Genomic DNA, 113,172 nt, shown 5'->3' on the forward strand with positions numbered 1-113,172 from the left:
CTGGGGGGGGGGGGGGGGGGTCTTTTTTTTGATCTTTTCCCATCTTTTCCTTGGGGGGCGCCCCGCGGTGGGGGGGGGGGCCCCCCCCCGGGGGGGGGGGGGGGGGGCGGGGCCCCCCCCCCCCCGCGACGGGGGAGGACAGATCACTTCGAGTAGAACTCGACGATCAACTGCTCCTGCAGCGGCACATCGATCTGCGCGCGCTCGGGAAGCTGGTGCACGAGGATGCGGAGCGTCGTGGGGACGACCTGCAGCCACGCCGGGACGGGACGCTCGCCGAGGGTCTCCTGGGCGATCTCGAACCAGTCCATCTTGGTGGACTTGGGACGGACGTCGATGATGTCGTACTGCGACACCCGGTAGCTCGGGATGGTCACCTTCTGGTCGTTGACCCGGAAGTGGCCGTGGTTCACGAGCTGACGTGCCTGGCGACGCGTCTGCGCGAGGCCCGCGCGGTACACGACGTTGTCCAGACGCGACTCCAGGAGCTGGAGGAGGTTCTCGCCGGTCTTACCGCCACGGCGGTGAGCCTCGGCGTAGTAGCGACGGAACTGCTTCTCCATCACGCCGTAGGTGAAGCGGGCCTTCTGCTTCTCCTGCAGCTGGGTGCGGTACTCGGACTCCTTGATCCGCGCGCGGCCGTGGTGACCGGGCGGGAAGGGCCGACGTTCGAATGCGGTGTCCCCACCTACGAGGTCCACGCCCAGACGGCGGGACTTGCGGGTGACGGGGCCGGTGTAACGTGCCATGGTTCTCTACGTTCCTTCCGGCTCAGACTCGACGCCGCTTGGGCGGACGACAGCCGTTGTGGGGCTGGGGGGTGACATCGGAGATCGTGCCGACCTCCAGGCCGGCGGCCTGGAGTGAACGGATGGCGGTCTCGCGACCCGAACCCGGGCCCTTGACGAACACGTCGACCTTCTTCATGCCGTGCTCCTGCGCCTTGCGGGCCGCGTTCTCGGCGGCGAGCTGGGCGGCGAAGGGCGTCGACTTGCGCGAGCCCTTGAAACCGACGTGGCCCGAGGACGCCCAGGCCAGAACGGCACCGGACGGATCGGTGATCGAGACGATCGTGTTGTTGAACGTGCTCTTGATGTGGGCCTGGCCGTGAGCGACGTTCTTCTTCTCCCTGCGACGGCCCGTCTTCTTGGGGCCCGCAGCGCGTGACTTGGGGGGCATTACTTCTTCTTTCCGGCGACGGTCTTCTTCGGGCCCTTGCGGGAGCGGGCGTTGGTCTTGGTCCGCTGGCCGCGGACGGGGAGACCCCGGCGGTGGCGGATGCCCTGGTAACTGCCGATCTCGATCTTCCGGCGGATATCGCCCTGGACCTCACGGCGGAGGTCACCCTCGACCTTGTAGTTGCCTTCGATGTCGTCACGAAGGACGGTCAGCTGCTCGTCGGTGAGGTCCTTGGTGCGCAGATCCGGGCTGATGCCGGTCCGCTCGAGGATCTCGACGGCCCGGGTGCGACCGATGCCGAAAATGTAGGTGAGCGCGATCTCCATACGCTTGTCACGTGGGAGATCAACGCCGGCTAGACGTGCCATGTGGCGTTTCTCTTTCGTCGTGCGGTAGGTCTGCTCCCCGACCGTCCCCGCTGGCGCACGGTCATCTCACGATGAGCATCCGTCCGGGGCCCTGGCCTCCGCATCCAGGGGTGTGGAACCCGCCTCGCCCAGAAACTGAGAGGCGGCTGGTTCGGGGAGTTGAGCGTTTTACTTGTAGCGGTAGACGATCCGACCGCGCGTGAGGTCGTACGGCGACAGCTCGACGACCACCCGGTCCTCGGGGAGGATGCGGATGTAGTGCTGCCGCATCTTCCCGCTGATGTGCGCGAGGACCTTGTGTCCGTTCTCGAGCTCGACGCGGAACATTGCGTTCGGCAACGGCTCGACAACTCGGCCCTCGACCTCGATGGCTCCGTCTTTCTTTGCCATGCTGGTTACGGTCCTCCACGATTCCCCGGATGTCGTCTACCGGATTCTGGTGCACTGGTGGGCACACCGACGTATAAGCCTACGTCAGTGGTCGTTCTAGTGCCAATCGGCGCTCACACGTAGCAGGCGCGTCCCGCCGGGACCCCGTCGAAGCGCTGCTGCAGCCAGTTCATCGCGGCCGGCAACTTCTCCACCGCGCCGATGAGATGCTCGGGCGCCATCCCCGGCTCCCACGTGAGCGGGGTCCCCTCGCGGCAATAGCGAGTGGCGGTCTCCTCCGCGTCCCAGAACGGCACCAGCGGATCGGTGCGGGAATGCCACATGAAGACCGGCACCCGGGGGACGTCCGGGGACAGGCGCACGCTGTTCTCCGCGAACGCCCGCATCAGGCCCTCCTCCGCGAGCAGGTCTCCCCCCTCGAGGACCATGGGCACGGACCGGAACGCACCGAACACCAGCAGCGAGGCCGTACACCTGCCCTTCATCCGCTCGAACAGTGCCCATCCCTCGGGGGTGAGCTTCTCCTCGAGCCGGATGTCCTCCGGATACTCACGCGCCATCCCCACGGCGGCGGCGAAGGCCAACCCGAACGCCGGGTGCGGCCAGTTGCCGATCATCCGCGCCATCGTCGTCATGTCCGTCGGGATGCCACCCTGGGCGACCCCCACCAGGTTGACGTCCGGTGCGTAGTCGTCGTGCATCAGCGACACCCAGGCACTGGCGATCCCGCCACCCGAGTACCCCAGGGCGCCGAACCGGCTGTGTCGGGCGTCGAACCGGGGGTCGTCGCGCACGGCCCGCATCCCGTCCAGCACGATCCGCGCGGACAGCTGCCCCCCGGGGTAGGCGACCTTGGGCCCGAGATGGTCGGGGATGAGCACCGTCCAGCCCTGGTCCAGCCGGACGCGCAGGAACGCCATCGCGTTGTCCTGCACCGTCTCGAGAGTCGGGTTGACCAGGGTCTCCGTGGGGGCGCAGCTCTGCCCCAGAGCGTTCAGGTAGTGCTGGTAGCTCAGGACCGGACCGTTCGGACGCGCGTGGGGCGGCCGGACCACCGTCGCCGTCGCGAGGATCGGACGATCCCGGGTGTCGGTCGATCGGTACGCGATCTCCGTCACCTCGTACCCGAGGAACGCCGGCATCGTCACGACCCGGGTGTTGATCACCTGCCCGAGACCTGCGGCGGCGAGCACCGCGGGGTCCGCGTGATAGAACGGCGCGGGCTGGGGGTCCTCCATCAGGGACCCCTGCCCGCCCTCCATCAGCGACTGCGCCCGCGCGGACGGGGTCGGTCCCGCCAGCTGGGCCACGATCACCACCATCGCCAGGACAGCCGCCACAGCCGTGCGCGTCGGTGTGATCGTGGTTCGGCGCACGTGGGGGTGTACGAGCATGCCCTGACCTTTCAGGCCGGTGGTCAACAGTGGGAACACTCTAACCTGAGGCCCGAGGGGCCCGGCACCGGTCCCCCGCGACCCCGCTCAGCCCGTGGGCCGCAGAGTGAGCACGCGGGGGCCGTCGGAGGTGACCGCGACCGTGTGCTCCCAGTGCGACGACGGCGACCCGTCCACCGTGACGACCGTCCAGTCGTCTGCCAGGGTGCGGGTGTCGGTCTCGCCACCCAGGACGAGCATGGGTTCGACGGCCAGGACGGACCCCTCCTGGAGCCGCGGCCCCTTGCCCGGCTTGCCCTCGTTGGCGAGGAACGGCCACTCGTGCATCTCACGCCCGATCCCGTGCCCGCCGAACCCGTCGACTATCCCGAGGGTGACGCCGAGACGCTGCTCCGCGCGTCGGGTGGCGGTCTCCAGGGCGTGCGAGACGTCCGTCAGGCGGTTACCGGGCTTCATGGCGAGGATGCCCTCCTCGAGCACCTCCCGCGTCGCCTGGTTGAGAAGGGCCACCTGGGACTCCAACTCGCCCACGCCGAAGGTCCAGGCGGAGTCGCCGTGCCACCCGTCCAGCACCGCGCCGCAGTCGACCGAGACCAGGTCGCCCTCCCGCAACACGGTGGTGGGTCCCGGGATCCCGTGTACGACCACCTCGTTGACGGACGAGCAGATCGACCCGGGGAACCCCTCGTACCCCTTGAACGACGGGACCGCGCCGGAGTCCCGGATCAGCTGGTCGACCAGAGCGTCGAGATCCGCGGTGGTGGCACCCGGCACGGCGGCCTCACGGGCGGCGACGAGCGCGCGACCGACGATCCGGCCGGCCTCCTCCATCGCGTCCAGCTCACCGGGCGTGCGCGCCGTCACCACGCTCGTGCGCGACCGACCGAACACGACGGCTCAGCGATCCAGCGCGGAGAGGGCCCGTGCGTTGATCTCGTCCACCTCGCCCACGGCGTCGACGGTCGTGACGTCGGAGCCGTAGTACTCGAGGAGGGGGGCTGTCTCGGACCGGTAGACCGCCATGCGGTTGCGGATCACGTCCTCCGTGTCGTCCTCACGACCGCGGGCCAGCATCCGCGCGACCACGGTGTCCTCGTCGACCTTGAACTCGATGACGGCGTCGAGCTCCTGGCCCGCCTCGGCGAGCATTCCCTTGAGCGCGTCGGCCTGCTCGACACTGCGGGGGTAGCCGTCGAGCAGGAACCCCTCGGTGGCGTCGGGCTCACCGATACGCGCCTCGACCATCCGGTTGGTGACGTCGGCGGGAACGAGGTTCCCGGCGTCGATGTAGGACTTGGCCTCCTTGCCGAGGTCCGTCCCCTGGGAGATGTTGGCCCGGAAGAGGTCACCCGTCGAGATGTGCGGGATCCCGAGCTTCTCCGACAGCAGGGCCGCCTGGGTTCCCTTGCCGGCGCCGGGGGGGCCGAGGAGGACGAGACGCATGGTGAGGACCAGCCTTTCTACAGTGTGATGTGCTCGGGGGTGCGGGCGACTACTTGAGGAAGCCCTCGTAGTTGCGCTGCATGAGCTGTGCCTCGATCTGCTTCACGGTGTCGAGACCCACCGACACCATGATGAGCACAGCGGTGCCACCGAACGGCATGTTCTGCATGTCTCCACCCCCGCTACCCATGTCGAGGAAGACGTTGGGCAGCACCGCGATCAACCCGAGGTAGAGGGAACCGAACAGCAGGATCCGGTTGAGCACGTAGCCGAGGTACTCGGCCGTCGGGCGACCCGGGCGGATGCCCGGGATGAAGCCGCCGTACTTCTTCATGTTCTCGGCCTGCTCCATCGGATCGAACTGGATGGCCACGTAGAAGTAGGCGAAGAAGATGATCAGGGCGAAGTACAGCAGGATGTAACCCCAGCTCGAGGGGTTCTGCAGGTACTGCATGACGTAGCGCTGCCAGAACCCGTCCGCGGCGGGCTCGGGTCCCTGGATCAGCTGGGTGATGAGGATCGGCACGTACATCATGGACGACGCGAAGATCACGGGGATGACGCCGGCCTGGTTGACCTTGAGCGGCAGGTAGGTCGACGTGCCGCCGTACTGACGACGCCCGACCATGCGCTTGGCGTACTGGACCGGGATGCGGCGCTGGCCCTGCTCGACGAACACGACCGCGACCACGATCAGGACCACGGCGAACATGACCGCGGCGAACTTCAGCGTCGAGGAGTTCTGGTAGATGTTGACGCCCTCGGCGGGGATACGCGAGGCGATGCCGGCGAAGATCAGCAGCGACATGCCGTTGCCGACGCCACGGTCGGTGATGAGCTCACCGAACCACATGACGAGGGCGGCGCCGGCGGTCATCACGATGACGATGGTGGCCAGGGTGAGGATGTCACCGTCCATGAGGACGGACTCGCCGTTGCCGAGCAGCTGGCCCCGGTCGGCGAGCGCCACGATGCCGGCGGACTGCAGCACGGCGAGCGCGATGGTGAGATAACGCGTGTACTGCGTCATCTTGGCCTGACCGGACTGCCCCTCCTTCTTGAGTTGCTCGAAGTAGGGGATCACCACGGTGAGCAGCTGCACGATGATGCTCGCCGTGATGTACGGCATGATGCCGATCGCGAACACGGACAACTGCAGGAGTGCGCCGCCGGAGAACAGGTTGACCAGGGAGTACAACTGCGCGTTGTCCCCGGTCATCGCGGTGTCGAGGAGTCCCCGGAGCTTGGGGTAGTCGACACCGGGCGACGGGATCTGCGCGCCGATGCGGTAGAGGATGATGATCCCGAGGGTGAAGAAGATCTTCTTCCTCAGATCCGTGTCCTTGATCGCGGACGCGAGTGCGGAGAGCACATGTCCTCCTGGTCATGGACGGCCCGTAGCCGCCGCCTTCGTCGAATGCATGATGCGCAGGGAGGGTCAGACCGACGGCAGTGGTGCCGCACCCCGAACGCACAACAAGAAAAACTGTATCAAGATGAGCGCAGGGGCCGGATCCGAGACTCTCGGACCCGACCCCTGCACCCGTCATCCGGCCCCGTCGGGGGCCGGTCGGGGACTCAGGCCCCGGCCTCCGACACGCTTCCGCCGGCGGCCTCGATCTTGGTTCTCGCCGAGGCGGACACCTTGTCGACGGCCACGGTCACGGCCACGGAGATGTCCCCGTCGCCCAGGACCTTGACCGGCTGGTTCTTGCGGACGGCCCCCGCGGTGACGAGCTCGGCGACGCCGACCTGCCCACCGGAGGGGAACAACCGCTGGATGTCGGACACGTTGACGACCTGGAAGACGACCTTGTTGCGGTTCTTGAAGCCCTTGAGCTTCGGAAGACGCATGTGGATCGGCATCTGGCCACCCTCGAACGCCGCGGGGACGTTCTTGCGTGCCTTGGTTCCCTTGGTACCGCGACCGGCGGTCTTGCCCCGCTTGCCGCCCTCACCGCGACCCACGCGGATCTTGTCGGTGTGGGCGCCGGGTGCCGGGCGCAGGTGATGCAACTTGATGGTCATGCTCACTCCGTCTCTTCGACCACGACGAGGTGGTTCACGACGTTGATGAGACCCCGGGTCTGAGCGTTGTCCTCACGGACGACCGTCTTCCGGATGCCCTTGAGTCCCAACGTCCGCAGGGAGTCCTTCTGGTTCTGCTTGGTCCCGACCGTGCCGCGGACCTGGGTGATCTTGAGGTTGGCCATGATCTACGCCCCCTGTCCGGCACGTGCGCGGAGCATGCCCGCGGGCGCGACGTCCTCGATGGGCAGGCCACGGCGGGCCGCGACCTCCTCGGGACGATGGAGACCCTTGAGCGCGGTCACGGTGGCGTGGACGACGTTGATGGCGTTGTCCGAGCCCAGCGACTTGCACAGGATGTCGTGCACGCCGGCGCACTCGAGCACGGCACGCGCCGCGCCGCCCGCGATCACACCGGTACCCGGCGAGGCCGGACGGAGCATGACGACGCCCGCGGCGGCCTCACCCTGGATCGGGTGCGGGATGGTGGAGCCGATGAGCGGGACGCGGAAGAAGTTCTTCCGGGCCTCCTCCGACCCCTTCTGGATCGCCGCCGGCACCTCCTTGGCCTTGCCGTAGCCGACACCGACCATGCCGTTGCCGTCACCCAGGATCACGAGGGCGGTGAAGCTGAATCGCCGACCGCCCTTGACGACCTTGGACACACGGTTGATGGTGACGACGCGCTCGATGAACTGCGACTTCTCGTCGTCGCGGCCACCGCGGCGATCGTTTCCGCCACGGCCACGGCCCCCGGCGCCGCCGCTGCGGCCGCCCTGGGCGTTGTCGTTGGTGGTGGTCTTGTTGTCCGCGGCGGGCCCGGTGCTTCCGCCGTCACGACGCTGACGTCCCGGCATCAGACGGTCCTTCCGTTAAGGGTCAGTGCAGTGGTCATGGTCATCAGAACTCCAGCCCACCCTCGCGGGCGGCGTCGGCCAGGGACGCGATCCGGCCGTGGTACTTGTTGCCACCACGGTCGAACACGACGGCGTCGATGCCGGCGGCCTTGGCGCGCTCGGCCAGGAGCTGGCCGACCTTCGCGCTGCGGTCCTTCTTGTCGCCCTCGAGAGAGCGCACATCGGCCTCGATCGTCGACGCGGCGGCCAGCGTGCGGCCGGCCAGGTCGTCGATGATCTGGGCGTGGATGTGGCGCGAGGACCGGTTGACGACCAACCGCGGACGCTCGGGGGTACCGGCGACCTTCTTGCGGAGGCGGTAGTGGCGCCGGGTACGGCCGACACGACGTGCTGTCGAGACGTCGGTACCCAGCGGGGAACGCTTCTTTGTACTGCTCATGGTCACTTACCCGTCTTTCCGACCTTGCGACGGACCTGCTCGCCCTCGTAACGGATGCCCTTACCCTTGTACGGGTCGTGCTTCCGCAGCCGCTTGATGTTGGCGGCGATCTGGCCCACCTGCTGCTTGTCGATCCCGGAGATCGAGAACTTCGTGGCGCCCTCGACGGCGAACGTGATGCCGTCGGGTGCCGCGATCGGCACGGGGTGCGAGTAGCCGAGGGCGAACTCGAGGTCCTTGCCCTTGGCGACGACGCGGTAACCCACGCCGAAGATCTCCATCTTCTGCACGTAACCCTCGGTGACACCCACGACCATGTTGTTGACCAGGGAGCGTGAGAGACCGTGCAGCGACCGGTTGTCCCGGTGGTCGTCGGGACGGTTCACCGTGATGGTGCCCTCCTCGACCGACACCGTGATCGGTGCGGGAAGGTCCTGGGTGAGCTCACCCTTGGGACCCTTGACGGTGATGGTCTGGCCGTCGACCTTGATGTCGACGCCGGACGGAACGTTGATCGGAGCCTTGCCGATTCGTGACATTTCTCGCCCCCTTACCAGACGTAGGCGAGGACTTCCCCGCCCACCTTCTTGTAGTTCGCCTGACGGTCCGTGAGCAGACCCTGGGAGGTCGAGATGATCGCGATACCCAGTCCTCCGAGGACCTTGGGAAGGCCGGTGGACTTGGCGTACACGCGGAGACCCGGCTTGGAGACTCGCTTGATGCCCTGCAGGCTGCGCTGGCGCGACGGGCCGTACTTGAGGTCGATGGTGAGCTTCTTGCCCACCTCGGCGTCCTCGACGGCGTAGTCGGTGATGTAACCCTCTTGCTTGAGGATCGCCGCGATGTTGCCCTTGATCTTGGAATGCGGCATGGAGACGGTGTCGTGGTACGCCGAGTTGGCGTTACGCACACGCGTCAACATGTCCGCGATGGGGTCGGTCATCGACATGGATTTACCATGTTCCTTTCTCGTCACGGTTCCCATGCAGCACGGATGCGGTCGACCTGTGGGCCGGCTGTGTCCGTCGTGGGCCTATCACGAAGAGTTCGAATGTTCTGTTGTGTGGGGCCCGCCGATCGTCGTCGATCACCGGGGGACCCGCCGCGCGTGGCGCTCTTCTCGCCACCCACGACCCGACGGCTGGGCCGTCTGCCCGTCGCCGGGGACCCGCTGATGCGGTGCCCCGGCGCGGACGGCCGGTCCGGCCCTGACCCGTGAGGTCAGTCCTCCTTGAAGGGGAAGCCGAGGTGCTTGAGCAGCGCCCGACCCTCTTCGTCGTTCGTCGCGGTCGTGACGACCGTGATGTCCATGCCGCGGGGGCGGTCGACCTTGTCCACGTCGATCTCGTAGAACATGGTCTGCTCGTTGAGTCCGAAGGTGTAGTTGCCGTGACCGTCGAACTGCTTGCCCGACAGGCCACGGAAGTCGCGGATTCGCGGGAGGGCGATCGTCGTCAGACGATCGAGGAACTCCCACATGCGGTCACCGCGCAGCGTCACACGCGCGCCGATCGGCATCCCCTCGCGGAGCTTGAACTGCGCGATGGATTTGCGTGCCCGGCGGATCTGCGGCTTCTGGCCGGTGATCAGCGTGAGGTCGGTGATGGCGCCGTTGATCAGCTTGGCGTCACGGGCGGCGTCACCGACACCCATGTTGACGACGACCTTGACGACGCCCGGGATCTGCATGACGTTCGCGTACTCGAACGTCTCGTTCAGGGCCGGCTTGATCTCGGCGCTGTACCGCGCCTTGAGACGCGGCGTGTACCCGGTGGGAAGTGCGGTTTCGGTCATGGTCACAGGTCCTTCCCGGTCTTGCGCGAGACCCGGACGCGCTTACCGTTCTCGTCGGTGCGGATTCCGACGCGCGACGGGGCGCCGTCCGCGTCCACGACCATCACGTTGGACACGTGGATCGGGGCCTCCTGCGTGACGATGCCACCGGAGGAGGCACCACGCTCGGCAGCCGAGTTGGCGGTGTGCTTCTTGATGCGGTTCACGCCCTCGACGAGGACCTTCTCCTGCGCGGGGAAGGCCTGGATGACCTTGCCCTTGGCGCCCTTGTCCTTGCCCGCGATGACGAGCACCGTGTCGCCCTTGTGGACCTTCATGTCAGAGCACCTCCGGAGCCAGCGAGACGATGCGCATGAACTTCTTGTCGCGCAGTTCGCGACCGACGGGCCCGAAGATGCGGGTTCCACGCGGGTCGTTGTCGTTCTTGATGATGACGGCGGCGTTCTCGTCGAACTTGATGTACGAGCCGTCCGGGCGACGGCGCTCCTTGGCGGTGCGCACGATGACGGCCTTGACGACCTCACCCTTCTTGACGTTGCCACCGGGGATGGCGTCCTTGACGGTGGCGACGATGATGTCGCCCACGCCTGCGTAGCGACGCTTGGATCCGCCGAGAACGCGGATGCAGAGAATCTCCTTGGCACCCGTGTTGTCGGCGATCTTGAGTCGCGACTCCTGCTGGATCATGGTTCTCCTGACCAGGCTTGTTCAGATGTGTGCCGGATTCCGACCCGACACACGCGGCCACGTCACCCGCACCGGTCTCGCGACGCGGTTACCACGGGCAACTGTTCCAGTGTAGGGGTCCCGACGCCCGAGCCCCAAATCGCTCTCAGTTGCCGCGGGAACCGGCCGAGCCCGTCGACCCCAGGGACCCCGCCGAACCCAGCGACCCCGAGCCGGCGGAGCCCGGGTCCACTCCCCCGGCCGCCGCACGGAGGCTCGGGACCGCCGGCGCCAGACCGGACAGGATGTGATCCATCCCCGGCTGCATCTGGGTCACGAAGACGGGCCAGTTGTGGATCCCGGTCGGCATGTAGTTCATCCGCAGGTCGACCCCGGCGACATCGGCCAGGGTGGATTCGAGCTTCCTGGTGCTCTCGTAGGAGCCCTTCTCGAGGACGTGCCCGTCCACGAGGATCATCTCGTTGCTGCCGAAGTGCCCGAGCTCGGCCGAGCCCACCCGGCCCGTGGCGGCACTGAGGTACACCGTCTTGCCTGCGAGCCCGGACGGGTCGGCCACGGTGTCGTGGTCCCGCCACGCCTGGGACCCCCGCGGGCCCCACATGTTCGTGGCGTCGCCGTTCCGCGCGGCCACGGTCAACCGCGCGTACTGGTAACCCAGCTCGTCGGTCGTGGAGTAGGCGCCGCTGATCCCGGCGACGGCGTCGAACATCCCCGGGTTGGTGTTGGCCAGGTGAACGGCCGCGGAGGCGCCCATCGACAGGCCCATCACACCCCAACTGCCGTTGTGCGCGAGCGGAGCGGCCGAACCGGTCAGGCCCTGCTCGAGGAGGGGTGGGAGCTCGTCGATGAGGAAGGTCTCCCACATGTTCGGCCCCAGGACCGGGTCGTCGGCCTGCCAGTCCGACCACATGGAGGCCGGGGCACCCGTGGGCGCGATCACGTTGACGGCGCGGTCGCGCAGCGCCGGGTCCCCCCAGCCCATCCCGGTGCTCCACCCCGACGGGGATTCGCTCCCCACGCCGTCGAGGAAATACACGTTCGGGGCGTCCACGCCGTCCGGCGCCCGGTACACCTCGACCCGGACGGTCCGCTGCATCGATGCCGACGTGACGGTCCAGACCTCCGCCCGACGATCGACGGGGTTCAACGACCCCGGGAACAGCGGTGCGATGGACCGCACCGTCGTCTGGGTGATGGAACCGTCGCGCGTGGAGACCGGCCCCGAGGGCGGTTGGGAGCTGCCGGGGCGGGGGAAGTCACCGGACCCGGCCGCGGCGACCGAACCGAGAACGGACGTCAGCGGGATGGGAGCGCCCAACTGCGTGAGGGCGGCGACGCTCAGCGACGGGACCCCGAACAGACTGCCCGGTGCGACGCTCGGCACCAGGGATCCGGGATCGAGGCTCTGCGCCCCGGCCGTCCCCGCACCCGCACCGGCCCCGATCAGCAGGGCCGCCACGGACACGGCCGTCGAACGGAGGGCGACGCGGGTGCGTCGGCGCGCTCCCCCGTGGCCCTCGGTGCGGCGTCCGTCCCGATCGATATCCGGCCTTCTCGTCATATCCCGATCCTGTCCTCGTGCGCGACGCGGACCACGGGAACTGACGCCCCGGGCCGCAGGGTGAACTCCGGCTCGGTAGCCGATGACACAATACTGACTTGTCGAATCAAGACTAGGATTTTGTTACATCCTCATACGCCGCCGGCCCGGCCCCGAGTAATCGGGGCCGGGCCGGCGGTGAGAGTGGAGCGGCGTGCTTACTTCGCGCGCTCCAGGACCTCGACGACGCGATAGCGCTTGGTGGCGGACAGCGGGCGGGTCTCCATGATCCGCACGCGGTCGCCGACACCGGCGTCGTTGGTCTCGTCGTGTGCCTTCACACGCTCGGTACGGCGCATGATCTTGCCGTAGAGCGGGTGCTTCACGCGGTCCTCGAGTTCGACGACGATGGTCTTGTCCATCTTGTCGGACACGACGTACCCGATCCGCACCTTGCGGCTGTTGCGCTCGGTGTTCTCGCTGGCCTCAGTCACGGCTGCTTCCTTGTCACTCACTTGGCATCACCCGGCGCCGCCGACAACCCGAGCTCGCGCTCGCGGATGACGGTGTAGATGCGTGCGATGTCGTGACGGACGACGCGCAGGCGACGGTTGTTGGTCAGCTGACCGGTGGCCATCTGGAAGCGCAGGTTGAACAGCTCCTCCTTGGCCTCACGAAGACGCGCGGTGAGCGCATCGGCGTCGAGTTCACGCAACTCGGGGGCGGTGGTTCCACTAGCCATCAGAACTGCTCCTCCCGGGTCACGATACGGGTCTTGCACGGGAGCTTGTGCTGCGCGCGGCGCAGCGCCTCGCGTGCGGTCTCCTCGTTCGGGTACGACATCTCGAAGAGGATGCGACCCGGCTTGACGTTCGCGACCCACCACTCGACGGATCCCTTACCGGAACCCATCCGGACCTCGGCGGGCTTCTTGGTCAACGGGCGATCGGGGTAGATGTTGATCCACACCTTGCCGCCACGCTTGATGTGGCGGTTGATCGCGATACGCGCGGACTCGATCTGACGGTTGGTGACGTACGCCGGCTCGAGAGCCTGGATGCCGTACTCACCGAACGTCACCTTGGTGCCGCCCTTGGCCCCGCCACTACGGCCGGGGTGGTGCTGCTTGCGGTGCTTGACGCGCTTGGGGATAAGCACTGTCACGCCTCCCTGGTCTGATTCTGCGGAGCCTGGGCGGGGGCCTCGGCAGCCGGACCGGAACCGGCGCGGCCGGTCTCGGTGCTGGTGGCCGTGGTGCCCTGGGCGCCGGAACGACGCGGCCGGCCTGCGCCACGCTCGCGGCGGGGTCCTCGGTCGGCACCGCCGCGGTTGCTGGACTGGGCGTACTGATCGGACTCGCGACGCCCGCCGACCACGTCACCCTTGTAGATCCACACCTTGACGCCGATGCGACCGAAGGTCGTCTTGGCCTCGTAGGTGCCGTAGTCGATCTCGGCACGCAGGGTGTGAAGCGGGACGCGACCCTCGTGGTAGCGCTCCGAACGCGACATCTCGGCACCGCCGAGACGACCCGAGCAGACCACCTTGATGCCCTTGACCTGCGGCTGGCGCATCGCGGACTGGATGCCCTTACGCATCGCGCGGCGGAAGGCCACGCGGTTCGAGAGCTGCTCCGCGATGCCCTGGGCCACGAGCTGGGCGTCGGCCTCGGTGTTCTTGATCTCGAGGATGTTGAGGTGGACCTGCTTCGCGGTGAGCTTCTCGAGCTCACCACGGAGACGGTCGGCCTCGGCGCCACGACGACCGATCACGATGCCCGGCCGGGCGGTGTGGATGTCGACGTTCACGCGGTCGCGGGTACGGGAGATGTCCACGCCCGAGATGCCGGCCCGCTCCATGCCCTTGGACAGGAGCTGACGGATCTTGATGTCCTCGGCGACGTAGTCCGCGTACTGCTTGTCGGCGTACCACTTGGACGTCCAGTCCGAGGTGATGCCGAGACGGAAGCCGTGCGGCTGGATCTTCTGTCCCATTTAGCGGGCACCTCCCTGGTTACGACGACCCCGGCCGGCGGAACCGGCCTTCTCGGGCACGCTGGTCACCTCGACGGTGATGTGGCTCGTGCGCTTGCGCACTCGGAACGCACGACCCTGGGCACGCGGACGGAACCGCTTCAGGGTCGGGCCCTCGTCGGCGAACGCGGCCGACACGACCAGGGTCCGGGGATCCAGGTCGAGGTTGTTCTCGGCGTTCGCCATGGCGGACGCGAGGACCTTGCCCACCGGCTCGCTGGCGGCCTGCGGGGCGAACCGCAGGATGTCCAACGCGTCGGAGGCGTCCTTGCCCCGGATCAGGTCGATCACGCGACGCGCCTTCATGGGCGTGACGCGGACGAACTTGGCGGTGGCCCGGGCGGAGAGCTGCTGCTCGTCCTGCACCGTGCCTTCGGCGGTCTTGCTGGTATCAGTGCTCATCGGCGCTTACTCTTCCGATCGTCCTTGATGTGCCCCTTGAACGTGCGCGTCGGCGCGAACTCGCCGAGCTTGTGACCCACCATGGAGTCGGACACGAACACGGGCACATGCTTGCGGCCATCATGGACGGCGAACGTGTGGCCGATGAAATCGGGCAGGATCGTCGAGCGACGCGACCAGGTCTTGATGACCTGATGAGTACCCTTGTCGTTCTGCGCGTCCACCTTCGCGAGGAGGTGCTCGTCGACGAACGGACCCTTCTTGAGACTACGAGGCATCCTAGTTTCCCTCCTTAACGCTTCTTACCGGTGCGACGGCGACGGACAATCATCTTGTCGCTCGCCTTGTTGGGCTTGCGGGTCCGGCCCTCGGGCTGGCCCCACGGGCTGACGGGGTGACGTCCACCGGACGTCTTACCCTCGCCACCACCGTGCGGGTGGTCGACGGGGTTCATGACCACACCGCGGACGGTCGGGCGGACGCCCTTCCAGCGCATGCGGCCGGCCTTACCCCAGTTGATGTTCCCCTGCTCGGCGTTGCCGACCTCGCCGATCGTCGCGCGACAGCGGACGTCGACCCGGCGGATCTCGCCGGAGGGCATGCGGAGGGAGGCGTACGCGCCCTCCTTGCCGAGCAGCTGGATCCCGGCACCGGCGGCGCGTGCCATCTTGGCACCGCCCCCGGGACGGAGCTCCACGGCGTGCACGACCGTACCTGCGGGGATGTTGCGGAGCGGCAGGTTGTTGCCGACCTTGATATCGGAACCGACACCCGACTCGACCTTCATGCCCTGCTTGAGGTTCCGCGGGGCCAGGATGTACCGCTTCTCGCCGTCCGCGTAGTGCAGGAGGGCGATGTTGGCGGTGCGGTTGGGGTCGTACTCGATGTGGGCGACGGTGGCGTCGACGCCGTCCTTGTCGTTACGACGGAAGTCGATGACACGGTACTGGCGCTTGTGGCCACCGCCCTTGTGACGGGTGGTGATCCGACCGTGACCGTTACGGCCACCGGTCTTGTGTAGTGGGCGAAGCAGCGACTTCTCGGGCGTCGAGCGGGTGATCTCGGCGAAGTCCGAGACGCTCGAGCCGCGACGGCCGGGCGTCGTGGGCTTGTACTTGCGGATAGCCATGAGGTTCTCTCGTCCTTAACTCTTCCCGCCGTCAGGCGGTCAGACCCGGGATCTCGATGGGCTTGCTGTCGGCCGCAAGGGTCACGATGGCGCGCTTGGTGCTCTTGCGCTGTCCGAACCCGGTGCGGGTGCGCTTACGCTTGCCCTGACGGTTGGCGGTGTTGACGGACTCCACCGTGACGCCGAAGATCTCCTGGAGGGCGATCTTGATCTGCGTCTTGTTGGCGTCCGGGGCGACCAGGAACGTGTACACGCCCTGCTCCAGCAGGCCATAGGCCTTCTCGGAGACGACGGGGGCGAGGATCACGTCCCGGGGATCGGCGACGGTGCTCACTTGTCGGCCTCCTTCGCGGCGGTGTTATCCGTGCCTGCGGCACGCTTGCTGGCCTGCGAGACGAACGCGTCCAGAGCCTCCACCGTGAACACGACGTCGTCTGCACGCAGCACGTCGTAGGTGTTCAGCTGATCCGGAGCGATGGGATGGACGTGGTCCAGGTTGCCCACCGAGCGCCACGCCGCGGTGTCCTCGCGGCCGACGACGAGCAGGAACTTCTTGCGACCGGACAGGCTTCCGAGGAAGTCCCGCACGCCCGCCGTCGACGGGGTCTGACCCTCGACGAGCTCGGTGACCACGTGGATGCGATCGCTTGCGGCCCGGTCGGACAGGGCACCGCGGAGAGCGGCGGCCTTCATCTTCTTGGGAGTGCGCTGCGAGTAGTCACGCGGCTTGGGACCGTGGACCGTGCCACCACCGGTGTAGGCGGGGGCGCGGGTCGAACCCTGGCGCGCGCGGCCGGTGCCCTTCTGGCGGAACGGCTTGCGGCCACCGCCACGGACCTCGCCGCGGGTCTTGGTCGAGTGCGTGCCCTGGCGGGCCGCGGCGAGCTGAGCCACGACGACCTGGTGCATCAGCGCCAGGTTGGGCTCGACGCCGAAGATCGCGGCGGGGAGCTCGACCGACCCGTCGGCCGAACCGGCCGGGGTACGGACGTCCAGCTTGAGATTCACGGTGTTCTCCGTCGTGGTCATGCGCGCGCACCGCCCTTCACTGCGGATCGGACCATCACGAGGCCGCCGTTGCGACCCGGGATGGCGCCCTTGATCAGGAGGACGCCGGCCTCGGCATCGACCTTGTGGACCTTGAGGTTCATGGTGGTCACGCGCTCGTTGCCCATGCGGCCGGCCATCTTCTTGCCCCGGAACACGCGGCCCGGGGTGGATGCGCCACCGATGGAACCGGGCCGGCGGTGCACGGCCTGGGTGCCGTGTGAGGCGCCCTGTCCATGGAAGCCGTGACGCTTCATGGTGCCGGCGAAGCCCTTGCCCTTGGAGGTGCCGGTGACGTCGACGAAAGCGCCGTCCTCGAACACGTCCGCGCCGAGCTCCTGGCCCAGCTCGAAGCCTTCGGCCTGCTCCGCGTTGTCCAGCCGGATCTCCGCGAGGTGGCGACGCGGGGTCACACCCGCCTTGGAGAACTGGCCCGTGACGGGCTTGGTGACCTTACGGGGGTCGATCGCGCCGAACGCGATCTGGACGGCGTTGTAGCCGTCGGTCTGCTCTGTACGGATCCCGGTGACTACACACGGCCCGGCCTTGATGACGGTAACCGGGACGACCCGGTTGTTCTCGTCGAAGACCTGGGTCATGCCGAGCTTCGCGCCCAGGATTCCCTTGATCTCGGTAGTACTCATCTGTTCACTGTCTCCGCTGCACGTTGCTTGCTGACCGCTGCTCGGTCGGAGGTCACTGGATGTTGACGTCGACGCTGGCAGGCAGGTCGATGCGCATGAGCGCGTCCACGGTCTTGGGCGTGGGGTCGAGGATGTCGATCAACCGCTTGTGGGTGCGCATCTCGAAGTGCTCGCGCGAGTCCTTGTACTTGTGCGGCGAGCGGATGACGCAGTACACGTTCTTCTCGGTCGGCAACGGCACCGGGCCGACGACACGAGCTCCCGTACGGGTGACCGTCTCGACGATCTTGCGCGCCGAGGCGTCGATGGCCTCGTGGTCATAGGCCTTCAGCCTGATGCGGATCTTTTGTCCCGCCACTTCGTCCTCATTCTCCCCCCGCCCGTGAAGGCGGCTGTCGTGAGCGCCCTCGCTGCGCGGGGGACACTTCTGTGTTCGCTTGTCATACGTGACACCGTCTGACCGTCTACCACCCGGTCACGTGCATCGGTGCTTCGTCGTGGAGGACCGCCGTCGCGCGCTCACGAACGTGACACGACCACGAGCCCTCCAGAGGACGGAGTGCCGCACTCCCGCGGGGCGAGGGTGACGGCGGAACCGATCCGCTGCCGCTGTTGATGTGTCACGACGCGTCCACGCGGTCGGGCGTGTCGCCCTCCCACTTTTCCGGCGGGTGATCTCTCACCCGCCCCGGTCGTGCTCGCCCGACCAACCCGGCGATCGCGGGGCCCGGGGGCCACACGAGTTCGCCGCCTTGTCCGGGCAACTCGACCAGTATGCCGCACGTACCCCACGGGATCAAAATCGCCGGGGCCGACCGGTCGGGGATGCCGCGCCCCGGGTGCCGCGACTTCGGTAGCGTCGAGCCATCAGCGCCCATGCGCCTCGTCACCCAGGAGAGCCCAACGTGAACAGCCGACGCGAACCACGCGACCCCGCCGCCTACAAGCGGGATCGTCGCCAAGCCGTCCTGCGCCACCACCCGGACAAGGGTGGCGACCCGAACGAGATGCTCCGCGCGCTTGAGGAGGTCGATCGCAGACACGGCGTCGGCGGGCCTCACCGCCCGGAACACGCCGCGACCGCCGAGCAGGTCGCAGCAGTGGCCGTGACCGCTCTGGCCGGGATGGCGGCGGTCGGGCTGTCCGTCGCCATGAGCGTCATGGGCCGGCGCCGGTAGCCGTCTCTCCCCCGACCCCGACGAACGAGGGAGGGGCGCCCCACCTCTCGGTGGAGCGCCCCTCCCTCATATGGTCCGGACTACTCGTCCGACCCGATGGGTCAGTCGATCACTTGATGATCTTGGTGACCTGACCGGCGCCGACGGTGCGGCCACCCTCACGGATCGCGAAGCGCAGGCCCTCGTCCATGGCGACCGGCTGGATGAGCTCGACGCTCATCTCGGTGTTGTCGCCCGGCATGACCATCTCGGTGCCCTCGGGGAGGGTCACGACGCCGGTCACGTCCGTGGTGCGGAAGTAGAACTGCGGACGGTAGTTGTTGAAGAACGGCGTGTGACGGCCGCCCTCGTCCTTGGACAGGATGTACGCCTGGCCCTCGAAATTCGTGTGCGGGGTGTACGCGCCCGGCTTGATGACGACCTGGCCGCGCTCGACCTCCTCGCGCTTGAGGCCACGGACGAGCAGACCGACGTTGTCGCCGGCCTCGCCGTAGTCGAGGAGCTTACGGAACATCTCGATGCCCGTGATCGTGGTCTTGGTGGCCTTCTCCTTGATGCCGATGAGCTCGACATCCTCGTTCACGTTGATCTTGCCGCGTTCGATGCGACCGGTGACGACGGTGCCACGACCGGTGATCGTGAAGACGTCCTCGACGGGCATGAGGAAGGGCTTCTCGGTCTCACGCTCGGGGTCCGGGACGGAATCGTCGCAGGCCTGCATGAGGTCGCGGATCGCCTGGACCCACTTCTCGTCACCCTCGAGCGCCTTGAGCGCCGAGATGTGGACGACGGGGGCGTCCTCGTCGAACTCCTGCGAGGCGAGGAGCTCACGCACCTCCATCTCGACGAGCTCGAGGATCTCCTCGTCGTCGACCATGTCGCACTTGTTCAGGGCGACGAGGATGTAGGGGACGCCGACCTGGCGGGCGAGCAGCACGTGCTCACGCGTCTGGGGCATCGGGCCGTCGGTGGCGGCCACGACCAGGATCGCGCCGTCCATCTGGGCGGCACCCGTGATCATGTTCTTGATGTAGTCGGCGTGACCCGGGGCGTCGACGTGCGCGTAGTGGCGCTTCTCCGTCTGGTACTCGACGTGGGAGATGTTGATCGTGATACCACGAGCCTTCTCCTCCGGCGCCTTGTCGATCTCGTCGAACGCGAACGCGTCGTTGAGATCGGGGAAGGTGTCCGCCAGGACCTTGGTGATGGCCGCGGTGGTGGTGGTCTTGCCATGGTCGACGTGACCGATGGTGCCGATGTTAACGTGCGGTTTGGTCCGCTCGAACTTCGCCTTCGCCACTGTGTGTCCTCCTGGACTGGTCTGTCCCCACCTCGAGGTGGGCACTGCTTTGTGTGGGATCTGATCTTACTCATCGTGCCGTGGGGGCACGAACCGGCGGCCACCCGGAGGTTCGACCGTGCGCCGCCGGCATCGGCCCCGCCCTACCTCGCGGCCGGGCGGGACCAGCACCGGTTACTCGCCGGTCGCCTTGGCGATGATCTCCTTGGACACACTCGCCGGAACCTCGGCGTAGTGGGAGAAGACCATCGAGTAGTTGGCCCGGCCCTGCGTCTTCGACCGGAGGTCGCCGACGTAGCCGAACATCTCGGACAGCGGCACGTTGGCCTTGACGACGCGGGCGCCGGAGCGCTCCTCCATCGCCTGGATCATGCCGCGACGGGAGTTGATGTCACCGATGACATCACCCATGTAGTCCTCCGGGGTGACGACCTCGACGGCCATCAGGGGCTCGAGGATCACGGGCTGACACCGACGGGACGCCTCCTTGAAGGCCATCGAACCCGCGACCTTGAACGCCATCTCCGAGGAGTCGACCTCGTGGTAGGCGCCGTCGAGCAACGTGGCCTTGACGTTGACCATCGGGTACCCGGCCAGGACGCCGTACTGCATGGCGTCCTTGATGCCGTGGTCCACGGAGGGGATGTACTCCTTGGGGATGCGGCCGCCGGTGACCTTGTCGGAGAACTCGTAGGTCTCGCCCTCCTCGACCTGCTCCTGGGGGAGCGGCTCGAGACGGATCTGGACCTTCGCGAACTGACCGGAACCACCGGTCTGCTTCTTGTGGGTGTAGTCGTACTTCTCGACCGTGCCCTTGATGGTCTCGCGGTACGCGACCTGGGGCTTGCCGACGTTGGCCTCGACCTTGAACTCGCGCTTCATCCGGTCGACCAGGACGTCCAGGTGGAGCTCGCCCATGCCGCCGATGACGGTCTGACCGGTCTCGTCGTCCAGCCGGACGGAGAACGTCGGGTCCTCGCGCGCCAGCTTCTGGATGGCCGTGCCGAGCTTCTCCTGGTCGGCCTTGGTCTTGGGCTCGATCGAGACGTCGATGACCGGGGCCGGGAACGTCATGGACTCGAGGATGACCTGATTCTGCAGGTCACACAGGGTGTCACCCGTGGTGGTGTCCTTGAGGCCGATGAACGCGTAGATGTGGCCGGCGACGGCCTCCTCGACGGGCATCTCCTTGTTGGCATGCATCTGGAAGAGCTTGCCGACACGCTCCTTCTTGCCCTTGGTGGCGTTCTGCACCTGCGTGCTCGGGTCGATGCGACCCGAGTAGACGCGGACGAAGGTGAGCTCACCGAAGAACGGGTGCACGGCGATCTTGAACGCCAGTGCCGCGAAGGGCTCGTCCTTGGAGGGCTGACGGCTGACGACCTTCTCCTCGTCGCCCACGGCGTGACCGTGGATCGAGCCGACGTCGAGCGGGTTCGGCAGGTACGCGATGACGGCGTCGAGCAGGGGCTGGACACCCTTGTTCTTGTACGCCGAACCACACAGCACCGGGTAGATCTCGGCGTTGACCGTCATCTTGCGGATGGCGGCCTTGATGTCCTCGACCGACAGCTCCTCGCCACCGAAGTACTTCTCCATGAGGGCCTCGTCGCTCTCGGCGACGGCCTCGAGGAGCTTCTCCCGGTACTCGTCGGCCTTGTCCTTGAGATCCTCGGGGATCTCCTGGACCGTGGCCTCGGTGCCGATCGGCGTGACGCCGGGCCAGACGAGCGCCTTCATCTCGACAAGGTCGATGACCCCGTCGAACTCGTCCTCCGCGCCGATGGGCAGCTGCAGGACGAGCGGCTTCGCGCCGAGCCGGTCGATGATGGTCTGCACGGTGTAGTAGAAGTCCGCGCCCATCTTGTCCATCTTGTTGACGAAACAGATGCGCGGGACGTCGTACTTCTCCGCCTGCCGCCAGACCTGCTCCGACTGGGGCTCGACGCCCTCCTTGCCGTCGAAGACCGCGACGGCGCCGTCGAGGACGCGCAGCGACCGCTCGACCTCGACCGTGAAGTCGACGTGGCCCGGGGTGTCGATGATGTTGATCTGGTTGTCGGCCCAGAAACAGGTGACGGCGGCCGACGTGATGGTGATGCCGCGCTCCTTCTCCTGTTCCATCCAGTCGGTGGTCGAGGCGCCGTCGTGCGTCTCGCCGATCTTCCGGTTGACACCCGTGTAGAACAGGATGCGCTCGGTGACGGTCGTCTTACCGGCGTCGATGTGCGCCATGATGCCGATGTTGCGGACCTTGTTGAGGTCGGTCAGCACGTCCTGTGCCACGGATGGTCCCCGATCGTGAGTCTTAGGTGGCCCGGGCGGTCGTGTGGACCGTCCGAACCGGGTCTGTTGTGCTGGGCCGTGCCCCGCTTCGCTCGCGCGGGTGCCGACCCTCGTTCAATGATGCCACCCTCGGGGCGGCCGGGGGCCCCGGAGCGGTGACGCCCGGTGGGCGTCCCCCCGCTCCGGGGCCCGGCTGGATCACCAGCGGTAGTGCGCGAACGCCCGGTTGGCCTCGGCCATCTTGTGGGTGTCCTCGCGGCGCTTGACCGCGGCACCCAGGCCGTTGGAGGCGTCGAGGATCTCGTTGGCGAGACGCTCGACCATGCTGTTCTCACGGCGCTGCCGGGAGAAGGTCACCAGCCAGCGCATCGCCAGGGTCGTGGAACGCCCGGGGCGGACTTCGACGGGCACCTGATAGGTGGCGCCACCGACGCGGCGGGAGCGGACCTCGAGGGCGGGCTTGACGTTGTCGAGCGCCTTCTTGAGGGTGAGGACCGGATCGGTACCGGTCTTCTCGCGGCAGATCTCCAGCGCGGAGTAGACGATGCGCTCGGCGGTCGTCTTCTTGCCGTCGAGGAGGATCTTGTTGACGAGCTGCGTGACCAGCGGCGAGCCGTAGACCGGATCGTTGATGAGCTGGCGCTTCGGGGCGGGACCCTTGCGAGGCATTACTTCTCCTTCTTGGCGCCGTAGCGGGAGCGGGCCTGCTTGCGGTCCTTCACGCCCTGCGTGTCGAGGGAGCCGCGGATGATCTTGTAACGGACACCCGGGAGGTCCTTCACACGACCACCACGGACGAGCACCATGGAGTGCTCCTGGAGGTTGTGGCCCTCACCGGGGATGTAGGCGGAGACCTCGATGCCGCTGGTGAGGCGCACGCGGGCGACCTTACGCAGCGCGGAGTTCGGCTTCTTGGGGGTGGTGGTGTACACACGGGTGCACACGCCACGACGCTGCGGCGAGCCCTTGAGGGCAGCCGTCGCCGTCGAGGACTTCTTGTCCTGGCGGCCCTTGCGGACCAGCTGGTTGATGGTTGGCATGAACCGACTTTCTCTAGCTGGCGGCCTCCTCGGGGGCGACCACCGGTCACTGGGACGTTGCTCGTATCCGGACTCTCGCGCTCCCCGACGGGCGCACGGGCGACCACGTCAGCCGCTCTCGCTGGCCTACTGGGCACGATCCTCCAGCTCGCGTACTGCGAGCACGATGGTCAAGCCTAACCGCCCTCGTGAGGATCGGTCAAAACGCGGCCGGGGCGGCGCCTCGGGCCGACGCCTGCGGGACCTGCGCGAGCACCAGATCCAGGGTCTCGGCCCAGTATCGGATCACCTTCTCGCGACGGGCCGAGTCGTCGGAGAGCACGTCCGCGAGCCCGAGCCCCCGTGCCAGGTCGAGGGTGGCCTGCAGTGGCCTGCGCACCCGTACGTCGCCGGGGTCGTGCCCCAGGGCCTCGGCGGCGATCGCCAGGACCTCGCGGGACATGTGGTTCTCGAACGGCAGCACTCGGTCGCGCAACGCGGGATCGTTGGCCGCCGCGGTCCAGACGTGCAGCGCGGCCTTGAAGACGTCCGAGGTGTAGTGCTGGACGATCAGGCGGACCACGGCGACCGTCCGCTCGGGGCCGGGCTCGGGTAGATCGAGCCCCACGTTCCGGACGTTGTCCAGTCGCTGCTCGATCATGTACCCGAGGGCGGCGGTGATGAGGTCCTCACGGGTCGGGAAGTGGTGTTGCGCGGCGCCCCGTGAGACGCCGGCGGCGGCGGCCACCGCGCCCACGGTGGTCGCCGCCCAGCCCTGCGTGGCGAGGAGGTCGATCGAGGCACCCAGGAGGCGTTCCCGTGTGAGGCGACTACGGTCCTGCTTGGGGGCCCGCTGCTCGGGTGCCGTCATTGCTCCTCCTCTTACCAGTCCTGCTCGTCGTAGATGATCACACCGCGGATGTTCTTGCCGTCGCGCATGTCCTGGTACCCCTGGTTGATCTCGTCGAGCCGGTACGTCCTGGTGACCAACTCGTCGAGCTTGAGGTTCCCGGCCCGGTACTGGTGCAGCAGGTGCGGGATCTGCTTGCGCGGGCCGGTGCCACCGAAGATCGCACCCTGCAGGGTCTTCTGCTGCATGGCCAGGTCGAGGATGGAGATCTGCGCGTCGACGGCCATCATGTCCCCCAGCCCCACGACCACGCAGCGGCGCCCCTTGCCGGTGAGCATCAGCCCGGGCAGCAGGTCCTTCCCGTCCACCACTCCCATGGTGAGCAGGACCAGGTCCGCCATACGCCCCCAGCTGAGCTCCCCCACCAGCGCCATGGCGTCGTCCATCGAGGCACACGTGTGTGTCGCCCCGAACTCCATCGCCTTCTCCCGCTTGAACTCGACCGGGTCCACGGCCACGATGACGCGCGCCCCCGCCGCGGCGGCGCCCTGGACGGAGTTGATCCCGATGCCGCCCACGCCGACCACCACCACGACGTCGCCCTCCTTGGCCTGGCCGATCTCGGTGGCCGAACCCCACCCCGTGCAGACACCGCATCCGAGCAGGGCGGCCTTGTCCAGGGGGATGTCCTTCTCGATCTTGACGACCGAGGACTGGTGGACGGTGACGTGCGGCGCGAAGGTGCCCAGGACGCACATGGTCGCCACGGGCTCACCGTCGGCGGTGTGGACCCGGTAGCCGTCGTCGCTGATGGCCCGGCCGCTCAGCAGCCCGGCGCCGTTGTCACAGAGGTTCTGCAGCCCCTCGGAACAGGGCGGGCAGGTGCCGCAGGCGGGGATGAACGCCAGCACGACGTGGTCCCCCTCCTCCAGCCCGGTGACACCCTCTCCCACCTTGGTCACCACACCCGCGCCCTCGTGGCCGCCCATGATCGGATAGGTCTCGAACTGCAGGTCCCCCGTGAGCAGGTGCTCGTCCGAGTGGCAGAGCCCCGAGGCGGCGAGTTTGACCTGCACCTCCCCCGCCTTGGGGTCGTCGATGTCGACGTCGACGATCTCCCAGGCGTCCTGCTTGGGTTCACGGATGATGGCGGCTCTGGTGCGCATGGCATTACCTCTCGGGTCGAACTCGGGCGATGTGGTGACGGTCACACATCAACGACATCGCATACGCTACGCGTCCGGCGTCGCCCAGGAGGGCGGTCGGCGTTCAAGGAATGCGGTCATCCCCTCGGCGACCTCGGCGGTGGTGAAAAGGCGTGCGGTCACCCCGGCCAGGTCCTCTCCACGGGCGTCGAGATCGGCCAGCATCGGCGCCGCAAGCAGCGCCTTGTTCTCCGCCAGTCCCTGCGGTGAACAGGGCCGGAACGCGGCGACCAGCTCGTCGACTGCGGCGTCGATGTCGTCGACCGCCTCGGAGAGCAGGCCGATCCGCCGGGCGTGCGCCGAGTCGAACTTCTCACCGGTCAGCAGGGCGCGTGCGAGGTCCCGCGAGGTGATCCGCGCCGCCAGCGGAACCGAGATCATGGCCGCCGCCAGACCGAGGCGGACCTCGGTGAGAGCGAACGTCGACGTCGGTCCGGCCACGGCGAGGTCGCAGGCGGCCACCAGTCCCATCCCGCCGGCGCGGACGTGGCCGTCCACGGCGGCGATCACAGGTTTGGGGTGCGAGAGGATCGCCCGGAGCAGCCCGAGGAACACCCGGGTCCGCTCGGCGGCCTGCGCCTCCGGGGTGCTCTGGTCGGCCCCGGCCGCGGAGGCCTCGCTGAGGTCGGCGCCGGCGCAGAAGGTCCCGCCGGCGTGACCGAGGACCACCACGCGGGCGCCGTCGTCCGCGGCCGCCCGGTCGAGCGCCGCGTGGAGCTGGTCGACCAGGGCGCTCGAGATGGCGTTGCGGTTGTGCTGCGAGTCCAGGGTCACGCGGGCGGCACCCCCGGAGACCTCGTAGCGCACCAGCACCCGATCACCCACGCCCTGGGTGTCCACCGTGGCCACCTCAGTAGCTCCTCGGCAGCCCGAGAGAGTGCTGGGCCACGTAGTTGAGGATCATCTCCCGGCTGACCGGGGCGATGCGGGGCAGGCGCGACGCGGCGAGCATCCCGGCGAGGCCGTACTCCACCGACAGGCCGTTGCCGCCGAGGGTCTGGATGGCCTGATCGACGGTGCGCGCGGAGACCTCTCCGGAGGCGTACTTGGCCATGTTGGCGGCCTCGCCGGCGAGGTCGTCCAGGCCGGCGTCGACGAGCGCGGCGGCCTTGCGCATCATCAGCCGGGCCAACTCCAGCTCGATCTTGCACTGGGCGAGGGGATGGGCGATCCCCTGGTGGGCGCCGATCGGGGTCTTCCACACGGTGCGCTCGTTCGCGTACTTCGTGGCCTTGTCCATGGCGTAACGGGCGGAACCGATGGCCATCCCGGAGGCCATGATGCGCTCGGGGTTGAGGCCCGCGAAGAGCATCAGCAGTGCGGTGTCGCCGTCACCGATCAGCGCGTCCGCGGGCAGCCGCACGTCGTCGAAGTACAGCTGGAACTGCCGCTCGGGCGTACGCACCTCGGTGGGGATGTGGGTGCGCTCGAGCCCCGGGGCGTCGGTGGGCACCATGAACAGCGCCGGCTGGAGCTTGCCGCTCGCGGCGCCCTCCAGTCGGGCCACGACGAGGATCGCGTCGGCCTGGTCGACCCCCGAGATGTAGGTCTTCTGCCCGCTGAGCAGGAAGTCCGAGCCATCCCGGCGCGCGGTGGTGGTGATGGCGTGGGAGTTGGACCCGGCGTCCGGCTCCGTGATGGCGAACGAGGTGATGATCTCGCCCGAGGCCAGGCCGGGCAGCCAGCGCTTCTTCTGCTCCTCGGTCCCGAAGCGGGAGATGATCGTGCCGTTGATGGCGGGCGAGACCACCATCATCAGCAACCCGGCACCCGCGGCGGAGAGCTCCTCCTCGACCATCGCGAGCTCGGTCATGCCGGCCCCGCCGCCGCCGTACTCCTCGGGCAGGTTCACCCCCAGCAGTCCGAGCTTGCCCGCCTCGGTCCACAGCTCGTCGGTGGTCTCACCGGCGTCGGACTTCTCGCGCATGTACTCCATGCCGTAGCGCGAGCCCAGGTCGTAGGCGACCTTGCGGAGTTGCGTCTGCTCCTCGGTGTCGACGACGGGGTTGGGGATCTGTGAGATGTCGGTCATCGTGGTCACTCCTGGGGGGTGGTGGTGTCAGTGCTGTCGGGATCCGTGCTGTCGGGATCGGCGCTGTCTGGTTCCGCGACGACGGCGAGGATGGTGCCGGTCTCGACCTGGGTGCCGACCTCGACGGGCAGTTCGGTGACGATGCCGTCCACGGCGGCGGAGATGGTGTGTTCCATCTTCATGGCCTCCATCCACAGCAGTGGCTGGCCGGCGGTGACGGTGTCCCCGACGGAGACGGCCACCCGGATGACCGCACCCGGCATGGGGGCGAGCAGCGAACCCGCGGCGACCTCCGCGCCGGGATCGGAGTACCGGGGCGGCTCGATGAGCGAGACCGGTCCGAGTGGCGAGTCCACCTCGACGACGGTGTCGGAGCCCACCACCTCGTACCGGGCCACCGAGAAGGTGTGGCGCACTCCCCTGACCTCGAGGTCGACCGCGCGGGGCCGGACCTGTCCGACGCTGACGACCTCGGCCAGATCGCCGTCCGCGTGGGCGCCGAAGCGGTCGCGGAGGTACGCCACCTCCAGCTCGTCCTCGCCGAACCGGTAGGTCCGCCTCTGGAGAGTGCGGCCGACATTGCGGAAGCCCGCCTGCGCCAGCGCCACCGGGCCCGCGGCGTGGTCGGCGGTCCCGGACACGATCGCGGCGGCCAGCGCGGAGATCGCCACGACCTCGTCGTCGGCCAGCGGGGCGGCGAGCGCCTGCGCACCGTGATCGTCGAGGAACGCGGTGGACAGGTTGCCGGCGATGAACTCCGGGTGGCGCAGGACACGGACCAGTTGGGCCCGGTTGGTCGTCAGGCCGTGGATCTTCGCACGGGTGAGAGCCCCGGCGAGCGAGGCGCAGGCCTCGGAACGGGTGCGGCCGTAGGAGATGACCTTCGCCAGCATCGGGTCGTAGTGCACGCCGATCAGCGCGCCGTCCGCCCCGGGTTCGACACCGCTGTCCAGCCGGATGCCCGGCCGGTGCGGGCCCTCGAAACGGGAGGAGACGCCGGGGACGTCGAGCGCCCACAAGATCCCGGAACCCGGTGTGTAGTCACTCGCGGGGTCCTCGGCGTAGAGGCGGGCCTCGAACGACCAGCCGTGGGCGGTCGGGGGTTCGGCGGACGGCAGGGGCAGTCCCGCCGCCACGTCCAGCTGGAGCGCCACCAGGTCCAGACCGGTCGTGGCCTCGGTGACCGGATGCTCGACCTGGAGCCGGGTGTTCATCTCGAGGAAGAAGAACTCGCCGTCGTCGGTGGCCAGGAACTCGACCGTGCCGGCGCCGGTGTACCCGATCGTGGACGCGGCGTCGCGGGCCGCCGAGTACAACTTCTGCCGCATCCCCGGGGTCCGCTCGACCAGCGGGCTCGGCGCCTCCTCGATGACCTTCTGGTGGCGGCGCTGGATGGAGCACTCGCGCTCGCCCACCGCCCAGACGGTGCCGTGGGAGTCGGCCATGACCTGGACCTCGATGTGGCGGCCCCGCTCGAGGTATCGCTCGCAGAACACGGCGTCGTCACCGAAGGCGGACCTGGCCTCACGCTGAGCATTGGCGATCTCGTCGTGCAGCGAGTCGAGGGTGCGGACGATCCGCATGCCGCGACCGCCGCCACCGGCGGAGGCCTTGACCAGCACCGGGAGCATGTCCTCGGTGACGTCGGCGGGCTCGAGGTCGGCGAGCATGGGCACTCCGGCCTCGCCCATCATCTTCTTGGCCTCGATCTTGGAGCCCATGGCCTCGATGGCGGCCACCGGCGGGCCCACCCAGGTGAGCCCCGCGTCGATCACGTCGCGGGCGAACCCGGCGTTCTCGGACAGGAACCCGTAGCCCGGGTGGATCGCGTCGGCTCCGGCGGCCCTGGCCGCGGCGATCACCAGGTCACCCCGCAGGTAGGTCTCCCCGGGGGTGTTGCCCGGGAGACGGACCGCGGCGTCGGCCTCGCGGGTGTGCGGGGCGCCCGAGTCGGCGTCCGAGTAGACCGCCACCGTGGTCATGCCCAGGGCGCGGGCGGTGCGGTGGACACGGCGGGCGATCTCCCCGCGGTTGGCGACCAGGACCGAGGTGATCGGGGCTGGGGTGGATGAATTCTGCATGGGTGTGTTCCTCACATCCGGAAGACGCCGAAGCGGTCGGTTCCGGCGACTTCTCCGGAGTGGATCGCGGACAGGCTGAGACCCAGCACGGTCCGGGTGTCGCGGGGGTCGATGATGCCGTCGTCGTAGAGCATCCCGGACAGGAATGCCGGCAACGACTCCTTCTCGATCTGGTCGGCGATCATGGTCTTGAGACCGTCGATCGTCTCCTGGGTCATCTCCTCGCCCCGGGCGGCCGAGGCGGCGGCGGCCACGGAGGTGACCACGTCGGCGAGCTGCTGACCGCCCATGACGGCGGACTTCGCGCTCGGCCACGTGTAGAGGAACCGGGGGTCGAAGGCGCGGCCGCACATACCGTAGTGGCCCGCGCCGTACGAGGCGGCGGTGATGAGCGACAGGTGCGGGACCTCGGAGTTGGAGACCGCGTTGATCATCATCGACCCGTGCTTGATGATGCCGCCGCGCTCGTACTCCGAGCCCACCATGTATCCGGTGGTGTTGTGCATGAACACCAACGGGGTGTCGTAGCGGTTGGCCAACTCGATGAACTGGGTGGCCTTCTGCGCCTCCGCGCTGAACAGCACGCCGCGCGCGTTGGCGATGATGCCCACCGGGTAGCCGTGGATCTCGGCCCACCCGGTGACCAGGCTCGCCCCGTAGAGCGGCTTGAACTCGTCGAAGTCGGACCCGTCCACGATGCGGGCGATGATCTCGCGCGGGTCGAAGGGGATCTTGAGGTCATCCGGGACGATGCCGAGGAGCTCCTCGGCGCCGTAGAGGGGTTCGATGACCTCGGCGCGGGGGGCCCGTCCGGACTTCGACCAGTTGAGCCGGCGGATGATGCCGCGCGTGATGCGTGCGGCATCGGCCTCGTCGAGGGCGTAGTGGTCGGCGAGGCCGGAGACGCGGGCGTGCATGTCCGCTCCGCCGAGGGTCTCCTCGTCGGCGATCTCGCCGGTGGCGGCCTTGACCAGTGGGGGTCCGGCGAGGAACACCTTCGAGCGCTCCTCGATCATGACCACGTGGTCGCTCATCCCCGGGACGTACGCTCCGCCGGCGGTGGAGTTGCCGTAGACGACGGCGATGGTCGGGATGCCGGCCTTGGACAGGCGCGTGAGGTCACGGAAGAGCGCGCCTCCGGGGATGAAGACCTCCTTCTGCGTGGGCAGGTCGGCGCCACCGGACTCGACGAGGCTGATCACCGGGAGCCGGTTCTTCATGGCCACGTCGTTGAGGCGGAGGATCTTGCGCAGCGTCCACGGGTTGGACGTGCCGCCCTTGACCGTCGGGTCGTTGGCGATGACCAGGCACTCCACGCCCTCGACCACGCCGATCCCGGCCACCACGGAGGCACCGGTCTGGAAATCCGAGCCCCACGCGGCGAGTGCGCACAGCTCGAGGAAGGGCGACTCGCGGTCGAGGACCATGTCGATCCGTTCCCGGGCGGTGAACTTGCCGCGCTCGCGGTGGCGGGCGACCTTGCGCTCGCCGCCGCCGGCGAGCGCGGGCTCGAGATCGGCGGTGAGCTGTGTGAGCTTGTCCTCCATCGCGGCCTTGGCGGCACCGAACTCGGCGCTGGCGGTGTCGAGCGTGGAACGCAGGATGGTCATGCGGTGTACCCCAAACGTCGTCCGGCGAGGGTGGTGAGGATCTCGGTGGTGCCTCCGCCGATGCCCAGGAGGCGGACATCGCGGTACTGGCGGCTCACCTCGGACTCGGACATGTAGCCGAGCCCCCCGAAGAGCTGGAGGGCTTCGTTCGCGACCCACTCCGCACACTCGACGGCGGTGTTCTTGGCAAAGCAGACCTCGGCGATCGCGTCGTGCCCCGCCGCGGCCAGATCCACGCAGCGATGGGTGTAGGTGCGGGCGACGTCAATGCGACGGGCCATCTCGGTGACGGTGTTCTGCACGGCCTGCCGGGAGAGCAGGGGGCGACCGAAGGTCTCGCGCTCCCGCACCCAGTCCAGGGTGAGATCGAGGCATCGCTGGGCGTGGGAGTACCCCTGGGCGGCCAACGCCGCGCGCTCTCCCACGAAGCCGATGGCGATCTGGGCGAAACCGTCGTTCTCGGCGCCGACGAGGTTCTCCACCGGCACCCGGCAGTCGGTGAAGGTCAGCTCGGCGGTGTCCGAGGCCCGCCAGCCCAGCTTCTCCAGCGGGGCCGAGCGGTGGAAACCCGGGGTGTCGGTGGGGATGACGAGCAGGCTCACGCCCGCCGCTCCCTTCAGTTCGTCGCCGCCGGTGCGCACGGCGGTCACCACGAAGTCGGCGCGGGTGCCGGAGGTGATGTACGTCTTGGCGCCGTTGACGAGGTAGTGGTCGCCGTCCCGGCGTGCGGTGGTGGTGAGGCGTCCGACGTCGGAGCCGCCGCCGGGTTCGGTGATCGCCAGGGAACCGATCAGGTCGCCGGCGAGGGTGGGCCTGACCCAGCGCTCGATCTGGTCGGGTCGGCCGGACTGCGCCAGGTGGGGGGTGGCGATCCCACAGGTGAACAGCGAGGCGAACACGCCGCCGGCGACGCCCGCCTCGTGGAGGGCCTCGCAGACGATCAAGGAGTCACGCATGTCGCCTCCCCCGCCACCGACCTCCTCCGGGAACGAGACACCGAGCAGACCCACCCGGCCGGCCTTGGCGTGCAGCTCGCGGGGCAACGCGCCCGCGGCCTCCCACTCGTCCTGGTGGGGCAGGATCTCGCGCTGCGCGAAACGGGTCGTGGTCTCGCGCAGGGCGAGGCTCTCCTCGGAGTACCAGGGATCCCCGGGTACGTACGGCGGGATGGTCACGCGTTCTCCTCTGCGGGTGCCGGCTCGGCGGGTGCCGAAGCGGCGGGTACGGGGGCGGTGATGTCGTCGGGGACGTCGATGACGCGGGAGCGCAGCCACTCGGCGAGACCCTTGGCCTGGGGGTCCCAGCGGTAGCCGTGGGCGACGCCCTTGCCGAGCAGTCCGTCGATGACGAAGTTCACGGCACTGATGCGGGGCAGTTCGTATCTCTCGATCGGGAGTTCGGCGGTCTCGGGGAGCAGGCGACGCAACGCCTCGACGGTGAGGGTGTCGCGCATCCAGCGGTAGGCCTTCTCGTCTCCGGCCCACAGACCGATGTTGGCGGTCCCGCCCTTGTCGCCCGAGCGGGCGCCGAGCACGTCGCCCAGGGGCCTGCGCGTGGTGGGGACGTACGGCGTGTCGGACCCGGTCGACGGCGTGGCCGCGGCCAGCGGCGCACCCTCGGCGCCGAGTCCGTCGGAGGCGTGGCCGTCGCCCATCTCCTCCGTGTGGTCCGGAGGCGCGATGTCCACGCGGGTGCCGTCGGGGAGCACCGCGACATGCGGCACCTTCTCCTGGTCGAGGTAGGCGGGGACGTACACGCCGTACGGCCCGCCGCGACCGGGGGGCGCGCTGGGCGTGGCTCCCGGGTAGCTCGCCAGGATCATGGCTACCGCGGCGTCGGAGAACGCCCGGCCCACCACGTCTTTGTCCGGGTCCCAGGCGACGACGGTCAGCAGGGCGGTCGCCGCGGCCTGGGTGTCGGCGTCCGTGTGGTCCGTGCGGCTGAGGCGGAAGTCGATCTCCGCCGGGCGGGTGGCGAGGCCGGCCAGGACCTGGCGCTCGACCAGTGCGGCCTTGTCCTCGATGTCCAGCCCGGTGAGCAGGAACGTGACCTCGTTGCGGAAGCCGCCCAGGCACGTCACCGACACCTTGGTGGTGGTGGGGGCGGTCTCGCCGCGCACACCGGAGATGCGGACGCGGTCGGGGCCCTCCTGCTCGAGGCGAGCGGTGTCCAGGCGGGTGACGACGTCGGGCCCGCCGTAGCGCGCCCCGGTGACCTCGTAGAGGAGTTGCGAGGTGACGGTGCCGACCGTCACCGCTCCCCCGGTCCCCTCGTGCTTGGTGATGACGGAGGTGCCGTCGGAGGCGATCTCGGCGATCGGGAATCCGGGGGTGACGGGGTCGGCGATCTCGCCACGGTTGAAGAAGGCGTAGTTGCCTCCGGTGGCCTGGGTCCCGCACTCGATGACGTGCCCCGCGACGGTGGCGCCGGCCAGGGCGTCGAGGTCCGTCCGGGTCCACCCGAAGTGGCTGATCGCCGGACCGACGATCACCGAGGCGTCGGTGACGCGACCGGTGACGACGATGTCGGCACCGGCGTCCAGGCAGCGGGCGATCCCGAAGCCCCCGAGGTAGGCGTTGGCGGTGACCGGGAACCCGGCGTCAGCCGGGATGTCGAGTTCTTCAACCCGGTGGATCAGGTCGTCACCCTCGACGTGGGCGACCCGGGGGGACAGCCCCAGGCGCGAACCGAGCTCGACGACCGCGCCGGCCAGGCCGGCCGGGTTCAGACCGCCCGCGTTCGCGACGATCCTCACGTTCTTCTCCAGCGCGAGCCCGAGACAGTCCTCGAGCTGACGCAGGAAGGTCTTGGCGTACCCGAGGTCCGCGTTCTTCATGCGGTCGCGGCCCAGGATGAGCATGGTGAGTTCGGCGAGGTAGTCGCCGGTGAGGACGTCGAGCTCGCCCCCCTCGAGCATCTCGCGCATCGCGGAGATGCGGTCACCGTAGAAGCCGGACATGTTTCCCACGCGCAGTGGCGCGGCGAGGTTCTTCCCGGTCATGCTCGCGCCCCCTCCTCGCGGCCGCCGCCGGGCAGGCCCGCGAAGGCCTGGGCGATCCGCAGCCATTCCTCCGCGTCGTCACCGGTCGCCTCGAGGGCGGTGTCGGCGCGGTGGACGCGCTGGGTGACCAGCAGGCAGAAGTCGAGCACCGGTCCGGTGACACGCTGCTCGGCATCGGACGGGCCGAACTCGAGGACGGTGCCGTCGGCCAGGGTGAGCGCGAGGTGGACCTCCGAGGTCGGGGCCTCGAGGCCGTTCATCAGATACGCGAAGCCGCGGGTCTTGAACCCCAGGCGGGCCACGTGGGGCAGCGCCGCGACGAAGGCCGGGTCGGAGTCGAGCGGGATCCCGACGGCGTCGGCCACGTCGATACCGTGTGCCCAGGTCTCCATGATGCGGGCGGTCGTCATGGACTTCGGTCGCATCGGTGGACCGAACCACGGGACCTGGTCGCCCGGATCGGCGGCCTTGAGCGCGTCCGCGAGTTCTCCCCTGGCCAGGCGCCATCGGGCGAGCACCTCGTCGCGGCCGGTGGCGGCGATCCCGGCGGCACCGGCGTCCACGAATCCGGTCGGGTCGGCCATCGCCGTCTCCACCACGCCCTGGAAGGCGTCCGGATCGTTGATGGCGGTGACCGAGACCTCGTCGGTCCAGGCCAGGTGAGCGATCTGCATCCCCACGTCCCAGCCCTCGGCCGGGGTGTCCAGGTGCCAGACGTCGGGACCGGCGGTCTCGACGAGGTCGTCTAGTCGGGCGCTGAGCGCGGCCAGGACCGCGTGCGGGTCCTCCGTCGCCGAGGGCCGGATGTTCGTCTGCATGGCATCAGACTCCCACCGCTCCCCGAATAAAGCAAGCATGCTTGCTTGCTTTTGAGGGACGGTCTCCACCGACGCTGGGCCGCCGAGGCGCAGGGGTCTGTCCTACGTTCGCTCCATTTCCGCCGGTCCGGGGCCCGGGGCGCGACTCACGGTCCGAACTCGAGGAGTTCGCCGGGGATCGACAGACGGACGGAGGCGAGGTCGGCCCCGAGCCCCCCGTCGAGCGGCACACCACGCGGGGGGCGCGCCACGAGGTTGACGGCGCGGAGGTTGGGCAGCAGGTAACGGCGGGTCTCCATGCCCTCCAGGGCGGGGAGGAGTTCGCGGAAGCGGTCGATCGTGAGCTCTCCGGCCAGCCACGCGAACGCGGAGTCGTCCCAGGTCCAGACCGCGATGTTCACCCCGCGGCCCACCACGCCGCGACGCACGCTCGCGACGGAGCCCAACACGGACGTCACCGGCTCACCACCGGGAACGGACCCCCGCGACCACGGGGTCGGCAGCTCGCCGGGCCCGATGTCCGCGGTCTCCACCGGCACGGGCACCGCGACGCGATCCCCGCCCGGGAGGACGACTGTGTGTCCGGCGTCGGCCTGCGCCAGCGGGCGTGCGACCCGACGGGGCCGCCCGGGTCCCCTGGTCATGGCCACCACCGCGACCACCGGTGGTGCGGGCTCACCCCGTGCACCGCTGATCCGGACCCGGTCCGTGCCCTCCTGGGCGAGACGGACGGAGTCCAGTCGCAGCACCACGTCGGGAGCGGCGTACCGCGCCCCCGCGACCCCGTCGAGGAGCTGGTCGGTGACGGTGCCGACGGTGACGGACCCGAACGCCGAGGGGTGGCGGGTGACGACGGCGGACCCGTCGGCGGCGATCTCCGCGATCGGGTAGCCGCCGGACACCGGGTCGGTGGTCCGGGTGACGTCGGTCGACGAGTCCACGACGCCCGTGGCGCCCGGACCGCCGGAGAGGACGTGCCCCACCGCCACGGACCCGGCCAGCGCGTCCAGCGCCGACGGGGTCCATCCGTGATGTGCTGCCGCCGCGCCCGTGACCAACGCCTCGCGGCTCACCCGACCGGTAACGACGACGTGCGCTCCCGCGGTCAGTGCCCGCGCGATCCCGAACGCGCCGTGCCTGACGGTGGCGACGTCGGCCTCTCCGAGTCCGAGTTCGACGGCGCGGTCGGTCACGTCCCCGGAGTCGACCGATGCCACCGACAACTCGACCCCCGCGTCGGCGGCCATGGCACGCAGGGCCTCGGCGAGCCCACCCGGGTCGAGGGCGCCCGCGTTGGTGACGATCCGCACTCCCCCGGTGCCGACGAGGTCGAGGCACTGCCCCAACTGCACGAGGAGAGCGCGCTCGTGACCCGGATCGCCCTGCGCGCGGTGCTCGGCGAGCTCCAACATGGCCTCGTCCGAGAGCATGTCGAGCGCGAGTACGTCCAGGGACGCGGCCGCGAGGAACTCGGCGGTCGCGGTGGCGCGGTCCGTCCGCGAGGCGGACACGTTGCCGATACGCAGAGGTCTCTGGGTGCTCGTCATCGGTCCTGCGGCTCCTTGTCGGTCGGGTCGTTCGACTACCCCAGCATGCTCCGGCTCGCGACGAGGCGGGTGTGGAACGCGAACGCCTCCCCGAGCATAGGCGGAGCGCTCCCGTGGTCCGGGCGGGCCACGGCGCGGTCGCAGGGATCCCGCGGCGCCGACCGGCGGGGTGCCGGGCGAGTCCGCCAGTCGCACCCGTTTCGCGGGGTCGCTACCGATAGACTCGCCTGATCAGACGCCCGACGTGTCCTCCAGGAGTGAGCCGTGCCCCCCAGGACCGCCCCCATCCCCGACCGCATCGACCAGGCCCGTGCCAACTGGGAGCGGGAGGGATGGACCGATGCGGCCCAGGGCATGACCGTCGTGACGTCGGTCATGCGCGCACACCAGATCCTGCTGGCCCGTGTGGAGGAGACGCTGCGGCCGTGGAACCTGTCGTTCCCCCGCTACGAACTGCTCCGGTTGCTGGCCTTCTCCCGGTCCGGTTCGCTCCCGATCACCAAGGCCTCCGAGCGACTTCAGGTGCACGTCACCAGCGTCACCAGCGCCATGAAACGTCTGCTGGACGCCGGGCTGGTCGAGCGGCGACCACACCCGACCGACGGCCGCACGACCCTGGTTGAGATCACCGCTGAGGGCAGGCGTGTGGTCGCCGAGGCCACCGCCGCGCTCAACGCCGGCGTGTTCTCCGATCCCGGGATGGACCCGTCCGAGCAGTCGGCGCTGATCGAGGCCATCTCGTCGCTCCGGCAGACCGCCGGCGACTTCTGACGTCCGGGGGCCCGACGCCCTCACAGTTCCGCACCGCGCCCAGCCCGGCGAACAGCACCGCGCCCGGCCCCCTCTCGGGTGGGGCCGGGCGCGGCTGCTCTTGGGAGGATCCGTGTGGTGGGTCCTCGATGGAGGTCGTCAGACCAGGGTCACGGCATCTCGGTGGCGATGAGGCGGGAGTCGTCCGGCTCGGCATCGGCGTGGATGACGTTCTTGCTCGACTCGGTCATGAGGAAGATGCAGACCATCGACATGACGGACAGCGCCGAGAGCATCAGACCGACGCCGAAGGTGTTGCCGGCACCGATCATCGCGGCGGCAGCCAGCGGCGGCAGCGCGCCACCGAGGATGCCGGCGAGGTTGTAGCCGAGTCCTGCACCGGTGTAGCGGTAGCGGGCCTGGAACAGCTCGGGCAGCAGTGCGCCGGCCGGACCGTAGGCGATGCCGAAGATCGTCAGCGTGACGAACAGGACCACGCCGAAGGCGAAGGTCGATCCGGTGTCGAGGATCGGGAAGACGAACAGCGTCCACGGGATGGCCAGGCCGACCGAGGTGCCGATGACCTTCCTCCGGCCGATCTTGTCCGAGTACATCGCCGACAGCGCGATGGCGACACCGAAGACGAGGGCGGCGATCATGCCCATGCCCAGGACGAACGGGCGAGAGTGTCCGAGGGTGGCGGTGGCGTAGTTCGTGAGGAACGAGGTGCCCATGTAGAAGAGGGAGAACAGCGAGGTGAGCGCGCCACCTGCGATGAGGATCTCCTTCCACTGGTAGCGCAGCGCGTCGGCGAACGGCAGCGTCCTGGGAGCGGTGACCCTGTTGGCGGCCTTGTCCGCGGCCGCGGTCTCAGCGGCCTCCTTGGCCTCGCGGGCCTGGGTCTGACGGAAGACCGGGGTCTCCTCGACGGTGAGACGGATCCACAGGCCGACCAGGACGAGGACGGCGGAGAGCAGGAACGGGATACGCCAGCCGTACTGCATGAAGGGGCTGTCGAGATCGGCACCGCCACCGGCGACGAGCGAGAAGACGAGGAAGGTGCCGGAGGAGAGGAAGAATGCGAACGCGACGCCCAACTGCGGCCACATGGCCATCATGCCGCGCTTGCCCTCAGGGGCGTACTCGGCCGTGAGCAGCGTGGCGCCGGCCCATTCGCCGCCGACCGCGAAGCCCTGGAAGAAGCGGCACACCACCAGCAGGGTGGGCGCCCAGATGCCGATACCGCCCTCGAAGACGCCGAACGCGCCGGTGTTGTACCCGGGCAGCAGACCGATGAAGACGGTCGCCACGCCCATGATGATGAGCGTCCAGACGAGCGTGTTCTTGCGGCCGATCCGGTCACCGAAGTGGCCGAAGATCGCCGCACCGACGGGCCGGGCGAAGAACGCCACGGCGAAGGTCGCGAACGAGGACAGCGTCGCCGTCGCTGGGTTCTGGTCGGGGAAGAACAGGGCCGGGAAGACCAGCGCGGCGGCGGTGCCGTAGATGAAGAAGTCGTACCACTCGATCGTGGTACCGATCGAGGACGCCGCGGCGACCTTCTTCAGCGAGGTCTTCTGCTTGACCGGCGGAAGATTCGGGGACAGCGGGGCCGCGTCCCCCGGCGGGGTGTTTCCGGACTGCGTCAAGACAACTCCAGTCGTGTCAGGTTCGCCGGGTATCTGACCTCCGGCGAGGCGGGTGATCGCCGACGCATAGGCGTCGATTGAGCCGAACAGTATGTGATGACCACCACACCCGATACACCCGAAAGTATGTGGACGTGACCCGGCCCACAGTCGCGACGCCCGCGCTCGACCGGATGCCCCGCCCTCGCCGCCACCCCTAGGGTGTCGGGCGAGACACGCACCCGAGCCACCAGGAGGCACCGATGCAGTCCCACGCCCACCACACGCTCCGCGAACAGTCCCTCGACTTTCTCCGGTCCGGATACCTGTTCACCTCACGAGTGAGGCAGCGCGCGGGACTACCCGCCGACTCCCAGACGCCGGTGAGCCTTCGCCTCATGGGTCGGCGGGCCGTGCTCCTGCGAGGAGTCGAGGGGGTCCGCCATTTCTACGACTCGACCAAGGTCAAGCGCGAAGGTGCCATGCCCGCGTTCGTCCGCCTGCCGCTCTTCGGCCCCGGAGCCGTGCACGGTCTCGACGGTCACCCCCACACCGTTCGCAAGAACGCGCTCACCGACCTGGCCTACGACGACGAGAGGGTGGCGCATTTTGCCTCTCTCGTGGCGGCGGAACTGGAGCAGATGCTCGACGAGTGGGCGCGCCGAGGATCGGGAACCGTGTACCACGACACCACCACCGCGTTCGGCCGGGCGGCCTTCCGTTGGGCCGGGCTGCCGGTGCGACCGGAGGAGGCGAACAGGCGCGCCAGGCAGATGAGCAGGCTCCTCGACACGTTCGGTCGGATCTCCGGAAACCCCGTCGCGCAGGTCGAGCGTCTCCGCCTCGACCGATGGGCCACGTCCCTGGTGCGCAAGGTCAGGTCGGGAGAAGTACGACCCGATCCCGATTCTGTGGTGAGCGCGTTGGCAGACCTCCGGGACGAGCAGGGCCGGCTGGTCGACGACCGCACGGCGGCGGTGGAACTGCAGAACCTCACCCGTCCTACGGTCGCGGTCGCCCGCTTCGCGGCGTTCGCCGCGGTCGCCCTCGCCGAGAACCCGGGGTGGCGGGTCCGAATCCGTGAGGCGTCGGAGGAGGCCGGTCGGCTCACCGAGATCCCCGAGGCGGTGGTGTTCGCGCAGGAGGTCCGGCGCGTCTACCCGTTCGTGCCCATGTTGCCCGCGCTCGCGACCACCGATTTCGAGGTCCAGGGTTGTCCGGTGAAGACGGGGCAACGCGTCTTGCTTGACCTGCAGGGCACCGACACGGACCCGAACCACTGGCACGACGCGGGCACCTTCGACCCGGAACGGTTCCTGGGGGTCGACGACGCCGAACAGCTGGAGGCATTCATCCCGCACGGCGGCGCCGGGGTCCGCACCGGCCACCGGTGCCCCGGCGAGAAGATCGCCGTGACCGCCCTGTCCGCGGCCGTCGCGGCGCTGTGCCGGCCCGAGGTACGGATCAGCGACGACCCCGACGACCTCACGTTCCCGTGGACCACGATGCTCACCCGCCCGGCGACCGGGGTCAGGGTCCGCTGTAGCCGACCCGGAGACCACTGAGGCCCCCGGCCGGGACGGATCCGAGCAGGACGGACCGGCGGGGCTGATCAGGGCAGGACGCCGAGGAGCCTGGCGCGGGCCACGGACTCCATCCGTGACCGTGTGCCCAGCTTGGTACCGATGTTGCGCAGGTACGCCTTGATCGTCTCGGGGGACAGGGACAGTCGGGCGCCGACCTCGGCGTTGGAGCACCCGAGAGCCACCTGTGCGAGGACATCGATCTCCCGGGGTGACAGGACCGTCGGCGCCGGGACCTGGTCCTGTCCCGCCTCCGGAGTCCGGCCCACCCCCGCCAGGGCGGAACCCGCGGCCAGGAGCCTCTCGCGGAGATCCGGATCGCCGAGCTCGGCGGCGATGGCCCGCAACTCGCCATGGAGGACACGCAGGCGTTCCCTGTCGGAGGATTCCAGACCGAAGTTCTGCTCGGCCGCGGCGTGGTCGGCCATCCGCAGTCGTCGATCGACCTCGTCGTGGACCTTGAACTCCGAGGCCAGGTCCGCGGCGACGGTGGTGAAAGTCCGGGTCACCTGGTCGCCGAGCTGGGTGGCGACGCGGGCCGATCCGTAGAGGATCGTCCGCGCCACCCCCGAGACGATCACGGGGACGGAGATGATCGCCCGCAGGCCCTCGCGGTCCACCGCGTCTGCGTAATCGCGGGTGATCCTGGAGCACTCCTCGTAGTCGCGCACCGTCGCAGGTCGTCCGGAGGCCATCACGTGACCACCGAGCCCACGCCCCCTGGCCACGGCCAGCCCCTGCATGGAGTCGGTGCGGACCCCGATGAAGCGGTTCAATCTGGCGGTCTCTCCGGTGACGTCGCCGGCGAAGACGACGGGCACACCGGAATCGCGGCGGGCCCGGCGCAGGGCCCCCAGTACAGCGTCTGAATCCTTGGGTCGGAGGGTGGACATGGTGTTCTCCCGAGAGTGGAGGTGTTCAGCTCCGCGAGGAATCGCGGATGCTGGTGATGATGGCGCTGAAGTCCTTGCCACCGTTGTCCTGCGCGAACTCGTCGTACAGGGCAGCCGCTGCCGCGCCGAGCGGAGCGACCGTACCAGTGCTCTCCAGGGCCGCGAGCGCCAGCCCGAGATCCTTGTTCATGAGAGCGGTGGCGAAGCCGGGCGTGAAGTCGTTGTTGGCCGGAGAGGTGGGGACCGGGCCGGGGACCGGGCAGTTGGTGTGCAGCGCCCAGCTGTTGCCGGTGGCGCCGGTGACCACGTCGAACAGGGCCTGGTGATCGAGACCCAGCCCCTCTGCGAGCACGAACGCCTCGGCGATCGCGATCTGGTGCACGGCCAGCACCATGTTGTTGCAGACCTTGGCGGCCTGCCCGGCCCCGGGTCCGCCACAGTGGATGACCTTGCCCGCCATCGGTTCGAGCACGGGCTGCGCGGCCGCGAACGCGTCATCCTCCCCGCCGACCATGAACGCCAGCGTGCCGGCGGTCGCGCCCTTGACGCCGCCGGAGACGGGCGCGTCGACCTGGAGCATCCCGGCCTCCACGGCCTTGGCGTGGACCGCACGGGCGTCGTCGACGGAAATGGTGGAGGAGTCGATGAACAGGGTCCCCTCCCCCGCCTCGCTCAGGACGTCGTCATAGGTCGAGGTCACGAGAGCGCCGTTGGGCAGCATCGTGATCACGACCCCGGCTCCCCGGACCGCCTCGGCGGGCGAGTCGCACACGGTGATCCCGGCGGTGCGGGCCGCGTCCTGCGCCGCCGCGACCGGGTCGAATCCTCTGACGTCGAGTCCGGCGCCGACCAGGTTGGCGGCCATGGGTCCACCCATGTTGCCTAGCCCGAGAAACGCCACAGTCTGCGATCGGTCGTCCATGTCCTACGCTCCCAGTCCGCGCGCGGCGACGGCCCGGCCGACGACGACGCGCATGATCTCGTTCGTCCCCTCCAGGATGCGGTGCACCCGGAGATCTCGCACGATCTTCTCTATTCCGTACTCGGCCAGGTACCCGTACCCGCCGAAGAGCTGCAATGCCCGGTCCGCGATGTCGAAGCAGCGGTCGGTGACGAAGAGCTTCGCCATGGCGCACTGCTCCACGTGATCCGGTTCCTTGGCGTCCAGGGCCGCGGCGGCCCGCCACAGCATGAGCCGGCTCGCCTCCAACTCGGTGGCCATCTCGGCGAGGGTGAAGCGGATCGTCGGCTCGTCGATCAATGCGCCGCCGAAGGCCTCACGGTCCCGCACGTGTGCGACGGCCCGCGTGTACGCGTCCTGGGCGCCGCCCAGGGAGCAGGCGGCGATGTTGATCCGCCCGCCGTTGAGTCCGCGCATCGCGATGGTGAACCCGAGTCCCTCGCCGCCGGTGTCGGCGCCACCGATGAGGTTCGCGGCCGGGACCCGCACGCCCTCCATGATCACCTGCGCGGTGGGCTGGGCGTTCCAGCCCATCTTCTGCTCGTCCGGACCGAAGCTCAGGCCCTCGGAGTCCGCCGGGACAAGGAAGGCCGAGATCCCCTTAGCTCCGGCCTCCCCGGTGCGGGCCATCACCACGTAGACGTCCGACTGCCCGCCTCCGGAGATGAACTGCTTGGTGCCGGTGAGGACGTACTCGGCGCTCTCGCCCTCGCCCTCCTTCACCGCCTTCGTCCGCAACGCCGCCGCGTCCGAACCGGCGCCCGGCTCCGTCAGGCAGTAACTCGCGAAGAGTTCCAGCGACGCCAGCCGCGGGATCCACTCGTGGCGCTGCTCCTCGGTGCCGAACTCGTCGACCATCCACACGCACATGTTGTGGATGGACAGGTACGCGGCCACCGACGGGCACCCCCTGGCGAGCTGCTCGAAGATGCGGACACCGTCCAGCCGCCGCATCCCGCTGCCCCCGACGTCCTCCGACACGTAGATGGCGCCCATCCCCATCTCGGCGGCCTCGCGGAGGACGTCCTTGGGGAAGTGGTGGGTCGCGTCCCACTCCTGGGCCTTGGGCGCGATCCGCTTGACCGAGAAGTCGCGGGCGGTGTCGACGATGACCTTGTCGTCGTCATCCAGGGTGAACATGGGTGTTCCTCTCATACGGTGCCCGGTTCGTACGGTGCGCGGCGGGTTCGGTGCGCGGCGGGTTCGGTGCGCTGTCAGTCCATCGTGGGGATGACGAACTCGGCACCGTCCTTGATGCCCGACGGCCAGCGCTGGGTGACCGTCTTGACCTTGGAGTAGAACTTGATCGACTCCGGACCGTGCTGGTTGAGGTCGCCGAATCCGGACTTCTTCCAGCCGCCGAAGGTGTGGTACGCGATCGGCACGGGGATCGGCACGTTGACGCCGACCATTCCCACCTGGACGTTGGACACGAACTCGCGGGCCGCGTCTCCGTCGCGGGTGAAGATGGCCACCCCGTTGCCGTACTCGTGCTCGTTGGGCAGGCGCAGGGCCTCCTCGTAGTCCTTGGCGTGGACCACCACGAGGACGGGGCCGAAGATCTCGTCGGTGTAGACGCTCATGTCCGGGGTGACCTTGTCCATGAGCGTGGGGCCGACGTAGTAGCCCCCGGAGATGTCCTCGCCGTTGAACTCGTCCGTGTAGGCACCCACGCTGCGGCCGTCGATGAGGATCTCCGCGCCGGCCTTCTCGCCCTGGTCGATGTAGTCCAACACGCGGGCCTTGGACTCGGGGGTGACCAGTGGGCCGTAGTCGGACTTCGGGTCGTGGCTGTGGCCCACCCGCAGCTCCTTGACCTTGGGCACCAGCTTCTCGAGCAGCGCCTCGGCGGTGCCCTCGCCCACGGGGACGGCGACCGAGATGGCCATGCAGCGCTCACCGGCGGAGCCGAAACCGGCGCCGACCAGGGCATCGGCGGCCTGCTCGAGGTCCGCGTCCGGCATGATGATCATGTGGTTCTTGGCGCCACCGAAGCACTGCGCACGCTTGCCGGTGCGGGCCGCGTTCTCGTAGATGTACTGCGCGATGGGCGTGGAGCCGACGAAGCCCACGGCCTGGATGGTCTCGTTGTTGAGGATCGCGTCGACCGCCTCCTTGTCGCCGTGGACGACCTGGAAGATGCCGTCGGGCAGGCCGGCCTCGGTGAACAGCTCGGCCAGGCGCACCGGGACAGAGGGGTCACGCTCGGAGGGCTTGAGCACGAAGGCGTTGCCGCACGCGATGGCCGGGCCCGCCTTCCACAGGGGGATCATGGCCGGGAAGTTGAACGGGGTGATCCCCGCGACCACGCCGAGCGGCTGGCGCATGGAGTAGACGTCGACGCCCGTGCCGGCGTTCTCGGTGAACTCGCCCTTGAGCAGGTGCGGGATACCGATCGCGAACTCGATCACCTCGAGGCCGCGCTGGATGTCGCCCTTCGCGTCCGGGGTGGTCTTGCCGTGCTCGATGGCCAGCAGCTCAGCGAGCTCGTCCATGTTCTGGTTGATCAGGTCGACGAACCGCATGAGCACCCGGGCGCGCTTCTGGGGGTTCTGGGCCGCCCACGCCTTCTGCGCCTCGGCGGCCTTGGCGATCACGTCGTCGACCTCCGCCGTCGACGCCAGCGGAACCACGGCCTGCGCCTTGCCCGTGCTGGGGTTCAACACCTCGTGGGTGCGGCCGCCCGTGGCGGCGACCCTCGTGCCGTTGATGTAGTGCTCGATCTGCCTGAGATCCGACATGGACATCCCTTCGTCGTGAGGCCGCGGTCCGGAGATGTCCGCGCGCCACTGCTCCCGTGATGACCATCACTCTATACTTGCATCTCCTAGTAATCCAGGGCCCGGCCCCGCAGCCGCCCCCGACCCTCCCCTTTCGGGTGTACCGCCACCCGCCCGGCCGCCCATACTGTGAGCTGACTCACTTCCCGCGCCCGTTCTCACCCGTGCCCGTTGTCAGGAGACTTCATGGCCCCGCTCGCCACCGACGCCACCACCCGTTTCCGCACCGCCCGCGACTTCCTGCAGGCCAACGCGGAGGACTACGAGGCCGCCCGGGCCGGCTTCGCGTGGCCTGAGCTCGACGAGTGGAACTGGGCTCTCAACTGGTTCGACGTCGAGGCCGAGGGGAACACCGATCCCGCGCTGTGGATCGTCGAGGAGCACGACGGCGGCGGCGCACCGAGCGAGGCCAAGTACTCCTTCGACGAGATGCGGATCCGCTCGGACCGCACCGCCAACTGGCTGCGCGAGGCCGGGGTCGGGCCCGGCGACCGGATCCTTCTCATGCTGGCCAACCAGGTGGAGCTGTGGGACGTCATGCTCGCGGTGATCAAGCTCGGCGCCGTGGTCATCCCCGCCACCACCCTGCTCGCCGAGGGTGACCTTCGCGACCGCATCGCCCGCGGCGGTATCAAGCACGTGATCGCCCGCTCCGAGCTGGCCGAGCGCTTCGACACGATCTCCGGCGACTATCAGCGATTCTCGGTGGGCGGCGCCCCCGACGGCTGGACCGACCTCGCCGCGGCGATGGACGCCTCGCCCGACTTCGAGCCCAGCCACACCACCCGGGCCGACGACACCCTGCTGCTGTACTTCACGTCCGGGACCACCAGCAAGCCCAAGCTCGTCGAGCACACCCACGCCTCGTACCCGGCAGGCCACCTGTCGACCATGTACTGGATCGGACTGCAGCCGGGGGACGTCCACCTCAACGTGTCCTCGCCCGGGTGGGCCAAGCACGCCTGGTCCAACGTGTTCACGCCGTGGATCGCCGGGTCCTGCGTGTTCATCTACAACTACTCCCGCTTCGACGCCACGGCGATGATGCGCGAGATGGACCGCTGTGGCGTCTCCAGTCTGTGCTGCCCGCCCACCGTGTGGCGGATGCTCATCCAGGCCGACCTGACTCAGCTGCAGGTGCCGCCCCGGCTGGCGGTGGGTGCCGGCGAGCCGCTCAACCCCGAGGTGATCGGGCGCGTCCGCGACGCGTGGGGGGTGACCATCCGCGACGGCTTCGGCCAGACCGAGACCACCGTGCAGATCGCCAACACCCCGGGTCAGCCCATCAAGGACGGGTCCATGGGCCGCCCGTGCCCCGGATTCGACGTCGTCCTGGTCGACCCCGCCACCGGACAGGAGGTCCCGGGAGAGGGTGCCGAGGGCGAGATCTGCCTGCGCCTGGACCCCCGCCCGCTCGGTCTGATGGTCGGATACCACGGCGACGCCGAGCGCACCGACGCCGCCTACGCGGACGGTTTCTACCACACCGGCGACGTCGGCTCGCGGGACTCCGAGGGCTACATCACCTACGTGGGCCGGACCGACGACGTGTTCAAGTCCTCCGACTACCGGATCTCGCCGTTCGAGCTGGAGTCCGTCCTGTTGGAGCACCCGGCGGTCGCCGAGGCGGCGGTCGTCCCGTCCCCGGATCCGGTGCGCCTGAGCGTCCCCAAGGCGTTCGTCGTCCTGGCCGGCGGCTGGGAGCCGACCGAGGAGACCGCCCGCCAGATCTTCGACTACTCCCGCACCCACCTGGCCGGCTACAAGCGGGTGCGCCGTCTCCAGTTCACCGACCTGCCCAAGACCATCTCCGGCAAGATCCGCCGCGTCGAGCTGCGCAACGGCGAGAGCGAGAACGGACCGTCGGTGGACTTCCCCGGCGAGTTCCGGGAGGAGTCGCTGCGCTGACGGCTGGTCCGCGGTGCCGCTCAGGCCCGGAGCAGTCCGTCGATCTCCTCGGGGGTCCACGGCGGGGTGTCGTGGAAGTCGCGGTACGCCAGGATCTGCGCCTCCGGCGTGGGGAATCTCCCGATGAACCCGCCCGACCCGGCGAACACCCCGCCGGTGACCCCGGCCGCCAGATCGGAGACGAGATAGGTGTAGAGCGGCGCCACGTACTCCGGCCCGGCCGGGTCCAGCGCGCCGGCCACGCTGAGCTCGTCGAGCATCCCCCTGCGACCCAGCTCGCGGATCTGGTCCTCGTAGACCTCCCCGGTCGACAGCCTCGTCCGGGCGCCCGGACACACCACGTTCGCCCGCACCCCGTGCTCGGCGAGCTCGGCCGCGATCGCCATGGTCAGCGAGGTGACCGCGCCCTTGCCGGCCGGGTAGCCCGTACCTCCGTAGTCGCCCTTCCAGGCGAACGACGACGTCGTCACGATCGCGCCCGAGCCGGCGGCGACGAAGTGCGGTGCGAACACACGACAGGCCGCGAAGACCGTCCCGAGGTGGGCGTCCATGAGTGCCCCGAACTCCGCGTGACCCACGGTGAGGATCGAGGACCCCGCGGGTTCGGGCACCCCTGCGCACGTGATCAGGCCGGACACCGTGGACCCACCGCTGATCGCCTCGGCCAGCAGCGACTCCGCCACCGCGGGCTCGTGTGCCGACCCGGCGACCCCGGTGATCCGGCCGTCGGACCGTGCGGCGAGCTCGGCGACCCGGCGCCGCAGCGCCGCCTCGTCGCGCCCGTTGAGCACCACGTCGGCGCCGCGGGCGGCCAGGTCGTCCGCGACCGCCGCACCGATCCCGCGGGAGGACCCGGTGACCGCGAAGGACCGGCCGTCGAGCCGGAGCCCGGTCACGCGGTGCCGGCGGCGTCCGTACGCCGGTCGAGGTCGGGGGCACGCTCGGCCACCAGACGGCGCGCCCAGCCGTAGTCGGTCTTGCTGCTGGGGTGGCGTTCGACGGTGTCGACCACCCAGTACGCCACGGGGATCTTGAACCCGGCCAGGTGCTCGCGAAGGGCGTGCCCGACGGCGTCGAGGTCCCGCGGGTGGCCGCCGGCGTCCGGGGAGCCATCCCGTGAGGGGTCCGGCGCGGCGTCCGCCCACTGCACCACGGCGCCGACCCGGTGCCCGAACCGCTCGTCCGGGACCCCGAACGCCACGGCGTCCTCGATCCCGGGCACCGCCTTGAGCGCGGCCTCGACCTCCTCGGCGAAGATCTTCTCGCCACCGGAGTTGATCACCTGACTGGCCCGGCCGAGCATGATGATCGTGTCGGGGCCGTCATACCGCCCGCGGTCGCCGGTGAACACCCGGCGGCTGCCGGCGATCTCCCGGAAGGTCTCTGCGGTCTTGGCCTCGTCCTTGTAGTAGCCGGCGGGCTGGTACCCGCTCTTGACGATCCACCCGATCTCCTGCGAGTCGTCGGGCAGCGGGTCGTCGAAGTCGTCGACGAGCTGCAGGGTGGTCCCCCTGGGGATCCGCGGACCGTGGTCGGCGAAGAGCGACCCGTCGTCGAGGTCGGCCTTGGTGACCACGCCCAGGCCGCCGAAGCCGCCCTCGGACGAGCCGAACGCGTCCATGATCATCAGGTCGGGACGGAGCCCGAGCAGGTCCGCCTTGACCGAGGGCGAGAAGAGGGCGGCCCCGGAGGAGACCATGAACATGCTCGAGGTGTCGGTGTCGGTCCGGCGCATCTGGTCCACGAGCGGCCGGACCATCGCGTCACCGGCCACCACCGCGACCTGGATCTTCTCGGTCTCGATCTCCTCCAGGACGTCCGCGGCCCGGAAGTGCGGGAGGTAGTGCATGGTGCCGCCGGCGAACAGGCCGGTGAAGCTGGGCATGATGCCCGAGGTGTGGATGAGCGGGAGCAGGATGAGGTAGCGCAGGGGGTCACCGCCCAGACCCGCCCTGGACTGGTGGAACTCGTCGGGCACCGGTTCACCCGTGTGGTAGTCCGCGCCACCTCCGAGGCTGCGCCACAGGTCCTCCTGACGCCACATCACACCCTTCGGCTTGCCCGTCGTGCCACCGGTGAACACCAGGTAGAGATCGTCACCGCTCCGCTCCACCCCGGGGCGCTCGTCCGACGCCGCCTCCAGGATCTCGCGGGCGGGGAGGACACCGTCCGGAAGGATGTCGACTCCCGACCCGTCCTCGACCGCGATGGTGTGCCGGACGGCGTCGAGCCCTCGCACGGCCTCGGTCACCGCGGCGCCGAACTCGCGGTGGAACACCAGCACGCTGGTGTCGGAGTAGTCGTAGAGGTAGCGCAGTTCCGGGCCCGAGTAGCGGTAGTTGATGCTGATGGTCACCGCCCGAAGTTTGAGGACCCCGAGGATCAGCGCCAGACAGTCCACCCCGTTGCGCAGGTGCACACCGACGTGGTCGCCGGCTCCGACGCCCAGGGAGGAGAGCGCCGAGGCCCACCGGTTGGCCTCGGCCTCCAGGTCGGCGTAGGTGAGACGACGTTCGCCCTCCACCACCGCCAGACGGTCGGCGCCGTAGGCGTCCACGGCGTGTTCGAAGAGGTCGGCCAGGTTGTGTGCCATGTGGTGTCCTCCGTGACGGGGTCGGGTGTGCTGTCTCGGGCGAGCGTCCGGTCTCAGACCGGGGTGATGGGCAGTGGCGTGCGGGCGGGTCCGAAGTCGAACGCCGCCCCGGTGCTGATCCGCGTGACGGCGACCTCGTCGGACTCCTTCGCGGGTACGTCTCCGAACCGGAGGACGGCCGCTACCCGGGAACCGTCCGAGGGCACGCGCTCCACGGTCCAGTGCGGGTCGACCGCCTGTGCCGCCGCGGCGAGGGGGCGCAGTCCGTCCCGGGCGAGCAAGGGCATCCAGGTGTCGTCGGCGAACGCGTCCGCCGCGGTGTCCCAGGTGACGGTGACGCTCGCGCCGTCGCCGGAGACCGACGACGCGTACCCCGTGTAGGCGGTCGGACCGGCCAGCGGGTGGAGATCGAGCACGGCGGCCAACCCGTGCGCGTCCCCCTCCACGCCGAGGACGTCGCGGATCCGTCCCGCGGCGACCCCCGCGATCCCCGTCGCCTGGTACGCGAGCAGCCGGTCCGCGGTCTCGGCGTCCGACCGGCGACGCACCGACTGATGGAAACCCACCGCCAACAGATGCATCTGCAGGTAGACCTCGCGGGTCATGCGGACGAGGGCGGCCGAGGTGAACTCGGGGAAGCTCAGGTCCGTCAGCAGCGGACCGGCGTAGTCGTCCCGCGGGCCCTCACCGGTGGTGTCCTGCGGTTCCGGCGGCTCGAAGGCGAAGTCGATCAACCGGCTGCTCGCGGACTCGACCGCCGGCTCGGGCCACGCCGCCGGCTCCGCATCCGGGTCGATCCGCACGGTCCAGTGACAGTGCGGCGTCCGGCCCTCGGGGCTGCGCGGCGGACGGTGGATCGGTTCCACCACGGCCCGGGGGTTGGTGGCCAGCGCGGTGGCCGGGAAGGTGGGGTCCTCGATGTCGTGGCACATCGTGGTGACGAGCCGGTCCCCCATCGGTTCGACGTCCATCAGCGCACCGCAGTGATCGAGCCAGAACTCGCCGTGGTCGTGGTCGGTGACCCCGTACCGGAAGTCCATGAACTCCGGCGGAGCCCCCACATCCAGCTGGAAGCCCTTGAAGATCTCCGCGACGCCGTCGCCAGTGATCGACAGCGCCTCCTTCATGCGCCGGGTGTAGTGCGGGCTCGCGGCCTGCCACTCCTCGATCGCCACGTCCCGCATGCCGTCCACACCGAACTCGCCGAGCAGGGCCGGCATCCCCGCCCGGTCGATGAGTTGGCCGATCAGCAGCAGATCGGGAAGCAACCGAGCGAGCCTCGCGTGGTCGAGCGATTCCAGGGGGTCGCGGCCGACGACCGGGTCGCGCGTGGTCACCGGACTCAGACCTCGTCCGGGGCGGACACCGGCCACAAGGGGGCCGGACTGTCCTCGATGCGGTACCACCCGGCCGGCTTGTCCCCGCCCGCCTCGAAGCGGGCCTTCATCGAGTCGGTGAGTGCGTCGGCCTCGTACATGCGCATGAACAGATCCACCACGTTGCCGAAGTCGAAGAAGTCACGCTGCCACTTCCACTGCTGGTCGCCGTTGTAGAGGAACCACGACCCTCCGAGACCGTGGACCTCGTACGGCGTCCCGGTCTTCGGGTCGACGGTGTCGCGGGCGATCTGCTTCCACAGACACAGGACGTCACCGGTCTCGGGGTCGATGATGGTCCGGATGTAGGGGTACTCCCAGCCGTCGAGCCCGGCCATCTCCTGCCCCAGCGCGATGTCCCGGATCTCGTCCCGGCCGACGGCCATGAAATCGTCCTTGGTGCCGTAGTTCCAGCCGTAGGTGGCGTCCTCGGCGTAGAAGTCGGCGAGCGGGGTCCAGTCCTTGTTGCGCTCGCACTCGGCGTTGGCCTCGATCCAGCGCTGCACGAACTCGGCGATCTCGGCGCGGTCGTATCGGGTCACGTCACTCACTCCTGGTGGGTCTGGTTCTCGACGAGGCGGAGTGCCTGCGTCGGGCAGTACTTGACGGCGGCCTTGACGGCCTCGAGCTGGTCGTCGGGGACCCCGCCCCGCTTGGCACGCACCTTCGCCTCGGAGCCCTTGCCGACCGTGAACCAGTCGGGGGCCTCCGCCTGACACTCGGCGTGCCCCTGGCACAGGTCGAAGTCCACCTCCACCCGCACCGGCTGCCGCCCGCTCACCGGGGCTGCCTCCTCCGGTAGCGGACGGTGCACGGCTGGGCCAGCTGGACGACCATCTTGGAGTGGTCGTTGTGGTAGCTCTCCGGCGGCTGCGCGAGCTCGAACTCGAACTCCCGCAGCAGAATCGAGAAGATGGCCTTGATCTGCAGCTGGGCGAACGCCGCGCCCACGCAGCGGTGCCGTCCGGCGCCGAAGGGGATCCAGGTCCACCGGTTGACGATGTCCTCCTGGCGCGGCTCGGCATAGCGTTCCGGGTCGAAGGAGTCGGCGTCCGGGAAGTCCTCGGGCAGCCGGTTGGAGACCGCGGGGGACGCCGCGACGGTCTGCCCGGCGCGGACGACGTGGTCACCGATCTGCACGTCCTCCTGCGCCACCCGCATGAGGATGATGAGCGGCGGGTGCAGACGCAGCGTCTCTTTGAGGGCGTTCTCGACCTTCGGCATCTGGCGCAACGCCCCGAAGCTGTATTCGGCCCCGTCGGAGTAGACCTCATCGAGTTCGGCGACCACCTGCGCGAGGTACTCGGGGTGCTTGAGCAACTCGATGAGCATCCACGCGCTGGTCCCGGAGGTGGTGTGGTGTCCGGCGAACATCATGGAGATGAAGATTCCGGTGACCTCGTCCGGGCTGAACTTGTCCGTGCCGTCCTCGTCCTTGACGGAGATCAGCACGTCGAGCAGATCGCGGTCCTCCTTGCTCGCAGGCGGGTTGGCGATCCGGTCGTCCATGATCCCGGAGACCAGCTCGACCAGCCCCGCACGGGCCGCGTCGCGCGTGCGGAAGGCCGGGATGTCTGCGTAGGCGTCGATGTAGGCGTGCGGGTCGGTGCCCTGCTCCAGGTCGTGGTAGAGGTGCGCGAAGCGCGAGTCGAGCTGCTCGCGGAACTTCGGCCCGATCAGGCACGCCGAGGACGTGTAGATGGTGAGCTCGGAGAACCACTCGAGCAGGTCGATCTCCCCCTCTTCGCCCCACTCGGCCACCATGCGCTGGACCTCGCGGGGGATGGTCACGGCGTGCTGACGCATGTGGTCACCGCGCAGCGCCGTGTTGTGCAGCATCTCCGAGCGGCGCTCCGGGCTGGCGTCAAAGACGACGCCCTCACCGAAGACCGGCGTCATGAACGGGTAGGCGGCGGCCTGGTCGAGTGCCTCGTCCGGGGCGCGGAAGAAGGCCTCGTTGGCGGCTGCACCAGAGGCCAGGCAGATGTCCCGGTCGACGATCTTGAAGACACCGAGGTCGCCGCACTCCTGCCGGACCCGCCAGAACAGGCTGATGGGATCGGTGCGGAGCTCGTCCATGTGGCCGAGCTCGCCCTCGCCGCCGGAGACCCGCTGGGGCTCCTTGAGGGTCCACAGGTCGGTCGGGTTGTCGGTGGAGCTGTCTGTACTGGTCACGAGTAGTCCTCCTCGATGGGGGCCTCCGGCTGGATCTCCAGCTCGGTGATCTGGGCGCCGCGGGGCATCGACACCATGGCGGCGACCCCCCGGGCGAGGTCGGCCGGTTTGCACATGCGCGGGTGACGACCGAAACCGTGCCTGACCCAGTCGTTGATGACCGACTCCGCGGTCTCCGGGTCGAACTCGGTGCCCATCTCGGTCATCACCGGACCCGGACGGACCACGCCGAGGCGGATCCCGGTCCCCTCGAGTTCCTTGCGGGCCTGGTGGGCCATGGTCTCCAGGCCGGCCTTGGCCGCGACGTACGCGCCGGAGCGGGGCCGGGCGGTGTAGGCGACGTCGGAGCCGATCAGGACCACGTCGCCCCGACGACGATCGACCATCCCGGGGACCACCGCGTGGAGCAGCCGCTGCACGGCGAGCAGGTGGATGTCGATCTGTGAGGCGAAGTCGTCCGGGTCCATCTCCCAGACGCGGGCCATCTTCAGGGTGCCCGCGCTGGAGACCAGGACCTCGGGGGGTCCGTAGGCCTCCCCGGCGGCGGCCACGAACTGCGCGACCGAGTCCGCGCTGGTCACGTCCACCGGTCGAGCTGTGGCCTGTCCCCCGGCCTCCCGGATCCGGGCCACGAGGTCGTAGAGGCGGTCGGCGCGGCGGGCCCCCACGACCACCGGGTGCCCGAGTGTGGCCAGCGCCTCCGCGGAGGCGCGACCGATACCGGAGGAGGCGCCCGTGACGAGTGCGGGACGGTCGGCCGCGTCCCGCTGCGGTGGGAATCTCAGGCTCATCAGCGTCTGACCTCGACGCGCATGGGCAGGCGGGCGAAGCCACGAACGTTGGAGGAGTGCACGCGCTCGGCGCCGGGCAGGATCTCGTACCCCGTGACGGACCGCGAGATCTGGTCGAGCGCGATCCGCCCCTCGAGTCGCGCGAGGTGCGCGCCGAGGCAGAAGTGCGGCCCCTGGCCGAAGCTCAGGCTCGCGGAGGTGTCCCGGCCCAGGAGAAAGGCGCCGGAGTCCTCGAACACCTCCTCGTCGCGGTTGGCCGCGCCGATGAGCAGGAGCACCTTCTGGTCGGCGGGGATGGTGACGTCGCGGACCGTGACCTCCTGCGTGGTGGTGCGTAGGACCAACTGACTGGAGGTGTCGTAGCGCAGGGTCTCCTCGACCCAGTCGGGCACGCGCTCCGGGTCGGCGATGACCAGCTGCGACTGGTCGGGGTACTCGTGTCCCCAGAACATCGCGTTGGCGAGCAGCTTGGTGGTGGTCTCGTTGCCGGCCACCACCATGAGGAAGATGAAGGACAGGATCTCGTCCTCGTCCAGCTTCTCCCCGTCGATCTCGGCGTCGATGAGCGCGGAGGTGAGATCCTCGGTCCGCTGCTTCCGCCGTTCGGCGACCATGCCCTGGTAGTAGGTGATGAGGTCGAGGGCGGCGACCATCGAGTCCTCGGGCACGTCCTCACCTCCTTCCTCGCGGTGCATGACGAGGTCGGCGAGTCGGCGGAGCTCGTCGCGATCCGACTCCGGCACCCCCATGAGGTCGGAGATGACGTCCATCGGCAGCTTGCCCGCGTAATCCTGGACGAAGTCGAACTCGCCGCCGTCACGAGACCTGTCGAGGCACTCGTCCCAGTACTGCCGTGAGATCCGTTCGATCCCCTCGGACAGCGCGTCGACCCGCCGGGAGGTGAAACCCTTGCTCACGAGCTTGCGCAGCCGGGCGTGCCGCGGGTCGTCCATCGCCAGGAAGGACATCGTCTTGTAGGCGTGCGGTCCGTACGCCGCCGGGTCAAGGGAGACCCCCATCGCGTTGGAGAACACGTCGGGCGCACGGAAGGCCTCACGGACGTCGGAGTGCTTGCTCAGCGCCCAGAAGTCGAGATCCGGGTTGTGGTAGACGGGGGCCTCGGCCCGCAACCGGGCGTAGAACGGGTACGGGTCCTCGTGGACGGCGTAGTCGTACGGGCTGAACACGAGCGGGGCCGGGGTCGCGGTGGTCATGTCTCGGGTCACCTCAGGATGAGTCGGGCGGCGGACTCGATGGCGTCCGCCATGTCGGAGTAGGAGCCGTAGCCCATGCCCGCGCGGACGAGCGCGCCCGCGTAGACCATCTCCAGGGCGTCGATCACCTCGTCGTCGGCCTCGTCCCCCAGCGCGGCGGTCAGACGGCGACGGATGTCGGCACCGATCCGGATCCTCAGGTGCGACACCTCCGGGTCGTCGCCCAACAGGGCGGCGGTGACCGCCGAGGAGAGCTCGGGCTCGTCCGCGACCAGCATCGCGACGTCCCGCAGGACCGCCACCACCCTGTCCACCGTGGTGCCGCTCCCGGCGCCCTCGGTGACGTGGTCACGCAGGCGTCTCCAGAACACCTCGGCGATGAGGTGGCCTTTGGACGAGAAGTAGGTGTACGCGGTGGCCGGGGCGACGCCGGCCCTCGAGGCCACGGCCCGGACCGCGAGCCCGCCCGGACCCTTCTCGCGCAACACCTCCACCGCGGCGCTGGTGAGGCGGTCGACGGTCTCTGCCTGCTGGCCGTTGAGGCGCCTTCGCGTGGATTCGAATCGAACGTCACTGGACATGTGTCTGGACAGTACACCACTCGCCGGACTATCGTCTAGACAGTTGTCCACCCGCACCCGACGGAAGGCCCCCCGTGACGACGAGCACCACCTATGACGCCCCGCTCCTCATCGGCGGCGAGCTGCGCCCGGCCTCCGGGGGCGGCACGTTCGACGTCCTCAACCCCGCCACGGAGGAACTGATCGGACGCGCCGCCGACGCCCGCCCCGAGGACATGGACGCCGCCATCGAGGCCGCCCGGACCGCGTTCGACACCACCACGTGGTCCACCGATCATGCCTTCCGCGCGTCGTGTCTGCGGCAACTCCGGGATGCCCTGCAGTCCCACACCGAGGAGCTGCGCGCACTCACCATCTCCGAGGTGGGTGCCCCGCACATGTTCACCACCGGTCCGCAGCTGGAGGGTCCCGTGGCCGACCTGGGCTGGCTCGCCGACCTCGTCGACGCCTATCAGTGGGTCGAAGAGCTGGGCGAGTCCGAGGTGATGGGGGTGCGCTCCCACCGCTCGGCGCGCCGGGAGGCGATCGGCGTGGTCGGCGCCATCACCCCGTGGAACTTCCCCAACCAGATCAACCTGGCCAAGATCGGGCCCGCGCTGGCCGCGGGGTGCACCGTGGTGCTCAAGCCCGCACCCGACACCCCGCTCATCGCGGCGGCCGTGGCCCGGATCGCCGCCGAGGAGACCGACATCCCCGCGGGCGTGCTCAACGTGGTCTCGTCCTCGGACCACGGGGTGGGCGCCCAGCTGACCACCGACCCGCGCGTGGACCTCGTCTCGTTCACCGGATCCACCGCCACCGGTAAGAAGATCATGGTGGCCGCGGCGGAGACGCTCAAGAAGGTCTTCCTCGAGCTGGGCGGCAAGTCCGCCGCGGTGGTGCTCGACGACGCCGACCTGGGCGCCGCGTGCTTCATGACAGCCCTCAACGCCTGTACCCACGCCGGCCAGGGATGCGCCCTCACCACGCGACTGGTGGTGCCCCGCGAGAAGTATGACGAGGCCGTCGAGGCGGCCAAGGGCGCCATGGCGGCCTTCGCGCCGGGCGACCCCACCGACCCCGGAACCCTGTGCGGTCCGCTGATCTCCGAATTGCAGCGCGAGCGGGTCGAGGGGTACATCGCACTGGCCTTGGAGGAGGGCGGCACCATCGAGATCGGCGGCGGGCGCCCCTCCGGCGAGGACAAGGCCAGGGGCTTCTGGGTGGAGCCCACCCTGATCTCCGGACTCGACAACACCGCGCGGGTGGCCCGGGAGGAGATCTTCGGGCCCGTCCTCGTCGTCATCCCCCACGACGGCGACGACGACGCGGTCCGGATCGCCAACGACTCCCCCTACGGCCTCTCCGGCGCCGTCTGGGGCACCGATCCCGACCGCGTCGAGAAGGTCGTGGCGGGCATCCGCACCGGAACGCTCGGGGTGAACGGCGGCGTCTGGTACGGCGCCGACGTGCCCTTCGGCGGCTACAAGCAGTCCGGCATCGGCCGCGAGATGGGCCGCCAGGGCTTCGAGGAGTACCTCGAGACCAAGTCCGTGGCCACCCCGGCCTGACCCATCACCCACATCACGCCTTATCCAGGAAGCAGAGAGACAGACATGGGACGTTTTGACGGCAAGTCCGTGATCGTGACCGGCGCGGCCGGCGGAATCGGCGAGGAGTACGCCAAGGCTCTCGCCGCCGAGGGCGCGAAGGTCGTGGTGGCCGACGTCTCGGACCCCGAGGGCGAACGCGTGGCGGCGGAGATCGTCGCCGCCGGCGGCGAGGCCTTCTTTCAGCACACCGACGTCTCGGACCCGGCTTCGGCCGGTGCGTGCGCCGAGGCGGCCGTGGAGAAGTACGGCCGGCTGGACATGCTGGTCAACAACGCCGCGATCTTCGGCGGCATGAAGCTCGACTTCCTCATCACCGTGCCCTGGGAGTACTACGAGAAGTTCATGTCGGTGAACCTGAACGGCCAACTGCTGATGGTGCGCGCCTGCTGGGAGAAGATGGCCGCCGCCGGTGGCGGTGCGATCGTCAACCAGTCCTCCACCGCGGCGTGGCTCTACTCGGGCTTCTACGGCCTGGCCAAGGTTGGCGTCAACGGCCTCACACAACAGCTGGCCACCGAGCTGGGCGGGTCCAACATCCGCATCAACGCGATCGCACCCGGCCCGATCGACACCGAGGCCAACCGCACCACCACCCCGCAGTCCATCGTCAAGGACATGGTCGACAAGCTCCCCCTCAAGCGCATGGGCCAGCCCCGGGACCTCGTGGGCATGCTGCTGTTCCTTCTCTCGGACGAGGCGTCGTGGATCACCGGCCAGATCTTCAACGTCGACGGCGGACAGGTCATCAGATCGTGAGCGGGCATCCGGCCGGCAGCGCGGGACAGGACGCGGGAGCCCCACCCATCGGCCCGGGGTCTCCGGAGCACTCCCCCGCGCCCGTCGGGTTCATCGGGCTGGGGAACATGGGAGCGCCCATCGCCCGACGGCTGCTGTCGTGGCCCGGCGGACTGGTGGTCTGCGACGTCCGTCCCGAGGCCGCCGAACCGTTCGTCTCCGAGGGCGCCACCGCCGCCACGACGCCGGCCGAGGTGGCCCGGACCGCACGACTAATCTCGGTGACGGTTCTCGACGACGCCCAGGTCCGGGACGTCGTCGAGGGTCCCGACGGAATCCTGCGCACCGCGGCGCCGGGGACGGTGGTCGCGGTCCACTCCACCATCTCCGACTCCACGGCCGTAGAGCTCGCGGAGGTGTGCGCCACCCACGGGGTGCATCTGGTGGACGCGCCGGTCTCGGGGGGCGCACCGGGCGCCGAGAAGGGCGAACTCGCGGTGATGGTGGGCGGACCCCGCGAGGTCTACGAGGCCTGCAAGCCCCCGTTCGCCCTGTGGGCCGCCATGCCGGTCCACGCCGGTGAGGTGGGCGCGGGCACCCGGATGAAGCTCGCCCGCAACCTGCTGCACTTCATCTCCTTCACCGCCGCCGCCGAGGCCTCCCGGCTGGCGGAGGCGGCGGGCATCGACATCGCCAAGCTCGGTCGCGTGGTCCGGCACACCGACGCCATCACCGGTGGTGCCGGGGCGGTCATGCTGCGCGAGACCACCGCGCCGATCGCCACCGACGACTTCTGGCACGGCGTGTTCACCCACGTCCGAGGCCTGGGCGAGAAGGACCTCTCGCTGGCCCTGTCCCTGGGCGAGCGGTTGCAGGTGGACCTGCCGCTCGGGTCGATCGCGCTGCGCGACCTGGGTGCCGGGTTCGGGGTCGGGCCGGGCGAGATCGCCCGCCGCGCCACGGCCGCGGGCGACGGGCACGACGACGACAGCAACGACAACGGCGACATCAACAACGGCGACGACGACGACGAGGGAGCACGATGAGCGACACGGCAGGGTCCGGCATGTCCCCGGAGCGCGAACGCGGGTTGGCCATGATGACCGAGGTCTACGGCTTCGAGATGTCCGACGGCCCCGGCGATTACTTCGCCGAGACCGCGGACCACCTGTTCGGGCGCGTGTGGTCCCGTCCGGGCCTGAGCCACCGCGACCGCCGCCTGCTCTTGCTGGGCGCGCTGACCGCACAGGGGAACACGGACATCGCCGACATCCAGGTGGGTGCCGCACTGGGCAACGGCGAGCTCACGCCCGAGGAACTGGAGGAGATCGTGCTGTTCCTCTGCTACTACGTGGGTTGGCCGGGCGGCACCAAGCTGGGCAACGTGGTGGGCCCGCACGTCGCACGCGCCCGTGAGGCCGCACGGCGGGCTGGGGCCGAGACCGGGAGCGAGGGCTGAGGGCGGGGGTCGGGAGCGGAGTGACGGGCGATAGGTTTGTGCCATGACCGCTCCCGAGATCGACCAGGCGCTGCTCGACGTGGCGCTCTCCGCCCCCGGCTTCATGCCGCTGGACGAGGGCCGCACCCTCTACGAGATCGCCTGTGAGTACCTGGGCGACGGCGTGGGGGTCGAGATCGGCACCTACTGCGGCCGGTCCACCGTCTTCCTCGGCGCGGCCGCGCGGGTGACCGGGGGCAGCATCGTCACCGTCGACCACCACCGTGGGTCCGAGGAGCACCAGCCCGGGTGGGAGTACCACGACACGACACTGGTCGACCCGCACACCGGCCGCCTGGAGACCCTCGTGGCGTTCCGGCACACGATGTGGGACGCGAAGCTCGATGACGTGGTGACGGCCGCGGTGGGCACCTCGCGCCAGGTCGCCCGGGTCTGGGGCAGGCCGGCCTCGTTCGTGTTCATCGACGGCGGCCACTCCTCCGAGGCGGCGCAGGCCGACTACGAGGGGTGGGCCCCGTGGGTCGCGGTCGGCGGCGCGCTGTTGATCCACGACGTGTTCCCGAACCCCGAGGACGGTGGGCGCCCGCCGTACGAGATCTACTGCCGCGCCCTGGAGTCCGGCCAGTTCACCGAGGTCCGCGCGGTGGACTCGCTGCGCGTCCTGCGCCGCGACTCCGGCGAGGTCGGCGCCCCCATGCCGTAGGACCCGTCAGACCGCCCACCGGCCGCCGGCGCTCCACGCATCGCCGGAGCCCGGGCGGCCGCGGCGCGTGTGGAGGAACCTCCCGACCACGGCCGCGCCGAGGTCGTCGACCTCCGGGGCCACGACGGTGCCGCCGACCCGGCGGGCAAGCGCGTCGAGGAACCGCCCGAGCCCGGGGTCGTCGCCGAGCCGGAAGAACGTGGTCTGGGCGCCGAGTCTCGCCACGCGGTCCAGTTCGTCGACGGTCGTGCGGATGGTCTCCGGCGCGGGCGGGTACCCGAACCACGGGTCCCCGCTCCCCAACAGGTGTGCCGTGGGTTCACCGTCGGTGACGATGAGCAGGACCGGCTGCATCGACGGATGCTTCCGGAAGAAACGGCCGGCCAGCAGCAGGGCGTGGTGCAGGTTGGTCCCCATCTCGTACTCGGCGTCGAGGGACAGCAGTTCCTCCACCGTGCGGGTCTGGGCGAAGCGGCCGAACGAGATGAGCTGCAGCGTGTCCTGCCGGAACCGCGTGCTCACCAGGTGGTGCAGCGCCAGTGCGGTGCGCTTCATCGGAACCCAACGACCCTCCATGGCCATGGAGAACGACGTGTCGACCAACAGTGCGACGGCGGCCTGGGTACGCGACTCCGTCTCCCGGACCTCGATGTCGTCCGGGAGCAAGCGGATCCCGTCGCCCGGGTCCCCGCCCTCGGCCGCGACGCGGGAGATGGCGTTGGTGACGGTCCGCGGCACGTCCCACGACTCGACGTCACCGAACTGCCATCCGCGGCTCGCCCCCGTCTGGTCTCCCGCCGCCCCCGACATGCGTGTCTCGCGGGCGCCGGTGCGGCCCGAGAGTCGGCGGGCGGCGTCGCGCAGGAGGGATCCGCCGAGCTTGCGCAGCGCGGCCGGGGACAGCCTCAGGTCGCCGTCGGGGCGCCTGCTCAGGTACCCCGACTCGCGCATGGACTGCTCGAGCCGTGCAAGGGTGCGCAGGGAGACGGCGGCCTCGCCGCCGAGGTGACGGGCCACGGCCTCGAGGTCCAGTTCGGACAGGGGCGAGCCCTCACTGCCCCGCGCCAGCTGCTCGGCGAGACGGTCCAGGTCACCGAGTTCGGCCATGGCCGCCGCGCCCTCGGAGAAGCCCAGACCCTCCTCGCCGTCGAAGTCCGCGGCGCCATCCCAGTCCTCGCCGGGCCGGAGCGCCTGCAGGAGTCCGTCGAGGCGCCCGAGCTGCTCCATGAGTTCCGGCGAACCGAACGCCTGCTGCGAGAGCGCCATCAGCTCCTCCCGCTGCTCCGCTGTCATCGACCGCATCATGCGTTGTGCGGCCGCCGCGCGCCTGGCCAGGACGTCGATGAGCTCGTCGATGTCGGCGGGCTGCTCCGGGAAGGAGTCGGAGTGCTTGTCCATGAAACGCTCGAAGTCCTCGGGGGTGTCCTGCCCGCGGGCGTGCTTGTCGAGCAGTTCAGTGAGGTCGGCGAGCATCTCCGACACCGCCGCGCGGTCGTCATCGGTCGCGTTCTCGAGAGCCTGTTTCATTCCGGCGAACCGCGACTCGAGTGCCTCCGCCCCGAGGAGGTCCTGGATCCGACGGTAGGCCTCGCGGGCATCGGTGGAGGCCCAGTCGTAGTCGGCCAGCTCGCCGACCGCCGCGGCCGGGGAGTCCGGGAGGTTCTCGATCGTCATCTCGCGCAGGGTGCGATCCATCGGGTCCATCTGCGTGTCCCGGGCGAGCTGCCCGCGTTCGGCCAACAGGGCCTTGTCGAGGAGCTCGGACACCTCCTCCAGGGTCCCGCCCAGGTGACCGCGCTCGAGCAGTTCACGGCGCCGACGCTGCACCCTGCCGGCCAGATCGTCGAGACCGGTCTGATCTCGTCCGCCCCGGCGCAGGAACTCGCGCATCGACTGCTCGGGCGAGTACCCGGACATCACCCCGTCGGACACCGCGTCGAGCGCCTCGGACAGGTCGAGAGGGGGTGCGAGGGGGTCGGGGCCGCCGACGTATCGGCCGTATCGCGCGCGGGGTTCTTCTCGCGACATCGCGTACCTCCTGCTCCGGCGGCTTCCCGGCCACCACCGACGACCTCATCGACCGGGTCGGCGGGTACGGCCACCGCGGTGTGTCAGCCGTAGACGGCGGCGCCGTCCCCGGTCTCCTTGGACAGTCGCCGCGAGAGGTACAGCCCCTCCAGCGCGAACTCGATCGCCCCGGCCCGTTGCCCCACCGTCGTGGCGCCCACGCGTTCGGCGATCTGGTCGTACAGGCCCGGCTCGGAGAGCTCGGGCAGGGCGTCGAGGAACTCCGCAGCGGTGACGCTGGCGCCGGTCGTCAGGGTCACCGAGCCGTCGAACGCCTCCACGAGCGGGGCGAGGTCGAGCCCGCGGAACATCTCGCGCACCACGTCGACGGTGGCACTGCGCAGGAGATAGCGGAGGATCTCCGGCTCGCGTCCCTCCTCCCCCGGCTCGAACTCGATCTTCCCGCGCAGGACGTCCACGGCGGCGTCGACGTCGACCAGCCTCGCCACCGCCTCGCCCGGGTCGTCGGTCCTGCGGACCGCGGCGCGCCGCCTGGCCGCCGCGGCGACGGTCTCGGCGCCCGCTATCGCGAAGCGCGCGGACACGCCGGAGGCCTGGTTGACCGAGTCCGATGTCCGCAGTTCGCGGGTGAACCGGGCGAGCAGTTCCATCAGGGCGTCCGGGACCTCCGCCGTGAGGTCCGCCTCCTGCCGCACGACCTCGATCTCGTCGGCCAGGTCCAACGGGTAGTGCGTGCGGATCTCGGCGCCGAAACGGTCCTTGAGGGGGGTGATGATCCGGCCGCGGTTGGTGTAGTCCTCCGGGTTGGCCGAGGCCACCACCAACACGTCGAGGGGCAACCGGAGCACGTAACCCCGGATCTGGACGTCCCGCTCCTCCATGACGTTGAGCAAAGCCACCTGGATGCGCTCCGCCAGGTCGGGGAGTTCGTTGAGCGCCACGATGCCGCGGTTGGCGCGGGGCACCAGGCCGTAGTGGATGGTCTCCGGGTCGCCGAGGCGCCGTCCCTCCGCCACCCGCATCGGGTCGACGTCGCCGATCATGTCCGCCACGGAGGTGTCCGGGGTGGAGAGCTTCTCGACGTACCGCTCGGTCCGGTGCCGCCAGCCGATGGGCAGGGAGTCCCCCTCCCGGGTGATCCGGTCCCTCGTCTCCGTGGTGATAGGCGCGAGCGGGTCCTCACCGAGCTCGGATCCCGCGACGACGGGCGACCACTCGTCGAGCAGACCCACCAGGGTGCGCAGCAGGCGGGTCTTTCCCTGTCCCCGCTCACCCAGAAGGACGATGTCGTGGCCCGCGATGATCGCCCGCTCCAGTTGCGGGATGACCGTGGAGTCGAATCCGTGCATCCCCGGCCAAGGATCGCGGCCCGCGGCCAGGCCCGCGAGGAGGTTCTCGCGCATCTCCTCCCGCAGGCTGCGGCTGGTGTACCCCGCGGCGCGCAGTTCGCCGAGGGTCTGGACGTCCGGCTTCTCGCTCACAGCGCCCACGGTAGTCCCGATGCGGCTCCCGTGCTGCCGGCGCGGACCCGGCACCCCGCCCGGGCCCCGGGATCAGTCCTCGATGCGGACCCGGTGGTCGCTGGCGATCGAGACCCGGTTGAAGGCGTTGATCAACACGATCGACCATTCGAGCGCGGAGAGCTGGTCCTCTTCGAAGTGCTCGGCGGCGGCGGTGGTGGCCGCCCGGCGCTCATCGACGCTGTCCAGGCGCGTGAGCGTCTCCGCCAGGCGGAGAGCGGCCCGTTCGGTATCGCCGAACTCGTCGATGTCCCGCCACGCCGGAAGCAGGTCCAGGCGCTCGTGCGAGACCCCTGCCTTCCGCGCGGCCGGCACGTGTGTGGCCAGGCAGGCCGCGCACCCGTTGAGCTGGGAGACACGGATGTTGACCAGCTCGAGCAGCGCCTCACCCAGGCCCGCCTCGGTGGACGCCTCCCGGGAGGCGACCGCGGTGCGGACGAGTTGTTTGTAGACCTCACGCTGGGCGCGGTCCAGTTGCGGGACACCCATGTCAGGTGTTCCCATCGCGCAGCCAGGCGAGGTCGTCGGGCGTCGGCAGCCGATAGGCGCCCGCGAACTCCTCGCCCGATTTGTCCAGAAAGCCCTTGACCATGGGGCACACCGGTACGATCGTCACGCCCTCCGCGCGGGTGGCCTCGACAGCTCCGCGCACCAGCGCGCTGCCGAAGCCGCGCCCGCCGAACCGCTCGTCGACCTCCGTGTGGTGGAAGACCCGCACCCCGTCGCGATCCCGGAAGTCGGCGCGACCGGCCACCTCGCCCGCGGAGTCGCGGATCTCGAACGCCTCCCTGTCAGGAACCCGTCGCACGGTGACGGTGGTGCCGGTCTTGTCGGTGTACTCGGCCATCTGCTCTTCCCCTCAGTCGGTCTGTTCCCGGCCGATCGGCCCGTGCCGGTCGGTCTGTGCCAGAAGGTCCGTGTCAGTCGGTCCGTGCCCTCGCGGCCGGGTTGGCCCGCGGAGTGAGCACGCTGCCGGGCAGGGTGGGCGCCGGGAGGCGGATCAGTCCGTCGGGGTTCCTCCCGATGTATCCGTCGACCCGGCCGAAGCGGTCCGACCCGTCCTCCCACTCCTGTCGGTAGCGCACTATCTCGTCGTGACTACGGCCGATGAAGTTCCACCACATCACGATCTCCTCACCGAACGGGGTACCGCCGATGAGGATCATCCGCGCCGGAGTGGATCCGGTGTTGACGATGGTCAGGGTGGTCTCGCCGACACCGGTGTAACCCAGCTGGGCGGGTTCGACGGTCACGCCCTCGAGCGTGATGTCGCCGGCATCCACCAGCAGCCCGTGCTCGAACTCCGGGTCCACGTCGAGGGTGAGCCGGGCGCCGGGGTCCAGGCGGAGTTCCGCGCCGAGCAGGGGGGTGAACGTGGTGACCGACGACGACGAACCCAGCAGCGACCCGATGAAGACCAGGGCGGATCCGCCCTCGTACTCCACCGCCTCGGGAACATGGTGCTCGAACCCTCGGCCGGTGTTCTCGCGGTCCCTCTCGGGGAGCGCCGTCCACAGTTGTACCCCGTGCAGCACACCCGTGTCCTGGGTCGACACCTCGGTGTGGCAGATGCCCGCCCCGGAGGTCATGAGGTTGACCTCGCCGGGGCGGACCACCGCGTGGTTGTCACCGGAGTCGTGGTGGGTCACGTTGCCCTCGAAGAGCCAGCTGACGGTCTGGAGCCCGGTGTGCGGATGCGAGGGCACGTCCATCCCGCCGGTGGCCGAGACGTCGTCGGGCCCGTAGTGGTCGACGAAGCACCAGGCTCCGATCAGGGAGCGCTGCCGCTGCGGGAGTGTCCGCCTGACCGTCATCGCCCGCGGCCCGCCGAGCGGGACGTCACGGGAGGTGATGATCTCCACCGCGGCGCCCCCGGGTTCGGGTCCACCGGGCGATCCGCCCGCCTCGCATTCGATCTCCTCCGGACGGGCGTCGAGGTTGCTCACGGCCGCACCTCCGCGTCGGCGGCGCTGAGGGTGTCGTCCGCCTCGCGCCGCAGTTCGAGCCTCTTGGCGTTGATCCTGCCGCCCAGTGCCAGAGTGAGCGCCCTGTCCACCACCGGGACGGGGAGGTGGTCCAGGAGCCTGCGGCCGAGGTCCCACTTCACGGCGTAGCGGTGGCGGGGCCGGGCGGTGGTGCCGGCGGTCCAGACGGCCTCCGCCAGGACCCGGGGATCGGTGGCCTTGTCGTCCTCCCCCGCCGCCATCTCCCCCATCACGGCGGCCATGGCGGCGAAGGGCGAGCCCGGGAGCGTCGACTCCTGGAAGCGGCGTCGGATGGAGGCGGTCATCCCCGTGCGGAACGGGCCCGGTTGGATGAGCACCACGTCGAGGCCGAGGAACATGAGTTCGCGCCGGAGGGAGTCCCCGTAGGCCTCGATCGCGTGCTTGCTCATGGCGTAGGCGCCGTTCATGGGCATCCCGTGCTGGGGGCCCGTCTCCGAGCTGATGAGGACCACGCGTCCGCCACTCGCGCGGAGCAGGTCGAACATCGCGTGCACGGTGCGGACGGTGCCCATGACGTTCACGTCGAGCACCTGCTGGACCCGCTCCGGGTCGGTCTCGGCGAGCGGCCCGATCCCCAGTACACCTGCGAAGGTGATCACCGCGTCCAGGCGGCCGTGGTCCGCGCGGACCCGACCGGCCAGCGCCTCGAGCGACAGCGGGTCGGTCACGTCGACCGCCACGGGTGTGATCCCCGCACCGCCCGGGGGTGCGTCGAGGTCGGCGGCGACCACGTGCCACCCGCGGCCGGAGTAGAGGGCGGCCGTGGCGGCACCGAGGCCGCCCCCGGCTCCGGTGATGACGACGACGGGGGTGCCGGAGGCCGAGGCGGAGGTCATACCGCCGACGGTACCGGCGCGGCGGGGCCGCCGGCAGGGGCTTCGGTGCCGGACGCGCGGGAACCGATGTAAGCGCGGGAGCCGGTGCGAGCGCGGGGACCGGTGTGGGCGCCGGGAACCGGTGTATCGGACCCTGGCCGGTCAGGTACCGACTGATAGCCCGAGTTTGCCGGCCAGCCGGTCGATGTAGGCCAGCACCTCCTCCTCGGACTTGTCCGGGGTGCCGTAGACGAGCTCGTGCACCCCCAGCTCGCGGTACATCTCGATCTTCTCGGGGATCGGTTTGCCGTCGAGCACCACGATGTACGGCTCCCCCTCCCGGCCGGCCTCCGCCCACAGCTCCCGCAACTGCCGGACGCTACCCGCGATGTCCTGGGAGATCGGGGTGGTCATCCAGCCGTCGGCGCTGCGGCAGATCCACTTGAAGTTCTTCTCGTTCCCCGCGGCGCCGACGAGGGTGCGGGGTCCGCCCTGCTGGACCGTCTTGGGCCAGGCCCAGCTGGGACCGAAGTCCACGAACCGCCCGTGGTACTCGGCCTCGTCCCGGCTCCACAGTTCGCGCATGGCCTCGAGGTACTCGCGCAGCATGGTGCGGCGCAGCTTGGGCGGGACGTTGTGGTCCGCCATCTCGTCGAGGTTCCAGCCGTACCCCACCCCGAGCACCGTGCGGCCGCCGGAGAGGTGGTCGACCGAGGCGATGGTCTTGGCCAGGGTGATCGGGTCGCTCTCGACCGGGATCGCGACGGCCGTGCCGAGGCGGATCGTCGAGGTGACCGAGGACACCGCGGCGAGCGCCACCCAGGGGTCGAGCGTCCGGCTGTAGCGCTCGTCGGGAAGCTCGGCCCCACCGGTCCCCGGGTGCGCGGCCTCGCGCCGGACCGGGATGTGGGTGTGCTCGGGGACGTAGAACGCCGAGAACCCGGCGTTCTCCGCGGCCACGGCGGCCGAGGTCGGCCGGATCCCCCGATCGCTGGTGAACAGGGTGAGTCCGAATTCCATGGGCGCTCCTCGTGCGGTCGGGGCCACCGGCCGACACCTGACCAGACAGGTGTCCAGCGGCAGTTCCCGACAGACTAGCGCACGGCGGCCGGGATGGGCGGGCACTCCTCGCCCGCGGCACAGTCCGCGGGATCGCCCGCTGCGGGGTGCAACCGCTGCATGGTGTGGTCCGAGACGTAGCGGAAGATCTCGTTGCCCGGCGTGGTCCGCGACAGGGCGTCTGCCGCGAGCAACATGACCGCCCCGGTCCACGTGCTCAGCTCCACCGGCCAGCGCTTGCCGTCGGCGAAGACCAGTCCGGTCCAGTAGGAGCCGTCGGTGTCCCGCAGGTGCTGCATGTTGGTGAACTGTTGGAGCGCCTGCTCGTGCCGCCCGGCCGCCTCGAGCGCGAGCACGAGTTCGCACGTCTCGGCACCCGTGACCCACGGGCGGTGGTCCACACACCGGATCCCCAGTCCGTCGACGACGAACCGGTCCCAGAGGGAGTCCAGCCTGTCCTGGGCCTGATCCCCCACCATCACCCCACCGAGGACCGGGTAGTACCAGTCCATGGAGAACTCAGTCTTGGGCGTGAACAACTCGGGGTGCGCCCGCAGGGCGTGCCCGAGGGAGTCGGCGGCGGCATCCCAGTCCGGGGCCGTCCCCCCGAGCTCCTCGGCGATCGCCACGCCACACCGCAGGGCGTGGTGGATGCTCGAGGAGCCGGTGATGAGGGCCTCCTCGCAGAAGCCCTCCTCTCCGGCACCCCACCACATCTGACCGTCCGGGCCCTGGAAGGTCAGCACCAGGTCGAGCGCCCTGCGCACGGTCGGCCACATGGACTCCAGGAACCCCGGCCGGGCGGTGACGAGATGGTGGTGCCACACCCCGACCGCGATGTAGGCGCAGAAGTTGGAGTCGATGTCCGCGTCCACGATCACGCCGTCCTGCCACCGCACCGGCCAGGAGCCGTCGCCGCGCTGGGTGTCGCGCAGGAACCCGTACGCCTTCTCGGCGGCCTCCCACTGGCCGGCCACCGACAGGCCCATGGCCGACTCCACGTGATCCCACGGGTCGGTGTGCCCGCCCGTGAACCACGGGATCTCACCGTTCGGACGTTGCACGGAGGCGATCCACTCGCCGGTGGCCCGCACCGCGTCGGCGTCGAGGACCCCCGGGACGCTGGGGACGGGACGGGACCGGTCTACTCCGGAGTTCGTGGTGAGCACGGACGATCAGGCCTCCGCGGGCTTGCGTAGGTAGAACACGATGGACTTGCCCATCACCGGGTTGAGCAGCTTCTCGGCGGTCCGGGTGACCCAGGGGCCCTTCATCAGGTCCCACACCAGGAGCTTGTGATAGGCCTTGGGCAGCGGATGGTCGTCGTTCTCCGTACCCACGGCGCACTTGAGCCACCAGTAGGGGGCGTGCAGCGCGTGCGCGAACCCGGTGCCGGTGACCTCCAGGCCGGCGGCGCGGAGCTTGAAGCCCAGCTCCTCTGCGGTGTAGATGCGGCAGTGGCCGCCCGGGTTGGAGTGGTAGGCGTCCGAGAGCTTCCAGCACAGTTTCTCCGGCCACTCACGCGGCACGGTCACCGCGGCGACCCCGCCCGGCTTGAGGATCCGTACCAGCTCGGCGATCGCCTTGGTGTCCTCCGGGACGTGCTCGAGCACCTCCGAGATGAGCACCAGATCGAATGTGCCGTCCTCGTAGGGCATGTCGAGCGCGTCTCCGGTCACCGCCTCGCCCTTGGACTCCGGCAGCCCCTCGCCCTCGGCCTCCATCGCGGCGAGCATCTCGGTCACCTGCCGCATCTCGTCGGCGTTCTGGTCGAAGGCGGTGACGTCGGCCCCGCGGCGGTAGAGCTCGAAGGTGTGCCGGCCGAGGCCGGCTCCCACGTCGATGGCTCGCATGCCGGGAGTGACCCCGAGACGGGCGAAATCGGCGGTCAGCATGCGGCGTCCTCCTGCTCACGGATGTCGTACTCCCCGGAACCCGGGAGCACCTCGGGCACGTCGTCGGTGACGTGCTCGTCTATCTCTGTCTGATCCGGCCCGATGACCGGACCGACGGTCAGATCCGGGAGCGTCTCGCCCCGGACCCTGGCGATCGCCGTCTCGTAGACCTCGACGGTCCTCCTGGCCACGGCCGCCCAGCTGTAGCGCTCCATCACCCGCTCCCGCCCACCCTGCGACAGGCGTCGACGCTCGAGCGGATCGGACAGCAGCGCGCTGATCTGGCGGGCGAGCTCGTCGACGTCACCGGGTTCGACCAGTCGCGCGGCCGAGTCATCGGTTCCCACGACCTCCGGCAGCGCACCCGCGCGGCTGGCCACCACCGCGCACCCGCTGGACATGGCCTCGACCGCGGGGAGCGAGAAGCCCTCGTACATGCTCGGTACGACCGAGATCTCGGCGGTGCCCACGAGCTCGGCCAACTCGTCGTCGTCGACCCCGGACACCAGGTCCACCGCGTCGCGCAGTCCGAGGGAGTCCAACAGTCTGGAGGCCTCCCCCTTGCGCTTGAGCTTGGAGATCAGCGTGAGCCGCACCCCGGGGTGCTCCTCGCGGACCTTCGCCAGCGCCCGCAACAGGATGGGGACGCCCTTGAGCGGCTGGTCGGCGCTGGCCACGCAGACCAGGCGTCCGGGCTCGCGGTCGCGGCGGTCGTGGAAGCGGTCGGTGTCCACACCGAGCGGGATCGTCACGATCCGGTCCGGGTCCACCCCGAAGTCGGAGGCGATGTCCTCGGCCGAGTTGCTGGAGACCGTGATGATCTCCTCGAGCTTCCGGGACACCCGGATCTGCATGCCCAGGAACCCGAACCAGCGCCAGGTCGTGAGCTTCTTGCGCAGCGGGGCCTCTTTCATGGCGAGGTCCCGGTCCCGGGTGATCGGGTGGTGCACCGTGGCGACCACCGGGAAACCGGCCTCCTCGAGCGTCAGCAGGCCGCTGCCGAGGCACTGGTTGTCGTGCACCACGTCGAAGTCGGCCAACCGCGGCGTGAGCGCGCGCGCCGCGCGCAGGCTGAAGGTTCGCGGTTCCGGGAAGCCGGCGGTCCACATGGTGGCCACCTCGAGGAGGTCGATCCTGTCTCGGATCTCACGCGAGTGCGGCGTGCGGAACGGGTCGGCGTCGTTGTACAGGTCCAGGCTCGGCACCCTGGTGAGCGTGGGCCCCGGGTCGAGCTCCGGGTAGGGCTGACCGGAGAACACCTCGACGGTGTGGCCCAGTGCGGCCAGCTCGCGGCTCAGGTGCCGGACGTAGACGCCCTGCCCGCCGCCGTGTGGCTTGCTCCTGTACGAGAGCAGTGCGATCCGCACTTCTCGATCGCCCCCTTCCGGTCATCCGGCCCCGGACCGCCCGCGAGGACCGCGGCGGCTCAAGGCACATCGAGCAAGTCTAGAACACGTTCGCGGCCAGCGACGACACGGCCGGGCCGACGCACCGGACCCCCGGGCGCTCGGGGCGCCCGGGGGTCCGGTGTTCGTTCGGGTCGGCAGGTGCCCGACCTGTCGGGTCAGTAGCCCAGGTCGTCCAGGCGGACCGACGCGCCGGTGGCGTCGCCGAACCCGTCCTCGGGACCGTAGAAGCCGTCGCCGTAGTCCGGGATGGAGTACGCGGCCGCGCGGGCCTCCTCGGTGGGCTCGACCGTCGAGTTGCGGTACCGGTTGATGCCGGTACCCGCCGGGATGAGCTTACCGATGATGACGTTCTCCTTGAGGCCCACGAGCTTGTCCGAACGCCGGTTGATGGCGGCGTCGGTGAGCACGCGGGTGGTCTCCTGGAAGGAGGCCGCCGAGAGCCACGAGTCCGTGGCCAGCGAGGCCTTGGTGATACCCATGAGAACCGGGCGCGCCGAGGCCGGTGAGCCGCCCTCGGTGAGCACGCGACGGTTCTCCGCCGTGAGCTCCGCGCGCTCGACCAGCGCACCGGGCAGGAACTCGGTGCTGTTGGACTCGTTGATCGCGACGCGACGCATCATCTGGCGGACGATGACCTCGAGGTGCTTGTCGTGGATCGACACACCCTGTGCGCGGTAGACCTTCTGCACCTCGTCCACGAGGAACTTCTGGACCCCGTTCGGGCCGAGGATCGCCAGCACCTCGTGCGGGTCCGCCGGCCCCTCGAGCAGGGCCTGGCCCCGCTCCAGGTGGTCGCCGTCGACGATCGGACGGGACGACCCGTCCTCGAGGATGATATGCGCGAGGCCCTGACGCTTGGACAGCTTCTCGTACACGATCTCTTCCGCACCGTTGTCCGGCACGATCGTGATCGTGTAGAACCGCTCCTCCTCCTCGAGGCGGATCCGGCCCGCCTCCTCGGCGATCGGGGCCTTGCCCTTGGGCACGCGTGCCTCGAAGAGTTCCTGCACGCGCGGCAGACCACCGGTGATGTCGTCACCTACGCCACCCTGGTGGAACGTACGCATGGTCAGCTGCGTGCCCGGCTCACCGATGGACTGGGCGGCGACGATGCCCACGGCCTCGCCGATGTCGACCAGCAGACCGGTCGCCATGGAACGGCCGTAGCAGGTGGCGCAGACTCCCGTGCCCGTGGTGCAGGTGAGGACCGAGCGGACCTTGACCTTCTCCACGCCCGCGGCGATGAGCGCCTCGATCGTCGGGTCACCGAGGTCGGTGCCGGCGGCCACGACGACAGCGCCGGAGGCGTCGACGGCGTCCTCCGCGAGGGTGCGGGCGAACGTCGAGGTCTCGACGTGCTCGTCCCGGGAGAGCACGCCGGTCTCGACACCGTGCGCGTCCACCTCACGGCGGGCGATGATCGTCTCGATGCCCTTGCTCGTGCCACAGTCGGTCTCGCGGACGATGACGTCCTGTGAGACGTCGACGAGACGACGGGTCAGGTAGCCCGAGTCGGCCGTACGGAGCGCCGTGTCGGCCAGACCCTTGCGGGCGCCGTGCGTGTTCATGAAGTACTCGAGCACCGTCAGGCCCTCGCGGAACGAGGACTTGATGGGCTGCGGGATGAACTCGCCGTTCGGACGCGTCACCAGGCCCTTCATGCCCGCGAGCGCACGGATCTGGGTCATGTTGCCCGCCGCGCCCGACTTGACGATCGTCGGGATCGGGTTGGAGTCCGGGTAGTTGGCCTCCATGGCCTGACCGATCTCGTCGGTGGCCTCCTGCCAGAGCTTGACCAGGTCGCTCTTGCGCTCCTCGTCGGTGATCTTGCCCAGGCCGAACTGCGACTCGAGCCGCGCCGCCTTGGCGTCGTACGAGGCGAGGATCTCCTTCTTGGCCGGCGGGACCAGCACGTCGGACATCGCGATGGTGACGCCCGAGCGGGTGGCCCAGTAGAAACCGGTGTCCTTGAGCTTGTCCACCGTCTGCGCCACGACGATCATCGGGTAGCGCTCGGCCAGGTCGTTGATGATGACGGCCTGGCGCTTCTTGGGCATCTGCTCGTTGACGAACGGGTAGTCCGCCGGGAGCAGCTCGTTGAACATGACGCGGCCCAGCGTGGTCTCCGCGATCCACTCCTGGCCGGGGGTCCAGCCCTCGGGGAACCGCTCCGCCTCGATCTCGGCGGGGGGCCGCTGCTGCGACATCCGCACCTGGATCGGCGCGTGGATGTCCAGCACCTTCAGGTCGACGGCCATGATGGCCTCCGACGGGTTGGAGTACACGCCGGTGGCCGGGGCGTCCTGTGCCGCCGGGACGTAGGAGCCGGTGGCGCCCTCGTCGAGGCGGGTCAGGTAGTACAGACCGGTCACCATGTCCAGACGCGGCATGGCGAGCGGGCGGCCCGACGCCGGCGACAGGATGTTGTTCGAGGCGAGCATGAGGATGCGGGCCTCGGCCTGCGCCTCCGCGGACAGCGGGAGGTGCACGGCCATCTGGTCACCGTCGAAGTCGGCGTTGAAGGCCTCACACACCAGCGGGTGCAGCTGGATGGCCTTGCCTTCGACGAGCTGCGGCTCGAAGGCCTGGATACCGAGGCGGTGCAGGGTGGGTGCGCGGTTGAGCATCACCGGGTGCTCGGCGATGACCTCCTCGAGGACGTCCCACACCTGGTCGCGCTGACGCTCGACCATCCGCTTGGCGGACTTGATGTTCTGGGCGTGGTTGAGGTCCACCAGTCGCTTCATGACGAACGGCTTGAACAGCTCGAGCGCCATGAGCTTGGGCAGGCCACACTGGTGCAGCTGGAGCTGCGGACCCACGACGATCACGGAACGACCCGAGTAGTCGACGCGCTTGCCGAGCAGGTTCTGACGGAACCGGCCCTGCTTGCCCTTGAGGAGGTCCGAGAGCGACTTGAGCGGACGGTTGCCCGGGCCCGTGACGGGCCGGCCACGACGACCGTTGTCGAACAGCGCGTCCACGGACTCCTGCAGCATCCGCTTCTCGTTGTTGACGATGATCTCGGGGGCACCGAGGTCCATCAGTCGCTTGAGGCGGTTGTTGCGGTTGATCACGCGGCGGTAGAGGTCGTTGAGGTCCGAGGTGGCGAAGCGCCCACCGTCGAGCTGGACCATCGGACGCAGCTCCGGCGGGATCACCGGGACTGCCCCGAGCACCATCGCGGCCGGGTGGTTCCCGGACCGCAGGAACGCGGAGACGACCTTGAGTCGCTTGAGGGCGCGGATCTTCTTCTGACCCTTGCCGTTGCGGATGATGTCGCGGAGGTTCTCGGCCTCGGTCGCGAGGTCGAAGTTCTCCAGCAACGACTGGATCGCCTCGGCACCCATGCCGCCCTCGAAGTACTCGCCGAAGCGGTCCTCGAGCTCGCGGTAGATGCCCTCGTCCACGATGATCTGGTTGATCTCGAGCTTAGTGAAGGTGGTCCAGATCTCCTCGAGACGGTCCAGCTCGCGCTGGGCCGACTCGCGGATCTTCTTCATCTCCTTCTCGCCGCCGTCCTTGACCTTGCGGCGCTGGTCGGCCTTGGCACCCTCGGCCTCCAACTCGGCCAGGTCGGCCTCGAGCTTCTTGGCGCGTGCCTCGATGTCCGAGTCCCGCTCGTCCTCGATGATCTTGCGCTCCTCGAGGATCTGCGCCTCGAGCGTGCTCAGCTCGTTGTGGCGCAGGTCCTTGTCCACGCCGGTGATGACGTAGGCCGCGAAGTAGATGATCTTGTCGAGGTCCTTGGGCGCGAGGTCCAGCAGGTAGCCGAGCCGCGACGGGACGCCCTTGAAGTACCAGATGTGCGTGACGGGCGCGGCCAGCTCGATGTGGCCCATCCGCTCACGACGCACCTTGGCACGGGTCACCTCGACGCCGCAGCGCTCACAGATGATCCCCTTGAAGCGCACGCGCTTGTACTTGCCGCAGTAGCACTCCCAGTCCCGGGTGGGGCCGAAGATCTTCTCGCAGAACAGCCCCTCCTTCTCCGGCTTGAGGGTGCGGTAGTTGATGGTCTCGGGCTTCTTGACCTCGCCGTAGGACCAGTTACGGATGTTCTCCGCGGTCGCGAGGCTGATGACCAGCTCGTCGAAGTAGTTGACGTCCTGCACGTAGGCGTCCTTCCCCTTATGGGATGGTGGCGGGCCCCTCGCGGGGTGGGGCCGGTGTGGGGCCCGCCGTGGTGGAACTTAAATATTCGGGTTGCGGGGCGCCGGTGGTGCGCGCCCCCGGCGCCTACTGCGCCAGCTCGTCCGCGGCCGAGGACTCGTCCCTGGAGAGGTTGATCCCCAGGTTCGCCGCGGTGCGGTCGAGGTCGTCGTCCTCTGCACCCTCGCCCAGCGAGACGGCCTGGCCGTCGCTGGAGAGCACCTCGACGTTGAGGCACAGCGACTGCAGCTCCTTGAGCAGGACCTTGAACGACTCCGGGATCCCGGGCTCCGGGATGTTCTCGCCCTTGACGATCGCCTCGTACACCTTCACGCGACCCACGACGTCGTCCGACTTGATCGTGAGCAGCTCCTGGAGGGTGTACGCGGCACCGTAGGCCTGCATCGCCCAGCACTCCATCTCACCGAAGCGCTGGCCACCGAACTGGGCCTTACCGCCGAGCGGCTGCTGGGTGATCATCGAGTACGGACCCGTGGAACGGGCGTGGATCTTGTCGTCCACCAGGTGGTGCAGCTTGAGGATGTACATGTACCCCACGGACACCGGGTACGGGAAGGGCTCGCCCGACCGACCGTCGATCAGGGTCGCCTTGCCGTCGGCCTCGACCATCCGCTCGCCGTCACGGTTCGGGAGGGTGCAGCCGAGAAGGCCGGTGATCTCCGTGTCCGCCGCACCGTCGAAGACGGGGGTCGCCGTGTTGGTGCCGGCCTCGACGCTGTAGATCTCCTCCGGCAGCTTGGTCGCCCACTCGGGGAGGGAACCGTCCGCCTCGCGGGGCACCTCCCAGCCCGCCTTGGCCAACCAGCCGAGGTGGGTCTCCATGATCTGACCGATGTTCATACGACGCGGGACGCCGTGCGTGTTGAGGATGATGTCCACGGGCGTGCCGTCGGGCATGAACGGCATGTCCTCAGCGGGGAGGATTTTGCCGATGACGCCCTTGTTGCCGTGGCGGCCGGCGAGCTTGTCGCCGTCCTGGATCTTGCGCTTCTGCGCCACGTAGACACGGACCAGCTCGTTGACGCCGGGGGGCAGGTCGTCGTCGTCGTCACGCGAGAACACGCGGACGCCGATCACCTTCCCGGACTCACCGTGGGGCACCTTGAGCGACGTGTCGCGCACCTCGCGGGCCTTCTCACCGAAGATGGCGCGCAGCAGGCGCTCCTCCGGGGTGAGCTCGGTCTCGCCCTTGGGCGTGACCTTGCCGACCAGCACGTCGCCGTCCCGGACCTCGGCGCCGATGCGCACGATGCCACGGTCGTCCAGGTCCGCGAGGACCTCGTCGGAGACGTTGGGGATGTCGCGGGTGATCTCCTCGGCGCCCAGCTTGGTGTCGCGGGCGTCGATCTCGTGCTCCTCGATGTGGATGGACGTGAGCACGTCCTCCTCCACCAGGCGCTGCGAGAGGATGATCGCGTCCTCGTAGTTGTGGCCCTCCCACGGCATGATCGCCACGAGCAGGTTCTTGCCCAGCGCCATCTCACCGTTCTCGGTGCAGGGTCCGTCGGCGAGGACCTGGCCGGCCTCGACGCGCATCCCCTCGTCCACTATCGGCTTCTGGTTGGAGCAGGTGCCCTGGTTGGACCGCGCGAACTTGGCCAGACGATAGGTCTGTCGGCCACCGTCGTCGTCCATGACGGTGATGAAGTCGGCCGAGACCTCCTCCACCATTCCCGCACGCGTGTTGACGACGACGTCGCCCGCGTCCACGGCCGCGCGCAGCTCCATGCCGGTGCCGACGAGCGGCGCCTCGGAACGCACGAGCGGGACCGACTGGCGCTGCATGTTCGCACCCATCAGGGCACGGTTGGCGTCGTCGTGCTCGAGGAACGGGATCATCGCGGTGGCCACGGAGACCATCTGCCGCGGCGAGACGTCCATGTAGTCGACGTCCGTACCGGCGACGACCTCGACGTCACCGTGCTTCTTGCGCACGAGGACGCGGTCCTCGACGAACCGGCCGTCCGCGTCGATCTCCGAGTTGGCCTGCGCCACGACGTGGCGGTCCTCCTCGTCGGCGGTCAGGTAGTCAACCTGGTCGGTGACGGCGCCGTCGACGACCCGGCGGTACGGGGTCTCGATGAAGCCGAACGGGTTGACCCGGGCGTAGACCGAGAGCGAGCCGATCAGTCCGATGTTCGGACCCTCGGGGGTCTCGATCGGGCACATGCGGCCGTAGTGCGAGGCGTGCACGTCGCGCACCTCGAGGCCCGCGCGCTCGCGGGAGAGGCCACCGGGGCCCAGGGCCGACAGACGCCGCTTGTGGGTCAGCCCCGACAGCGGGTTGTTCTGGTCCATGAACTGCGACATCTGGGAGGTTCCGAAGAACTCCTTGAGCGCGGCGGTGATGGGCCGGATGTTGATCAGCGACTGCGGGGTGATCGCCTCGGAGTCCTGCGTGGTCATCCGCTCGCGGACCACACGCTCCATCCGGGACAGGCCCACGCGGACCTGGTTCTGGATGAGCTCGCCGACGGTACGCAGACGACGGTTGCCGAAGTGGTCGATGTCGTCGACGTCGACCGGGACCTCGCGGCCGCCGGAGACCTGCATCGAGCTCTCACCCGCGTGGAGGCGCACGAGGTACTCGATGGTGGCGGCGATGTCCTCACGCGTGAGCGTGGTGGTGTCGTCACCCTCGGGGTCCGGCAGACCGAGCTTGCGGTTGACCTTGTAGCGGCCGACGCGGGCCAAGTCGTAGCGCTTCTCCTTGAAGAACAGGTTCTCCAGCAGCGCCTCCGCGGACTCGCGGGTCGGCGGCTCGCCCGGACGCAGCTTGCGGTAGATCTCGAGCAGGGCCTGGTCCGTGTCCTCGACAGTGTCCTTCTCGAGGGTGGACATCATGATCTCGGAGAAGCCGTAGCGCTCCTTGATCTCGGTGGTGGTCCAGCCGAGCGCCTTGAGCAGCACGGTCACGGACTGGCGGCGCTTGCGGTCGATACGCACACCGACCGTGTCGCGCTTGTCCACGTCGAACTCGAGCCACGCACCACGCGAGGGGATGACCTTGACGGAGTGCACGTCGCGCTCCGTGGACTTGTCGCGACTCCGGTCGAAGTACACGCCCGGCGAGCGGACGAGCTGCGAGACGACGACGCGCTCGGTGCCGTTGATGATGAACGTGCCCTTGTCCGTCATCATCGGGAAATCACCCATGAAGACGGTCTGCGACTTGATCTCGCCCGTCTCGGTGTTCTCGAACTCGGCGGTGACGAACAGGGGCGCCTCGTACGTGCGGTCCTTCTCGCGGCAGTCCTCCATGGAGGCCTTGACCTCTTCGAAGTACGAATCCGAGAACGAGAGCGACATGGATCCGGAGAAGTCCTCGATCGGGGAGATCTCCCTGAGGATCGACTCCAGGCCTCCCTCGAGGTTCGTGACGCCGCGTGACGCGGCCCTCTTCTGCCACTCCTCCGACCCGATGAACCACTCGAACGACTCCGTCTGGAGGTCGAGCAGTCCCGGGACCGGCAACGGCTCGGAGAGTTTCGCGAACGAGACCCTCCGGGGCGCACCGGGAACGGTGGAAACTGACTTGGTCTGGCGGGAGACTGCCAAGATGGGTCCTTCCAGCACCTCACGTGATCACCACGGGCGGTGACCACAGATGTATCTGCGAGCGGTCCGCCGACGGGTATCCACCCAGATCCGACCCGATCGAGGACTCGGAGAACACCCGGTGAGACCGGGGACGAGCCGTCACGGACGGACGAGAGTGCAAATAGCAGCCAGCGCAACGACCTAATCTAGTGGATAGCGGCGCGGAAGTCCAGCCGTCCACGGGAGTGATCCCGGAGGCTGTGCGCGGGCGGGTGCTCCGTCCGTCCCTGCGCTGGTTGCCCTCGTGGCTCTCGCCTCATCGGCCCCCGGTCGGGACGTCGCACCGGCGGGCGATCCGATCGCCCGATGCCCCTAAAGGGTGACGGGTCGAAGGCCGTTCGTCAAGGATCCGACGCGGTCCGGTTCGAGATCGACTGTCCGCCGACCCGTCAGGAGGGCAGGTCGGGGATCCGGGACAGCTTCCACACCCCGTCGATCCGGTCGAGACCGACCAGGTAGGTGCCGCTGGTACTGCCGGCCGCCACGCCGTCACGGGTCATCGAGACGTCCTGCACCAGAAGCACCTCGGCCTTGTCCCCGTCGAGGTAGGACAGTCCCGCTTCGCGGACCTGCGCCTCGACGGCGGTGGCCGACTGCTCGTAGCTGTCGCGGAGCGCGGGCCAGTTCTCGTCCAGCTCGGACACGAGGGCCGGGGTGAGGAACTCCCCCAGTGAGTCGTGATACTCGTCGAGGGACTCATGATCGATCGCGACCAGGCGCTGCACGTTCGTGCTCGCCGCCGTCAGGACCTCGTCGGTGACGGACTGGTCGACGAACGCCTGGTTGTCCACGTCCACGCCGGGCCCGGTGGCCAGGAACGCACCGGTGGCTCCCGCCACGAGGCCCACCGCCAGCGCGGCGTACGCCAGCGCCCGCCCACGGGGCAGCCCGCGGCCCGGCCGTTCTTCGGCCTCCCCGGCGGCCTTGGGGCCATCGGCGGTGCGGGGATCGGACGCGGCATCGGCCGAGCGTGTGGCCCCGGCAGCGTGTGTGGTCCCGGAATCGTCGTCGGGCGCGGCATCGACGGTGCTTCCCGCGTCGGCCAACTCCTCGTCGTCATGCTTCTCCCCCGCCCGCGGACCGGCCTCGGGACGGGTCGGTCCGGCGTGACCGGCAAGGCGGCGGCGAACCGGCTGACCGGCGGGCTTCGGTGTCCTCTTGATGGGTGGCATCAGTCGTTCCCGTCCTTCCTCATCGGCCGGCGGAGGTGGTCGGCGCGGTGGTCGACTCCTCCTGTGTGTCGGGGTCGTCGGCGTCCGCGTTCCCGGCTCCGTCCCGGGTGTCCGGTGCCTCCAGCTCCTGCACGGACTGACTCGAGCTCCCGACAGGCACCGTCACGCCCACCTGGTTGACCGCGTTGGCCTTCCACGAACCGTCCTCACGGGTGAGATCCACGCGCATCGCCTGGCGTCCCGTGATGTCGTCCTGGCCCTCACGCTCCGAGTGGGCGGTGAAGACCACCAGCACGGCGGCCTCGCCCGCCTCGAGGTCGAGAACCTCCACCGCGGACTGGGAGACGGTCGCCGTGGTGACCGCCTTCTGCTCCACGACACGGGTGCGGACATCGTCCGCCCACTGCTCCTGCTCCACGAGGAAGTCACCCGTCGAGGCGTCGGCGAGCTGCTGCAGCGACTCGTCGACGTTGCGGTAGTCGAAGCTGAACGCGTTGATGATCACCTGCGACGCCACCTCCGAGACGGTCTCGCGCTCGGTCGCGACCTCGTGTGCGGACCGCGCTTCGGCGTAGCGCCAGCCGAACACGCCCAGCACCGCCAGACCGGCCACCAGGACGACGACCGAGAGGACCGCCAGCCACGTCGGGACGGCCCGACCCTTCTCGACACCGTCCCCCGCCGAACGGCCGCCGCCACTGATCCTGCCCTGCGAACTCATGGCGGCGACGCTACCTGAACCACGGCGCACCGGATCAGGGCCCGGTCGCGCCGTCACCGCGGGATCAGCCCCTGCAGGACCGCGAGTTGCTCAGCGGCCACCGACAGGTTCAACCGGTCCGGGTCGATCTTGGGCTTGGTGTCCCAGGGCTGCGTGACACCCGGGTAGGCGTACTCGACCCGGTCGGCGCCGCGAACGGCGGTGGGACTGCCGAACGGAACCGTGCACTCCGCGTCATAGTTCGGCGGGAAGTTCTGTTCCTGCGGGTCGAACGACGGGTCCTGCGCCCTGATCTCGTTGATGATGTCCCAGGTGCCCTCGTAGCCCTGGGTACACGGCGTGGGGTTGTCCATCTCCAGGACCAGACCGAAGTGGATGGTGCCGTCGCCCGGTGCCGCCGACAGGCCGCCGGCCGCCAGGGCCGGGAGCAGCTGCAGGAGCACCTTGAACGACGGCGCGAGCGGGTCCACGGTCTTCATGGTGGTCGACAGGTTCCCGATGGTCCGGGTGAGCGGCTCGCCGGAGTTCTCCACCAGGAACCGCGTCTCGTCGGCGAACTCGGGCCCGGTGGTGATGAGGCGCTCGAGGTCGGAGTCGGAGTCACGCAGGGCCTCGGTGACCGTACGAAGGTCGCGGGAGAAGCTGATGATCTCTGCCGACTGGTCCGCCTGGGTGTCGAGTACGGTCGCCCCGTCCCGGATGAGGGCCTGCAGCTGCGGCATGGTGCGGATCCCGGAATCGGAGATGCGGATGAGGGAGTCCGAGAGCCGCTGCAGTTGCGGTCCACGACCCTCGATCGCCGTACCCAACTCGTCGACCATCACCTCGAGGTCGTCGAGCGGCACCGACCTGGACAGCTCGTCGACCGAGGCCAGCAGGTCCTCCACGCGCACCGGCAGCGCCTCGCTGCCCGCGCTGATCACGTCGCCGTCCTTCAGATATGGCTCGGAGTACGAGTTGGGCCGCAGGTCCACGTACTGCTCGCCGATGGCGGACCGGTTGGCCACCACGGCGACGGTGTCCGCCGGGATGTCCGGGGCGCTGGAATCCAGGTCGAGTTCGACCCGTACTCCGTCGTCGGTGAGCGAGAGCTCGCCGATTCGCCCGACCGGGGTGCCGCGGTAGTTGACCGCCGCGTTGGTGAACACGCCGCCGGTGTCGGGCAGGTCCAGGTAGACCTGGTACTGGCCGATCCCGAACAACGAGGGCAGCCGCACGTAGTTGGCCCCGACGTAACTGATTCCCACTGCCGCGATCACGCAGAAGGCGATGAGCTGGGTCTTGAGTGTCTTGCTCACTGGTATCCGGGCTCCCCTGGTTCAGGCAGGTAGTTCTCGGAGAACTCCGAGGTACCCGGCGCGGGCCTGGGCGTGACAGCCCGGTCCATGATGGGCGGGATCGGCAACAGAGGCAGGACGATGGTGGTCCGCCTGTCGGGGCCGTTTCCGTTCACCCAGGGGTTGCCCGGGTCGACGTTGTACGGGCCACTCGTGGTGTTCGGGTAGAGCGGCACCGGATCGCCCTGGTTCGCACCGAGGTTTCGGAGCGTCTCGGAGATCGTCGCATCCACGGACAGGAACACGTTCGCCGAGCCGCCGACGGTCGACGGAATCGACGCGTCCGGGAACGGGAAGGTGGGGACGAACCCGGTCAGGTCGATGAGCTCAGGGGTGGACTCGCCCAGGTACTGCAGCACCGGACGCAGTGCCCGCAGGTCCGCGATGATGTCCTCCCTGCTGGTGAGCAGGATGTCGGATCCCACCTGACCGAGCGCGTCGACGCGGCGCAACATCTCCACGAGTTGGGGACGCTGCTCCTCGAGTACCGCCACACCGGCGGGCAGCTCGTCGAGAGCGGCCTGGATCTGTTCCCGCTGATCATTGGCGCGGGCCGTCATCAGGTTCACGCCCTCGAGTGCATCGGTGATGCTGTCGCGCTGCCGGTTGAGCCCGGAGATGAGCTCGTCCGCCGAGCGCAGGGTCTCGGTGAGACCCTCCTCGCGACCGTCCGTCACCGCGCGCAGCTCCGCGACGATCGGTTGGATCTGGTCCACGCCGCCGCCGTTGAGAAGCAGCGAGAGCGCACCGAGCACCTGCTCGATATCCGTGGCCGTCCGACTGTTTGACGTCGAGATCACATCGCCGTCGGACAATCTGCCGGCCGGCGGCTCATCCTCCGGAGGGGTGAGCTGGACGAACTTCTCCCCGAGCAGGTTGGTCTGCTGGACCGACGCCTCCACGTTGGAGGGCAGGTCGAGGTCGTCGCGCAGGATGATCTCCACCCGCGCCGTCCACCCGTCCTCCGCGAGCGAGACGCCCGAGACGCGTCCGGCGTCGAGACCGTTGACCTTCACGCTGGACTGGAGGACGAGGTCGAGCACATCGTCGAACTCAACGGCCACCGTGATGGGGTCGTCCCCCACATCGGCGCCACCCGGCAAGGTGTAGTCCTCGAGATCCATGGAGCAGCCGGAGGCCAGAGCGGTGACCACGGCGGCGACCCCGAGGGCTCGGACCCTGCGCCTGACGGCGGTGGGCGTGTGGCGGCTCATCCCCGACCCCCTTCCGAGGCGGGCGTCATCGGCCAGCCGTAGTTGCCCGGCACCGTTCCGGGTACGGGGATGGACTGCTTCATCTCGCCCGCCAGGATGCCGAGCGGCAGGTCGGGATTGGAGGCCCGGAGTTCGCGGTTGCGCTCCGGCGCGAGCGCCTCACACGCCTGGATGTCAGCGCGTCGCATGTTGTCCAGTTCCCTCAGCATCTGGTCTCCCGGATTGAGACGGCTCAGTGTCATGAGCGAGCACAGAACACCGGCTGGATCCTGCTTCTCCGGCAGGTTCGCGCGCATCGACAGCGAACCCGACTCGGAGTCGTAGGCGCCGATGAGGTTGGACAGGGCCAGCGGTGCCGTCTTGAGGATCTCCTCGAGATCGTCCCTCTGGTCGGCGGTGATCTGGCTGAGGGTGACGAGCCGGTCCGCGTTGCTCCGGATCACGTCCTGGTTGTCGCGGACCAACCGGGCCACGTCGGCGAGCGCGTAGCTGAGTTCACCGAGGGCGCCCTGGAGGTCCTCCCGCTGGCCCGCCACAGTCCGGTTGAACGTCGCCATCTGGGTGTTGAACTCGCGCACCTGCGCATCGTTCTGCGCGAGCATGGTGACGAAGGACTGCAGGTTGACCACGGTCTCGCTGATGTCCTGGCTCGAGTCCGCCAGCGTCGTCGCGGCCTTGGAGAGTTCGTCGATCGACCGACCGAGCGCCGCGCCGTTGCCGCCGAGGGTGTCGGCGGAGGTGGTCACGAACCGGTCGAGAGCGCCGTCCCTGTTGGCGCCGTCGGGCCCGAGCGCATCCGTGAGTCCCTTGACCGATGCGTACAGCTTGTCCACCTCGACGGGCGTCGCGGTCCGCTCGAGCGGGATGTGCGCCCCGGACTCCATGACGGGACCTCCCGAGTACGCGGGCAGGAGCTGGATGTTGCGGTCCGGGATGACCGACGGGGTCACCTGGACGGCCTTGGCGTCGGCGGGGATCTCGATACCCCTGTTGACGTGCAGCTTGACCTCGACGGTGTCGCCCATCGGGGTGACCTCGTCGACGGAGCCGACGGTCACCCCGAGGATCCGGACGTCCGTGCCCTGCGAGACGCCGACGGCCGAGGGGAAGGTCGCGGTGATGGTGGTCCGACCCATCCGCGTGACGGCGAGGTAGGTGACCGCCACGATCGCGACGACGACGACGAGGAGCAGCGCGACCAGCCAGTACGGCAGCTTCTTGTGCATCAGTTGATCCCACTCTGTCGGGCCGGCGCGCGGGCACCTGGGTAGAAGGGCGGTTCCGGGATGCCCGGCGGGACGAGGTTGGTGACCACGGAGTCGAACCAGCGACCGGTCCCCAGCATGTTGGCGTAGAGCCGGTAGAAGGGTGCCAGGTTGTGGATGGACTTCTTCAGCTCCTCCTCGTGGTCGGTGAGGACCGCCAGCGCCGAGTCGAGGCTGTCGAGGGTGGGCCCGAACTCGGCCTCGTTCTCCGCGACGAACCTCCGGAGCTCGATCGACAGACCACGGGTCGACGCCAGCACGAGCTTGAGCGCCTCCGAGCGGTCGTTGAGTTCGCCCAGGAGCTGACCGGTGCCGACGATGAGCCTCCGGAAGTCGTCGTTGCGCTCCGCGAGGATCGCCGAACTGGTCCGGGTGGCCTCGAGCAGCTCACGGAGTTCGGCGTCGCGGCTGGACAGGGTCTGGGACAGCCGGGCCACTCCGTCGACCGCTCCGCGGAACTCCTCGGGTGAGGCCTGCATCGCGTCGGTGAGCGTGTCCAGGCTCTCCGCGAGTTTCGCGTCGTCGATCTGATCGAGAGTCTCGGCGGCCGAGGAGAACGCGGTGACGACGTCGTAGGGCGCCACCGTGCGGTCGAGCGGGATCGGTTCGGACCGGTCCAACTCGCCGTTCCCCGCAGGGATGAGCGCGAGGTACTTCTGGCCGAGGACGGTCTTGACCTGGATGCTCGCCCGCGTGTCGTCCCCGAGCCAGGCGTCCTTGGCCCGGAAGCCCACGACGACCTTGTCCCCGTCGAGTTCGACGTCCGTCACCACTCCCACCTTGACGCCGGCCACACGGACCTCGTTGCCGTCCGTCAGCCCGGCCGCTTCGGAGAAGTGCGCCGAGTACTTGGGTCCGGCACCCACGAAGGGCAGCGAGTCCAGCATGAAGGCGGTCATGGTGAGGACCAGGATCACGATGACACCGACGGCGCCGATCGTGGCGTTCCCGAACCTGGGTTCACCAGGTCTGCGCTTACTCATGAGATCCCCCCATGACACCGGGGCGCCACATTGGTGTACACCGGGTGATTGAATGTCGGGCCGCCGCTCGGCAGCAGGTTGGGCACGTTCGTGCCCGGACCGCTCGCCACGTCGAGTCCACACAGATAGAACTGGAACCACGACCCGAACGACCCCATCCGGATGAGGTTGTCGGTCTTGACCGGCATGTTCTGCAGAACCGTGCTGAGCGTGTCCCGGTTCGCGGTGATGTCGTCCGTGACCAGCTTGAGGTGGTCGAGCGACTCGGTGACGCTCGGACGGGTCGCGGTGACCACGTTCTCGGCGGAGGACGTCAGATCGGCTATCGAGTCGAGCGAGCTACCGATCGCGTCGCGCTCCTCGGCCAGTCCCTCCACCAGCTGCCTGGTGGTCACCACGAGCTGCTGGAACTGGACGTCACGCTCGTTGATCGTCTGTAGGACCCGGGTGAGGTTGTCGATGACCTCTCCGATCACCTGATCACGGTCGGCGAGGTGGTTGGTGAGCTGCCCGGTCTGCTGGACCAGGCTCGTGACGGTCCCACCCTCGCCCTGCAGCACGCGGACGAGCGAGTCGGCGAGTGCGTTGACGTCCTCCGGCTGCAGGGTGGTGAACAGCGGTCGGAAACCGTTGAACAAGGCCGTGAGGTCCACGGCGGGCGAGGTGTTCTCGATTCCGATGGTCGTCCCCTCCGGCATCATCGGCGCCACCGGCCCGGGTACGCGGGTGATGTTCATGTAGCGCTGACCGATCATGTTGCGCAGCCGCAACGAGAGGTGGACGTTGGCCGGGAGGGTCCGGTCACCGGACATCGTGAAGTCCACCCTGGCCCGGTCCCGGTCGTGGATCTCGAAGCCGGTCACGTGACCCACCACGACCCCGGCGATACGGACGTCGTCGCCCTCCTCGAGCATCGTCACGTCGGAGAAGATCGCGGAGTACTCCGTCCCGGCATCGCGGGTGCCACCGCGGATGGTGGTCGCGAGGACCGTGCTCAGCAGGATGGTGACCACCACGAAGATCGTCAGCTTGACGAACGACCCCAGGACGCCACCGCGGAAGAGTGCCTTGATCTTGGTGCTCATCGGAAGCTCACCTCCGCCCCGCGGAGAGCAGGAGCGCCGATTCCGCCGATCCAGGCGGGGATCTCCCCTGCGTCGCGCGAGGTCGCGACGCCGTAGACGGTGCGGACGGTGTCGGTCTCCAGCGGTGACCCGGCGTACGCCATCGCCATGACGTCCCGATCCCGACCCGCGGTGACGGTGGAGGGGAACGGCAGGTTGGGTTGCTCGGGGACGGCCCTACCCGGCGCAGCGGGCACGGACCCGCGGGTCCGCAGACCGGGGACCGGACCGTCCTGGTCGAGCGGGTTGGGCAGGGTGGGGATGAACTCCGGCCCGGGGTTGCGGGTGGGAGGTTGGTAGGCACCGTCGGCGATGGCGCCGCCGGGCGCCGAGCCGAAGTTCTGTGGCGCCACCGCCGGTTCGTAGCACCGCGGGCCACGGGTGTCGAAGAATCGCGGTTCGTCCTGATTGGGCACGTAGCGACCCTTGGGGTTGACCACCTCGATGGTCACCCGGATACCCGGGTTCGGGGTACCGACACCGAGGATCGCGTCGGAGCGATCAAGGGCGGTCATGAACTGCTCGACAGTGCACGGCAGGGCGGGCGAGTACTCGGCGAGATACTCGAGCGACGTCCTGGAATCGACGGCGAGGGCGATGAGGTCGTTGCGGTTGGCGGCGAGGAAGCCCGTGAGGACCTCAGCCGAGGTGCTGACCCGTTGTAGCCCGTCCGCGATGTCGGTCCGCCGCTGGATCACGGTGTCACCGGTCGTGCGGAGGGCGTCGAGCGCGTTGATGAGGTCGGGCAGGGCCTCGGAGTAGGTCTGGGAGAAGGTCGCGAGATCCTCGATCCCGGCCTCCAGCGCCGGCATCTCCTGGGTGATGCCGTCGAATACCTGGCCGATCTCCACGATGCTCGCCCCGATCTCGTCGCCCCGCCCCGACAGGGCCTGGTTGAGTGCCCCGAGCGTGCCGGCGAGCTTCTCCGGCGGGACGGCCTCCAGGACCGGGAGCAGACCGTCGAGTACGCGCCCGAGTTCGACGGCGTTACCGCGGGTGTCCTGTTCGATCGTGGCGCCGGGCTCTATGGTCCCCACGGGCTGCTCGGGGAAACCGAGGTCGACATACCGCTCACCGAAGAGCGTCTTGGGGAGCATCCTTCCGTTGACGTTGGCCGGGAGCTGGTCGATGAACGCCGGATCGAACTCCATGTTCACGCGGACCTTGTCCCCCTCGGGCTCGACCCCGGAGACGCGACCGACCAGGACGCCGCGCGCCTTGACGTCGGCGTCGTTGGGTAGTGCGTAGGCCATGTCGTCCGCGATCATCGTGACGCTGTCCGAGGCCGTGAACGCACGGTTGTAGATGGCGATGGTGGTGCCGACGAAGGCCAGGACGATGACGAGGAACAGCGCGGCCAACAGGCGCTTGGAGGTGGTCGAGAGCTCGTTCATCCCGCCACCCGCACCGTCGTGGTCGTACCCCAGAGAGCCAGTCCGACAAAGAAGTTGAGAATCGCGACCACGACGATCGTCGTCCGGACCGCGCGACCCACCGCCACGCCCACCCCGGCGGGACCGCCACTCGCGGTGAAACCGTAGAAGCAGTGGATCATCACCAGGACGAAGGCGAAGATGATCACCTTGATGAACGAGTAGATCACGTCTTCCGGTGGCAGGAAGAGGTGGAAGTAGTGGTCGAACGACCCCGTGGACTGACCCTGCAACATCGTGTTGACGCCCCGTGTCGCCAGGTAGGACGACAGCAGACCCACCACGTACAGCGGGATGACCGCGATGAACCCGGCGATGATCCGTGTGGTGACGAGGTACGGCACGCTGGGGATCGCCATGACCTCGAGGGCGTCGATCTCCTCGGAGATCCGCATCGCGCCGAGCTGAGCGGTGAAACCGCACCCGACGGTGGCCGACAGCGCCAGGGCGGCCACCAGCGGCGCGACCTCGCGGGTGTTGACGTAGGCCGAGAGGAAACCGGTCAGGACCGAGCTGCCGATCTGATCCAGCGCGGCGTAGCCCTGGAGGCCCACGACGACACCGGTGAACCCGCTCATCATGACGATCACGCCGATGGTCCCGCCGAGCACCGCGAGCACTCCGACGCCGAAGGTCACCTCGGCGATCAGGCGCAGGACCTCTTTCCGGTAGTGCACGAGCGTCTGCGGGATCCAACGGATCGCCCGCAGATGGAACGCGAGCTGGTCACCCAGACTGTCGAACGAGCTGACCGGGCCGCGCACCAGGGCCCGGAGCCGGGCCCTGGTGGGCCCGACGTCGGTGAAGATCGCCATCACGACCCCTTCGGAGGAACGATCTGCAGGTACATCGCAGTGAGGATCAGGTTGGCGAAGAACAGTAGGAGGAAGGTCAGGACCACTCCGAGGTTGACGGCGTCGCCGACCCCCTTGGGACCGCCCTTGGGATTCATGCCGCAGTACGAGGCGACGACGCCCGCGATGAGTCCGAACACCAGGGCCTTGAACGAGGACATGATGAAGTCGGGTAACTGGGCGAGCGCACCGAAGGACATGAGGTAGGCGCCCGGGGTGCCGCCCTGCAACAGGATGTTGAACACGTAACCGCCGGCGATCCCGACGATCGACACCAGTCCGTTGAGCAGCACCGCGACGAGCATCATGCCGAGTACGCGCGGGACCACGAGCCGCTGGACGGGGTCGATCCCGAGGACCCTCATGGCGTCGAGTTCCTCACGGATGGTCCGGGCACCGAGGTCGGCGGCCACGGCCGATCCGGCGGCGCCGGCGATCAACAGTGAGGTCACCAGTGGCGCTCCCTGCTGGACCACCGCGAGCACGCCGGTCGCACCGGTGTACGCCTCTGCCCCGAGTTGCTGGACCAGCGAACCCGTCTGCATCGCCACGACCGCCCCGAAGGGGATCGCGACCAGTGCCGACGGCAGGATCGTGACCGAGGCGATGAACCACGACTGACTGATGAACTCCCGGAACTGGAACGGCCTCCTGAAGATCCCACGAATCACCTCGAGGAAGAGGCGGAACACCGCGCCCGCCCCACCGATCGCACCCCGGACGCCGCCTCCCACGTCCGCCGGAGACACACCGGTCCTCACCTTGGGTTGCTGAGTCGCACCCTCCGCCATTTACTTCCCCCGACCTCTCCGGTGTCCTCAGTTCTCGTCGGACCCGTAGTGGTCGTCGATGCCTGTCGTCGATGTGCTGTCCCCGGTGCTCCTGGTGGTGGCACCGGCCGTCGCCGCCGCGGCGTGCTTGCCGTTGCCGCCGTGGCCGCGGGACGCCCACTCGGCCCGGATGGCCTCCTGCGCGCTGTCGGGGAGTGTGTCCATCATGTCGGCCACACGCTTCTCACGGCGGATCTCGCCCTTGCGCTCGGGACCGCCGGGGGTCGGCTGCATCTGCGGCGGGACCCCCGTCACCTCGTCCTCGCCCGGGGAGCCGTCGTTGTGGCCGGCGTCGGCCTGCGCCTGCTCCTCGCGCATCTGCGCGTCGTCCTTCTCCTCGGACATGCCGATCGGACCCAGTTTGGATCCGCGGAGGAACTGACGGACCGAGGGTTCCTCGCTCGTCAGCAGGACCTCGCGCGGGCCGAACATGACGAGCTTCTTGCGGTACAGCATGCCCAGGTTGTCCGGCACGGTCCGCGCGAGGTTGATGTTGTGCGTCACGATGAGGATGGTGGCGTCGATCTGCGCGTTGATGTCGATCAACAACTGCGCGAGGTAGGTCGTGCGGACCGGGTCGAGACCCGAGTCGGGCTCGTCGACCAGGATGATCTCGGGGTCCAGCACGAGTGCGCGGGCGAGGCCGGCGCGCTTGCGCATACCGCCGGAGATCTCACCCGGGAGCTTGCCCTCCGCACCGGTGAGACCGGTCAGCTCGAGCTTCTCCATGACGACGTCCCGGATCTCGCTCTCCGACTTGCGGGTGTGCTCGCGCAGCGGGAAGGCCACGTTGTCGTAGAGGTCCATCGACCCGAAGAGCGCGCCGTCCTGGAACAGGACACCGAACAGCTTCCGGATCTCGTAGAGCTCCTTGGCGGTGCACTGGAGGATGTCCGTGCCGTCGATGATGATCTGACCGCGCTCGGGCCGCAGGAGCCCGATGAGCGACTTCAGGAACACCGACTTACCGGTGCCGGATGGACCCAGGAGCGCGCTCACCTCCCCCTCGGGAAGGGTGAACGAGACGTCCTCCCAGATCTTCTGCGAACCGAAGGACTTCGTCAGACCCTCGACAGATATCTCGATACCCACGTCACCACTCCTCACTGCAGCCATCATCTGTGGCCACGGTCACTGTAAACTACCGCTCGGAGCGCGTGCTTCGTTACATACCGATAAGTAATGTATCGCAACGAACCTCGTCGGACCGACCTGCAGAAATGCCGAAGGGGCGGTCCGGCGACATCGCCGGACCGCCCTTCACGAGACGTGGTGCGTCAGATCACTTGAGCGAGACCTTGGCGCCGGCCTCTTCGAGCTTGGTCTTGGCAGCCTCGGCGGACTCCTTGTCGGCCTTCTCGATGATCGCCTTGGGAGCGGACTCGACGAGGTCCTTGGCCTCCTTGAGGCCCAGGCCCGAGACGATCTCGCGGACGACCTTGATCACGCCGATCTTCTTCTCGCCGGCCGACTCGAGGACGACGTCGAACTCGTCCTGCTCGGCGGCGGCCTCGGCGGCGGCCGGGGCGGCGGCCGCGGCGGCGACCGGAGCGGCCGCGGTGACCTCGAAGGTGTCCTCGAACAGCTTCACGAACTCGGAGAGCTCGAGAAGAGTCATCTCCTTGAAGGCCTCGAGCAGCTCGTCGTTGCTGAGCTTCGCCATGGTGGCGTCCTTTCATTTGGTCCCGGCACCGTCATACGACACCGGAAGCGTGTGGGGTGTGTCAGTTCTTCTTGTCTTCGAGCGCCGCGAACAGACGTGCCAGCTGCGAGGCGGGCGCGTTGAACAGGCCGGCGGCCTTGGCCTGGTTGCCCTTGAGCGCACCGGCCATCTTCGCGAGGAGGACCTCGCGGGACTCGAGCTCGGCGATCTTGTCGAGTTCGGCGGCGGACAGCGTGGCGCCGTCCATGACACCACCCTTGACGATGAGCGCCTTGTTGTCCTTGGTGAAGTTCTTGAGCGCCTTGGCGGCGTCCACGACCTCACCGGTGACGAACGCGATGGCGGTGGGGCCGGTCAGGAGGTCGTCGAGACCCTCGACACCGGCTTCCTTCGCCGCACGCTTGACCAGGGTGTTCTTGGCCACGGTGTACGTGGCCGAGTCACCCAGAGCCTTGCGCAGCGCGGTGACCTGCGGAACGGAGAGTCCGCGGTATTCGGTGACCACGGCCGTGGTGGAGTTCTGGAAGTGCTCCTTGATCTCCTCGACGGCCTGGACCTTTGCGGGCTTTGCCATGTTTCGCCTCCTCTCTGCTTCTCACTGCCGGGAAATGCACGAACGCCCCGGGCGCAGGCGGCACGGGGCGTGGAGGAGGCGGGCACGGTGACGTGCCATTTCCTACACTGACCGGTGTTCTCCTGCGCGGGCCGTCCGGGCGCTCCCGGACACTTCGACCGCCCCCGGCGGGGGCGGTGACCTGCGGTCTTCGGTGAAACTTGATCAGGTGCCCGACGGGGCGAGCCGTCGGGCGTTCAAACTTCCTCATCAGGGTATAGGCGGCGGTGCGTCACCGCCAAATCGGCGGGCCACCGGGGAATGGCGGGTCGGGCGTGTTTCTGACACTGTTGTGCCGTGCCTCCTGCCTCGTCCCGCGTCGCCGTCATATACAACCCCATCAAAGCCGGTGTCGATGGGGTCCGTCGCCGCACGGCCGAGAGGGCGGCTCTGCACGGATGGACCGATCCGGTGTTCTACGAGACCACCGAGGAGGATCCGGGCATGGGTCAGGCCGAGGAGGCCGCCGCGAGCGGCGTGGGCCTGGTGCTCGCCTGCGGCGGCGACGGCACCGTGCGTTCGGTCGCCCAGGGTCTCGTCGGTACCGGCATCCCCATGGGCGTGGTGCCTCTCGGCACCGGCAACCTGCTCGCCCGGAATCTCGACATCCCGTTGGACGACGTCGACCGCGCGGTCCGCGTGGCGATGAGCGGCCGGAGCCGGGGCGTGGACCTCGGCCTGGTCCGGTACACCGACGGCGAGGGGCACACCCACGACGACGTCTTCCTCGTCATGCTCGGCGCGGGCATGGACGCGGACATGATCGCCGGCACCCACGACGGCCTCAAGGCCCGGGTGGGATGGCTCGCCTACGTGGGGGCCTTCGCCAACACACTGCTGCGCGGCCACCGGATCAGGGTGGAGTACTCGCTCGACGACGGACCGGAGATCCACACCCGGGCCCGGACCCTGCTGGTGGCCAACTGCGGGATGCTCCAGGCCGGGATGATCCTCCTGCCCGACGCCGTGATCGACGACGGTCTCCTCGATGTGTTGGCGTTGCGGGCCAAGGGCGCCCTCGGGTGGGTCCAGGCCGGCGCGGTACTGGTCCACCACACCTTCCAGCACCAGCTCACCCCGGCACTGCGGAGGGGTTCCTCCCACGTCGAGGGCAAGGAACGACACCAGACCCGGCCACTGGACTTCCGTCAGGGCGAGGCGGTCTCGGCCCGGATCCTGGAGAAGCCCGCGTCGTTCCAGATCGACGGCGAGGAGTGCGGAACCGTCACCGAGTTCTCGGCGTGGATCAAGCGTCGGGGACTCACGGTGCGTGTCGCCCACTGACCCTGGCGGTTCGTTCTCCAGGGGTCGCGCCGCTCCGGTGGCGCCGCCGGGCCGGGGACGGGTGGTCACTCCGCCCGGGCTGGGTAGCGTGTGGGTCGAGGAGACCGCCCGCCCGGGTACCGGGTGAGGGGTTCACACGGTGGGTGCGACCAACTCGCACGGCGTACTGGCGGGGGCGTGCCATGGAGACAGTCGACGGACAGGGGCGGTCCGGGACCGGGCCGCTGGCGGGCATGCTCGTGGTGGAGCTCGGCACGCTGATCGCGGGCCCGTTCGCCGGCCGGCTGTTGGGGGACATGGGCGCACGGGTCGTCAAGATCGAGGATCCCGGGCGCCCCGACCCCCTGCGGACCTGGGGCCAGGGCGAGCGCGACGGCCGCCGCCACTTCTGGACCGTCCACGCGCGCAACAAGGAGTCGATCACCCTCGACCTGCGGTGCCCGGACGGCGCGGCGATCTTCCTCGACCTGGTCGCCCGTGCGGACGTCGTGGTGGAGAACTTCCGTCCGGGCACCCTGGAGAAGTGGGGGCTCGGGCCGGACCGCCTGCACGAGGTCAACCCCGGCCTGGTGGTCGGTCGGGTCTCCGGATACGGCCAGACCGGGCCCCAGGCCACCCGCGCCGGTTACGCCTCGGTCGCCGAGGGTGTCTCGGGGCTGCGGCACCTCAACGGGTTCCCGGACCGTCCGCCGCCCCGGATGGCCCTGTCGATCGGCGATACCCTCGGTGGGATGTTCGCCGTGCAGGGGATTCTCGCGGCGCTGCTCGCCCGCACCGCCACCGGGCGCGGACAGGTGGTCGACGTGGCCCTCACGGAGTCCTGCCTGGCCGTACAGGAGTCGGTGATCCCCGACTTCGACGCGGCGGGAGTGGTGCGCGGCCCGTCCGGAACGCGTCTGGAGGGGATCGCCCCGTCGAACCTCTACCGCGCGTCGGACGGGGTGTGGGTGATCATCGCCGCCAACCAGGACACCGTGTTCCGCCGGTTGTGCTCGGCGATGGGCCGTCCCGAGCTCGCCGCGGACCCGCGTTTCGCCGACCACCACGCGCGCGGGGTGCACCAGGACCAGATCGACCAGATCATCGCCGACTGGGCCGCGGAGCGGACGGCCGGGGAGGTCGCCACCGTCTTGGAGGCCGCCGGCGTCGTGGTGGGTCCCGTGAACACCGTCGCGGACGTGGTGCGGGACGAGCAGTTCCTCGCACGCGGGATGCTCGTGCCACACACCGTGCCCGGCGTGGACGACACGGTGCTCGGACCAGGGGTCGTGCCCGTGCTGGACGCCACGCCCGGTTCGGTGCGTCGCGGCGGGACCCCGGAACCCGGCTGGGACAACCGGGTGGTCTATTCCGAGCTGCTCGGCCTCGACGACGAACACCTGGCCGACCTGGCCGCGCGCGGCGTCATCTGAGCGCCGTAGCGCCTCACGTCGTCGGCAGGGTCCAGTCGAACTCGCGGCCGTTGCCGTGCGCCCCCGCCGAGGCCCGCGAGCGCGACCGCTCGCCCAACTCGGCCAGCATCCGGTCACCCGCCCGCACCAGGTCGTGGAATCCCTCCGGATCCAACCAGTCCGGCCGGAGGGCGAACAGCACGTCCTCGGTGGCGGTGTTGCCGGAGGCCCCGGGCGCGAAGGGGCAGCCGCCGAGCCCGCCCAGGGCCGAGTCGATCATCCCTGCGCCCGCCGCCACCGCGGCCAGGGAGTTGGCGACCCCCATCCCCCACGTGTCGTGGCCGTGGAAGACGATGCGACGACCGGCAGCCGGTCCGGCAGCGGCCGCGACCAGGTCGCCGACCTGTCGCGGATGCGCCTGTCCGAGAGTGTCCGCCAACACCACGTCGACCGTCCCGGCGCCGCGCGGATCCGCGATCAACTCCAGGACCCGACCGGGAACGACCGGCCCGGTGATCGGACAGGTGAAGGCGGTGGCCAGGCAGAGCTGGACCTCGCCGCCGACGGCGTCGGCTGCCCGCACCGCCTCGGGCAGCGCGGCCATGCTCGTCTCGACGTCCCGGCCGATGTTGGCCCGGTTGTGCGCGTCCGTCACCGACAGGCAGTACTGGAAGCGCCGCACCCCGGCGTCGGCGGCGCGCCGCACCTGACCGGGCGTGGCCACCCATACCCAACAGCGGTCCCGCTCGGCCCCGTCCAGGGCGCCGATCACGTCGAGCGTGTCGGCGAGCGCCGGGACGAGGTCCGGTCTTGCCATCGACCCCACCTCGAGTTCGGGAACGCCGGACCTGAGCAGCGTGCGGACGAGTTCCACCTTGCCGGCGGTACTCAGTCGCCCCACCGTCAACTGAAGTCCGTCCCTCAGGGCGACGTCGCGCACTGCCACGTCTCCGCTGGACCGCGTGTTCATGGGGTCGTCCTTCCGCATCCGGGACCGCCAGGTGGTGCGGTGTGCTGGCTCCCACGGCGGCCTGGGGATCCTGGCGATGACGGTACCCGCGGGGGCGGCCGGACGGCGTCACGGCCGGGGGTGTGACCGCCGGGGGCGTGACCGCCGGGGTGTGACCGCCGGGGGCGTGACGGCCAGGGGCATCCCCGACAGCGAAGGGCCCCGCGCCGTGAACGGTCGCGGGGCCCTTCTGCCGGGGGATCAACTCACTGGGAGTCGGTGCCCGCCTCGAGGAGCTTGGAGATCGCCGAGGTGTCGACCGGGATGCCGGGTCCGGTCGTGGTGGACACGGTGATCTTCTGCAGGTAGCGGCCCTTGGAGGAAGACGGCTTGAGACGCATGACCTCGTCGATCGCGGCCTGGTAGTTCTCCGTGAGCTGCTCGGTGGAGAACGAGGCCTTGCCCACGATGAAGTGCAGGTTGTTGGCCTTGTCGGTGCGGAAGGTGACCTTGCCGCCCTTGATGTCGCTGACGGCCTTGGTCACGTCCATGGTGACGGTGCCCGTCTTGGGGTTCGGCATGAGGCCACGCGGGCCGAGCACGCGGGCCACACGGCCGACCTTGGCCATCTGGTCCGGGGTGGCGATCGCGGCGTCGAAGTCGAGCCAGCCGCCCTGGATCCGCTCGATGAGGTCATCGGAGCCCACGACGTCGGCGCCGGCGGCCTCGGCCTCGGTGGCCTTCTCGCCCGCGGCGAAGACGATGACGCGGGCGGTCTTACCGGTACCGTTGGGAAGATTCACGGTGCCACGGACCATCTGGTCCGCCTTGCGGGAGTCGACGCCAAGTCGCATGGCGACCTCGACGGTGGCGTCCATCTTCGTCGAGGAGGTGTCCTTGGCCAGTGCCAGGGCATCCAGAGGCGAGTACAGCTTGGTGCGGTCGACCTTGTCAGCTGCGGCCTTGTAGGCCTTGCTGTTCTTGCTCATGAGAGTTCCATTCCTGCCGCGTGTTCTCTGCGACGGTCGGGTGTGGTGCGGGCCTGAGCTGCCCTCCCACGATTACGTGTGGTGGTGGAGGTCAGGCCTCGACCGTGATGCCCATGGAGCGGGCGGTGCCGGCGATGATCTTCGCGGCCTGGTCGACGTCGTTGGCGTTGAGGTCTTCCATCTTGGTCTGCGCGATCTCGCGGACCTGGTCCATGGAGACCTTGCCGACCTTGGCGGAGTGCGGCGTGCCCGAACCCTTCTGCAGGCCGGCGGCCTTCAGCAGGAGCTTGGCGGCCGGCGGCGTCTTGAGCTTGAAGTCGAAAGAACGGTCCTCGTAGACCGTGATCTCGACCGGCACGACGTTCCCGCGCTGGTTCTCGGTGGCTGCGTTGTAGGCCTTGCAGAACTCCATGATGTTGACACCATGGGCACCCAGAGCCGGGCCGACCGGCGGTGCCGGGTTGGCTGCGCCGGCATTGATCTGGAGCTTGATCAGCCCTGAGACCTTCTTCTTCTTCGGAGGCATCGTCTTCCTGATTCTTCGACTGGATCTCGGCTCCACGCTGTACACGTGGGAGGCCGACTGTCGTGTGCGCCGCCCCCGCTGGCCCGCCCGTCGGGCAGGGCGTGCGGTGGCGCAGGCGCAACCTTGGAGAGTCTACGTGCAACGTCCGCGCAACAACTAATCCAACATCCGCACAACAACTAACCCGGTTGTCGTGCCGATGCACTGACCCGGAAACGACGGAACCCGCCGGGCGCGATGTGCGCGGGGCGGGCCGTCGGGGTGATCGCGCGGGTCAGTCGATCTTCTCCACCTGGGAGAATCCGAGCTCCACCGGGGTCTCGCGACCGAAGATGGACACGAGCACCTTGAGCTTCTGCGAGGTCGGGTCGACCTCGGAGATGCTGGCGGGCAGGGTGGCGAACGGTCCGTCCATGACGGTGACCGACTCGCCGACCGTGAACTCCACCTCGACGGTCTGCGGGACCAGTCCACCGTCGGCCTCGCCACCGGGGCTGGCGGCCTTCTTCTCCGGCTTGGGGGCCAGGAACTTGGCCACGTCGCTCAGCGAGAGCGGGGTGGGCGCACCGGCCGCACCGCCGGTCGCACTGACGAACCCGGTCACGCCGGGGGTGTTGCGGACGACACCCCACGACTCGTCGTCGAGGTCCATGCGGACCAGGACGTAGCCGGGCAGGACCTTGCGGTTGGCGACCTTCTTCTGGCCGTTCTTGACCTCGGTGTACTCCTCGATCGGGACCTCGACCTGGTAGATCTTGTCCTCCGCGCCGAGGGTGACGGCACGGGTCTCGAGGTTGGCCTTCACCTTGTTCTCGTACCCGGCGTACGAGTGGACGACGAACCAGTCGCCGGGGAGCTTGCGCAGCTGGCGCTTGAAGGCGATGACCGGGTCGATCGCGGGGGCCGCCTCCTCGGCGGGGGCCTCGGCCGAATCGGACTCGTCGGATCCCTCCGCGGCGTCGGCCTCATCGCGCACGTCGGCGTCCTCGTCGTCGGCCTCATCGGTGCCGGCGACAGCGTCGATGGCGTCCGCCACGGCCTCGGCGGTCGGCGGGACCGCGACGTCGGAGGGGTCCGCGGAGGTGTCACCGAGCACCGCATCCGCCGCGGTCTCGGCCTGCTCGGCGGCAGCCGGGCTCTGCTCGACGTCCTCGGACTCGGGGCTCTGCTCGATGTCGCTCACTGAAATTGCGGTCCTCTCGAAGTTCGGCGGTCCGGGTCTAGTCCCGGACCTCCAGCGGCGGGTGTCAGCGGTCGAAGACGAGCTCGACGAGCTTGCCCGCGCCGAAGTCGACGCCGGAGACCAGCGCGGTCATGAAGATCAGGAACAGGAACACCACGATGGTGTAGGTGACCATCTGGTTACGCGTGGGCCAGATGACCTTGCGCAGCTCCTCGATGACCTGCCCGATGTACTGGAACGGATTCGCGCGGTTGGCCCGCGTGTCCTCCGCGGTGTCCGCATCGGTGCGGACACGATTGGCGACGGTGGTGTCGCTCCGGCCGGCTTTGCCTGTCGGAACGGCGGCACCGGTGGGGCCGGCCGCGCCGTCGGAACCGCGCGCGCCGCTGGTGTCGTCGTCGCGATCCTGACTCACGCGTTACCTCCGGGTCGACTGTGGCTGGCGGGAAGGGCAGGGGCGACAGGACTTGAACCTGCAACCTGCGGTTTTGGAGACCGCTGCTCTGCCAATTGAGCTACGCCCCTTCGGCCGGTCTCCCGGCCACCCGTGCCGTCTCACGAATCGCGGACCGCACGAACGCCTCGACTCTACAGTGTCGGCGGCTGCCTCAGGCAGCGTGGGCCGCGACCGCGGGCGGTCGGGCGTCGCAAGTGTACGTCAGCCCCGGCAGTGGCTCTAAATCGCTCGATCGGGGTCGTCGAGGGCGACGGTCACGATCGCCTTGCCGAACACCTTGGCCCCGCCGCAGGTGACCGTGAGCGCCACGTCCGCCGTGGAACCGTCGTCGGCGACCTTTCTCACCGTGCCGGCCACCTCCAGCAGGGCCGGGGCGTCGGCGGGGACCACCACCGGCCCGGCGAACCGGATCGAGGTGGCCACCACCCGGTCCGCGCCCCCCGCCCACTCGGCCACGACCCCGATAGCCAGCGCCGCGGTCAGCATCCCGTGCGCGACCACCCCGGGAAGACCGAGCTCGCGGGCGGCCTCGTCACTGAGGTGGATGGGGTTGTGGTCCCCCGAGGCGTCCGCGTAGCGGCGCAGGTCCTCCCGCGTCACCGGCAGGCTGCGGGCCCGGATCGGCTCGCCGGGCTCTGGTCGCCTCGTCGTCGTCGTTTCGTCCGTCGTCGTCGTTTCGTCCGTGGTCATCCCTCCACCTCCGCGGTGAGCAGCGCGCTCGACAGGGACTGGACGGCCGCGCCGGTCGGGTCGCGGAGCACCGTGTCGAAGCCGATCATCCGCCCGCCACGGGCGGACCGCACGCCGGTGACCGTCGCGGTGGCGGTGAGGACGTCACCGACCGCGATGGGCCTGTGGTGCACGGAGGACTGGGCGGTGTGGAGAGTGCGGGAGAGGTCGATCCGCAGGTCGGGGTGCTCCATCACCGCGCGCTGGACCGGCGCCGTCAGCGCCGCGGCCAGCGTGGCCGGCACCTCGCCGGACGGGGCGCCGACGGCCTCGGCGACACGCGCCACCACCTCGGCGGTGACGGTGACGGGGTCGCCGGTGACGACGACGACGTGATCGTCTGCGTTGTCTGTGCTCACACCGGCCGACGCTACCCCAGCCGTTCCGCGCGAAATCGCCGATGCGACACGGACGCGACTCCTACGGTGGGGACAGTCGACCAGGGAGAGCGCCCGTGAGCCAGAAACATCCGGCAGGACACGACCGAGACGAGCGCGGGATCGAGGAGCGCGGCCCCGTGGCCGGCCACGGCGGGTCCCACGCCACCGCCGTCGCCGCCGCGCACGGGGTCCGCACGATGTTCACGCTCTCCGGCGCCCACGTCTTCCCGATGTACGACGCGGCGGAGAAGGAGGACCACGGCATCTCCCTGCTCGACGTCCGGCACGAACAGACCGCCGCGTTCGCCGCCGAGGCCACCGGCAAGCTCACCCGCTCGCCCGGCCTGGCCGTCCTCACCGCCGGGCCCGGCGTCACCAACGGCATCAGCGCGATCTCCCAGGCCTCGTTCTCCGGCGCGCCCATGGTGGTGATCGGCGGCCGCGCCCCCGCGGGCCGGTGGGGCACGGGCAGCCTGCAGGAGTTCGACCACGTTCCCCTGGTCGAGTCGGTGACGGTGTCCGCCGAGACGGCCCGCGACACCGCCGACATCGCCGACGCCACGCACCGGGCCTTCACCGCCGCACGCTCCGCGCACCGCGGGCCTGCGTTCCTGGACGTGCACATGGACCACTTCTTCGACCAGTGCGAGTCCGTGCGACCGGGACCGGGCTCCGGGCCCACCCCGGATCGCGCACCCGACACCGACGCGATCGACCGGATCGCCGACCTGGTGGTGGGGGCGCACCGGCCCGTCCTGGTGCTGGGGTCGGACGTCTGGGCCGACGGCGCCGAGGTGGCCGCCCTGCGCTGTGTGGAGTCGCTCGGTCTGCCCGCGATCCCCAACGGCATGGGTCGAGGGGTCGTCCCCGCCGGTCACGCACTGTTGGTGTCCAAGGCGCGGGGGATGGCGTTCGGGAACGCCGACCTCGTCGTGGTGGTCGGCACCCCGCTGGACTTCCGCCTGGGGTACGGCGTGTTCGGTGGGAAGGACGGGGCGGACCCCGCGACGGTGGTGCACATCGCCGACTCCGAGGGTCAACTCAGCCGGCACGCCTCACCCGCCGTCGCCACAGCCGGTGACCTGGGGCAGGTCCTGGACGCGCTGACCGAGGCGGTGCATCGTCGGTCGACGACGCCGGACTGGGGCGGGTGGGCGCGGTCGCTGCGGGAGAAGGCGGACGCAACGCACGCCGCCGACCTGGAGTTGTTCAGCGCGAGCGCCGATCCCATCCACCCGGCGCGCATCTACGGCGAACTGCTGCCGAGGCTGGAAGAGGACGCGGTCGTGATCGGCGACGGCGGTGACTTCGTCTCCTTCGCCGGCAAGTTCATCGAGCCCGCCCGGCCCGGGAACTGGCTGGACCCCGGCCCGTTCGGCTGCCTCGGCGCAGGCCTGGGCGCGGCGATCGCCGCCAGGATCGCCCGGCCGTCGAGCCAGGTGGTGCTGCTGCTCGGCGACGGCGCGGCCGGGTTCTCGCTGATCGACGTGGACACCCTCGTGCGGCACAACCTGCCCGTGGTGATGGTGATGGGGAACAACGGGGCGTGGGGACTGGAGAAGGGGCCGATGCAGATGCTGTACGGCTACGACGTGATCGCCGACCTCGCCCCGCGCACCCGGTACGACGAGGTGGTCAGGGCGCTCGGCGGGGCCGGTGAGATGGTGACCGATCCCGCACAGATCGGCCCCGCCCTGGACCGCGCGTTCGCCAGCGGGGTGCCGTACCTGGTCAACATCGTCACAGACGTAGAGGCCGGTTATCCGCGCTCGACGTTCGGGGTGTGAGCGACGCCGGACCGCTCCCGCGCTCGGCCAGGCGCCGGGTCCCACGGTGGCACCCGTGCCGTCGTGTGCGCCGGTCATGACACGACGATCCGGTAGAGAAGCTCGGGTCGGCCTCGGCTCCCGTACCGATGGGACACGTCGACCGCGCCGTTGCGGTGCAGATGATCGAGGTAACGCCGCACGGTCGCGCGGGAGGCGCCGCTCACGCGCGCGACCTCCGCGGCCGAGTGCCCGGCGCCGTCGTCCAGTGCGGCGAGGACCGCGGCCAGCGTCGGCTCGGACAGGCCTTTCGGTAGCCGCACCGGGGCACGGCTGTCCGATGCCCGGGCCCGTCCCTCCGGCGCCGGGGTCGTGGGCCCCAGGCCCGCGCCTCTCCGCAACAGGGCGTCGATCTCCCCCTGCCCGAACGAGTCGAGCTCGGCCGGCGGCGCGGCGGCGAACTCGGACCGGAACTGCTCCAGTCGCTCGATCATCGCGGCCCTGGTGAAGGGCTTGACGAGATACCCGGCGACCTGGCCGGACAGCGCCTGTCGAACGGTGATGCGGTCCCGCAGCGAACTCACCACGATCACACTGATCGGGCGGCGGGAGATCGTCCTGATCCTGTGCAGCACCTCGATGCCGCTGAATCCCGGCAGGCCGATGTCGAGCAGCACCAGGTCGATCCCGCCACCGGCCACCCACCCCACCGCCCCCTGCCCGTCGGCGACCGCGGCGGTCACGCCGAAGCCCGCGACGCCCTCCACGTACCGGCTGTGTAGGCGCCGCGCGACGGGATCGTCGTCGACGACGAGCGTCCGGATGACGCGGCCGCCCTGTCCCTGGTCCGTCATCGACTCCCCCGCAGCCGCACGGTGACCAGCGCCCCACCGGCCGGCGATCGGCCCACCTCGATCTCACCGTCGCGGTCCCGCACGATCTGCCAGACCACCCCCAGGCCCACGCCGCGCGTCGCGTGCTGGCCACCCGGTTCTTTGGTGGAGTATCCGTGCTCGATCATCATCGGAAGCGCCTGAGGGTCCAGGCCCGGCCCGTCGTCACCCACCGCCACCTCGGTGCCGAACTCGTCCGCCAGCACCAGGACGTGGACGTGGCCCCCGGGCCCCGCCGCCTCGACGGCGTTGATCACCAGATTGGCGATGAGTGAGAGGTCGTCGCCCCCGAGCTCACCTGCGCTCGTCGAGGTCAGGGGGTCGATCTCCAGCAGTCCCCCCTGTGTCCGGTACTCCGCCGCCATCTCCCCCAACACCGCGCGCAGGCGCGGATCCTCGACGCCACCGTCGCGGGTATCCGCACCGGTGATGGGCGCCAGCTCCGCCAGGTAGTCCAGTGCCGCGTCGGCCTCGCCACTCTCGACGAGCCCGTACACCGCGTGGATGCGGGTCCGGAACTCATGGGTCTGCTCGCGCAGAGCCCGGGACAACCGTCGCTGTTCTCCCAGTTCGGCGTTCTCCGCCTCCAGCCTGCGGACCCGGGCGCCGATCGCCGCCGAGACGCCGGCGGCCCCGGTCAGCCCGACCAGCACCGCCAGCAACACCCACGGCGCCATCGCCGTGAGACTCGACCGCAGGTCGGCGGCGATCTCCGATTCGAGGACACCGACCGATGCCGCGCCGACCACGTCACCGTCGCGATACACGGGCACCTTGGCACGCAGGGTCGGCCCGAGCGTCCCCTCCTCGGTGCCGACGAAGGTGGCTCCCGCCAGCACGTCCGACGGGTCGGTCGAGACCGGCCGGCCGCGTTCCCCGGGCACCGGGTGGGTGATCCGGATCCCCTGGCCGTCACTGATCACGACGTAGTCGACGCCGGACGCCTGCTGGATCAGCTCGGTCAACGGTTGCAGTTCCTGCTCGGCGTCATCCCTCCCGATGGCATCCCGCACCTGGTCGAGCTCAGCGAGGCTGCGCGCGACCGCGAGGACCCGCTCGGTCGTGGCCTCGCGCACCTGCCGCTCCTGGGCCCGGGCCGCGGCATAGGCCGTCAGGCCCACGCAGGTCACCACGACGGCGCACTGGATCAGCAGCACCACGAGGAGCCGGAACCGCCGGCTGAGTAGCCACTCCGAGTATCGCGTCACCCCGCTCCTCCCCTCGCTCGCACCGCCACCGTCCGGCCCGACGGCGTGAGCATCAATGAGCACAAACACTAGTTGTGCCCCACATCACACGTCACCGACCCATGCTCAGCTCATCCCTCGCTGGCGCTCATGCCACCGAACACCTGGAAGGACCGTTGATGCGACACCCCTTCGCCCGCATCCTGACCGTGGTACTCGCCGTCGGCCTCACCACGGCCGCGGCGACCGACGCCAGCCGATCCGGAGGCGGCGACAACCCGCGGACCCAACTGAGCATCATCGCACCGGCCGCCCCCGGGGGCGGGTGGGACACCTTCGGCAGAGAAGCCCAGCAGGCACTCATGACCAACGGGATCGTCAACGCGGTGCGGGTCCGCAACGTCCCGGGCGCGGCCGGCACCATCGGACTGACCCAGTTCGTCCAGCTCGCCGGACGCACCGACTCACTGCTGGTCACCGGCGGCGTCATGGTGGGCGGGGTGATCCTGCAGGATTCCGACGCCACGCTCGAGGACACGACGCCGATCGCCCGCCTCGCCGACGACTACAACGTGCTGGTGGTCCCCGCGGACTCCCCCTATCAGACCCTCGACGAGTTCCTCGCGGCGTGGCGGGAGCATCCGGGGATGGCGATAGCGGGCGGGTCGCTCGGGAGCATCGATCATCTGCTCACGGGCATGCTCGCCGACGCCGCCGGCATCGACCCGGCCCTCATCAACTACATCGCCTACTCCGGTGGCGGGGAGGTCGTGAGATCGATGATCAGCGGCTCCGCGGTGGGTGCCATCTCCGGTGCCAACGACTTCGACGCCCAGATCGAGGCGGGCGAACTCCGTGCGCTCGGGGTCTCGTCGGCGACCCCGGTCGGGGAGCTGTCCACCCCGACCTTCATCGAACAGGGGTTGGACGTGTCCATGTCGAACTGGCGCGGACTGGTCGCCCCGCCGGACATCCCGGACGAGGTCCGGGACGAGCTCATCGCGATCGTCGCGGAGATGCGCGAGACCGACGAGTGGCGCGACACCCTCGAGCGCAACAACTGGACAGACGAGTTCATGGCAGGTGACGAGTTCGCGCGGTTCCTCGACGCGGAGATCGCCACGACCGAAGACATCATCAGGGAGTTGGGACAGTGACACTGTTGAACGACCCGGCGAGCACGGCGGTCCCGCCGGCCCGGTCCGGCGACCGGAGGCGATGGTGGCGTGATCGGACCGAGCTCGGGTTCGCCGCAGGCGTGCTCGCGCTCGCGGTCTTCATGATCGTGCAGATCATCACCATGGATGTCCCGGAGGGTGTGGGAGCACCCGGGCCGAGGTTCTTCCCCGGCCTCGTGGCCGGATTCCTGATCCTGACCGGTGGAATGCTGGCGATCAACGTCATCCGCACCCCCCGGCACACCGCGGCCACCTCGACCATGGGTCAGCTGTCCACCGACATGCTGGAGGACCTGGCCGCGATCGACGACCCCGTCGACTCACCCTCCCCGACGTCGCCGGTGCCTGCCGCCGACTCGGAGTATGTGCCCGTCGACTACCGCACCACCGGGGTAGTGATCGCCGCCCTCGTCGGGTTCGCGATCCTTCTCCAACCCGTCGGCTGGCTGGTCACCGCCAGCGCGTTGTTCTGGATCGTCAGCCGCGCACTGGGGAGCAGACGGCCGGTCTTCGACATCGCGGTCTCGGTGATCTTCGCCTCCGTCATTCAGATCGCGTTCTCGGCCGGGCTCGGCCTGGGACTGCCCGCCGGAATCCTCGAAGGAGTCGTGCCGTGGAGCAACTGAGTCTGCTGGGCGAGGGCCTCGCCGGGGTACTCACCCCCATGAACCTCACCCTCCTGCTGATCGGTGCCCTCCTCGGCACCGCGGTCGGTGTCCTACCGGGACTCGGCTCCGCGATGGCGGTCGCCCTGCTCCTGCCGGTCACCTTCACCCTCGACCCGACCGGCGCCTTCATCATGTTCGCCAGCATCTACTTCGGCGGACTGTTCGGCGACTCGACCTCCGGCATCCTGCTCAACACACCGGGCAACTCGTCCGCCATAGCCACGACATTCGAAGGGCACCGGATGGCCAAGAGCGGCCGGGCGGCCAAGGCCCTGGGCATCTCGGCGGTCGGCGCCTTCACGGGCGGCATGATCGCGTGCGCCTGCGTCGTGATGTTCTCCCCCTATCTGATCGTCCTCGCCCGGGCGTTCTCGTCACCGGAGTACTTCGCTCTGGCGGTGTTCGCCTTCGTCGCCATCTCGGCGGTCGTCGCCGAATCCGTCGTGAGGGGACTCGCCGCGCTCGGGCTGGGTCTCGCTCTCGCTCTGGTCGGAACCGACTCGATGACCGGCACCCAGCGCTTCACGTTGGACAACCCGTCCCTGTTCGAGGGCATCTCGATCATCGTGATCACCGTGGGCCTGCTGGCTCTCGGGGAGGTGCTGCACCAGGCGTCGCGGATCCACCGCGAGGCACACATCGGCGGTCCGGTGACCACCGAGGGCTCTCCTTTCCCGACCCGCAAGGAGATGCGCAAGGTCGTGCCCGCCTTCCTCCGGGGCACAGCGTTCGGTCTGCCCTTCGGCACGATCCCGGTCGGCGGCTCCGAGGTACCGACGTTCCTCGCCTACGGCACCGAGAAGGCACTGGCCGCGCGGCGCCACGACCCCGACTTCGGCACCCGCGGCGCGCTCCAGGGCGTCGCCGCACCCGAGGCCGCGGGCAACGCCACCGCCGGCAGCGCGATGGGGGCGCTGCTCGTCCTGGGTCTGCCGACCTCGGCGACCGCCGCCATGATGCTGGCCGCGTTCCAGCAGTACGGGATGCAGCCCGGTCCCCTGCTGTTCGAGACGAGTGCCGCACTGGTCTGGCCGCTGCTGGCCAGCCTGTTCGTCGGCCTGATCATCCTGCTGATCATCAACCTGCCGTTCGCGGCCGTGTGGGCGAAGCTGCTGCTGATCCCCCGCCACTACCTGTATGCCGGGGTGACGGTCATCGCGATGCTCGGCACCTACGCGATCTCCTCGTCGACGCTGGATCTCTGGATGGTGATCGCGATCGGCATCATGGGATTCCTCATGCGCCGGTACTCGATCCCGCTGGCCCCGGTCCTGATCGCAGCGATCCTCGGACCGCTGGCGGAGCTCGAACTGCGTCGGTCGCTCGCACAGTCCGAGGGCGATGTGACGATTCTGTTCTCGTCGACCATCACCCTCACGCTGTACGCGTTGCTGGCGGCAGCCGTGACGGCGAGCATCATCCAGCACACCCGGCACCGTCGTCGTCGCCGCGTGGAGGCCGCCGCACGGGTGGAGGCCGCCCCACGGTGAGGGAGTGGCAGGACACGACGAAGGCCGCCCACGACACGTGGGCGGCCTTCGTGATCTTGATCGGTACCGGTGGGGGGACTCGATCCCCCGACCTCACGATTATGAGTCGTGCGCTCTAACCAGCTGAGCTACACCGGCATGCCCTGCCAGTCGGGCGATCGAACCGCCCCGCACAGTGCGAGCCCCCTGACGGAATCGAACCGTCGACCTTTTCCTTACCATGGAAACGCTCTACCGACTGAGCTAAGGGGGCCGGCCACTCCGGTTCGCGAATCACTTCGCGGCTCGGGGTGAAAGCCTCTAGCAGATTACACACACGCTCGAACAGGGCACAAATCGCCCGGTTGGATGGGGTTGGCGCCCCGCTGGCAGGATGTGGGGTATGCGCATCTCCGTGGTCGTCCCCGTCCTCGACGACGCCCACGAACTCGCCGGATGCCTCGCGGCCCTGCGGTCCCAGACGAGGACTCCGGACGAGATCGTGGTGGTGGACAACGGGTGCGCCGACGACAGTGCGGAGGTGGCCCGCGACGCCGGGGCCCGGGTGGTCGCCGAAGCCGTGCGGGGCATCCCCTCCGCCACGGCCACCGGCTACGACGCGGCCACCGGGGACGTGATCGCCCGCCTGGACGCGGACTCCCGCCCGGGTCCCGACTGGGTGCAGCGGATCGAGAGGGCGTTCACCGAGGATCCCGAGCTCGTGGCGATCTCCGGCCCGGGCGAGTTCATCGGACTGAGCGGCTGGCGGGCCCGCGCCGCGCGGCTGCTCTATATGGACGCGTACTTCTTCTCGGTGGGCGCCGCGATGGCCCACCCGGTGCTGTTCGGGTCGAACCTGGCGATGCGTCGCGAGGCCTGGGACCGCGTCCGGGACGGGGTGAACCGATCGGACCCGGAGCTACACGACGACATCGACCTGTCGTTCCAGTTCGGTGCCGCCGACCGACTCCGGGTGGACCGGTCGCTGACCGTGGGCATCTCCGCGCGCCCGTTCGACGATCCCGCCGCGATGCGCCGACGGTTCTCCCGTGCGTTCCGGACGATCGCCCGCAACTGGCGCATCAGCCCGCCCTCGCGACGCTGGATGGACCGCGTCCAGCGCTGACGCCCCGGCCGACCCCTCGACGTGCGCGCCCGTGACGCGAGCGTCGTCAGGACCAGACGAGCACCGACCACAGGACGATCTGCGTCACGCAGAAGCCCGCCAACATGTTGAGCACCAGGAAGCGCTTCCAGCCCTCGTTGGTGCGCTCGGCATCGGCGTCGGTGACCCCGACGTAGGCCGCCACGGTGGCGAGGTACGGCAGGATCGCGAAGGCGGCCCCGGAGGCCGGCCACGGCGCCGCCGCCAGCAGCACGACCACCGCCGCGGCATAGCAGGCCAGCGCGAACCACACCGCGGCCCGGGCCCCGAGCACGGTGGCGACGGACTTCAGGTCCGCCTCGCGGTCGAAGCGGACGTCCTGCACCGCCCCGAACGCCTGCGAGGCCGCACCCCACAGCATGAACGCGATCAGGCACGCCCACACTCCCCCGGTCAGCTCCGCACCGGCGATGGTCCAGCCGACGATCGCCGGGGAGACGAAGTGGAACGCGGAGGTGAGCGAGTCCAGGAACGGGATCTCCTTGAACCGCAGCCCCTTGGCGCTGTAGGCGATCACCGCGAACGCGCTCGCGGCGAGCCACAGGGACGACTCCACCGTCCCCGTCAGCACCAGGTACACGAGGAACGGCACGGTGGTCACCGCCGAGGCCACCAGGGTTGCCGTGTGACGGGACCGCTCGAGCACAGAACCCTCGACCCCGCCCTTGCGCGGGTTGCGCAGGTCGGACTCGTAGTCGAAGACGTCGTTGATCCCGTACATCGCGAGGTTGTACGGCACCAGGAAGAAGATCGTGCCGATCACGCCGACGAGGTCGAACCCCCCGGTGGCCAGGAAATACGCGAGGGCGAACGGCGCGGCGGTGTTGACCCACGACACCGGCCGGGAGGACCAGAACAGCGTGGTGAGCAGTCCCGGCGACCCGGGCCGCTCGGGGGTGCGGACCTCGTCGTCGTCACCGGGTTCCTGGGCGCGCGTGAGCAGCGCGTCCCCCCTACCCGACACCGTCGGGCTCCCCACCTCGGCCCCGACCCGCGGCGACGCGGTGAGCAACGCCCACACCGACGGCACGAACACCGCCGCGGCCACGGCGTAGGCGAAGTCCTCGATGGGCGCGACGCCCAGTCGGATGCCGCTGGTGAGCGAGTCGTCGTAGGCCACGAGTCCGGCCGAGATCATGATGTTGTCGAAGACCGCGGTGAGGATCATGAGAATCAGCAGCGCGCCGCCGACCCCGATCAGCCACCGGCGTCTCTCGGGCCCGCGCAGGCGCCAGGCCGCGAGGAGGGCCACGGCCACCACGGGGATGGACATGGTGAGGTTGAGGGTCGTGTACAGGCTGGTCACCGGAGTTCCCCCGTCATCCGGGAGGGCTGGGACGCCCTGGCCGCACGGGAGCCCCGCGCGTGGTCGACCGCGCGCGAGACCCCCGCCGCGCACACCAACGCGAGGTGGGACAGGAACGCCAGGAACACGACCTCCTCGAACGGGATCTCCGGCGCCACCAGCAGCCCGGTCATGAAGTCGGTCTGTCCGCGGAAGAACACCCCGCTGCGCACCCCGAGCACGTCCCAGGTGAGCAGCAACGCCACGGAGGCGGTGACGGCGAGCGCCGCGGCGGCGGGCGCACGGAACGCCGCCAGCTTCCAGCGGTGGTCGATCACCAGGATCCCGGTGAAGGAGACCACCTGGACCAGGAGATAGGACAGCCCGATCACCTGTCGATCACCGCTCTGTCGTATACCGCCCTGTCGAACACCGTGCCCCCGCCGGGCTCCGCCACCGGGGCGGTCCCCGTGTCGCCACGGACGTGTTTGAGCACCAGCTCGGCGCTGATGAGGCACATCGGCAACCCGATCCCGGGGATGGTGGACGCCCCCGCGTAGTAGAGACCGTCGACGTGCCTGGAGACGTTGCGGGTCCGGAAGAACGCGCTCTGGGCGAGGGTGTGGGCGGGGCCGAGGGCGGTGCCGCGCCATGCACCCAGGTCGTCCTCGAGGTCCGCCGGCGCGATGGTGCGACGGACGACCACCCGCTCGGCCAGGTCAGGGATCCCTGTCCAGTCGGCGATCTGCGCGATCGCCTGGTCGGCCGCGGCCTCGATGGTCGCGTCGCCCGCGCCGTCCACGCCGCCGTGGCCGAGACCCGGGTCGGCGGGGATGGGGACCAGGACGAAGAGGTTCTCGTGCCCGGCGGGGGCGATGCCGGAGTCGGGTCCGTCGGTCGCGCTGGGTCTGCAGACGTAGAGCGAGGCCGGGTCGGGGATGTGGGTGGAGTCGCCGAAGATGGCGTCGAAGCCCTCCTCCCAGCGGTCGGTGAACAGCAGCGTGTGGTGCGCCAGCTGCGGCAGCTCCCCCCGGACCCCGAGCAGCATGAGCAGCGCGCCGGGTCCGGGCGTCTTCGCGTCCCAGTAGGACTGCGGGTAGGTCCGGAGGTCCTCCGGCAGCCACCGGGTCTCGAGGTGGTGCAGGTCGGCGGCGCCCACCACGAGTCCGGCGGGCAGGGTCCGCTCGGCACCGGTCCGGTCGCGCACCCGGACGCCGGTCACCCGCGCCCGGGCGGTCCCACCGTCCGGTCCGCCGTCGGAGGTGGTGGTGAGTTCCACCGCCTCGGTGCCCGTGTGGATACGCACCCCCTGCGCCTCGGCCATCCGGCGGACGGCGGCGATGAGCTCAGTGAACCCTCCGCGGGGGTACAGCACCCCGTCGGTGAGGTCGAGATGGCTCATCAGGTGGTAGATCGACGGGGCGAGGTACGGGGAGGAGCCCAGGAACACGGCCGGGTAGCCGAGGATCTGATGGATCCGGCGGTCGGTGAACCGTCGGGCGACGAAGGACTGCAGCGGCTGGACGAGCCGCGCCACCAGCGACCCCGCCCGGGCCAGCACGTCCGGTCGCACCAGAGCGGGGTACGAGGTGAAGTTGGTGTAGAGGAACCGGCGCAGCGCCAGGTCGTAGGTCGCCCCGGCCGAGTCGAGGTACTTCCCCAGCGCGGAACCCGCGCCGGGTTCGAGCGACTCGAACAGGTCCTGCGACGCCCCGCGATCCGAGCGGATGTCGACCGGGTCGGCCTGCCCCTCGAAGTAGACGCGGTATCCGGGATCCAGCCGGACCAGGTCGAGCTCCTCGGCGGCCGAGGATCCGCACAGCCGGAAGAAGTGGTCGAAGACCTCGGGCATCAGATACCAGGATGGGCCGGTGTCGAAGCGGAACCCGTCCGCCGACCAGCTGCCGGCGCGACCGCCCACCTCGTCGGTGGCCTCGACCAGCGTGACGTCGCGGCCCTCGCGGGCGAGCAGGGCGGCGGTGGCCAGTCCGGCGATCCCTCCGCCCACCACCACGACGGGGCCGTCCGGGGCCTGCCCGCGCGCGTGGGCGACGGGCAGTCGGCCCGTCAGGGCGCGGACGCCCGATCCGACGAGGCTCCGGGCGCTCATCGCACGACCGCCCGTCCACGGGCCGCGCCGGATCGTCCCCGCCCGGAGGCGGCCCGTCCGATCACGGCGAGCTTGACCGGGCCCGGCACCCGCACCCGGCCCGCACTGACCCCGGCCGCACCGGCCGCGCGCAACCGGTCGTTGAGCTCGGCGAACAGATCGTGCGCGGCCAGGACGGCGACCCGGTCGCGCCCGGGGATCCGGTCGATCGAGGCGCGGGCGATACGCAGGTCGGCGTCCACGTCGTCGGCCAACTCCCGCACGTCCCGGTCGGTCAACGCGCGCGGGTCACGGCCCGGCAGGTAGTTGCGGCCGAGGTCGAGCGAGTCCTCACGGATGTCGCGGAGGAAGTTGACCTTCTGGAAGGCCGAACCGAGTGCGCGTGCTCCGGCGGCCATCTCGTCGTCGTCACCCAGTCCCCCGCCGGCGAACGTGCGCAGGCACATCTCCCCGATCACCTCCGCGGAACCGTGGATGTACCGGCGCAGGGACTCCGGAGTGTGCTCGGTGACCTCCAGGTCGGCCTCCATCGAGTCGTAGAACGGGTCGATCAACCGGGCGCCGATCCCGAACCGGCGGGCGGTGTCCGCGAAGGCGTGGGTGACCGGGTCCGGATCGAGACCTCGCTCGACCGCGCGGTGGGTGCGACGGCGGGCGTCGGCGATGAGCTCGCGGGCGGAGCCGGGGTCGTCCATCGCGCCGTCGACGACCTCGTCCCCGACCCGGGCCCACGCGTAGATCGCGGCCACGTGCGGCCGGGTGGCCGGGGCCAGCAACCGGCAGGCCAGGGAGAACGAGGTGGAGTACCGGCGCAGGATCACGTCACTGCACGCGCGGGCGGCCTCCGTGAACTCGGCGTGCGGGCTCTGCGGGGTCATCGGGTCCTCTCGAGGGCGGTGGCCAGGTGGGGGTCGAGCGCGGAACGGAGTTCGTGCGGGACGGCCGGGGAGTCCAACGCGGCGCGGGCGGCGGTCACCAGGTCCTCCGCGATGCCCAGGGCGTGATCGCGGGCGCCGCACTCGGCCAGCAGCGCTCGGGCGGCGGCCGGATCCGGGCGCGCACCGTCCGTGTCAGCCCGGCCGGCGTCGGTACCACCGAGCGCGACGTCCACGCGCGGCCAGAGATCGGTGGTGGAGGCGAAGGCGAGCAACACCGTGGGGGCCCGGCGGACCAGGTCACCCTCGTTGGACTTGCCGGTCACCGCCGGGTCACCGAACACGCCCAGGACGTCGTCGACCACCTGGTACGCCGTCCCCAGGTGGCGACCGGTCTCACGGAGCGGGGGGATCATCTCCTCCGGCCCCCCGGCCAGGACCACGCCCAGCACCATCGGCAGGGTCACGGAGTAGGCCGCGGTCTTGGCGGCACCGATGGCCAGCGCGTGCTCCTGCGTGGTCGGCTCACCGTGGGCCGCACCGTGGACGTCGGCGTACTCCCCGGCGATGGAGGCCACGACCGCGCGTTCGACCTCCGCCATGGCGCGGTGCAGCACGGGCCCCGGCACGGGCAACCGGGCGAACTCGCCCATCGCGGCCACCAGGAGGAGATCCCCGCCGAGCAGTCCCCCCACCATGCCGACGTGCGCGGCGGCCTCCCGGGACAGCCCCTGCTCGGTCCCCCGCGTCGTGGTGCGACCCTGCAGGTTGGGCCGGCCCCGGCGGTGGTCGTCGCCGTCGGCCACGTCGTCGTGGACCAGGAAGGCCTCGTGGAGGAGTTCGAGCGCCTGACAGGCGGCGGCGCGAACCGACTCGTCGCGACCGCCGGCGTGCGTGTAGACCGCGTCGAACAGTGCCGAGCGCATGCCCTTGCCGGATCGGGTGGTGCGG

At 69.5% G+C, this 113,172-nt stretch carries 112 protein-coding genes and 3 tRNA genes (1 of these 115 only partly in view); 16 read left to right on the top strand and 99 right to left on the bottom strand.

Annotated features, from left to right (window positions below; genetic code table 11):
• Positions 1-143 precede the first annotated feature (143 nt).
• The 29 genes from rpsD to rpsJ all read right to left on the bottom strand — a co-directional run bounded on the left by rpsD (position 144) and on the right by rpsJ (position 17,732).
• Positions 144-749 carry a 30S ribosomal protein S4 gene (rpsD, locus tag ABIE38_RS14510; protein WP_354057458.1) on the bottom strand — a complete coding sequence of 202 codons (606 nt, stop codon included), beginning with the start codon at positions 747-749 and terminating at the stop codon, positions 144-146.
• Positions 750-771: 22 nt separating this feature from the next.
• Positions 772-1,179, bottom strand: a complete 408-nt coding sequence (gene rpsK / locus ABIE38_RS14515) for a 30S ribosomal protein S11 (RefSeq protein WP_017838216.1) — start codon at positions 1,177-1,179, stop codon at positions 772-774.
• On the bottom strand, positions 1,179-1,547 hold the full coding sequence (rpsM, locus tag ABIE38_RS14520) for a 30S ribosomal protein S13 (protein ID WP_354057460.1): 369 nt from the start codon (positions 1,545-1,547) through the stop codon (positions 1,179-1,181). The genes rpsK and rpsM overlap by 1 nt, the downstream gene beginning before the upstream one ends.
• 168 nt (positions 1,548-1,715) lie before the next feature.
• Positions 1,716-1,937, bottom strand: coding sequence for a translation initiation factor IF-1 (gene infA / locus ABIE38_RS14525; protein WP_010541191.1), 222 nt, complete (start codon positions 1,935-1,937; stop codon positions 1,716-1,718).
• Positions 1,938-2,050: 113 nt separating this feature from the next.
• Positions 2,051-3,331: a lipase family protein gene (locus ABIE38_RS14530; RefSeq protein ID WP_354057463.1), complete on the bottom strand. Its 1,281-nt coding sequence runs from the start codon at positions 3,329-3,331 to the stop codon at positions 2,051-2,053.
• 87 nt (positions 3,332-3,418) lie between these two features.
• On the bottom strand, positions 3,419-4,222 hold the full coding sequence (map, locus tag ABIE38_RS14535; protein WP_354057465.1) for a type I methionyl aminopeptidase: 804 nt from the start codon (positions 4,220-4,222) through the stop codon (positions 3,419-3,421).
• Between the two features lie 6 nt (positions 4,223-4,228).
• Positions 4,229-4,774, bottom strand: a complete 546-nt coding sequence (locus tag ABIE38_RS14540; protein WP_354057467.1) for an adenylate kinase — start codon at positions 4,772-4,774, stop codon at positions 4,229-4,231.
• A 49-nt stretch (positions 4,775-4,823) separates the two neighbouring features.
• Positions 4,824-6,146: a preprotein translocase subunit SecY gene (gene secY, locus ABIE38_RS14545; protein WP_179525913.1), complete on the bottom strand. Its 1,323-nt coding sequence runs from the start codon at positions 6,144-6,146 to the stop codon at positions 4,824-4,826.
• Between the two features lie 206 nt (positions 6,147-6,352).
• Positions 6,353-6,802, bottom strand: coding sequence for a 50S ribosomal protein L15 (gene rplO / locus ABIE38_RS14550; protein WP_354057469.1), 450 nt, complete (start codon positions 6,800-6,802; stop codon positions 6,353-6,355).
• 2 nt (positions 6,803-6,804) lie between these two features.
• The gene (gene rpmD / locus ABIE38_RS14555; protein ID WP_017838209.1) at positions 6,805-6,987 is read right to left on the bottom strand and encodes a 50S ribosomal protein L30; all 183 of its coding nucleotides are present in this window, start codon (positions 6,985-6,987) and stop codon (positions 6,805-6,807) included.
• Positions 6,988-6,990: 3 nt separating this feature from the next.
• A complete protein-coding gene (gene rpsE, locus ABIE38_RS14560; RefSeq protein WP_354057471.1) occupies positions 6,991-7,659 on the bottom strand; it encodes a 30S ribosomal protein S5 in 669 nt (222 codons plus the stop codon).
• Positions 7,660-7,702: 43 nt separating this feature from the next.
• Positions 7,703-8,098: a 50S ribosomal protein L18 gene (rplR, locus tag ABIE38_RS14565; protein ID WP_354057473.1), complete on the bottom strand. Its 396-nt coding sequence runs from the start codon at positions 8,096-8,098 to the stop codon at positions 7,703-7,705.
• A gap of 2 nt (positions 8,099-8,100) precedes the next feature.
• On the bottom strand, positions 8,101-8,637 hold the full coding sequence (rplF, locus tag ABIE38_RS14570) for a 50S ribosomal protein L6 (RefSeq protein ID WP_354057475.1): 537 nt from the start codon (positions 8,635-8,637) through the stop codon (positions 8,101-8,103).
• Positions 8,638-8,648: 11 nt separating this feature from the next.
• The gene (rpsH, locus tag ABIE38_RS14575) at positions 8,649-9,047 is read right to left on the bottom strand and encodes a 30S ribosomal protein S8 (RefSeq protein ID WP_179525917.1); all 399 of its coding nucleotides are present in this window, start codon (positions 9,045-9,047) and stop codon (positions 8,649-8,651) included.
• Between the two features lie 272 nt (positions 9,048-9,319).
• Positions 9,320-9,892, bottom strand: coding sequence for a 50S ribosomal protein L5 (gene rplE, locus ABIE38_RS14580; RefSeq protein WP_179525918.1), 573 nt, complete (start codon positions 9,890-9,892; stop codon positions 9,320-9,322).
• A gap of 2 nt (positions 9,893-9,894) precedes the next feature.
• Entirely contained in the window at positions 9,895-10,209 is a 315-nt protein-coding gene (gene rplX, locus ABIE38_RS14585) for a 50S ribosomal protein L24 (RefSeq protein ID WP_179525919.1), read from the bottom strand.
• Position 10,210: 1 nt separating this feature from the next.
• Positions 10,211-10,579, bottom strand: coding sequence for a 50S ribosomal protein L14 (rplN, locus tag ABIE38_RS14590; protein ID WP_095717592.1), 369 nt, complete (start codon positions 10,577-10,579; stop codon positions 10,211-10,213).
• Positions 10,580-10,724: 145 nt separating this feature from the next.
• On the bottom strand, positions 10,725-12,140 hold the full coding sequence (locus ABIE38_RS14595; RefSeq protein ID WP_354057478.1) for an alpha/beta hydrolase: 1,416 nt from the start codon (positions 12,138-12,140) through the stop codon (positions 10,725-10,727).
• Positions 12,141-12,337: 197 nt separating this feature from the next.
• Positions 12,338-12,613, bottom strand: a complete 276-nt coding sequence (rpsQ, locus tag ABIE38_RS14600) for a 30S ribosomal protein S17 (protein ID WP_179525920.1) — start codon at positions 12,611-12,613, stop codon at positions 12,338-12,340.
• A 17-nt stretch (positions 12,614-12,630) separates the two neighbouring features.
• A complete protein-coding gene (gene rpmC / locus ABIE38_RS14605) occupies positions 12,631-12,861 on the bottom strand; it encodes a 50S ribosomal protein L29 (protein ID WP_017838199.1) in 231 nt (76 codons plus the stop codon).
• Entirely contained in the window at positions 12,861-13,277 is a 417-nt protein-coding gene (gene rplP / locus ABIE38_RS14610; RefSeq protein ID WP_017838198.1) for a 50S ribosomal protein L16, read from the bottom strand. The genes rpmC and rplP overlap by 1 nt, the downstream gene beginning before the upstream one ends.
• Positions 13,278-13,279: 2 nt before the next feature.
• Positions 13,280-14,113 (bottom strand): 30S ribosomal protein S3, encoded by an 834-nt coding sequence (gene rpsC, locus ABIE38_RS14615; protein ID WP_179525921.1) that lies wholly within the window; start codon positions 14,111-14,113, stop codon positions 13,280-13,282.
• On the bottom strand, positions 14,114-14,554 hold the full coding sequence (gene rplV / locus ABIE38_RS14620; protein ID WP_354057481.1) for a 50S ribosomal protein L22: 441 nt from the start codon (positions 14,552-14,554) through the stop codon (positions 14,114-14,116).
• Positions 14,551-14,832 carry a 30S ribosomal protein S19 gene (gene rpsS / locus ABIE38_RS14625; protein WP_017838195.1) on the bottom strand — a complete coding sequence of 94 codons (282 nt, stop codon included), beginning with the start codon at positions 14,830-14,832 and terminating at the stop codon, positions 14,551-14,553. Before rpsS ends, rplV begins: the two co-directional genes overlap by 4 nt.
• Positions 14,833-14,846: 14 nt before the next feature.
• A complete protein-coding gene (gene rplB, locus ABIE38_RS14630; protein ID WP_107757059.1) occupies positions 14,847-15,683 on the bottom strand; it encodes a 50S ribosomal protein L2 in 837 nt (278 codons plus the stop codon).
• A 31-nt stretch (positions 15,684-15,714) separates the two neighbouring features.
• Complete coding sequence (gene rplW / locus ABIE38_RS14635) at positions 15,715-16,017, bottom strand: 50S ribosomal protein L23 (protein WP_179525923.1); 303 nt, start codon at positions 16,015-16,017, stop codon at positions 15,715-15,717.
• Positions 16,014-16,712: a 50S ribosomal protein L4 gene (gene rplD, locus ABIE38_RS14640; RefSeq protein WP_354057484.1), complete on the bottom strand. Its 699-nt coding sequence runs from the start codon at positions 16,710-16,712 to the stop codon at positions 16,014-16,016. Before rplD ends, rplW begins: the two co-directional genes overlap by 4 nt.
• Positions 16,709-17,374 carry a 50S ribosomal protein L3 gene (gene rplC / locus ABIE38_RS14645; RefSeq protein ID WP_354057486.1) on the bottom strand — a complete coding sequence of 222 codons (666 nt, stop codon included), beginning with the start codon at positions 17,372-17,374 and terminating at the stop codon, positions 16,709-16,711. Before rplC ends, rplD begins: the two co-directional genes overlap by 4 nt.
• 52 nt (positions 17,375-17,426) lie before the next feature.
• Positions 17,427-17,732 (bottom strand): 30S ribosomal protein S10, encoded by a 306-nt coding sequence (gene rpsJ, locus ABIE38_RS14650; RefSeq protein WP_003938093.1) that lies wholly within the window; start codon positions 17,730-17,732, stop codon positions 17,427-17,429.
• Positions 17,733-18,279: 547 nt separating this feature from the next.
• Between rpsJ and ABIE38_RS14655 the strand changes: the two genes are divergently transcribed.
• Complete coding sequence (locus ABIE38_RS14655; RefSeq protein WP_354057507.1) at positions 18,280-18,552, top strand: hypothetical protein; 273 nt, start codon at positions 18,280-18,282, stop codon at positions 18,550-18,552.
• Between the two features lie 109 nt (positions 18,553-18,661).
• Here the strand turns inward: ABIE38_RS14655 and tuf are convergent, their stop codons facing one another.
• From tuf to ABIE38_RS14725, 14 genes are all read right to left on the bottom strand, one after another.
• Complete coding sequence (gene tuf / locus ABIE38_RS14660) at positions 18,662-19,852, bottom strand: elongation factor Tu (protein ID WP_179525927.1); 1,191 nt, start codon at positions 19,850-19,852, stop codon at positions 18,662-18,664.
• A 174-nt stretch (positions 19,853-20,026) separates the two neighbouring features.
• Complete coding sequence (gene fusA / locus ABIE38_RS14665; protein ID WP_354057509.1) at positions 20,027-22,138, bottom strand: elongation factor G; 2,112 nt, start codon at positions 22,136-22,138, stop codon at positions 20,027-20,029.
• A 198-nt stretch (positions 22,139-22,336) separates the two neighbouring features.
• Positions 22,337-22,807: a 30S ribosomal protein S7 gene (rpsG, locus tag ABIE38_RS14670; protein WP_179525929.1), complete on the bottom strand. Its 471-nt coding sequence runs from the start codon at positions 22,805-22,807 to the stop codon at positions 22,337-22,339.
• On the bottom strand, positions 22,807-23,178 hold the full coding sequence (gene rpsL, locus ABIE38_RS14675) for a 30S ribosomal protein S12 (RefSeq protein WP_017838186.1): 372 nt from the start codon (positions 23,176-23,178) through the stop codon (positions 22,807-22,809). The genes rpsG and rpsL overlap by 1 nt, the downstream gene beginning before the upstream one ends.
• A gap of 199 nt (positions 23,179-23,377) precedes the next feature.
• Positions 23,378-24,028, bottom strand: coding sequence for a TetR family transcriptional regulator (locus tag ABIE38_RS14680; protein ID WP_182643857.1), 651 nt, complete (start codon positions 24,026-24,028; stop codon positions 23,378-23,380).
• 11 nt (positions 24,029-24,039) lie between these two features.
• Positions 24,040-25,173, bottom strand: coding sequence for an NDMA-dependent alcohol dehydrogenase (locus ABIE38_RS14685; RefSeq protein ID WP_179525931.1), 1,134 nt, complete (start codon positions 25,171-25,173; stop codon positions 24,040-24,042).
• Positions 25,174-25,239: 66 nt separating this feature from the next.
• On the bottom strand, positions 25,240-26,061 hold the full coding sequence (locus tag ABIE38_RS14690) for an enoyl-CoA hydratase family protein (RefSeq protein WP_502914788.1): 822 nt from the start codon (positions 26,059-26,061) through the stop codon (positions 25,240-25,242).
• Between the two features lies 1 nt (position 26,062).
• Positions 26,063-27,244, bottom strand: a complete 1,182-nt coding sequence (locus ABIE38_RS14695) for an acyl-CoA dehydrogenase family protein (RefSeq protein WP_354057512.1) — start codon at positions 27,242-27,244, stop codon at positions 26,063-26,065.
• 5 nt (positions 27,245-27,249) lie between these two features.
• On the bottom strand, positions 27,250-29,325 hold the full coding sequence (locus tag ABIE38_RS14700; protein ID WP_354057514.1) for an acetyl/propionyl/methylcrotonyl-CoA carboxylase subunit alpha: 2,076 nt from the start codon (positions 29,323-29,325) through the stop codon (positions 27,250-27,252).
• A gap of 11 nt (positions 29,326-29,336) precedes the next feature.
• On the bottom strand, positions 29,337-30,935 hold the full coding sequence (locus ABIE38_RS14705) for an acyl-CoA carboxylase subunit beta (RefSeq protein WP_354057516.1): 1,599 nt from the start codon (positions 30,933-30,935) through the stop codon (positions 29,337-29,339).
• On the bottom strand, positions 30,932-32,110 hold the full coding sequence (locus ABIE38_RS14710; RefSeq protein ID WP_354057518.1) for an acyl-CoA dehydrogenase family protein: 1,179 nt from the start codon (positions 32,108-32,110) through the stop codon (positions 30,932-30,934). The genes ABIE38_RS14705 and ABIE38_RS14710 overlap by 4 nt, the downstream gene beginning before the upstream one ends.
• Positions 32,107-33,936 carry an acyclic terpene utilization AtuA family protein gene (locus tag ABIE38_RS14715; RefSeq protein ID WP_354057520.1) on the bottom strand — a complete coding sequence of 610 codons (1,830 nt, stop codon included), beginning with the start codon at positions 33,934-33,936 and terminating at the stop codon, positions 32,107-32,109. The genes ABIE38_RS14710 and ABIE38_RS14715 overlap by 4 nt, the downstream gene beginning before the upstream one ends.
• On the bottom strand, positions 33,933-34,754 hold the full coding sequence (locus ABIE38_RS14720) for a TIGR03084 family metal-binding protein (RefSeq protein ID WP_354057522.1): 822 nt from the start codon (positions 34,752-34,754) through the stop codon (positions 33,933-33,935). The genes ABIE38_RS14715 and ABIE38_RS14720 overlap by 4 nt, the downstream gene beginning before the upstream one ends.
• A 146-nt stretch (positions 34,755-34,900) precedes the next feature.
• Complete coding sequence (locus tag ABIE38_RS14725; RefSeq protein WP_354057524.1) at positions 34,901-36,301, bottom strand: acyclic terpene utilization AtuA family protein; 1,401 nt, start codon at positions 36,299-36,301, stop codon at positions 34,901-34,903.
• Between the two features lie 264 nt (positions 36,302-36,565).
• Here ABIE38_RS14725 and ABIE38_RS14730 point away from each other — a divergent pair, with 264 nt between their 5' ends.
• Positions 36,566-37,072 carry a MarR family winged helix-turn-helix transcriptional regulator gene (locus ABIE38_RS14730; protein ID WP_354057526.1) on the top strand — a complete coding sequence of 169 codons (507 nt, stop codon included), beginning with the start codon at positions 36,566-36,568 and terminating at the stop codon, positions 37,070-37,072.
• Positions 37,073-37,221: 149 nt separating this feature from the next.
• On the opposite strand, the gene ABIE38_RS14735 is transcribed toward ABIE38_RS14730, so the two are convergent.
• Positions 37,222-38,700 carry an MFS transporter gene (locus tag ABIE38_RS14735; protein WP_502914789.1) on the bottom strand — a complete coding sequence of 493 codons (1,479 nt, stop codon included), beginning with the start codon at positions 38,698-38,700 and terminating at the stop codon, positions 37,222-37,224.
• Positions 38,701-38,942: 242 nt separating this feature from the next.
• On the opposite strand from ABIE38_RS14735, the gene ABIE38_RS14740 reads away from it, so the two are divergent.
• Entirely contained in the window at positions 38,943-40,244 is a 1,302-nt protein-coding gene (locus tag ABIE38_RS14740) for a cytochrome P450 (RefSeq protein ID WP_354057528.1), read from the top strand.
• Between the two features lie 47 nt (positions 40,245-40,291).
• Here ABIE38_RS14740 and ABIE38_RS14745 read toward each other — a convergent pair whose 3' ends face one another.
• From ABIE38_RS14745 to ABIE38_RS14760, 4 genes are all read right to left on the bottom strand, one after another.
• Entirely contained in the window at positions 40,292-41,155 is an 864-nt protein-coding gene (locus ABIE38_RS14745; protein WP_354057530.1) for a LuxR C-terminal-related transcriptional regulator, read from the bottom strand.
• Positions 41,156-41,180: 25 nt separating this feature from the next.
• Positions 41,181-42,077, bottom strand: a complete 897-nt coding sequence (gene mmsB / locus ABIE38_RS14750; RefSeq protein ID WP_354057532.1) for a 3-hydroxyisobutyrate dehydrogenase — start codon at positions 42,075-42,077, stop codon at positions 41,181-41,183.
• 3 nt (positions 42,078-42,080) lie between these two features.
• Positions 42,081-43,256 carry an acyl-CoA dehydrogenase family protein gene (locus tag ABIE38_RS14755; protein ID WP_354057534.1) on the bottom strand — a complete coding sequence of 392 codons (1,176 nt, stop codon included), beginning with the start codon at positions 43,254-43,256 and terminating at the stop codon, positions 42,081-42,083.
• 74 nt (positions 43,257-43,330) lie between these two features.
• Positions 43,331-44,857, bottom strand: a complete 1,527-nt coding sequence (locus tag ABIE38_RS14760; protein WP_354057536.1) for a CoA-acylating methylmalonate-semialdehyde dehydrogenase — start codon at positions 44,855-44,857, stop codon at positions 43,331-43,333.
• A gap of 225 nt (positions 44,858-45,082) precedes the next feature.
• Here ABIE38_RS14760 and ABIE38_RS14765 point away from each other — a divergent pair, with 225 nt between their 5' ends.
• Entirely contained in the window at positions 45,083-46,804 is a 1,722-nt protein-coding gene (locus tag ABIE38_RS14765) for an AMP-binding protein (RefSeq protein ID WP_354057538.1), read from the top strand.
• Between the two features lie 20 nt (positions 46,805-46,824).
• Here the strand turns inward: ABIE38_RS14765 and ABIE38_RS14770 are convergent, their stop codons facing one another.
• From ABIE38_RS14770 to ABIE38_RS14810, 9 genes are all read right to left on the bottom strand, one after another.
• Positions 46,825-47,700 carry an SDR family NAD(P)-dependent oxidoreductase gene (locus ABIE38_RS14770; protein WP_354057540.1) on the bottom strand — a complete coding sequence of 292 codons (876 nt, stop codon included), beginning with the start codon at positions 47,698-47,700 and terminating at the stop codon, positions 46,825-46,827.
• Complete coding sequence (locus ABIE38_RS14775; RefSeq protein ID WP_354057541.1) at positions 47,697-49,397, bottom strand: AMP-binding protein; 1,701 nt, start codon at positions 49,395-49,397, stop codon at positions 47,697-47,699. Before ABIE38_RS14775 ends, ABIE38_RS14770 begins: the two co-directional genes overlap by 4 nt.
• Positions 49,398-49,450: 53 nt before the next feature.
• Positions 49,451-50,734, bottom strand: coding sequence for a hypothetical protein (locus tag ABIE38_RS14780; RefSeq protein WP_354057543.1), 1,284 nt, complete (start codon positions 50,732-50,734; stop codon positions 49,451-49,453).
• A gap of 5 nt (positions 50,735-50,739) precedes the next feature.
• Entirely contained in the window at positions 50,740-51,315 is a 576-nt protein-coding gene (locus ABIE38_RS14785) for a Cif family virulence factor (RefSeq protein ID WP_354057545.1), read from the bottom strand.
• A gap of 5 nt (positions 51,316-51,320) precedes the next feature.
• Positions 51,321-51,554 (bottom strand): ferredoxin, encoded by a 234-nt coding sequence (locus ABIE38_RS14790; RefSeq protein WP_502914790.1) that lies wholly within the window; start codon positions 51,552-51,554, stop codon positions 51,321-51,323.
• Positions 51,551-52,852 carry a cytochrome P450 gene (locus ABIE38_RS14795; RefSeq protein WP_354057804.1) on the bottom strand — a complete coding sequence of 434 codons (1,302 nt, stop codon included), beginning with the start codon at positions 52,850-52,852 and terminating at the stop codon, positions 51,551-51,553. Before ABIE38_RS14795 ends, ABIE38_RS14790 begins: the two co-directional genes overlap by 4 nt.
• 92 nt (positions 52,853-52,944) lie before the next feature.
• Positions 52,945-53,739, bottom strand: a complete 795-nt coding sequence (locus ABIE38_RS14800; protein ID WP_354057547.1) for an SDR family oxidoreductase — start codon at positions 53,737-53,739, stop codon at positions 52,945-52,947.
• A complete protein-coding gene (locus ABIE38_RS14805; RefSeq protein WP_354057549.1) occupies positions 53,739-54,953 on the bottom strand; it encodes a cytochrome P450 in 1,215 nt (404 codons plus the stop codon). The genes ABIE38_RS14800 and ABIE38_RS14805 overlap by 1 nt, the downstream gene beginning before the upstream one ends.
• Before the next feature lie 8 nt (positions 54,954-54,961).
• The gene (locus ABIE38_RS14810; protein ID WP_179525951.1) at positions 54,962-55,534 is read right to left on the bottom strand and encodes a TetR/AcrR family transcriptional regulator; all 573 of its coding nucleotides are present in this window, start codon (positions 55,532-55,534) and stop codon (positions 54,962-54,964) included.
• 74 nt (positions 55,535-55,608) lie between these two features.
• Here ABIE38_RS14810 and ABIE38_RS14815 point away from each other — a divergent pair, with 74 nt between their 5' ends.
• The 5 genes from ABIE38_RS14815 (at position 55,609) to ABIE38_RS14835 (ending at position 60,023) form a co-directional block, all read left to right on the top strand.
• Entirely contained in the window at positions 55,609-57,084 is a 1,476-nt protein-coding gene (locus tag ABIE38_RS14815) for an aldehyde dehydrogenase (protein ID WP_354057551.1), read from the top strand.
• Positions 57,085-57,129: 45 nt separating this feature from the next.
• On the top strand, positions 57,130-57,882 hold the full coding sequence (locus tag ABIE38_RS14820; RefSeq protein WP_354057553.1) for an SDR family oxidoreductase: 753 nt from the start codon (positions 57,130-57,132) through the stop codon (positions 57,880-57,882).
• Positions 57,883-57,989: 107 nt separating this feature from the next.
• Positions 57,990-58,907 (top strand): NAD(P)-dependent oxidoreductase, encoded by a 918-nt coding sequence (locus ABIE38_RS14825; RefSeq protein ID WP_502914795.1) that lies wholly within the window; start codon positions 57,990-57,992, stop codon positions 58,905-58,907.
• Positions 58,904-59,320, top strand: a complete 417-nt coding sequence (locus tag ABIE38_RS14830) for a carboxymuconolactone decarboxylase family protein (RefSeq protein ID WP_354057555.1) — start codon at positions 58,904-58,906, stop codon at positions 59,318-59,320. Before ABIE38_RS14825 ends, ABIE38_RS14830 begins: the two co-directional genes overlap by 4 nt.
• 43 nt (positions 59,321-59,363) lie before the next feature.
• Complete coding sequence (locus ABIE38_RS14835) at positions 59,364-60,023, top strand: class I SAM-dependent methyltransferase (RefSeq protein ID WP_182643821.1); 660 nt, start codon at positions 59,364-59,366, stop codon at positions 60,021-60,023.
• Positions 60,024-60,029: 6 nt separating this feature from the next.
• On the opposite strand, the gene ABIE38_RS14840 is transcribed toward ABIE38_RS14835, so the two are convergent.
• From ABIE38_RS14840 to rplJ, 25 genes are all read right to left on the bottom strand, one after another.
• Positions 60,030-62,051 (bottom strand): vWA domain-containing protein, encoded by a 2,022-nt coding sequence (locus tag ABIE38_RS14840; RefSeq protein WP_354057557.1) that lies wholly within the window; start codon positions 62,049-62,051, stop codon positions 60,030-60,032.
• Positions 62,052-62,134: 83 nt separating this feature from the next.
• Complete coding sequence (locus ABIE38_RS14845) at positions 62,135-63,532, bottom strand: sigma 54-interacting transcriptional regulator (RefSeq protein ID WP_354057558.1); 1,398 nt, start codon at positions 63,530-63,532, stop codon at positions 62,135-62,137.
• Between the two features lie 72 nt (positions 63,533-63,604).
• On the bottom strand, positions 63,605-64,060 hold the full coding sequence (locus tag ABIE38_RS14850) for a carboxymuconolactone decarboxylase family protein (RefSeq protein WP_354057560.1): 456 nt from the start codon (positions 64,058-64,060) through the stop codon (positions 63,605-63,607).
• Between the two features lies 1 nt (position 64,061).
• Positions 64,062-64,418, bottom strand: a complete 357-nt coding sequence (locus tag ABIE38_RS14855; RefSeq protein ID WP_354057561.1) for a GNAT family N-acetyltransferase — start codon at positions 64,416-64,418, stop codon at positions 64,062-64,064.
• A gap of 73 nt (positions 64,419-64,491) precedes the next feature.
• A complete protein-coding gene (locus ABIE38_RS14860) occupies positions 64,492-65,517 on the bottom strand; it encodes a pirin family protein (RefSeq protein WP_502914791.1) in 1,026 nt (341 codons plus the stop codon).
• Positions 65,514-66,413: an SDR family NAD(P)-dependent oxidoreductase gene (locus tag ABIE38_RS14865; protein WP_354057563.1), complete on the bottom strand. Its 900-nt coding sequence runs from the start codon at positions 66,411-66,413 to the stop codon at positions 65,514-65,516. The genes ABIE38_RS14860 and ABIE38_RS14865 overlap by 4 nt, the downstream gene beginning before the upstream one ends.
• A gap of 141 nt (positions 66,414-66,554) precedes the next feature.
• Positions 66,555-67,412 carry an LLM class F420-dependent oxidoreductase gene (locus tag ABIE38_RS14870; RefSeq protein WP_354057565.1) on the bottom strand — a complete coding sequence of 286 codons (858 nt, stop codon included), beginning with the start codon at positions 67,410-67,412 and terminating at the stop codon, positions 66,555-66,557.
• 74 nt (positions 67,413-67,486) lie between these two features.
• On the bottom strand, positions 67,487-68,620 hold the full coding sequence (locus tag ABIE38_RS14875; protein ID WP_354057567.1) for a prenyltransferase/squalene oxidase repeat-containing protein: 1,134 nt from the start codon (positions 68,618-68,620) through the stop codon (positions 67,487-67,489).
• A 6-nt stretch (positions 68,621-68,626) separates the two neighbouring features.
• Complete coding sequence (locus ABIE38_RS14880) at positions 68,627-69,346, bottom strand: class I SAM-dependent methyltransferase (RefSeq protein ID WP_354057568.1); 720 nt, start codon at positions 69,344-69,346, stop codon at positions 68,627-68,629.
• The gene (locus tag ABIE38_RS14885; protein ID WP_354057570.1) at positions 69,340-70,713 is read right to left on the bottom strand and encodes a glycosyltransferase family 4 protein; all 1,374 of its coding nucleotides are present in this window, start codon (positions 70,711-70,713) and stop codon (positions 69,340-69,342) included. Before ABIE38_RS14885 ends, ABIE38_RS14880 begins: the two co-directional genes overlap by 7 nt.
• A gap of 197 nt (positions 70,714-70,910) precedes the next feature.
• On the bottom strand, positions 70,911-74,870 hold the full coding sequence (locus ABIE38_RS14890) for a DNA-directed RNA polymerase subunit beta' (RefSeq protein WP_354057571.1): 3,960 nt from the start codon (positions 74,868-74,870) through the stop codon (positions 70,911-70,913).
• 124 nt (positions 74,871-74,994) lie between these two features.
• Positions 74,995-78,504, bottom strand: a complete 3,510-nt coding sequence (gene rpoB / locus ABIE38_RS14895; RefSeq protein WP_182645097.1) for a DNA-directed RNA polymerase subunit beta — start codon at positions 78,502-78,504, stop codon at positions 74,995-74,997.
• A gap of 413 nt (positions 78,505-78,917) precedes the next feature.
• On the bottom strand, positions 78,918-79,700 hold the full coding sequence (locus ABIE38_RS14900) for a hypothetical protein (protein WP_354057574.1): 783 nt from the start codon (positions 79,698-79,700) through the stop codon (positions 78,918-78,920).
• Between the two features lie 19 nt (positions 79,701-79,719).
• The gene (locus ABIE38_RS14905) at positions 79,720-80,421 is read right to left on the bottom strand and encodes an Rv1363c family protein (RefSeq protein ID WP_354057575.1); all 702 of its coding nucleotides are present in this window, start codon (positions 80,419-80,421) and stop codon (positions 79,720-79,722) included.
• A 53-nt stretch (positions 80,422-80,474) separates the two neighbouring features.
• Positions 80,475-81,719: an MCE family protein gene (locus ABIE38_RS14910; RefSeq protein ID WP_354057576.1), complete on the bottom strand. Its 1,245-nt coding sequence runs from the start codon at positions 81,717-81,719 to the stop codon at positions 80,475-80,477.
• The gene (locus tag ABIE38_RS14915; RefSeq protein ID WP_354057577.1) at positions 81,716-82,972 is read right to left on the bottom strand and encodes an MCE family protein; all 1,257 of its coding nucleotides are present in this window, start codon (positions 82,970-82,972) and stop codon (positions 81,716-81,718) included. Before ABIE38_RS14915 ends, ABIE38_RS14910 begins: the two co-directional genes overlap by 4 nt.
• Positions 82,969-84,198: an MCE family protein gene (locus ABIE38_RS14920; RefSeq protein ID WP_354057578.1), complete on the bottom strand. Its 1,230-nt coding sequence runs from the start codon at positions 84,196-84,198 to the stop codon at positions 82,969-82,971. Before ABIE38_RS14920 ends, ABIE38_RS14915 begins: the two co-directional genes overlap by 4 nt.
• Positions 84,198-85,220, bottom strand: coding sequence for an MCE family protein (locus ABIE38_RS14925; protein WP_354057579.1), 1,023 nt, complete (start codon positions 85,218-85,220; stop codon positions 84,198-84,200). Before ABIE38_RS14925 ends, ABIE38_RS14920 begins: the two co-directional genes overlap by 1 nt.
• Complete coding sequence (locus ABIE38_RS14930; protein ID WP_354057580.1) at positions 85,217-86,305, bottom strand: MCE family protein; 1,089 nt, start codon at positions 86,303-86,305, stop codon at positions 85,217-85,219. Before ABIE38_RS14930 ends, ABIE38_RS14925 begins: the two co-directional genes overlap by 4 nt.
• Positions 86,302-87,738 (bottom strand): MCE family protein, encoded by a 1,437-nt coding sequence (locus tag ABIE38_RS14935; RefSeq protein ID WP_354057581.1) that lies wholly within the window; start codon positions 87,736-87,738, stop codon positions 86,302-86,304. Before ABIE38_RS14935 ends, ABIE38_RS14930 begins: the two co-directional genes overlap by 4 nt.
• Positions 87,735-88,592, bottom strand: coding sequence for an MlaE family ABC transporter permease (locus ABIE38_RS14940; RefSeq protein ID WP_107746647.1), 858 nt, complete (start codon positions 88,590-88,592; stop codon positions 87,735-87,737). Before ABIE38_RS14940 ends, ABIE38_RS14935 begins: the two co-directional genes overlap by 4 nt.
• Positions 88,592-89,422, bottom strand: coding sequence for an MlaE family ABC transporter permease (locus ABIE38_RS14945; protein ID WP_354057582.1), 831 nt, complete (start codon positions 89,420-89,422; stop codon positions 88,592-88,594). Before ABIE38_RS14945 ends, ABIE38_RS14940 begins: the two co-directional genes overlap by 1 nt.
• A 27-nt stretch (positions 89,423-89,449) precedes the next feature.
• Positions 89,450-90,553 (bottom strand): ABC transporter ATP-binding protein, encoded by a 1,104-nt coding sequence (locus tag ABIE38_RS14950; RefSeq protein WP_354057583.1) that lies wholly within the window; start codon positions 90,551-90,553, stop codon positions 89,450-89,452.
• 190 nt (positions 90,554-90,743) lie between these two features.
• Positions 90,744-91,124 carry a 50S ribosomal protein L7/L12 gene (rplL, locus tag ABIE38_RS14955; protein ID WP_107746167.1) on the bottom strand — a complete coding sequence of 127 codons (381 nt, stop codon included), beginning with the start codon at positions 91,122-91,124 and terminating at the stop codon, positions 90,744-90,746.
• A gap of 61 nt (positions 91,125-91,185) precedes the next feature.
• The gene (rplJ, locus tag ABIE38_RS14960) at positions 91,186-91,698 is read right to left on the bottom strand and encodes a 50S ribosomal protein L10 (RefSeq protein WP_354057584.1); all 513 of its coding nucleotides are present in this window, start codon (positions 91,696-91,698) and stop codon (positions 91,186-91,188) included.
• Between the two features lie 336 nt (positions 91,699-92,034).
• On the opposite strand from rplJ, the gene ABIE38_RS14965 reads away from it, so the two are divergent.
• Positions 92,035-93,021, top strand: coding sequence for a diacylglycerol/lipid kinase family protein (locus ABIE38_RS14965; protein ID WP_354057585.1), 987 nt, complete (start codon positions 92,035-92,037; stop codon positions 93,019-93,021).
• A gap of 182 nt (positions 93,022-93,203) precedes the next feature.
• Positions 93,204-94,433 carry a CaiB/BaiF CoA transferase family protein gene (locus ABIE38_RS14970; RefSeq protein ID WP_354057586.1) on the top strand — a complete coding sequence of 410 codons (1,230 nt, stop codon included), beginning with the start codon at positions 93,204-93,206 and terminating at the stop codon, positions 94,431-94,433.
• 13 nt (positions 94,434-94,446) lie between these two features.
• On the opposite strand, the gene ABIE38_RS14975 is transcribed toward ABIE38_RS14970, so the two are convergent.
• The 8 genes from ABIE38_RS14975 to hadA all read right to left on the bottom strand — a co-directional run bounded on the left by ABIE38_RS14975 (position 94,447) and on the right by hadA (position 99,604).
• On the bottom strand, positions 94,447-95,382 hold the full coding sequence (locus ABIE38_RS14975) for a hydroxymethylglutaryl-CoA lyase-like TIM-barrel protein (RefSeq protein WP_354057587.1): 936 nt from the start codon (positions 95,380-95,382) through the stop codon (positions 94,447-94,449).
• A gap of 245 nt (positions 95,383-95,627) precedes the next feature.
• On the bottom strand, positions 95,628-96,350 hold the full coding sequence (gene rplA, locus ABIE38_RS14980) for a 50S ribosomal protein L1 (protein WP_354057588.1): 723 nt from the start codon (positions 96,348-96,350) through the stop codon (positions 95,628-95,630).
• A 91-nt stretch (positions 96,351-96,441) separates the two neighbouring features.
• On the bottom strand, positions 96,442-96,876 hold the full coding sequence (gene rplK / locus ABIE38_RS14985) for a 50S ribosomal protein L11 (protein ID WP_095717641.1): 435 nt from the start codon (positions 96,874-96,876) through the stop codon (positions 96,442-96,444).
• Between the two features lie 274 nt (positions 96,877-97,150).
• On the bottom strand, positions 97,151-98,059 hold the full coding sequence (gene nusG, locus ABIE38_RS14990) for a transcription termination/antitermination protein NusG (protein ID WP_354057589.1): 909 nt from the start codon (positions 98,057-98,059) through the stop codon (positions 97,151-97,153).
• A gap of 64 nt (positions 98,060-98,123) precedes the next feature.
• A complete protein-coding gene (gene secE, locus ABIE38_RS14995; protein ID WP_354057590.1) occupies positions 98,124-98,474 on the bottom strand; it encodes a preprotein translocase subunit SecE in 351 nt (116 codons plus the stop codon).
• Between the two features lie 37 nt (positions 98,475-98,511).
• Positions 98,512-98,584 (bottom strand) — tRNA-Trp (locus ABIE38_RS15000).
• A gap of 151 nt (positions 98,585-98,735) precedes the next feature.
• Complete coding sequence (locus ABIE38_RS15005; protein WP_354057591.1) at positions 98,736-99,206, bottom strand: MaoC/PaaZ C-terminal domain-containing protein; 471 nt, start codon at positions 99,204-99,206, stop codon at positions 98,736-98,738.
• On the bottom strand, positions 99,203-99,604 hold the full coding sequence (hadA, locus tag ABIE38_RS15010) for a (3R)-hydroxyacyl-ACP dehydratase subunit HadA (RefSeq protein WP_354057592.1): 402 nt from the start codon (positions 99,602-99,604) through the stop codon (positions 99,203-99,205). The genes ABIE38_RS15005 and hadA overlap by 4 nt, the downstream gene beginning before the upstream one ends.
• Before the next feature lie 95 nt (positions 99,605-99,699).
• Between hadA and ABIE38_RS15015 the strand changes: the two genes are divergently transcribed.
• Positions 99,700-101,412, top strand: coding sequence for an acetolactate synthase (locus ABIE38_RS15015; RefSeq protein ID WP_354057593.1), 1,713 nt, complete (start codon positions 99,700-99,702; stop codon positions 101,410-101,412).
• A gap of 74 nt (positions 101,413-101,486) precedes the next feature.
• Here the strand turns inward: ABIE38_RS15015 and ABIE38_RS15020 are convergent, their stop codons facing one another.
• A complete protein-coding gene (locus tag ABIE38_RS15020) occupies positions 101,487-102,245 on the bottom strand; it encodes a response regulator (RefSeq protein ID WP_354057594.1) in 759 nt (252 codons plus the stop codon).
• Entirely contained in the window at positions 102,242-103,492 is a 1,251-nt protein-coding gene (locus tag ABIE38_RS15025; RefSeq protein ID WP_354057596.1) for a sensor histidine kinase, read from the bottom strand. Before ABIE38_RS15025 ends, ABIE38_RS15020 begins: the two co-directional genes overlap by 4 nt.
• A gap of 158 nt (positions 103,493-103,650) precedes the next feature.
• Here ABIE38_RS15025 and ABIE38_RS15030 point away from each other — a divergent pair, with 158 nt between their 5' ends.
• From ABIE38_RS15030 to ABIE38_RS15040, 3 genes are read left to right on the top strand one after another with little or no spacing between them, the layout of a single operon-like run.
• Complete coding sequence (locus tag ABIE38_RS15030) at positions 103,651-104,628, top strand: Bug family tripartite tricarboxylate transporter substrate binding protein (RefSeq protein WP_354057598.1); 978 nt, start codon at positions 103,651-103,653, stop codon at positions 104,626-104,628.
• Positions 104,625-105,275, top strand: coding sequence for a tripartite tricarboxylate transporter TctB family protein (locus tag ABIE38_RS15035; RefSeq protein WP_354057600.1), 651 nt, complete (start codon positions 104,625-104,627; stop codon positions 105,273-105,275). The genes ABIE38_RS15030 and ABIE38_RS15035 overlap by 4 nt, the downstream gene beginning before the upstream one ends.
• On the top strand, positions 105,263-106,807 hold the full coding sequence (locus ABIE38_RS15040; RefSeq protein WP_354057602.1) for a tripartite tricarboxylate transporter permease: 1,545 nt from the start codon (positions 105,263-105,265) through the stop codon (positions 106,805-106,807). Before ABIE38_RS15035 ends, ABIE38_RS15040 begins: the two co-directional genes overlap by 13 nt.
• 64 nt (positions 106,808-106,871) lie before the next feature.
• Here the strand turns inward: ABIE38_RS15040 and ABIE38_RS15045 are convergent.
• Together ABIE38_RS15045 and ABIE38_RS15050 are read right to left on the bottom strand one after the other, a co-directional pair.
• Positions 106,872-106,945 (bottom strand) — tRNA-Met (locus tag ABIE38_RS15045).
• 42 nt (positions 106,946-106,987) lie between these two features.
• Positions 106,988-107,060: transfer RNA gene (locus ABIE38_RS15050), tRNA-Thr, on the bottom strand.
• A gap of 129 nt (positions 107,061-107,189) precedes the next feature.
• Here ABIE38_RS15050 and ABIE38_RS15055 point away from each other — a divergent pair.
• Positions 107,190-107,912 carry a glycosyltransferase family 2 protein gene (locus tag ABIE38_RS15055; RefSeq protein WP_354057604.1) on the top strand — a complete coding sequence of 241 codons (723 nt, stop codon included), beginning with the start codon at positions 107,190-107,192 and terminating at the stop codon, positions 107,910-107,912.
• A gap of 46 nt (positions 107,913-107,958) precedes the next feature.
• Here ABIE38_RS15055 and lbtBC read toward each other — a convergent pair whose 3' ends face one another.
• The 5 genes in view from lbtBC to ABIE38_RS15080 are tightly spaced (each overlapping or abutting the next) and all read right to left on the bottom strand, a layout consistent with a single transcriptional unit that may run on beyond the window.
• The gene (gene lbtBC, locus ABIE38_RS15060; RefSeq protein ID WP_354057606.1) at positions 107,959-109,257 is read right to left on the bottom strand and encodes a C(50) beta-cyclic carotenoids biosynthesis protein LbtBC; all 1,299 of its coding nucleotides are present in this window, start codon (positions 109,255-109,257) and stop codon (positions 107,959-107,961) included.
• On the bottom strand, positions 109,254-109,628 hold the full coding sequence (locus ABIE38_RS15065; RefSeq protein WP_354057608.1) for a lycopene cyclase domain-containing protein: 375 nt from the start codon (positions 109,626-109,628) through the stop codon (positions 109,254-109,256). The genes lbtBC and ABIE38_RS15065 overlap by 4 nt, the downstream gene beginning before the upstream one ends.
• The gene (gene crtI, locus ABIE38_RS15070; protein WP_354057610.1) at positions 109,625-111,346 is read right to left on the bottom strand and encodes a phytoene desaturase family protein; all 1,722 of its coding nucleotides are present in this window, start codon (positions 111,344-111,346) and stop codon (positions 109,625-109,627) included. The genes ABIE38_RS15065 and crtI overlap by 4 nt, the downstream gene beginning before the upstream one ends.
• Positions 111,343-112,224 carry a phytoene/squalene synthase family protein gene (locus tag ABIE38_RS15075; protein WP_354057612.1) on the bottom strand — a complete coding sequence of 294 codons (882 nt, stop codon included), beginning with the start codon at positions 112,222-112,224 and terminating at the stop codon, positions 111,343-111,345. Before ABIE38_RS15075 ends, crtI begins: the two co-directional genes overlap by 4 nt.
• Positions 112,221-113,172 carry the 3' portion of a polyprenyl synthetase family protein gene (locus ABIE38_RS15080; protein ID WP_354057614.1) on the bottom strand. Its footprint extends 65 nt past the window's final position, so 952 of the gene's 1,017 nt are visible here — the last part of the coding sequence; the start codon falls outside the window, past its right edge — the gene reads right to left on this strand; the stop codon is at positions 112,221-112,223. Before ABIE38_RS15080 ends, ABIE38_RS15075 begins: the two co-directional genes overlap by 4 nt.

Origin of the sequence: Dietzia sp. 2505 (assembly GCF_040546785.1) — a bacterium.
Lineage (GTDB): Bacteria > Actinomycetota > Actinomycetes > Mycobacteriales > Mycobacteriaceae > Dietzia.

Bases quoted from the DNA above. Each gene is read 5' to 3' on its own strand.
- rpsD (WP_354057458.1), bottom strand. From the start codon at position 749: ATGGCACGTTACACCGGCCCCGTCACCCGCAAGTCCCGCCGTCTGGGC.
- rpsK (WP_017838216.1), bottom strand. From the start codon at position 1,179: ATGCCCCCCAAGTCACGCGCTGCGGGCCCCAAGAAGACGGGCCGTCGC.
- rpsM (WP_354057460.1), bottom strand. From the start codon at position 1,547: ATGGCACGTCTAGCCGGCGTTGATCTCCCACGTGACAAGCGTATGGAG.
- infA (WP_010541191.1), bottom strand. From the start codon at position 1,937: ATGGCAAAGAAAGACGGAGCCATCGAGGTCGAGGGCCGAGTTGTCGAG.
- ABIE38_RS14530 (WP_354057463.1), bottom strand. From the start codon at position 3,331: ATGCTCGTACACCCCCACGTGCGCCGAACCACGATCACACCGACGCGC.
- ABIE38_RS14540 (WP_354057467.1), bottom strand. From the start codon at position 4,774: ATGCGTCTCGTCCTCCTCGGCCCCCCCGGCGCCGGCAAGGGAACCCAG.
- rplO (WP_354057469.1), bottom strand. From the start codon at position 6,802: ATGACCATCAAGTTGCATCACCTGCGCCCGGCACCCGGCGCCCACACC.
- rpmD (WP_017838209.1), bottom strand. From the start codon at position 6,987: ATGGCCAACCTCAAGATCACCCAGGTCCGCGGCACGGTCGGGACCAAG.
- rpsE (WP_354057471.1), bottom strand. From the start codon at position 7,659: ATGCCGGGACGTCAGCGTCGTGACGGCGGAAGCACCGGGCCCGCCGCG.
- rplR (WP_354057473.1), bottom strand. From the start codon at position 8,098: ATGAGCAGTACAAAGAAGCGTTCCCCGCTGGGTACCGACGTCTCGACA.
- rplF (WP_354057475.1), bottom strand. From the start codon at position 8,637: ATGTCACGAATCGGCAAGGCTCCGATCAACGTTCCGTCCGGCGTCGAC.
- rpsH (WP_179525917.1), bottom strand. From the start codon at position 9,047: ATGTCGATGACCGACCCCATCGCGGACATGTTGACGCGTGTGCGTAAC.
- rplE (WP_179525918.1), bottom strand. From the start codon at position 9,892: ATGACCGAAACCGCACTTCCCACCGGGTACACGCCGCGTCTCAAGGCG.
- rplX (WP_179525919.1), bottom strand. From the start codon at position 10,209: ATGAAGGTCCACAAGGGCGACACGGTGCTCGTCATCGCGGGCAAGGAC.
- rplN (WP_095717592.1), bottom strand. From the start codon at position 10,579: ATGATCCAGCAGGAGTCGCGACTCAAGATCGCCGACAACACGGGTGCC.
- ABIE38_RS14595 (WP_354057478.1), bottom strand. From the start codon at position 12,140: ATGACGAGAAGGCCGGATATCGATCGGGACGGACGCCGCACCGAGGGC.
- rpmC (WP_017838199.1), bottom strand. From the start codon at position 12,861: ATGGCTAGTGGAACCACCGCCCCCGAGTTGCGTGAACTCGACGCCGAT.
- rpsC (WP_179525921.1), bottom strand. From the start codon at position 14,113: ATGGGACAGAAGATCCAGCCGCACGGCTTCCGTCTCGGCATCACCTCG.
- rplV (WP_354057481.1), bottom strand. From the start codon at position 14,554: ATGAGCACTGATACCAGCAAGACCGCCGAAGGCACGGTGCAGGACGAG.
- rpsS (WP_017838195.1), bottom strand. From the start codon at position 14,832: ATGCCTCGTAGTCTCAAGAAGGGTCCGTTCGTCGACGAGCACCTCCTC.
- rplB (WP_107757059.1), bottom strand. From the start codon at position 15,683: ATGGCTATCCGCAAGTACAAGCCCACGACGCCCGGCCGTCGCGGCTCG.
- rplD (WP_354057484.1), bottom strand. From the start codon at position 16,712: ATGACCACGACGGAGAACACCGTGAATCTCAAGCTGGACGTCCGTACC.
- rplC (WP_354057486.1), bottom strand. From the start codon at position 17,374: ATGAGTACTACCGAGATCAAGGGAATCCTGGGCGCGAAGCTCGGCATG.
- rpsG (WP_179525929.1), bottom strand. From the start codon at position 22,807: ATGCCTCGCAAGGGTCCCGCCCCGAAGCGCCAGCTCATCAACGATCCG.
- rpsL (WP_017838186.1), bottom strand. From the start codon at position 23,178: ATGCCAACCATCAACCAGCTGGTCCGCAAGGGCCGCCAGGACAAGAAG.
- ABIE38_RS14680 (WP_182643857.1), bottom strand. From the start codon at position 24,028: ATGACGGCACCCGAGCAGCGGGCCCCCAAGCAGGACCGTAGTCGCCTC.
- ABIE38_RS14685 (WP_179525931.1), bottom strand. From the start codon at position 25,173: ATGCGCACCAGAGCCGCCATCATCCGTGAACCCAAGCAGGACGCCTGG.
- ABIE38_RS14695 (WP_354057512.1), bottom strand. From the start codon at position 27,244: ATGACCGACATCTCACAGATCCCCAACCCCGTCGTCGACACCGAGGAG.
- ABIE38_RS14700 (WP_354057514.1), bottom strand. From the start codon at position 29,325: ATGCAGAATTCATCCACCCCAGCCCCGATCACCTCGGTCCTGGTCGCC.
- ABIE38_RS14705 (WP_354057516.1), bottom strand. From the start codon at position 30,935: ATGACCATCCTGCGTTCCACGCTCGACACCGCCAGCGCCGAGTTCGGT.
- ABIE38_RS14715 (WP_354057520.1), bottom strand. From the start codon at position 33,936: ATGACCGGGAAGAACCTCGCCGCGCCACTGCGCGTGGGAAACATGTCC.
- ABIE38_RS14720 (WP_354057522.1), bottom strand. From the start codon at position 34,754: ATGCAGACGAACATCCGGCCCTCGGCGACGGAGGACCCGCACGCGGTC.
- ABIE38_RS14725 (WP_354057524.1), bottom strand. From the start codon at position 36,301: ATGACGAGCACCCAGAGACCTCTGCGTATCGGCAACGTGTCCGCCTCG.
- ABIE38_RS14740 (WP_354057528.1), top strand. From the start codon at position 38,943: ATGCAGTCCCACGCCCACCACACGCTCCGCGAACAGTCCCTCGACTTT.
- ABIE38_RS14745 (WP_354057530.1), bottom strand. From the start codon at position 41,155: ATGTCCACCCTCCGACCCAAGGATTCAGACGCTGTACTGGGGGCCCTG.
- mmsB (WP_354057532.1), bottom strand. From the start codon at position 42,077: ATGGACGACCGATCGCAGACTGTGGCGTTTCTCGGGCTAGGCAACATG.
- ABIE38_RS14755 (WP_354057534.1), bottom strand. From the start codon at position 43,256: ATGTTCACCCTGGATGACGACGACAAGGTCATCGTCGACACCGCCCGC.
- ABIE38_RS14760 (WP_354057536.1), bottom strand. From the start codon at position 44,857: ATGTCGGATCTCAGGCAGATCGAGCACTACATCAACGGCACGAGGGTC.
- ABIE38_RS14765 (WP_354057538.1), top strand. From the start codon at position 45,083: ATGGCCCCGCTCGCCACCGACGCCACCACCCGTTTCCGCACCGCCCGC.
- ABIE38_RS14775 (WP_354057541.1), bottom strand. From the start codon at position 49,397: ATGGCACACAACCTGGCCGACCTCTTCGAACACGCCGTGGACGCCTAC.
- ABIE38_RS14795 (WP_354057804.1), bottom strand. From the start codon at position 52,852: ATGGACGAGCTCCGCACCGATCCCATCAGCCTGTTCTGGCGGGTCCGG.
- ABIE38_RS14800 (WP_354057547.1), bottom strand. From the start codon at position 53,739: ATGAGCCTGAGATTCCCACCGCAGCGGGACGCGGCCGACCGTCCCGCA.
- ABIE38_RS14805 (WP_354057549.1), bottom strand. From the start codon at position 54,953: ATGACCACCGCGACCCCGGCCCCGCTCGTGTTCAGCCCGTACGACTAC.
- ABIE38_RS14810 (WP_179525951.1), bottom strand. From the start codon at position 55,534: ATGTCCAGTGACGTTCGATTCGAATCCACGCGAAGGCGCCTCAACGGC.
- ABIE38_RS14820 (WP_354057553.1), top strand. From the start codon at position 57,130: ATGGGACGTTTTGACGGCAAGTCCGTGATCGTGACCGGCGCGGCCGGC.
- ABIE38_RS14825 (WP_502914795.1), top strand. From the start codon at position 57,990: ATGGGAGCGCCCATCGCCCGACGGCTGCTGTCGTGGCCCGGCGGACTG.
- ABIE38_RS14830 (WP_354057555.1), top strand. From the start codon at position 58,904: ATGAGCGACACGGCAGGGTCCGGCATGTCCCCGGAGCGCGAACGCGGG.
- ABIE38_RS14835 (WP_182643821.1), top strand. From the start codon at position 59,364: ATGACCGCTCCCGAGATCGACCAGGCGCTGCTCGACGTGGCGCTCTCC.
- ABIE38_RS14840 (WP_354057557.1), bottom strand. From the start codon at position 62,051: ATGTCGCGAGAAGAACCCCGCGCGCGATACGGCCGATACGTCGGCGGC.
- ABIE38_RS14850 (WP_354057560.1), bottom strand. From the start codon at position 64,060: ATGGGTGTCCCGCAACTGGACCGCGCCCAGCGTGAGGTCTACAAACAA.
- ABIE38_RS14855 (WP_354057561.1), bottom strand. From the start codon at position 64,418: ATGGCCGAGTACACCGACAAGACCGGCACCACCGTCACCGTGCGACGG.
- ABIE38_RS14865 (WP_354057563.1), bottom strand. From the start codon at position 66,413: ATGACCTCCGCCTCGGCCTCCGGCACCCCCGTCGTCGTCATCACCGGA.
- ABIE38_RS14870 (WP_354057565.1), bottom strand. From the start codon at position 67,412: ATGGAATTCGGACTCACCCTGTTCACCAGCGATCGGGGGATCCGGCCG.
- ABIE38_RS14880 (WP_354057568.1), bottom strand. From the start codon at position 69,346: ATGCTGACCGCCGATTTCGCCCGTCTCGGGGTCACTCCCGGCATGCGA.
- ABIE38_RS14900 (WP_354057574.1), bottom strand. From the start codon at position 79,700: ATGCCACCCATCAAGAGGACACCGAAGCCCGCCGGTCAGCCGGTTCGC.
- ABIE38_RS14905 (WP_354057575.1), bottom strand. From the start codon at position 80,421: ATGAGTTCGCAGGGCAGGATCAGTGGCGGCGGCCGTTCGGCGGGGGAC.
- ABIE38_RS14915 (WP_354057577.1), bottom strand. From the start codon at position 82,972: ATGAGCCGCCACACGCCCACCGCCGTCAGGCGCAGGGTCCGAGCCCTC.
- ABIE38_RS14920 (WP_354057578.1), bottom strand. From the start codon at position 84,198: ATGCACAAGAAGCTGCCGTACTGGCTGGTCGCGCTGCTCCTCGTCGTC.
- ABIE38_RS14925 (WP_354057579.1), bottom strand. From the start codon at position 85,220: ATGAGTAAGCGCAGACCTGGTGAACCCAGGTTCGGGAACGCCACGATC.
- ABIE38_RS14930 (WP_354057580.1), bottom strand. From the start codon at position 86,305: ATGAGCACCAAGATCAAGGCACTCTTCCGCGGTGGCGTCCTGGGGTCG.
- ABIE38_RS14935 (WP_354057581.1), bottom strand. From the start codon at position 87,738: ATGAACGAGCTCTCGACCACCTCCAAGCGCCTGTTGGCCGCGCTGTTC.
- ABIE38_RS14940 (WP_107746647.1), bottom strand. From the start codon at position 88,592: ATGGCGATCTTCACCGACGTCGGGCCCACCAGGGCCCGGCTCCGGGCC.
- ABIE38_RS14945 (WP_354057582.1), bottom strand. From the start codon at position 89,422: ATGGCGGAGGGTGCGACTCAGCAACCCAAGGTGAGGACCGGTGTGTCT.
- rplL (WP_107746167.1), bottom strand. From the start codon at position 91,124: ATGGCGAAGCTCAGCAACGACGAGCTGCTCGAGGCCTTCAAGGAGATG.
- rplJ (WP_354057584.1), bottom strand. From the start codon at position 91,698: ATGGCAAAGCCCGCAAAGGTCCAGGCCGTCGAGGAGATCAAGGAGCAC.
- ABIE38_RS14970 (WP_354057586.1), top strand. From the start codon at position 93,204: ATGGAGACAGTCGACGGACAGGGGCGGTCCGGGACCGGGCCGCTGGCG.
- ABIE38_RS14975 (WP_354057587.1), bottom strand. From the start codon at position 95,382: ATGAACACGCGGTCCAGCGGAGACGTGGCAGTGCGCGACGTCGCCCTG.
- rplA (WP_354057588.1), bottom strand. From the start codon at position 96,350: ATGAGCAAGAACAGCAAGGCCTACAAGGCCGCAGCTGACAAGGTCGAC.
- rplK (WP_095717641.1), bottom strand. From the start codon at position 96,876: ATGCCTCCGAAGAAGAAGAAGGTCTCAGGGCTGATCAAGCTCCAGATC.
- ABIE38_RS15005 (WP_354057591.1), bottom strand. From the start codon at position 99,206: ATGACCACGGACGAAACGACGACGACGGACGAAACGACGACGACGAGG.
- ABIE38_RS15020 (WP_354057594.1), bottom strand. From the start codon at position 102,245: ATGACGGACCAGGGACAGGGCGGCCGCGTCATCCGGACGCTCGTCGTC.
- ABIE38_RS15030 (WP_354057598.1), top strand. From the start codon at position 103,651: ATGCGACACCCCTTCGCCCGCATCCTGACCGTGGTACTCGCCGTCGGC.
- ABIE38_RS15055 (WP_354057604.1), top strand. From the start codon at position 107,190: ATGCGCATCTCCGTGGTCGTCCCCGTCCTCGACGACGCCCACGAACTC.
- crtI (WP_354057610.1), bottom strand. From the start codon at position 111,346: ATGAGCGCCCGGAGCCTCGTCGGATCGGGCGTCCGCGCCCTGACGGGC.
- ABIE38_RS15075 (WP_354057612.1), bottom strand. From the start codon at position 112,224: ATGACCCCGCAGAGCCCGCACGCCGAGTTCACGGAGGCCGCCCGCGCG.